99 protein-coding genes and 2 pseudogenes (2 of these 101 only partly in view) are annotated in these 113790 nt (G+C 67.6%); 47 read left to right on the plus strand and 54 right to left on the minus strand.

The annotated features are described in order from the left end of the window. From E5P3_RS30350 to E5P3_RS30370, 5 genes are all read right to left on the minus strand, one after another. Positions 1-15: the 5' end (the start) of an acyl-CoA dehydrogenase family protein gene (locus E5P3_RS30350; protein ID WP_162589353.1), read on the minus strand. The gene continues 1140 nt to the left of window position 1, outside the view; 15 of the gene's 1155 nt are visible here — the first part of the coding sequence; its start codon is at positions 13-15; its stop codon lies beyond the left edge, outside the window. Between the two features lie 18 nt (positions 16-33). Then, on the minus strand, positions 34-1038 hold the full coding sequence (locus E5P3_RS30355) for an acrylyl-CoA reductase family protein (RefSeq protein WP_162589354.1): 1005 nt from the start codon (positions 1036-1038) through the stop codon (positions 34-36). A gap of 10 nt (positions 1039-1048) precedes the next feature. Next, positions 1049-2353: a CaiB/BaiF CoA transferase family protein gene (locus E5P3_RS30360; protein WP_162589355.1), complete on the minus strand. Its 1305-nt coding sequence runs from the start codon at positions 2351-2353 to the stop codon at positions 1049-1051. A gap of 166 nt (positions 2354-2519) precedes the next feature. Continuing rightward, positions 2520-3512 (minus strand): Bug family tripartite tricarboxylate transporter substrate binding protein, encoded by a 993-nt coding sequence (locus tag E5P3_RS30365; protein WP_232073391.1) that lies wholly within the window; start codon positions 3510-3512, stop codon positions 2520-2522. An 86-nt stretch (positions 3513-3598) separates the two neighbouring features. Then, complete coding sequence (locus E5P3_RS30370) at positions 3599-4402, minus strand: IclR family transcriptional regulator (protein WP_162589356.1); 804 nt, start codon at positions 4400-4402, stop codon at positions 3599-3601. A 247-nt stretch (positions 4403-4649) separates the two neighbouring features. Here E5P3_RS30370 and E5P3_RS30375 point away from each other — a divergent pair, with 247 nt between their 5' ends. After that, positions 4650-5630, plus strand: coding sequence for a Bug family tripartite tricarboxylate transporter substrate binding protein (locus E5P3_RS30375; protein ID WP_162589357.1), 981 nt, complete (start codon positions 4650-4652; stop codon positions 5628-5630). Positions 5631-5686: 56 nt separating this feature from the next. On the opposite strand, the gene E5P3_RS30380 is transcribed toward E5P3_RS30375, so the two are convergent. Then, positions 5687-6574: a LysR family transcriptional regulator gene (locus E5P3_RS30380; protein WP_162589358.1), complete on the minus strand. Its 888-nt coding sequence runs from the start codon at positions 6572-6574 to the stop codon at positions 5687-5689. Positions 6575-6689: 115 nt separating this feature from the next. Here E5P3_RS30380 and E5P3_RS30385 point away from each other — a divergent pair, with 115 nt between their 5' ends. The 3 genes from E5P3_RS30385 to E5P3_RS30395 are packed head-to-tail and all read left to right on the plus strand — an operon-like array spanning position 6690 to position 9561. Next, positions 6690-7454, plus strand: a complete 765-nt coding sequence (locus tag E5P3_RS30385) for an SDR family NAD(P)-dependent oxidoreductase (protein WP_162589359.1) — start codon at positions 6690-6692, stop codon at positions 7452-7454. A gap of 2 nt (positions 7455-7456) precedes the next feature. Beyond that, positions 7457-8602 carry a mandelate racemase/muconate lactonizing enzyme family protein gene (locus tag E5P3_RS30390; RefSeq protein ID WP_162589360.1) on the plus strand — a complete coding sequence of 382 codons (1146 nt, stop codon included), beginning with the start codon at positions 7457-7459 and terminating at the stop codon, positions 8600-8602. Further along, a complete protein-coding gene (locus tag E5P3_RS30395; protein WP_162589361.1) occupies positions 8599-9561 on the plus strand; it encodes a tripartite tricarboxylate transporter substrate binding protein in 963 nt (320 codons plus the stop codon). Before E5P3_RS30390 ends, E5P3_RS30395 begins: the two co-directional genes overlap by 4 nt. Before the next feature lie 175 nt (positions 9562-9736). Here the strand turns inward: E5P3_RS30395 and E5P3_RS30400 are convergent, their stop codons facing one another. After that, on the minus strand, positions 9737-10138 hold the full coding sequence (locus E5P3_RS30400; protein ID WP_162589362.1) for an ArsR/SmtB family transcription factor: 402 nt from the start codon (positions 10136-10138) through the stop codon (positions 9737-9739). A gap of 122 nt (positions 10139-10260) precedes the next feature. On the opposite strand from E5P3_RS30400, the gene E5P3_RS30405 reads away from it, so the two are divergent. The 7 genes from E5P3_RS30405 to E5P3_RS30435 all read left to right on the plus strand — a co-directional run bounded on the left by E5P3_RS30405 (position 10261) and on the right by E5P3_RS30435 (position 19193). Next, entirely contained in the window at positions 10261-11376 is a 1116-nt protein-coding gene (locus E5P3_RS30405) for an efflux RND transporter periplasmic adaptor subunit (RefSeq protein WP_232073392.1), read from the plus strand. Further along, the gene (locus E5P3_RS30410; protein WP_162589363.1) at positions 11373-14672 is read left to right on the plus strand and encodes an efflux RND transporter permease subunit; all 3300 of its coding nucleotides are present in this window, start codon (positions 11373-11375) and stop codon (positions 14670-14672) included. Before E5P3_RS30405 ends, E5P3_RS30410 begins: the two co-directional genes overlap by 4 nt. Next, positions 14669-14878: a YgaP family membrane protein gene (locus E5P3_RS30415; RefSeq protein WP_162589364.1), complete on the plus strand. Its 210-nt coding sequence runs from the start codon at positions 14669-14671 to the stop codon at positions 14876-14878. The genes E5P3_RS30410 and E5P3_RS30415 overlap by 4 nt, the downstream gene beginning before the upstream one ends. Positions 14879-14880: 2 nt before the next feature. Beyond that, on the plus strand, positions 14881-16293 hold the full coding sequence (locus tag E5P3_RS30420; RefSeq protein WP_232073393.1) for a TolC family protein: 1413 nt from the start codon (positions 14881-14883) through the stop codon (positions 16291-16293). A gap of 66 nt (positions 16294-16359) precedes the next feature. Beyond that, complete coding sequence (locus tag E5P3_RS30425; RefSeq protein ID WP_162589365.1) at positions 16360-17631, plus strand: NAD(P)/FAD-dependent oxidoreductase; 1272 nt, start codon at positions 16360-16362, stop codon at positions 17629-17631. An 85-nt stretch (positions 17632-17716) separates the two neighbouring features. Beyond that, on the plus strand, positions 17717-18610 hold the full coding sequence (locus tag E5P3_RS30430) for a DUF72 domain-containing protein (RefSeq protein ID WP_162589366.1): 894 nt from the start codon (positions 17717-17719) through the stop codon (positions 18608-18610). Positions 18611-18764: 154 nt separating this feature from the next. Then, positions 18765-19193, plus strand: a complete 429-nt coding sequence (locus E5P3_RS30435) for a VOC family protein (RefSeq protein ID WP_162589367.1) — start codon at positions 18765-18767, stop codon at positions 19191-19193. Positions 19194-19289: 96 nt separating this feature from the next. Here the strand turns inward: E5P3_RS30435 and E5P3_RS30440 are convergent, their stop codons facing one another. The 4 genes from E5P3_RS30440 to E5P3_RS30455 are packed head-to-tail and all read right to left on the minus strand — an operon-like array spanning position 19290 to position 23236. Then, complete coding sequence (locus tag E5P3_RS30440) at positions 19290-20102, minus strand: alpha/beta hydrolase (protein ID WP_162589368.1); 813 nt, start codon at positions 20100-20102, stop codon at positions 19290-19292. A 4-nt stretch (positions 20103-20106) separates the two neighbouring features. Next, positions 20107-21084 carry a Bug family tripartite tricarboxylate transporter substrate binding protein gene (locus E5P3_RS30445; RefSeq protein ID WP_162589369.1) on the minus strand — a complete coding sequence of 326 codons (978 nt, stop codon included), beginning with the start codon at positions 21082-21084 and terminating at the stop codon, positions 20107-20109. A 5-nt stretch (positions 21085-21089) separates the two neighbouring features. Beyond that, positions 21090-21542 (minus strand): cupin domain-containing protein, encoded by a 453-nt coding sequence (locus E5P3_RS30450; RefSeq protein ID WP_162589370.1) that lies wholly within the window; start codon positions 21540-21542, stop codon positions 21090-21092. After that, the gene (locus E5P3_RS30455; RefSeq protein WP_162589371.1) at positions 21539-23236 is read right to left on the minus strand and encodes an alkaline phosphatase family protein; all 1698 of its coding nucleotides are present in this window, start codon (positions 23234-23236) and stop codon (positions 21539-21541) included. Before E5P3_RS30455 ends, E5P3_RS30450 begins: the two co-directional genes overlap by 4 nt. Before the next feature lie 124 nt (positions 23237-23360). On the opposite strand from E5P3_RS30455, the gene E5P3_RS30460 reads away from it, so the two are divergent. Further along, a complete protein-coding gene (locus tag E5P3_RS30460; RefSeq protein WP_162589372.1) occupies positions 23361-24272 on the plus strand; it encodes a LysR family transcriptional regulator in 912 nt (303 codons plus the stop codon). A gap of 71 nt (positions 24273-24343) precedes the next feature. Here the strand turns inward: E5P3_RS30460 and E5P3_RS30465 are convergent, their stop codons facing one another. Genes E5P3_RS30465 through E5P3_RS30480 form a run of 4 tightly spaced genes read right to left on the minus strand, consistent with a single transcriptional unit; the run spans position 24344 to position 27864 of the window. After that, on the minus strand, positions 24344-25312 hold the full coding sequence (locus E5P3_RS30465) for a succinylglutamate desuccinylase/aspartoacylase domain-containing protein (RefSeq protein ID WP_162589373.1): 969 nt from the start codon (positions 25310-25312) through the stop codon (positions 24344-24346). Next, a complete protein-coding gene (locus E5P3_RS30470; RefSeq protein WP_162589374.1) occupies positions 25309-26334 on the minus strand; it encodes a tripartite tricarboxylate transporter substrate binding protein in 1026 nt (341 codons plus the stop codon). Before E5P3_RS30470 ends, E5P3_RS30465 begins: the two co-directional genes overlap by 4 nt. Before the next feature lie 40 nt (positions 26335-26374). Continuing rightward, entirely contained in the window at positions 26375-27271 is an 897-nt protein-coding gene (locus E5P3_RS30475; RefSeq protein WP_162589375.1) for a LysR family transcriptional regulator, read from the minus strand. Then, a complete protein-coding gene (locus E5P3_RS30480; RefSeq protein ID WP_197893996.1) occupies positions 27244-27864 on the minus strand; it encodes an AAA family ATPase in 621 nt (206 codons plus the stop codon). The genes E5P3_RS30475 and E5P3_RS30480 overlap by 28 nt, the downstream gene beginning before the upstream one ends. A 166-nt stretch (positions 27865-28030) precedes the next feature. Between E5P3_RS30480 and E5P3_RS30485 the strand changes: the two genes are divergently transcribed. From E5P3_RS30485 to E5P3_RS30495, 3 genes are all read left to right on the plus strand, one after another. Further along, on the plus strand, positions 28031-28492 hold the full coding sequence (locus E5P3_RS30485) for a carboxymuconolactone decarboxylase family protein (protein ID WP_162589376.1): 462 nt from the start codon (positions 28031-28033) through the stop codon (positions 28490-28492). A 201-nt stretch (positions 28493-28693) separates the two neighbouring features. Then, on the plus strand, positions 28694-29077 hold the full coding sequence (locus E5P3_RS30490; RefSeq protein ID WP_162589377.1) for a hypothetical protein: 384 nt from the start codon (positions 28694-28696) through the stop codon (positions 29075-29077). Between the two features lie 50 nt (positions 29078-29127). Further along, positions 29128-30219, plus strand: coding sequence for a mandelate racemase/muconate lactonizing enzyme family protein (locus tag E5P3_RS30495; RefSeq protein ID WP_162589378.1), 1092 nt, complete (start codon positions 29128-29130; stop codon positions 30217-30219). A gap of 405 nt (positions 30220-30624) precedes the next feature. On the opposite strand, the pseudogene E5P3_RS30500 reads toward E5P3_RS30495, so the two are convergent. Next, a pseudogene (locus tag E5P3_RS30500) lies at positions 30625-30858 on the minus strand (tyrosine-type recombinase/integrase); the annotation flags it as partial. 136 nt (positions 30859-30994) lie between these two features. Next, positions 30995-32761, minus strand: coding sequence for a winged helix-turn-helix domain-containing tetratricopeptide repeat protein (locus tag E5P3_RS30505; RefSeq protein ID WP_162589379.1), 1767 nt, complete (start codon positions 32759-32761; stop codon positions 30995-30997). A gap of 129 nt (positions 32762-32890) precedes the next feature. Between E5P3_RS30505 and E5P3_RS30510 the strand changes: the two genes are divergently transcribed. The 5 genes and pseudogenes from E5P3_RS30510 to E5P3_RS30530 all read left to right on the plus strand — a co-directional run bounded on the left by E5P3_RS30510 (position 32891) and on the right by E5P3_RS30530 (position 36855). Then, complete coding sequence (locus tag E5P3_RS30510) at positions 32891-33217, plus strand: hypothetical protein (RefSeq protein WP_162589380.1); 327 nt, start codon at positions 32891-32893, stop codon at positions 33215-33217. 585 nt (positions 33218-33802) lie between these two features. Continuing rightward, positions 33803-34135 (plus strand): DMT family transporter, encoded by a 333-nt coding sequence (locus E5P3_RS30515; protein ID WP_162589381.1) that lies wholly within the window; start codon positions 33803-33805, stop codon positions 34133-34135. A gap of 20 nt (positions 34136-34155) precedes the next feature. After that, positions 34156-35484 (plus strand): annotated as a pseudogene (locus E5P3_RS30520) (IS1182 family transposase); the annotation flags it as partial. Positions 35485-35843: 359 nt separating this feature from the next. Then, entirely contained in the window at positions 35844-36482 is a 639-nt protein-coding gene (locus E5P3_RS30525; protein ID WP_162589382.1) for a DUF938 domain-containing protein, read from the plus strand. Between the two features lie 154 nt (positions 36483-36636). Further along, a complete protein-coding gene (locus E5P3_RS30530; protein ID WP_197893997.1) occupies positions 36637-36855 on the plus strand; it encodes a HEPN domain-containing protein in 219 nt (72 codons plus the stop codon). A gap of 730 nt (positions 36856-37585) precedes the next feature. Here the strand turns inward: E5P3_RS30530 and E5P3_RS30535 are convergent. Continuing rightward, positions 37586-38380, minus strand: a complete 795-nt coding sequence (locus E5P3_RS30535) for a hypothetical protein (RefSeq protein WP_162589383.1) — start codon at positions 38378-38380, stop codon at positions 37586-37588. Positions 38381-38653: 273 nt separating this feature from the next. Between E5P3_RS30535 and E5P3_RS30540 the strand changes: the two genes are divergently transcribed. After that, positions 38654-38839: a CsbD family protein gene (locus E5P3_RS30540; protein ID WP_162589384.1), complete on the plus strand. Its 186-nt coding sequence runs from the start codon at positions 38654-38656 to the stop codon at positions 38837-38839. A 69-nt stretch (positions 38840-38908) separates the two neighbouring features. Here E5P3_RS30540 and E5P3_RS30545 read toward each other — a convergent pair whose 3' ends face one another. Genes E5P3_RS30545 through E5P3_RS30555 form a run of 3 tightly spaced genes read right to left on the minus strand, consistent with a single transcriptional unit; the run spans position 38909 to position 42716 of the window. Beyond that, positions 38909-39886 carry a Bug family tripartite tricarboxylate transporter substrate binding protein gene (locus E5P3_RS30545; protein WP_162589385.1) on the minus strand — a complete coding sequence of 326 codons (978 nt, stop codon included), beginning with the start codon at positions 39884-39886 and terminating at the stop codon, positions 38909-38911. Between the two features lie 34 nt (positions 39887-39920). Continuing rightward, positions 39921-41135 carry an acyl-CoA dehydrogenase family protein gene (locus E5P3_RS30550; RefSeq protein WP_162589386.1) on the minus strand — a complete coding sequence of 405 codons (1215 nt, stop codon included), beginning with the start codon at positions 41133-41135 and terminating at the stop codon, positions 39921-39923. Between the two features lie 15 nt (positions 41136-41150). Then, a complete protein-coding gene (locus E5P3_RS30555) occupies positions 41151-42716 on the minus strand; it encodes an AMP-binding protein (protein WP_162589387.1) in 1566 nt (521 codons plus the stop codon). 131 nt (positions 42717-42847) lie between these two features. Here E5P3_RS30555 and E5P3_RS30560 point away from each other — a divergent pair, with 131 nt between their 5' ends. Continuing rightward, positions 42848-43795, plus strand: a complete 948-nt coding sequence (locus E5P3_RS30560; protein WP_162589388.1) for a LysR family transcriptional regulator — start codon at positions 42848-42850, stop codon at positions 43793-43795. Between the two features lie 116 nt (positions 43796-43911). Continuing rightward, positions 43912-44157: a hypothetical protein gene (locus E5P3_RS30565; RefSeq protein ID WP_162589389.1), complete on the plus strand. Its 246-nt coding sequence runs from the start codon at positions 43912-43914 to the stop codon at positions 44155-44157. Between the two features lie 13 nt (positions 44158-44170). On the opposite strand, the gene E5P3_RS30570 is transcribed toward E5P3_RS30565, so the two are convergent. The 3 genes from E5P3_RS30570 to E5P3_RS30580 all read right to left on the minus strand — a co-directional run bounded on the left by E5P3_RS30570 (position 44171) and on the right by E5P3_RS30580 (position 46915). After that, positions 44171-44830, minus strand: a complete 660-nt coding sequence (locus E5P3_RS30570) for an NUDIX hydrolase (RefSeq protein WP_162589390.1) — start codon at positions 44828-44830, stop codon at positions 44171-44173. A gap of 68 nt (positions 44831-44898) precedes the next feature. Beyond that, on the minus strand, positions 44899-46413 hold the full coding sequence (locus E5P3_RS30575; RefSeq protein WP_162589391.1) for a tripartite tricarboxylate transporter permease: 1515 nt from the start codon (positions 46411-46413) through the stop codon (positions 44899-44901). A 13-nt stretch (positions 46414-46426) separates the two neighbouring features. Then, complete coding sequence (locus E5P3_RS30580) at positions 46427-46915, minus strand: tripartite tricarboxylate transporter TctB family protein (RefSeq protein WP_162589392.1); 489 nt, start codon at positions 46913-46915, stop codon at positions 46427-46429. A 265-nt stretch (positions 46916-47180) separates the two neighbouring features. On the opposite strand from E5P3_RS30580, the gene E5P3_RS30585 reads away from it, so the two are divergent. Together E5P3_RS30585 and E5P3_RS30590 are read left to right on the plus strand one after the other, a co-directional pair. Next, positions 47181-47609 carry a MarR family winged helix-turn-helix transcriptional regulator gene (locus E5P3_RS30585; RefSeq protein WP_162589393.1) on the plus strand — a complete coding sequence of 143 codons (429 nt, stop codon included), beginning with the start codon at positions 47181-47183 and terminating at the stop codon, positions 47607-47609. A 78-nt stretch (positions 47610-47687) separates the two neighbouring features. Continuing rightward, positions 47688-48704, plus strand: a complete 1017-nt coding sequence (locus E5P3_RS30590) for a methyltransferase (RefSeq protein ID WP_162589394.1) — start codon at positions 47688-47690, stop codon at positions 48702-48704. Between the two features lie 7 nt (positions 48705-48711). Here E5P3_RS30590 and E5P3_RS30595 read toward each other — a convergent pair whose 3' ends face one another. Both E5P3_RS30595 and E5P3_RS30600 read right to left on the minus strand, forming a co-directional pair. After that, positions 48712-51756, minus strand: coding sequence for an FAD-binding and (Fe-S)-binding domain-containing protein (locus tag E5P3_RS30595; RefSeq protein WP_162589395.1), 3045 nt, complete (start codon positions 51754-51756; stop codon positions 48712-48714). Continuing rightward, the gene (locus E5P3_RS30600) at positions 51756-52451 is read right to left on the minus strand and encodes a GntR family transcriptional regulator (RefSeq protein ID WP_162589396.1); all 696 of its coding nucleotides are present in this window, start codon (positions 52449-52451) and stop codon (positions 51756-51758) included. Before E5P3_RS30600 ends, E5P3_RS30595 begins: the two co-directional genes overlap by 1 nt. Positions 52452-52574: 123 nt before the next feature. On the opposite strand from E5P3_RS30600, the gene E5P3_RS30605 reads away from it, so the two are divergent. Next, entirely contained in the window at positions 52575-53813 is a 1239-nt protein-coding gene (locus E5P3_RS30605; RefSeq protein ID WP_162589397.1) for a pyridoxal-phosphate-dependent aminotransferase family protein, read from the plus strand. A 42-nt stretch (positions 53814-53855) separates the two neighbouring features. After that, complete coding sequence (locus E5P3_RS30610) at positions 53856-54833, plus strand: Bug family tripartite tricarboxylate transporter substrate binding protein (RefSeq protein WP_162589398.1); 978 nt, start codon at positions 53856-53858, stop codon at positions 54831-54833. A gap of 118 nt (positions 54834-54951) precedes the next feature. Here the strand turns inward: E5P3_RS30610 and E5P3_RS30615 are convergent, their stop codons facing one another. Further along, positions 54952-55146, minus strand: coding sequence for a formate dehydrogenase accessory protein FdhE (locus E5P3_RS30615; protein WP_162589399.1), 195 nt, complete (start codon positions 55144-55146; stop codon positions 54952-54954). Between the two features lie 243 nt (positions 55147-55389). Between E5P3_RS30615 and E5P3_RS30620 the strand changes: the two genes are divergently transcribed. Next, positions 55390-60645 carry a non-ribosomal peptide synthetase gene (locus E5P3_RS30620; RefSeq protein ID WP_162589400.1) on the plus strand — a complete coding sequence of 1752 codons (5256 nt, stop codon included), beginning with the start codon at positions 55390-55392 and terminating at the stop codon, positions 60643-60645. Here E5P3_RS30620 and E5P3_RS30625 read toward each other — a convergent pair. Both E5P3_RS30625 and E5P3_RS30630 read right to left on the minus strand, forming a co-directional pair. Then, entirely contained in the window at positions 60633-61232 is a 600-nt protein-coding gene (locus E5P3_RS30625; protein WP_232073394.1) for a DNA-3-methyladenine glycosylase, read from the minus strand. The genes E5P3_RS30620 and E5P3_RS30625 overlap by 13 nt on opposite strands. 137 nt (positions 61233-61369) lie before the next feature. Next, positions 61370-62026: a TetR/AcrR family transcriptional regulator gene (locus E5P3_RS30630; protein ID WP_232073396.1), complete on the minus strand. Its 657-nt coding sequence runs from the start codon at positions 62024-62026 to the stop codon at positions 61370-61372. A gap of 99 nt (positions 62027-62125) precedes the next feature. Here E5P3_RS30630 and E5P3_RS30635 point away from each other — a divergent pair, with 99 nt between their 5' ends. The 4 genes from E5P3_RS30635 to E5P3_RS30650 all read left to right on the plus strand — a co-directional run bounded on the left by E5P3_RS30635 (position 62126) and on the right by E5P3_RS30650 (position 65105). After that, the gene (locus E5P3_RS30635; RefSeq protein ID WP_162589402.1) at positions 62126-62533 is read left to right on the plus strand and encodes a VOC family protein; all 408 of its coding nucleotides are present in this window, start codon (positions 62126-62128) and stop codon (positions 62531-62533) included. A 51-nt stretch (positions 62534-62584) separates the two neighbouring features. Further along, positions 62585-63031, plus strand: coding sequence for a VOC family protein (locus tag E5P3_RS30640; protein WP_162589403.1), 447 nt, complete (start codon positions 62585-62587; stop codon positions 63029-63031). Between the two features lie 257 nt (positions 63032-63288). Beyond that, positions 63289-64308 (plus strand): M14 family zinc carboxypeptidase, encoded by a 1020-nt coding sequence (locus E5P3_RS30645; RefSeq protein WP_162589404.1) that lies wholly within the window; start codon positions 63289-63291, stop codon positions 64306-64308. Further along, positions 64308-65105 carry an alpha/beta fold hydrolase gene (locus E5P3_RS30650; RefSeq protein ID WP_162589405.1) on the plus strand — a complete coding sequence of 266 codons (798 nt, stop codon included), beginning with the start codon at positions 64308-64310 and terminating at the stop codon, positions 65103-65105. The genes E5P3_RS30645 and E5P3_RS30650 overlap by 1 nt, the downstream gene beginning before the upstream one ends. On the opposite strand, the gene E5P3_RS30655 is transcribed toward E5P3_RS30650, so the two are convergent. The 4 genes from E5P3_RS30655 to E5P3_RS30675 all read right to left on the minus strand — a co-directional run bounded on the left by E5P3_RS30655 (position 65059) and on the right by E5P3_RS30675 (position 71477). Then, a complete protein-coding gene (locus E5P3_RS30655) occupies positions 65059-65799 on the minus strand; it encodes a M48 family metallopeptidase (protein ID WP_162589406.1) in 741 nt (246 codons plus the stop codon). The genes E5P3_RS30650 and E5P3_RS30655 overlap by 47 nt on opposite strands. Then, positions 65796-69101, minus strand: a complete 3306-nt coding sequence (locus E5P3_RS30660; RefSeq protein ID WP_162589407.1) for a type I restriction endonuclease subunit R — start codon at positions 69099-69101, stop codon at positions 65796-65798. Before E5P3_RS30660 ends, E5P3_RS30655 begins: the two co-directional genes overlap by 4 nt. A 238-nt stretch (positions 69102-69339) precedes the next feature. Next, positions 69340-70851, minus strand: a complete 1512-nt coding sequence (locus E5P3_RS30670; RefSeq protein ID WP_162589409.1) for a type I restriction-modification system subunit M — start codon at positions 70849-70851, stop codon at positions 69340-69342. A 23-nt stretch (positions 70852-70874) separates the two neighbouring features. After that, complete coding sequence (locus E5P3_RS30675) at positions 70875-71477, minus strand: restriction endonuclease subunit S (RefSeq protein ID WP_162589410.1); 603 nt, start codon at positions 71475-71477, stop codon at positions 70875-70877. A 107-nt stretch (positions 71478-71584) separates the two neighbouring features. On the opposite strand from E5P3_RS30675, the gene E5P3_RS30680 reads away from it, so the two are divergent. Then, positions 71585-72577, plus strand: a complete 993-nt coding sequence (locus tag E5P3_RS30680) for a hypothetical protein (protein WP_162589411.1) — start codon at positions 71585-71587, stop codon at positions 72575-72577. 82 nt (positions 72578-72659) lie between these two features. Here E5P3_RS30680 and gap read toward each other — a convergent pair whose 3' ends face one another. Continuing rightward, a complete protein-coding gene (gene gap, locus E5P3_RS30685) occupies positions 72660-73664 on the minus strand; it encodes a type I glyceraldehyde-3-phosphate dehydrogenase (RefSeq protein ID WP_162589412.1) in 1005 nt (334 codons plus the stop codon). Between the two features lie 40 nt (positions 73665-73704). Then, positions 73705-75747 (minus strand): transketolase, encoded by a 2043-nt coding sequence (tkt, locus tag E5P3_RS30690; RefSeq protein WP_162589413.1) that lies wholly within the window; start codon positions 75745-75747, stop codon positions 73705-73707. 106 nt (positions 75748-75853) lie between these two features. On the opposite strand from tkt, the gene speD reads away from it, so the two are divergent. Both speD and E5P3_RS30700 read left to right on the plus strand, forming a co-directional pair. After that, positions 75854-76246 carry an adenosylmethionine decarboxylase gene (gene speD / locus E5P3_RS30695; protein ID WP_162589414.1) on the plus strand — a complete coding sequence of 131 codons (393 nt, stop codon included), beginning with the start codon at positions 75854-75856 and terminating at the stop codon, positions 76244-76246. Positions 76247-76257: 11 nt separating this feature from the next. After that, complete coding sequence (locus E5P3_RS30700) at positions 76258-76986, plus strand: nucleotidyltransferase family protein (protein ID WP_162589952.1); 729 nt, start codon at positions 76258-76260, stop codon at positions 76984-76986. An 18-nt stretch (positions 76987-77004) separates the two neighbouring features. Here the strand turns inward: E5P3_RS30700 and E5P3_RS30705 are convergent, their stop codons facing one another. Beyond that, a complete protein-coding gene (locus tag E5P3_RS30705) occupies positions 77005-79086 on the minus strand; it encodes a hypothetical protein (protein ID WP_197893998.1) in 2082 nt (693 codons plus the stop codon). 8 nt (positions 79087-79094) lie between these two features. Here E5P3_RS30705 and E5P3_RS30710 point away from each other — a divergent pair, with 8 nt between their 5' ends. Beyond that, a complete protein-coding gene (locus tag E5P3_RS30710; protein ID WP_162589415.1) occupies positions 79095-79550 on the plus strand; it encodes a hypothetical protein in 456 nt (151 codons plus the stop codon). A gap of 498 nt (positions 79551-80048) precedes the next feature. Here E5P3_RS30710 and E5P3_RS30715 read toward each other — a convergent pair whose 3' ends face one another. Both E5P3_RS30715 and E5P3_RS30720 read right to left on the minus strand, forming a co-directional pair. Beyond that, positions 80049-82520 carry a hypothetical protein gene (locus E5P3_RS30715; RefSeq protein WP_197893999.1) on the minus strand — a complete coding sequence of 824 codons (2472 nt, stop codon included), beginning with the start codon at positions 82518-82520 and terminating at the stop codon, positions 80049-80051. Positions 82521-82898: 378 nt separating this feature from the next. Beyond that, complete coding sequence (locus E5P3_RS30720) at positions 82899-84932, minus strand: hypothetical protein (protein WP_162589416.1); 2034 nt, start codon at positions 84930-84932, stop codon at positions 82899-82901. 137 nt (positions 84933-85069) lie between these two features. Between E5P3_RS30720 and E5P3_RS30725 the strand changes: the two genes are divergently transcribed. Next, entirely contained in the window at positions 85070-86455 is a 1386-nt protein-coding gene (locus tag E5P3_RS30725; RefSeq protein ID WP_162589417.1) for an aminopeptidase P N-terminal domain-containing protein, read from the plus strand. Here E5P3_RS30725 and E5P3_RS30730 read toward each other — a convergent pair. The 7 genes from E5P3_RS30730 to E5P3_RS30760 form a co-directional block, all read right to left on the minus strand. After that, positions 86452-87048 (minus strand): zeta toxin family protein, encoded by a 597-nt coding sequence (locus E5P3_RS30730; protein ID WP_162589418.1) that lies wholly within the window; start codon positions 87046-87048, stop codon positions 86452-86454. The two genes, E5P3_RS30725 and E5P3_RS30730, sit on opposite strands and share 4 nt — an antisense overlap. After that, complete coding sequence (locus E5P3_RS30735; RefSeq protein ID WP_162589419.1) at positions 87048-87416, minus strand: TA system antitoxin ParD family protein; 369 nt, start codon at positions 87414-87416, stop codon at positions 87048-87050. Before E5P3_RS30735 ends, E5P3_RS30730 begins: the two co-directional genes overlap by 1 nt. A 50-nt stretch (positions 87417-87466) precedes the next feature. Further along, positions 87467-89056: an FAD-dependent oxidoreductase gene (locus E5P3_RS30740; protein WP_162589420.1), complete on the minus strand. Its 1590-nt coding sequence runs from the start codon at positions 89054-89056 to the stop codon at positions 87467-87469. Further along, on the minus strand, positions 89053-90618 hold the full coding sequence (locus E5P3_RS30745) for a polyamine aminopropyltransferase (protein WP_162589421.1): 1566 nt from the start codon (positions 90616-90618) through the stop codon (positions 89053-89055). The genes E5P3_RS30740 and E5P3_RS30745 overlap by 4 nt, the downstream gene beginning before the upstream one ends. 16 nt (positions 90619-90634) lie before the next feature. Further along, complete coding sequence (locus E5P3_RS30750; RefSeq protein ID WP_068681111.1) at positions 90635-90856, minus strand: DUF350 domain-containing protein; 222 nt, start codon at positions 90854-90856, stop codon at positions 90635-90637. A 21-nt stretch (positions 90857-90877) separates the two neighbouring features. Next, positions 90878-92356, minus strand: coding sequence for a DUF4178 domain-containing protein (locus E5P3_RS30755; protein ID WP_162589953.1), 1479 nt, complete (start codon positions 92354-92356; stop codon positions 90878-90880). Between the two features lie 77 nt (positions 92357-92433). Continuing rightward, entirely contained in the window at positions 92434-93483 is a 1050-nt protein-coding gene (locus E5P3_RS30760) for an SPFH domain-containing protein (protein ID WP_162589422.1), read from the minus strand. A 163-nt stretch (positions 93484-93646) separates the two neighbouring features. On the opposite strand from E5P3_RS30760, the gene E5P3_RS30765 reads away from it, so the two are divergent. The 3 genes from E5P3_RS30765 to E5P3_RS30775 all read left to right on the plus strand — a co-directional run bounded on the left by E5P3_RS30765 (position 93647) and on the right by E5P3_RS30775 (position 97063). Then, positions 93647-95986, plus strand: a complete 2340-nt coding sequence (locus E5P3_RS30765) for an NADP-dependent malic enzyme (RefSeq protein ID WP_162589423.1) — start codon at positions 93647-93649, stop codon at positions 95984-95986. Between the two features lie 181 nt (positions 95987-96167). Continuing rightward, entirely contained in the window at positions 96168-96581 is a 414-nt protein-coding gene (locus E5P3_RS30770; RefSeq protein ID WP_162589424.1) for a ribonuclease domain-containing protein, read from the plus strand. 47 nt (positions 96582-96628) lie between these two features. Further along, positions 96629-97063 carry a barstar family protein gene (locus E5P3_RS30775; RefSeq protein WP_162577690.1) on the plus strand — a complete coding sequence of 145 codons (435 nt, stop codon included), beginning with the start codon at positions 96629-96631 and terminating at the stop codon, positions 97061-97063. A gap of 308 nt (positions 97064-97371) precedes the next feature. Here the strand turns inward: E5P3_RS30775 and rsmA are convergent, their stop codons facing one another. From rsmA to E5P3_RS30795, 3 genes are all read right to left on the minus strand, one after another. Beyond that, entirely contained in the window at positions 97372-98148 is a 777-nt protein-coding gene (rsmA, locus tag E5P3_RS30785) for a 16S rRNA (adenine(1518)-N(6)/adenine(1519)-N(6))-dimethyltransferase RsmA (RefSeq protein WP_162589425.1), read from the minus strand. Between the two features lie 85 nt (positions 98149-98233). After that, on the minus strand, positions 98234-99649 hold the full coding sequence (locus E5P3_RS30790) for a peptidylprolyl isomerase (protein ID WP_162589426.1): 1416 nt from the start codon (positions 99647-99649) through the stop codon (positions 98234-98236). A gap of 13 nt (positions 99650-99662) precedes the next feature. Then, positions 99663-102053 carry an LPS-assembly protein LptD gene (locus E5P3_RS30795; RefSeq protein WP_162589427.1) on the minus strand — a complete coding sequence of 797 codons (2391 nt, stop codon included), beginning with the start codon at positions 102051-102053 and terminating at the stop codon, positions 99663-99665. A gap of 92 nt (positions 102054-102145) precedes the next feature. On the opposite strand from E5P3_RS30795, the gene E5P3_RS30800 reads away from it, so the two are divergent. The 5 genes from E5P3_RS30800 to E5P3_RS30820 are packed head-to-tail and all read left to right on the plus strand — an operon-like array spanning position 102146 to position 107061. Next, positions 102146-103240, plus strand: a complete 1095-nt coding sequence (locus E5P3_RS30800) for an aminoglycoside phosphotransferase family protein (RefSeq protein WP_162589428.1) — start codon at positions 102146-102148, stop codon at positions 103238-103240. Continuing rightward, complete coding sequence (locus E5P3_RS30805; RefSeq protein WP_269474000.1) at positions 103237-103971, plus strand: 16S rRNA (uracil(1498)-N(3))-methyltransferase; 735 nt, start codon at positions 103237-103239, stop codon at positions 103969-103971. Before E5P3_RS30800 ends, E5P3_RS30805 begins: the two co-directional genes overlap by 4 nt. A gap of 41 nt (positions 103972-104012) precedes the next feature. Next, positions 104013-105374, plus strand: a complete 1362-nt coding sequence (locus tag E5P3_RS30810) for a M20/M25/M40 family metallo-hydrolase (RefSeq protein WP_162589429.1) — start codon at positions 104013-104015, stop codon at positions 105372-105374. A 48-nt stretch (positions 105375-105422) separates the two neighbouring features. Beyond that, entirely contained in the window at positions 105423-105878 is a 456-nt protein-coding gene (locus E5P3_RS30815) for a YidB family protein (RefSeq protein ID WP_162589430.1), read from the plus strand. A gap of 13 nt (positions 105879-105891) precedes the next feature. Further along, positions 105892-107061, plus strand: a complete 1170-nt coding sequence (locus E5P3_RS30820; protein ID WP_162589431.1) for an MFS transporter — start codon at positions 105892-105894, stop codon at positions 107059-107061. Here E5P3_RS30820 and E5P3_RS30825 read toward each other — a convergent pair. Both E5P3_RS30825 and E5P3_RS30830 read right to left on the minus strand, forming a co-directional pair. Beyond that, positions 107058-107915, minus strand: coding sequence for an alpha/beta hydrolase (locus E5P3_RS30825; RefSeq protein ID WP_162589432.1), 858 nt, complete (start codon positions 107913-107915; stop codon positions 107058-107060). The genes E5P3_RS30820 and E5P3_RS30825 overlap by 4 nt on opposite strands. Beyond that, a complete protein-coding gene (locus E5P3_RS30830) occupies positions 107912-109405 on the minus strand; it encodes a M20 family metallopeptidase (RefSeq protein ID WP_162589433.1) in 1494 nt (497 codons plus the stop codon). Before E5P3_RS30830 ends, E5P3_RS30825 begins: the two co-directional genes overlap by 4 nt. Positions 109406-109456: 51 nt before the next feature. On the opposite strand from E5P3_RS30830, the gene E5P3_RS30835 reads away from it, so the two are divergent. Continuing rightward, a complete protein-coding gene (locus tag E5P3_RS30835; RefSeq protein ID WP_174263117.1) occupies positions 109457-110347 on the plus strand; it encodes a DUF72 domain-containing protein in 891 nt (296 codons plus the stop codon). 15 nt (positions 110348-110362) lie between these two features. On the opposite strand, the gene E5P3_RS30840 is transcribed toward E5P3_RS30835, so the two are convergent. Continuing rightward, positions 110363-110893: a bactofilin family protein gene (locus tag E5P3_RS30840; protein ID WP_162589435.1), complete on the minus strand. Its 531-nt coding sequence runs from the start codon at positions 110891-110893 to the stop codon at positions 110363-110365. A 168-nt stretch (positions 110894-111061) separates the two neighbouring features. Between E5P3_RS30840 and E5P3_RS30845 the strand changes: the two genes are divergently transcribed. Further along, positions 111062-111976 (plus strand): ion transporter, encoded by a 915-nt coding sequence (locus E5P3_RS30845; RefSeq protein ID WP_162589436.1) that lies wholly within the window; start codon positions 111062-111064, stop codon positions 111974-111976. On the opposite strand, the gene E5P3_RS30850 is transcribed toward E5P3_RS30845, so the two are convergent. The 3 genes in view from E5P3_RS30850 to metX are tightly spaced (at most 55 nt apart) and all read right to left on the minus strand, a layout consistent with a single transcriptional unit that may run on beyond the window. Continuing rightward, the gene (locus tag E5P3_RS30850) at positions 111921-112508 is read right to left on the minus strand and encodes an IMPACT family protein (protein WP_162589437.1); all 588 of its coding nucleotides are present in this window, start codon (positions 112506-112508) and stop codon (positions 111921-111923) included. The two genes, E5P3_RS30845 and E5P3_RS30850, sit on opposite strands and share 56 nt — an antisense overlap. A 25-nt stretch (positions 112509-112533) precedes the next feature. Next, a complete protein-coding gene (gene metW, locus E5P3_RS30855; protein ID WP_162589438.1) occupies positions 112534-113121 on the minus strand; it encodes a methionine biosynthesis protein MetW in 588 nt (195 codons plus the stop codon). 55 nt (positions 113122-113176) lie between these two features. Continuing rightward, positions 113177-113790: the 3' portion of a homoserine O-succinyltransferase MetX gene (metX, locus tag E5P3_RS30860; RefSeq protein ID WP_162589439.1), read on the minus strand. 541 nt of this gene lie beyond the right edge of the window; only the last 614 of its 1155 coding nucleotides appear in the window; the start codon falls outside the window, past its right edge; it ends in the stop codon at positions 113177-113179.

Here is a 113790-nt window from a genome sequence, read left to right on the forward strand (position 1 = left end):
CAGTGCGAAGTCCATGCTGTGTTCCTTCCTTTCTCAGCCTGCGCGGGAGCCCACCTCGACCACCACGCGCCCGACGGTGGAGACGTTGAAGAAGCTGTCCATGGTTTTGTCGAGGTCTTCGAACGGGATGGGTCTCGCGATTTGCGGCAGGTGCGCTGGCTTGAGATCGGTGGCCATTCGCTGCCAGAGGCGCTGCCGCTCGGGCATCTGCAGTTGGCGCGAGACGTTGATGCCGAGGATGTCGACCGAGCGCAGCACGAAGGGCAGCACGGTCGTGTGCAACTCGACACCGACCATGCCGGCCACGGCGATCTTCCCGTGCGGCCGCATCTGCGCCATCAGCCGGTCGAGCATGCCGCCGCCCACGTTGTCGAGCGCGCCGGCGAAGGGGGCGCCGCTCGCCATGGCCGACTTGTCGGCGAGCAGCTCGTCACGCGGCATGACGCGCGCCGCGCCGATCGACTTCAGGAAGTCCTCCTGCTCGCGCTTGCCGGAGATCGCGACGACTTCGAAGCCGCGCCGCGCGAACATGTCGACCGCCAGGCTGCCGACACCGCCCGTGGCGCCGGTCACGGCGACAGGCCCGGCGTCGGGCGTGAGGCCCGCCTTTTCCAGCCGGTCCACCGCCAGCGCGGCGGTCAGGCCCGAGGTGCCCAAGGCCATGGCCTCGTAGAGCGAGAGTCCTTTCGGCAGGGGAACGATCCAGTCGCCCGGAACCCGCGTGTACTCGGCGTATCCGCCATCCTGCTCGGTGCCGAGCTTGTAGTTGGTCACTGCGACCTGGTCGCCTTCGCGAAAGCGCGAGTCCTCGGAAGACACGACCACCCCGGACATGTCGACGCCGGTGACGCAGGGGCGGTCGGTGCGCACGTTGCGCCCGACGCCGCGGGCGGCCATCGCATCCTTGTAGGTGATGGCCGAGAAGGCCGTGCGAATGAGCACCGGACCGGGGTCCAGGTCGTCCAGCGTCAACTGCTCGAATCGGCAAACCGGCTTGCCATCGATGGTGTGGACGCGAAAGGCTTTGAATCTGTTCATGGTCAGGAGCTCAGAGGCTGATCGTTGAGGTGGTGGTTGTGGCGGTGGCGGGGCGTGTCGGTCCGGTCGCGCCGGGCTGCGCTTGCGGATCGCAGGAGACGACACCCTCCGCCACGAGGGCGTCGATCGCGGCATCGTCCAGGCCGGCGAGCTCGCGCAGCAGGGCGCGCGTGTCCTGGCCGATGCGGTGGCCGGACCAGCGGATCCTTCCCGGCGTGAGGGACATCTTCGGAACGACACCCGCCAGGGTGACCTCGCCCAGGTCGTCGTCGGGCGTCGGCACCAGCATGCCGCGGCTGCGGAAGTGCTGGTCCTTGAAGATGTCGGCCATGGTGAAGATCCGGCTCGCCGGTACATCGTCCGCATCCAGCGCAGCCTGGAGCGCATCGAGGTCGTGCGCGGAGGTCCATTCGCCGATGAGCGCTTCCAGTTCGGCCTCGTTGCGGTTGCGCGCGGCCTGGGTGGCGAAGCGGGGATCGGAGCCGAACTCGGGGCGCCCCATCACGCGCGCCAGTCGCCGGAAGATGCCGTCGGCGAGCGCCGCGATGTGGATGTGCTGGCCGTCGCGCGTCGGGAACAGGGTGTTCGGCGCACTGTTCGGCAGGCGGGGGCCAGAGCGCATGCCGCTCTTGCCGGTCTTCTCGAAGGCGGGGACATAGGCCTCCATGAAGCTGAAGGCCGATTCGATCAGCGCCGCGTCGATGCACTGCCCCTGGCCGCTCTTCTCGCGGTGCAGGATCGCCATGGTCGTGCCCATGGCGGCATAGAGCCCGGCGATGTAGTCGGTCAGGGGAATGGCGACCCGCGAGGGCGGACGATCGGGGTCGCCGATCATCTGGCGCAGCCCGCTCATCGCTTCGCCAATGACGCCGTAGCCCGGCTTGTTGCGGTAGGGGCCCGTTTGCCCGTAGCCGCTGACCCGCGTCATGACGAGGTCGGGACGGAGCTTGCGCAGGTCCTCGTAGCCGAGCTCCCATTTCTCCAGTGTGCCCGGGCGGAAGTTCTCGACCACGATGTCGAACCTCGGGATCATGGCCCTGACCACGTCGCGCCCTTTCGGGTTGCGCAGGTCGAAGCAGGCGATCCTCTTGTTGCGGCAGATCGTCGCCGCATACAGCGACTTGCCATCCACCGTTTCGCCGAGCTGGCGAATGGGATCGCCTTCGGCCGATTCGATCTTCACCACCTCCGCGCCGAAGTCGGCCAGCAGCCGGGTGCAGAAGGGGCCGGCCGCGGTGGACCCCAGTTCGAGAACGCGGTAGCCAGTGAGCGGCCCCTGGCTCGCGGCGCCTTCGCTCGCATCGTGGTCTGTCATTGCTTTCGTCTGTGCCTCATGAATCGGTGAATGCATTCTTTGCAGCCGCACGCCCTCTTGTGAATCTGTATGTTTGAAACGCCGCGTTCGGCTGCATCGAATGCGTGAACCTGGCTCCCGCCCCAGAGCACGCGGCCTCGGCGCGTGCGCCGGCGGCCTTGTCAGCTCATTCGATGGCGAGCTTGCGCGACTTGATGAGCGCGGCCCACCGTGCCGATTCCTCGTCGATCGACTTGGCGAAGGCCGCGGAGCTATTGCCCACCGGAACCATGCCCAGGGCCCGCAGCTTGTGTTGCAGGGCAGGCCGCTCCAGCACCGTCGCGGTGTCGCGCTGGATCTTCGCGACGACCTCGCCCGGCGTGCCTGCCGGCGCTGCGAGGCCGAACCATCCGTTGTTGACGAAGCTGGGCAGGCCGCTCTCGGCGGTCGTCGGCACGTTGGGCAGCAGCGGGGATCGCTCCCTGCTGGTGACCGCCAGCGCACGCAGGCGCCCGTCGTTCACCAGGCTCGCCGCGGCACCGATCATCCCGACCACCAACTGCGTCTGGCCCGCCATCAGGTCCGCGAAGGCGGGCGCCTCTCCCTTGTAGGGCACGTGGACAAGCTCGACTCCCGCAGCCGAGGCGAAGCCCTCGCCCGCCATGTGAAGCTGGCTGCCTGGGCCCGCCGAGCCGAAGTTCACCACGCCCGGCTTTTCCTTGGCCCTGTGGATCAGCGCCTTGAGGTCCCTGGCGTCGGAGTTCGCGGGAACGACCACCACCATCGGCGTGCTCGCCACGTTGGTGATCGGCACGAAGTCCTTGTGCACGTCGAAGGGCACCTTGCGATAGAGATGCGGATTGACCGTGAACACGCTGCCGGAGATGAGCAGCAGCGTGTGCCCGTCCGCCGGCGCCTTCGACGCCAGCGCGGTGCCGATGTTGCCGCCCGCGCCCGCGCGGTTGTCGATCACCACCGGCTGCCCCCACAGCTCGGACAGGGCCTGGCCCAGCGTGCGGCCGACGATGTCGGTGGTGCCGCCGGCGGCAAAGGGCACGACCAGCGTGATGGTCTTGGTGGGCCATGCACCTGCGGCATGGCCGTGCGGCGAGAGCGCGGCGAGCGACAGGGCGGCGGCCATGCGGCAGATGTTCCTGCGGGTGGTCCTGGCTTCGATCACGGGGTTTGTCTCCTGGTTGTGTTCACTGAGCTGATGCATGCCAACTGCCCCGACGAAGATCGTCGGCGGTGCCGGATCACGGATGCCTATGCCGCGCGCAGGCCTCCCCGGTGCGGGGGCTCCACGTGGCCCAGCACGCGCGAGGCCTCGGCGGCTGCGCGCATGACGCTTGGAATGGCCGCTTCGACGATGTCGGGCGACATGCGGTACTCCGGCATCGCCACGCCGAGCGCCGCCACCACCTGACCCGAGTGGTCGCGGATCGGCGCCGCAACGCCGCCCATCTCGGGATGGTTCTCCGCCTGCGTGACGGCGTAGCCGTTCTCGCGCACGTCCGCCAGCAGCCTGCGCAGCTCGGCGGTGTCGATCACCGTGCGAGGTGTGCGGCGCTCCAGGGCGCCCGAAAGCGCGCGCTCCGCGTCGGCCGGGTTGAACGCAAGGATCGCCCGCCCCGTCGCCGTGCACCACGCGGGGCTCAACTGGCCGAGCCGCGTCTGCACGCCGATCGACTTCGGACTTTCGAGCTTGGCGACGTACACCACGCCTCCGGAGGAATCGAGCACGGAGAGGTGCACCGTCTCTCCCGACTCCGCCCGCAGGTCGGCGAGGATGGGACGGGTGAGCTCAACCAGGTCGAGCCGCCGCAGCGCGCTCGCGCCGACGCGCCAGGCCTTCAGCGTCAGCGCGTATCTGCCGCTTTCCGCGTCGTGCATTGCATAGCCGGTGTTGACCAGCGTGGACACCATGCGGTGCACGGTGCCCTTCGGCTTGCCCGTCAAGGCCACGATCTCGCGAAGCGACATCTCGCCTGCGGCCTGGCCCAGCACCTCGAGCACTTCGAGGGTGCCGGCAGCGGCGGCGATGATCTGGTTGCGTGTAAGGTCTGTCATTTGGTCTGCACTGCGGAACGCTTTGATTCGCGTGCGATTGACCTTACTATGCCTCTCCGCGCAGCGTCAATCAGGCAGAACAGCAGGTCGCGCACTCACACAGCAGTCTGCATTGCAGAACGCCGGGCCGCCCGCCTTGCGTTCCATGCAACCGAAGGGCGCGTTCGCAATTTCGAGATGGATGCAGCCACGTCCCGCGTCCTAGCATGGGCTTGACCGGGACCACAAGACACATATCGGAGACGCCATGCACAAGAGATCGCTTTTCATTCGGGCCGCGCTTGCCGGCCTGCTGGGCCTGGCAGGCCTTTCGCACGCGCAGACCTTCCAGGACAAGCCCATCACCCTGGTGGTCGGCTATTCCGCCGGCGGGTCGGTCGACACGTTTGCGCGCGCATTGGCCAAGGGCCTCGCGCAGAGGCTGAACCAGTCCGTGCTCGTCGAGAACAAGGCCGGTGCCAGCGAGATGGTCGCGGCGCAGTTCGTCGCCAAATCCAGGCCCGATGGCTACACGCTCCTGGTCTCCACCGAAGCGCCCATCACGCAGAACCAGTTTCTCTACAAGAGCCTCAGCTACAACCCCGAGTCGGACCTCACGCCCGTGAGCATCATGATCCGCGTCCCGATGGCGCTGGCCCTCAGCCCGACATTTCCGGCGAAGTCCTTCAGCCAGTTCCTGAAGGACGTGAAGAGCCGCAAGGCCGACTCGGTGAAGTTCGCCTCGTCAGGCATCGGGGGCATCACGCACCTGCCCGTCGCCATGCTCGCGACGAAGGAGAAGTTCGAGTGGGTGCATGTGCCTTACAAGGGCTTCCCGCCCATTGCGCCGGACCTGATCGCGGGGCGCGTGGACGCCACCGTGACGGCCGTCACCACCGTGCTGCCGTATCACAACGACGGGCGCCTGAGGATCGTCGCGGTGGGCGCCGAGTCGCGCATCAAGGGATTGCCCGACGTCCCGACCTTCAAGGAACTGGGTCACGAGGATCTGAAGGCGCAGTACGTGATCATGCTCAGTGCGCCCGGCGGCCTTCCGAAGGAAGTTGCGCAAGCCTTGGCGGCATCGGTGAAAGCGATCGTGAGCGAGAAGGACTTCCAGGAGAAGCACATGGATCCGTTCGCGCTCATGCCGATCGGGTCGACACCCGAGGAAGCGTTGGCCTATGTCGTCAACGACCGGCCGATCCAAGCGAAGCGGATCAAGATCTCCGGAGCGTCGCTGGAATGATGCGCGCTTGTTGAACACGTAGTCCGGCGGCTCGACCGGCTGCGGCTCGGCGCGCTCTAGGTGCTTCTTGCACTCTTGGCGGCGGCGCGATTCAGCGCATCGAGCAGCGCCGCCGTCAACCGGCCCTTCGGGTTCCCGACGCGCTCGGCCAGCCCGATGGTCCGCGACAGCGGCGGCCGCCCGAGCGGCACGGCCTTGACGCGATGCAGCCGAAGGAAACTCGTGTGGCTCACGGGGATGATCGACACGCCCAGGCCGTGGGCCACCATCAGGGCGATTGCCTCCAGCGAATCCAGCTCCATCGTCTCGCGCAGGACGATTCGCCGCTTGGCCAGCGCCTCCTCGATCACGTGGCTGACCCAGAAGTGGCGATTGAACCGGATGTACGGATACGCCTTGAGCAACGCCTCGTCCGTGCGGCCCTTCGCTTCCCGCGGCGCGATCACGAGGATGGGCTCGCGCGCAAAAGGCTCCCACCGCACGCTGGGCAATTGCGCGCGCGGCTCGCTGATGATCGCCGCATCGATCTCGCCATGCCGCAGCATCTCCGCGAAGGAGGGCGACAGCCCGTGGTGCACCCTGATCTGCAGCCCCGGATGGAGCGTGCGCAGCGACAGCAACGCCTTCGGGATCACGCTGGTCAGCGCAGTGGGAATGGAGCCGAGTACGAGGCTGCCGGTGAGGTCGTCCGCTTCGCGAACCGCATCGCCGATCTGGTCGTAGAGCACCAGCACCTCGCGCGCCTTGGCAAGCAGCGCTAAGCCTTCGTTGGTGAGCCGCGCCGGCTTGCGTGTGCGATCGAACAGGCTGATGCCCCATTCGGCCTCGAGGCTTGCAATCTGCGCGCTCACGGCCGGCAGGCTGATGAAGCGCGCGTCTGCACCGGCGCTCAGGCTGCCGCGCTCGGCCACGGCGACGAAGGTCTTCAGTTCACGGATGCCCATGAGCACCGCACCCTCTATGTTCCAAATAAGTGAACATCTTCTTTGAAAAATGCGTTCTTGTCTAACTTTAGAACTCGTAGATTTGCCTGTCGGCACAACACATGGAGCAAACGAGATGCGCCTCAAAGGCAAAGTAGCAGTGGTCACGGGAGCGGGCAGCGGCATGGGCCGCGCGATCTCGCTGGCCTTCGTGCGTCAGGGCGCGAAGGTGGTCGTCGCGGACATCAACCTGGAAGGCGCGTCCCAGACGGCGGCCCTGATCGAAGCCGAGGGCGGCGAGGCGATCGCGGTCAAGGTCGACGTGACGCGCAAGGCCGAGACCCTGCAGATGGCGGATGCGGCGCTCGCCCGCTTCGGCCGCATCGATGTGCTGGTGAACAACGCCGGCTCGCGCTGCCTGAAGGGCTTTCTCGAACACACCGAGGACGACTGGCACCGCATGATCGACATCAACCTGACCGGCCACTTCTTCTGCGCGCAGGCGGTCATTCCCAGCATGCTGAAGACGGGCAAGGGAAAGATCATCAACCTCGCATCGATTGCGGCGCACACCGGGCGGCCCGACCGCGTCGCCTACTGCGCGGCGAAGGCCGGCGTCATGGGGCTGACGCGCGCGCTGGCGATGGACATGCGCGGCAAGAACATCTGCGTCACCGCGATCTCGCCCGGCTCGATCGCGACGCCGATGAACGAGGCCGCCGCGACCAGCACGGAGGTGGCATGGGGCAAGGAGACCGTGGTCGGCCGCTGGGGCACCGCCGACGACATCGCGCATGCGGCGGTGTTCCTGGCCTCCGACGAGTCGGACTACATCACCGGCTCGGAGATCGCGGTCGAAGGCGGCTGGCTCATCGGCCGCGCCCGCGACGGCGAGATCTAGCCGTGCCCACGACAGAACGCATCGGCCTGGCGCGCATCGAGCGCATCGAGGTGCACCGGCTTCGCGTGCCGCTCGCTCGCCCCTACCGCCTGGCGTTCGGCGACCTCACCGCATTCGATACGCTGCTGGTCGAACTGACCGACGCCGACGGCGCGACCGGCTTCGGCGAGGCGACGCTGCTCAACGGCTACACCGACGAGAGCGTGGACGGCGCCTGGGCGCTGGCGCAGCAGCTTGCCGATGAGCTGGCCGGATGCACGCACCGTGCGTTCCGCACCCGCGTGGACGCGATCGCGCAGCGGGCGCCCTTCACGGCGACCGCCTTCGGCACCGCCCTGGACATGCTGGGGCGCAGCGAATGGCTCGCGCTGTCCGAGCCCGCGCGGGTGCCGCTGCTCGCGCTGCTCAATGCCGACGACGAAACGACGACTGCGGACGAGTTCGAGACGCTGCTCGACCAAGGCTATCGCACGGTCAAGGTCAAGGTCGGGCTCGCCGGCTCGGACGACCTTGCGCGCATCCGCCGGATCCAGGCGGTGGTCGCAGGGCGCGCGCGCATCCGGATCGATGCCAACCAGGCGTTCTCAGGGCCGCAGGCCGCGGCGTTCCTGGCGGCGCTCGATCCGCAGGACATCGAGCTTTTCGAGCAACCCTGCCGCGCGGACGACTGGGACGCGCACGCGCTGGCCGTGCGCGCGGCACGCGTGCCGATGATGCTCGACGAATCGATCTATGCGCTTCCCGACATCGAGCGTGCCGCGGCCGAGGGGCTCGCGACCTACGTGAAGGTCAAGCTCGTGAAGTTCGCCGGCCTCGAGCGGCTGGCCGGCGCCATCGAGCGCATCCGCGCACTGGGCATGCGCCCGGTGCTCGGCAACGGCGTGGCCTGCGATCCGGGCTGCTGGATGGAGGCCTGTGTGGCGGCCAGGCACATCGACAACGCCGGCGAGATGAACGGCTACCTGAAGGTGCGCCGGCCGCTTCTCGCGAACCCGCCGCGAATGGACCGGGGCGACATGCTCATCAATGCGGGCGAGCCGCCGGTGCTCGATCGCGATGCGCTGGCCGCCCAGCGCGTGGGGCTGCACGTGGCGCGACGCGCGATGCATGCCGGTGCAAGTATCAACAACACGACGAGGCAACCATGAAAAAGACTTTGACGATGCTGTGCGCAGCGATCGCGTCAGCTGCGCTTCTGCTGCCGTCGGCGCAGGCGCAGTCGACGTACCCGGCCAAGCCGGTCGACGTGATCGTGCCCTGGGGTGCGGGCGGCGGCGCCGACGTGATGGCGCGCATCCTTGCCAAGTGGCTCGAGGCCGATCTCAAGGTACCCTTCCCCGTGGTGAACTTGCCCGGCGCGTCCGGGATGATCGGCCTCTCCCGCATGGTCAGCCAGCCCGCCGACGGCCAGGCGATCGCCATCCTCACGGGCGACAGCCTGATGATGGCCGCGACCCCCAACCCGAGCTTCAAGCTGCAGGACTCGACGGCGCTGGCGGTGTTGCTGCGCCAGCCCTCGGGCATCTTCGCGCCCAGGAACAGCCGCTTCAAGAGCTGGGGCGACGTGGTGAAGGAGTTGCAGGTCAACTCGGGCAGGGTGACGCTGGGCATCACCGGCCCCAACACCGCCGACGACCTGACCGCGCGCTACCTCGCGACGAAGAAGGTCGCGCTCACGGGCATCCCGTATACCAAGCCTGGCGAACGGTACTCGGCCGTGCTTGGCGGCCACGTCGATCTGCTCTACGAGCAAGCCGGCGACGTGCGCAACTTCATCGATTCGGGCGACCTGAAGCCGCTCATCTTCTTCGCGTCCAAGCGCCTGCCCCCGCCCTTCGCCGACGTGCCGGTGTCGGCGGAGTTCGGCTACGAAGTGCTGCTGCCGCAGGTGCGCGCGGTGTTGATCAAGAACGGGACGGACGCGCAGCGCATGAAGGTGCTGGCCGATTCGATCGAGCGCTTCGTGAAGAGCGCCGACTACAAGCACTTCGTCGATCAGCAGCTCGCGCTGCCGGACAGCTACATGGCGAGCGGGCAGGCGCAACCCTTCCTCAATTCGGAACTCGAAGCCCTTCGCAAGCTGCTCGCGGCGTACGGGGACAAATAGCGCACCCGACACAGGCACTACAGGCCGACCTCGCAGTCGCCAAGCCGACGGGCGACGTGAGCGCCAGCAACCCGGCGCGCAAACCACGGTTGACGGTGTTGCTGACGTTGATCAGCTCAAGGCACCTGAGGCCGGCTGCTGAAATGCAATCTTCCGGGGCGGGCAGCTGCGACTGTCAGCCCCGCGTGCCCCTGGTCCGGGCCGCCGGGCTGGCCGGCGAACGTGGCGTTCCGCGCCGCGCGACCGGCGCGGCGAATGCGGCGCGCTTCAAGGCCGTGCGCTCGAACTGCCGCGCGATGTTGCCGCACACCAGGTCGCACAGTTCGTAGACGGCCGGATCGGCGATGCGGTAGTAGGCACTGTTTCCGCGGGTTTCCCGCGACACCAGGCCGTGCTGCGTCAACAGGGCGAGGTGCCTTGAGACATTGGCGGAGCTGTAGCCGCACAGCTGTGCCAGCTCGCCCACATTGCGCTCCTGCTGGCGCAGCAAATTGAGGATCTGCAGCCGCGTCGGCTCGGCCAGCGCCTGGAAATACGCCGCCACCTGCACCAACGCCTCATCGGAAAGTCCTTCCATTCCTGGGCACGCCTGATGTTGATCTGGCGCAATCATGCCTCAGCAGTCCGATCCCATACTGGTTCTGGCGAAATCATTTACGTGCCTACTTGACTATTTAACTACGTACGCAAATACTACACATGAAACCGATGGCGGTCCAGTCCGGCTCCGATGTGCCGGGCACTGCCCTCCGAACCATCCATATGCTCAAGATCCGCTCGTTCACCTTCGTCGCTGCGCTCACGCTCGCCGTACCTGGCTGGGCTGCCGCCGAGGCTTTGGCTTCGGTGACGGCCCAGCCGGCCGCCATCGCCTCCTCCGGCTTCGACGGCGTCGTCGAAGCCGTCCGCCAGACGGTCATCGCCGCGCAAGTCTCCGGCGCGGTGATCCGGCTCGACGCCAAGGCCGGCGACTCCGTCAAGGCCGGCCAGGTGCTGTTGCAGATCGATGCCCGGGCAGCCGACCAGAATGCCGCCGCGAGCGACGCACAGGTCCAGGCGGCACGTGCATCGCTGGAAGTCGCCACCAAGGAATACGAGCGGCAGAAGCAACTGTTCAAGAAGAACTACATCAGCCAGGCCGCGCTGGAGCGCGCCGAGTCCGAGTTCAAGGCGACCCGGGCGCAGGTCGCGGCGCAGGGTGCCCAGGCCGGGGCGGCACGCACGCAAAGCGGCCTCCACGTGATCCGCGCCCCCTATGCGGGCGTGATCGCGGAAGTGCCGGTGTCGCTGGGCGACATGGCGATGCCGGGACGGCCCCTGATCACCGTGTACGACCCGTCCTCGCTCCGGATTACCGCGGCCATTCCGCAAACCGTGGCAGCGCAGGTGGTGGCGGGCCAGCTGCCCCGGGCCGAACTGCCGGGCCTGGCCGCACAACGCCAATGGGTCACTCCGGTGCGCATGCAGCTGCTGCCCACGGTCGATGCGGCGACGCACACGGTCGATCTGCGCGTCGATCTCCCCGCCGGCCTGGAGGGCGTCTCACCCGGGATGTTCTCGCGCCTGTGGCTGCCGCTGGCCGGCGGGGGCGCCGGGGGCACGCCCAGCCTGTCCGTGCCGCTCTCGGCCATCGTGCGCCGCGCCGAGTTGACGGGGCTCTACGTGCTCAATGCGGAAGGCCGTCCCCTGCTTCGGCAGGTGCGCCTGGGCCGGGCCGAGGGCGACAAGGTCGAGGTGCTCTCCGGCCTGATGCCCGGCGAGCGGGTCGCCACCGATCCGCAGGCCGCCGCTCGCGTTCGCCAGGCGACACCATGACACAGCAAGGCCCCTCGTCGATGGGTATCTCGGGCCGGATCGCAGCGTTCTTCCAGAGCGCCCAGATCACGCCGTTGCTCGCGCTCGTGGCACTCCTGCTCGGCGCGTTCGCGGTGCTGGTCACGCCGCGCGAGGAAGAGCCGCAGATCAACGTCACGATGGCGAACGTGCTCATCCCCTTTCCGGGCGCCGGCGTGCGGGACGTGGAGCAGATGGTGGCCGGCCCGGCCGAACAGGTGCTGGGGCAGATCGCGGGCGTCGAGCACGTGATGTCCGTGTCGCGCCCAGGGGTGGCGGTGATCACGGTGCAGTTCAAGGTGGGGGTGCCGCGCACCGAAGCGCTCGTGCGCCTGTACGACACGGTCAACGCGAATGCCGACTGGCTGCCCAAGGGTCTTGGCGTGCTCGATCCGATCGTCAAGCCCAAGGGCATCGACGACGTGCCGATCGTGACGCTGACGCTCTTCAGCAAGAATGCCGCTGTCGGCCCCTACGACCTGGAGCGCGTGGCTCACAGCATCGAGGCCGACCTGAAGCGCGTGGCGGGCACCCGCGAGGTGAGCACCATCGCCGGAGCGGGCCGCGCCGTGCTCGTCGAGCTCGACCCCGCGCGCATGTCGGGCGCCGGCGTCACTGTGTCCGACATGCGCAGCGCGCTGCTGTCCGCCAGCCTCGGGCTGCCGGTCGGAGAGCTGGTCTCGGGGAACCAGGCCGTGGCCATCGAGTCCGGTCCGTTCCTGCGGCAAGCGAGCGAGGTCGGCGAACTGGTCGTCGGCGTGCGCGGCGGCAAGCCGGTGTTCCTGCGCGACGTGGCCACGGTGCGCGACGGCCCGCTGCCGCCCAGCCGCTACGTCTGGCATGGCGAGGCCGGCAAGGAGGGCGCCGCTCCATCGGAGTATCCGGCGGTCACCCTTTCGATCACCAAGAAGCCGGGCGAGAACGCCATCGATGTCGCCAACGCCGTGATGCGACGCGTCGATGTTCTTCGCAACACGGTGATCCCCGCCGACGTGCGGGTTGCCGAAACGCGCAACTATGGCGCCACGGCCAACGACAAGGCGCAGAAGCTGATCCAGAAGCTCCTGTTCGCCACCGCCTCGGTGGTGGCGCTGGTGTTCCTCGCGCTGGGGCGGCGGGAAGCGGCGATCGTCGGCGCTGCAGTGATCCTGACGTTGACGGTCACGCTCTTCGCGTCCTGGGCCTGGGGCTTCACGTTGAACCGGGTGTCGCTGTTCGCGCTGATCTTCTCGATCGGCATCCTGGTCGACGATGCGATCGTCGTGGTCGAGAACATTCACCGCCACCAGCAGCTGCATCCCGAACGAACGTTGGCGCAGATCATCCCGGGCGCGGTGGACGAAGTGGGCGGGCCGACCATCCTGGCCACGCTGACGGTGATCGCCGCGCTGCTGCCGATGGCCTTCGTCTCGGGCTTGATGGGCCCTTACATGAGCCCGATCCCGATCAACGCGAGCATGGGCATGCTGCTGTCGCTGGCGATCGCCTTCGTCGTCACGCCTTGGCTGGCGCGCCTCTGGTTGAAGGCGGCGCCGGCCCACGCGGCCGAGGCCGACGGCCACAAGACGGCTCACGGCCTGGCTGCCAAGCTCGGGCCGCTGTTCGAACGGGCGTTCCGCCCGCTGCTCGACGAACGGCACGGCTCGCGCAATCGCCGCCTGCTCGTCGCGGGTATCGGCGTCCTGATTGCGCTCTCGCTCGTGCTGCCTGCCATCGGCCTGGTCCAGCTGAAGATGCTGCCCTTCGACAACAAGTCGGAGTTCCAGGTGGTGGTCGACATGCCGGCCGGGACCCCCGTCGAACAGACGGCCGCGGCGCTGCAGGAGCTGGGCGCCTACCTGGCCACCGTGCCGGAGGTGACCGACTACCAGGCCTATGCCGGCACCGCCGCGCCCATCAACTTCAATGGACTGGTGCGCCAGTACTACCTGCGCGCCGGCGGCGAAGTCGGCGATCTCCAGGTGAACCTGGTCGACAAGCACCAGCGCGAGGCGCAGAGCCACGCGATCGCCACCCGCGTGCGGCCCGCGCTCCAGAAGATCGGCGAGCGCTTCGGCGCCAACATCAAGGTGGTGGAAGTGCCCCCGGGCCCGCCGGTGCTGTCGCCGATCGTGGCCGAGATCTACGGGCCCGAGATCGAAGGGCGGCAACAGGTGGCCAAGGCGGTACGCGCCGTGTTCGAGAAGACGCCCGGGCTGGTGGACGTCGATGACAGCAGCATCGCCGCGGCGCCCAGGACCCTGCTGCTGGTCGACCGCCAGAAGGCGGCGATGCTGGGCGTGCCCCAGCAGGCCATCGTGACCACGCTTCGCACAGGCCTCGCCGGCGAAGCCACGGCTTACCTGCACGACCAGAGCAAGTACCCCGCCGCCGCGACCCTGCAGCTGCCCGCCGAGCGCCAGGGCGACCTGAACACGCTGCTGCAGCTCACGGTGCGCAGCGCCGCGGGCAACCTGGTGCCCATTCGGGAACTGGTCAAGGTGACGGACACCGTGCGCGAGCAGCCGCTCTACCACAAGGACCTGCTGCCGGTGAACTACGTCGTCGCCGACATGGCCGGGAAGATCGACAGCCCGCTCTATGGCGTGGCTTCGATGCGCAGTGAACTGGCCGCGATCGCGACGCCGGGCGGAGGGACACTGGTCGAATACTTCATCCGCCAGCCCGAGGACGCCTACCGCGACTACGCGCTCAAGTGGGACGGCGAGTGGCAGATCACCTACGAGACCTTCCGCGACATGGGCGCGGCCTATGCCGTCGGCCTGGTGCTGATCTACCTGTTGGTCGTGGCGCAGTTCGGCTCGTACCTGACGCCGCTGATCATCATGGCACCGATTCCGCTGACCATCGTCGGCGTGATGCCCGGCCATGCGCTGCTGAACGCGCAGTACACGGCGACCAGCATGATCGGGATGATCGCGCTGGCCGGGATCATCGTGCGCAACTCGATCCTGCTGGTCGACTTCATCAACCTGCAGGTGCGCGAGGGGATGCCGTTCAAGGAGGCCATCGTGCACTCCGCCATCACCCGGGCCCAGCCGATCATGCTGACCGGCCTGTCGGCCATGCTCGGCGCCTTCTTCATTCTCGACGACCCGATCTTCAACGGGCTGGCGATCTCGCTGATCTTCGGCATCTTCGTCTCGACGGTGTTGACGCTGGTCGTCATCCCGATCCTCTACTACGTCGCGTATCGCAACCGTCTGGGCGCGATCACGGGGTCTGCGGCACCAGGCCGGACATCTTTCATCGTGCCACCTCAAGGAGCTTCCTCATGACCTCATGGCAACTCGTGCGTCTCGTCGCCGGTTCGTTCATCTTGCTGTCGCTGGCGCTGGGCATCCCCGGCAGCCCGATCTTCGTCAGTTCCTGGTGGCTGGCATTCACCGCCTTCGTCGGCGTGAACCTGCTGCAGAGTTCACTGACGAAGTGGTGCCTCATGGAGACGATCATGCGCAAGCTCGGCGCGAAACCGGGCGCCTGAGCGTGGCTGCCCGGCGGTTCTCGGCCCTGCAAGGCTGTCTCGTCGCCGGCGCGATGGCGCTCGCCTGCATTTCGCCGGCCACCCATGCGGCGGACCTGATCGAAGCCCTGCAGGCGGCCGAGCGCGCCGACATGGACCACGCCGTCGCACGAGCCGCCCACGAGGCCGCGCTGCCGCGGCGCGACCAGGCCGCGGCACTCTGGCGGCCGCGCGTCGAGGCGACGGCGTCGACCGGCTTCGGCACCCACGAGACGCAGACCCGTGGTGCGCAGTTCTCCACACCCGCGTTCGGCGTGTCGAACAACGTGAACTTCAACACCTCGATCCGCGGAGGCACGGCCGGCCGCTGGGCGATCACCGCAAGCCAGCCTCTCTACAACCCCGGGCGGCGTGCGCAGCAGCGATTGCTCGGCCTCTCGGTCGACCGGTCCGACCTCGAGTGGCAGTCTGCCCGGCAGTCGCTGATGCTGCGCGTGGCGCAACGCTATTTCGACCTCGCGCTGGCCGAGGAGTCGCTGCGCGTACTGAAGCTCCAGCTGGATGCCGTGCAACGCGCGTCGACCGAAGCGAAGGACCGCTTCACCCTGGGATCGACGCCGGTCACCGACACCTACGAGACAGGCGCACGCCTCGCCGGCGTCCGGGCGCAGGTGCTGGCAGCCGAGAGCGATGTGCAGCTCAAGCGCAATCTGCTGGCCGACAGTACCGGACTGCCCGCCGCGACGCTGTCGACCCGCTTGCCGGCCGGCCGTTCCGCGGACGCGCGGCCGAGGCCGCTGGAGGCATGGCTGGCCGATGCCCAGTCTGGCAACCCCGACGTCCGCATACAGGAACTGGCGGCCGAAGTCGCGAAGCAGGAAGCGTCCAGATTCAGCTTTCAATCATCCGTCGCGGTCGATGTCATCGCGCAGGCCTCGCGCGAACGACTCAGCGGCAGCGGCGATTTCGGCTCGGCCTCCAACAGGGGAACGGACCGAATGATCGGCGTGCAGGTCTCCGTGCCCCTGTTCACCGGCGGCTACCGAAGCGCCCAGCAGGAAGAGGCCCTGCGCCTCGCCGACAAGGCGGCCACGGAAGCGGATCGCAGCCGGCAGGTGACGGCACAGCAGGTGCGGTCCGCCTGGCTGGGCCTGAGCGTCGGTGCCGAACGGGTGCACGCCCTCGCCGATGGCGTGAAGGCGAGCGAGGCGCGGCGCGATGCAACCCATCTGGGGCACCAGGTCGGCGAGCGCACCACCCTGGACCTGCTCAACGCCGAGAACGATACGGCTGCCGCCCGCCTTGCGCTGGTGCAGGCCCGCGCGGGACTGCTGATGGATCGGCTGCGGCTCGCGGCGCTCGTCGGGCAGCTCGATGACGATGCCTGGCGCTCGGTCAATGAAGATCTCGAGCCGGTCTCGTCGCCGCGGCAGTGATCGACAGGTTCGACTCCCTTTCACCACCCAAGGCCGGCCACACCGGCAACGTACTGGAGACAAAGCATGGCCCACATCGTCATTCTCGGCGCCGGCACCGGCGGCATGCCCGCCGCCTACGAGCTGCGCGCTGCACTGGACAAGTCGCACCGCATCACGGTCGTGAATGCCGTCGAGTACTTCCAGTTCGTGCCCTCCAACCCATGGCTCGCCGTCGGCTGGCGGGAGCGCAACGCAATCACCTTCCCGATCGGCCCGCATCTGGAGCAGAAGGGCATCGAGTTCGTTGCGCAGCGCGTCACGCGCATCGATCCCGCGCAGAATGCCGTCGAGCTGCTGGACGGCCGCAGGCTCGCGTACGACTACCTTGTCATCACCACCGGCCCCAAGCTGGCCTTCGACGAAGTGCCGGGCTCGGGCCCGGAGGGGCATACCCAGTCGATCTGCCTGGTCGATCATGCCGAGGCGACATGGGCACGGTATCAGCAGTTCCTCGACGACCCCGGCCCGGCCATCATCGGTGCGTTGCCCGGTGCATCGTGCTTCGGGCCCGCCTACGAGTTCTCGTTCATCTTCAACACCGACCTGAGGCGCCGCAAGCTGCGCCACAAGGTGCCGATCACCTACGTGACCAGCGAACCGTACATCGGCCACCTGGGGCTGGGCGGCGTGGGCGATTCGAAAACGATGCTGGAGAGCGAGTTCCGCAACAACGACATCCACTGGATCACCAATGCCAAGGTCACGCGCATCGAAGCGGACAAGATGTTCGTCACCGAGATGGATGAACACGGGCAGCCGAAGAAGGAGCACGAGCTGCCCTTCAAGTTCAGCATGATGCTGCCGGCGTTCAAGGGGGTCGATGCGGTCGCCTCGGTCGAGGGACTGTGCAACCCGCGCGGATTCGTGTTGATCGACGAGAACCAGCGCAGCAAGAAATATCGCAACATCTTTTCGGCCGGAGTCTGCGTGGCCATCCCGCCTGTGGAGGTCACGCCCGTCCCCACGGGCGCGCCGAAGACCGGCTACATGATCGAGACGATGGTCTCTGCCATCGTGCACAACATCGCCGCTGAAATCGCCGGCCGGCCTGCCGATGCCAAGGCCACCTGGAACGCCATCTGCCTGGCCGACATGGGGAATACCGGGGCTGCCTTCGTCGCGCTGCCGCAGATCCCGCCGCGCAACGTCAACTGGTTCAAGAAGGGCAGATGGGTCCACCTGGCCAAGGTCGCCTTCGAAAAGTACTTCATGTACAAGATGAAGAACGGCACTTCGGAGCCCATCTATGAGAAGTATGTTCTCAAGGCCCTGGGGATCGAACGGCTGGAGCGTTGAGGCGGCTGAACCGGGAGGCGAGCGGGTTGCAGGCTGGCGCCCGGTGAAGCCGCCACGCCATGGCTCGAGCCGTTAGCATTCGGCCATGAGCATCCTTGTGGGAACCGCCTCGTGGACTGACAAGACACTCATCGAGTGCGGGCGCTTCTATCCGAAGGAAGTGAAGACCCCCGAGGCGCGGCTGCGCTACTACGCGTCGATCTTCCCCCTGGTCGAGGTCGATTCCAGCTACTACGGCATCCCCGCGCCCGCCAATGCGAACAACTGGGCCGAGCGCACGCCCGAGCACTTCACCTTCAACATCAAGGCCTTCCGCCTCTTCACCGGCCACCAGACCGACCCGAAGGTGCTGCACAAGGACATCAGGGAAGCGCTGGGCTCGACCAAGACGCTCTATTACCGCAGCACCCCACCCGCGATCCGCGACGAGTTGTGGCGCCGCTTCATCGACGCGATCTCGCCGCTCAGGAATGCCGGCAAGCTCGGCCTGGTGCACTTCCAGTTTCCGCCCTGGCTGCAATGCAACCGCGAAGGGCATGCGCACGTCGCAAACTGCATCGAGATGATGGCGGGCCATACCTGCAGCGTCGAATTCCGGCACGCGTCTTGGTGGACCGAAGCGCAACGCGGCGGCACAATTGACTTCCTGCGCGAGCTGCACGCCGTGCACACCATCGTCGACGGGCCGCAGGGCTTCGCCAACAGCGTGCCCATGCTGGCCGAGACCACGAACCCCGACTACGCGCTGGTGCGCCTGCATGGGCGCAACGTGGACACCTACAACATGAAAGGCGCGGCCTCGGCGGCCGAGCGCTTCGACTACGACTACCCTGACCAGGAACTGCGCGAGATCATGTCGGAGGTCGTGCGCCTGGCCTACAAGGCCAGGCACACGCACATCATCTTCAACAACTGCGACGAGGACAAAGGGCAGCGCAACGGGATCTCGTTCATGAAGATGCTGTTGGCGCACGGCTGAATGGCGGCGATTGAAGACCAAGGACACAGCCGAATATCGCAACCCTCGGCGGCCCGTTCGTAAAACGCCTTCGGCTCAAGGGTGAAATGCAGGGTGTGCCGTCGACATCCGCTCAAAATGTCGGCCGACCACCCAAGCCGAAAGGAGCGTATGCATGGATACACAGGAGTTGCACCGCGGCCGCCTGATCGATCACATCCAGCTCGTCGTGCGCGATCTCGCCGCGAGCCAGGCGTTCTACGCGGGCGTCTTCGAGGTGCTGAAGATACCGATGGGCGGCACTGGCGAGGGCTATTTCTGGGCCGATGAGCTTTTCGTGTCGACCACCGACAGCGAGGCAGCCCAGGGCCGGCTGACCGGACGCCACCATCTCGCCTTCCAGGCCCAGGACAGGGCGACGGTCGATGCGTTCTACAACGCCGCGCTCGCGCATGGCGGCATGGATAACGGTGCGCCAGGCGAGCGGCCGTACCACCCCGGCTACTACGCGTGTTTCGTGCTCGACCCCGACGGCAACAACATCGAGGCCGTGTTCCACGGCGAGGCCCAGCGCAGCGCGCCCTCGGTCAAGGTGACGTTCTGATCCGTGACGCTCTGATCCTGCGCATCGCACGGCTTCGCAAGCGACGGCGCGGCGGCCCTTCGTGGAGCTTTGCGCACCCGCCCCCGACACCCCAGGCTACTGGCCGGAAAAGAGCGCGCAGACCTGCTCGAACAAGGGGCCGCCAGGTGCCGCAAACTGACGCAGCAGCCCGAAGTGATCGGCTCGGGGCGCGACGTACAAGGCGCTCTGGTTGCCCGCGCTGCTCCACGCATCGTGAAGGCGCCGGCTTTGCTCGATGAAGGCCGGCGTTTCCTCGTCTCCGACAACGACCAGCGCCGGCGACAGTTTCGCGCGAATGCGATGAATGGGAGAGCAGGCCGCCGCAGTTGCAGGATCGAGCTGGAGCTTCTGGTTGAGCGAAGTCTCAACGAGGGGCGCGAGGTCGAAGATGCCACTCATGGCGACGATGCCGGCGAGATCTCCGGCATCGGCAAGTGCAAGCTCGACGGCGATATGGGCGCCCGCCGAGTGCCCCGACAGGACCAGGGGCACGCCATCGGCATCGCCCGCGGTCGCCCGCGCGCGGATTGCCGGTACGCAGGCCTTCGCTGCCTCGATGAGTTCGGGGAGCGACACGGTCGGACACAGCGGATAGTTGACCAGCGCGACATTCAGCCCCGCAGCCGTGAAGGCGGGCGCGATGAAGCGGAAGGTCGACTTGTCCCGTGATTGCCAGTACCCCGCATGGAAGTAGGCCAGCGTGCCCCGCGGGCTCCTGCGCGCCGTGAAGAAGTCGAAGGTCTGGCGCTCCAGCGGGCCGTAGCGCACATCCAGCGCACAGGATTCGGTGGTCGTGGCTGCCTGGCTCTCTGCCTCGAACTCGGCGAGCAGCGCCGCAAAGCTCGCGCGCGATTGGCCCTCGACGTACTGGAACTGAAGGTCGTCCACGAGGTCAGTCGGTCTTGAGGCCGGTGGTCTTCACGAACTGCGTCCAGCGTTGCAGCTCGGCGCGCATCAGTGTCGAGAACTGGTCGGGCGAGTTCGGGGGAGCCGCCTCCATGCCGAGCTCCGACAGCTTCTCGCGAATTTGGGGCAGTTGCATGATCCGTGTCAGTTCCTCGTTCCACTTGGCGATGATGTCGCGCGGCGTGCCCGCCGGTGCGACGATGCCCTCCCACTCCTTCAGGTCGAACCCGGGGATGCCGCTCTCGGCCATGGTCGGGACCGAGGGCAGCGCCGCAAGGCGGGCGGGGCTGGTCACGGCCATGGCTCGCAGCTTGCCGGCGTTCACCAACGGAACGGCGACCGAGGTCGTGGCGAACATCGCCGAGACATAGCCTCCCAGCAGCGCCTGCACCGCTTCCGAAGGTCCCTTGAAAGGCACATGGAGCATATCGACTTTGGCGAGTTGCCTGAAGGACTCGCCGATCAGGTGGGCCGGCGAGCCGTTGCCCCCGGAACCATAGCTGAGCTTGCCCGGCTGTGCCCGCGCGAGTTCCACCAGTTCCTTCGCGCTGCGGGCCGGCACCGAGGGAGGCACCACGAGCACGTTGTAGAGCCACACGAGGTTGGCAATGGGCACGAAGTCCGCGCTGGTGTCGTAGGGCACCTTGCCGAACAGCGCCGGCAGGACCGTGTGCGTGAGGAACATGACGCCGACCGTGTAGCCGTCGGGCACCGCCTTGGCCACCGCATCCATGCCGATCATTCCCGTCGCACCGGGCCGGTTGTCGACGATGACCGGCTGCTTCCACGCGTCCTGCAGGCGCTCGGCGACCAGGCGCGCCAGCACGTCGGGCGGGCTGCCGGGCGGCAGCGGCACGACGATCCTGATGGGCCTGGCGGGATAGCCCTGCGCCCAGGCCGGGAGGGTTGCTGCGGCGAGAGGCGCGGCACCCAGCGCGCCCAGGATCCGTCTGCGTTGAATCATGATGCTCATGCCGCCGATGAAACGGGCGGTGCAAAGATGACGTCGTACTCGCGCGCCGCAGCCACCACTTCGGCCGGGCTCGACATGTTGTGGATGCGGCGGTAGAGCGCCTGCAGCTTGCCGGCCGGCGTGGCCCAGAAGAGGGCTGTGACCGGTTCGCCGGTGTTGTTGAAGAAGGCATGCGGAATGCCGCGGGGCATGCGCACCAGGTCGCCGGCGCCGGCCGAGGTCTTCTTGCCCGCCAGCAGGAGATCGATGCGGCCATCGAGCACGAAGATGTACTCGTCCTGGTAAGGATGCACGTGCGGCGGCACGAAGGTCTCCACCGGGAAGGTCGCATGCCAGGAGAAGCTGTCGTCGCTCACCTGCTTGGGCACGTAGACCTGCCCGAGGATGTTCCACGACACGCCGTCCATGCCAGTCTGCGCGCGCGTGATGTCGGGGGTTTCGATGGTCATGCGGAGATTCCTTCCTGGCCGGTGAGGCGATCGAGCGTGGATTTCACGAGGGGATTGGTCGAGGCGAAGCGCGGCTTGAAGCGCTTGCGCGCCTCGCCCAGGTCTTCTTCGTCCCAGTAGCCGATGAGGATGCCGCCCTCGGAGATGCGGGGCTGGATCTCCATCGTCTCGATGGCGCCGTCCGGAATGGTCACGCGCTGGCGTGGCTGGCGGGCCCAGCGGAACAGGGCCTCGTGCAGACGCCGGCGCACCCCTTCGTGTTCGGGTGCGGCGCCCAGGTCGACGAATTCGTTCGGGTCCGACGCGAGGTCGAACAGCATCGGACGGTAGCCTTCGGCCAGCACGTATTTCCAGCGGCCGTCGGAAATCATCCGCAGCCAGGCCTCGCGCGAGGGCGTGCCGAGCGCGATGCGCGAATCCTGGAAGGCATAGTCGTACTCGCAGACCACGTGCTCGCGCCAATCGGGCGGACGCTTCCCGAACAGCAGGGGGCGCAGCGAGCGGCCGTCCATGATGTGGGGCACCGGCGTGCCGCCGCAGGCGTCGAGGAAGGTCGGCGCGAGGTCGACCGCCTCGACCAGTGCGTCGCAACGCGTCCCTCGCGCGGGGTCGGCGCGCGGGTCGGGGTCGTAGACGATCAAGGGCGCGCGAATGATCGGCTCGTGGAACAAGTCCTTCTCGCCCATCCAGTGATCGCCCAGGTAGTCGCCATGGTCCGAGGTGAAGACGATCATGGTCGTGTCCATCAAGCCGCGCTCTTCCAGGAAGCCGAAGAGCTTGCCCAACTGGTCGTCGATCTGCTTGATCAGGCCCATGTAGCCCGGCATGACGGCGTCGCGCACGCCCTCGCGAGAGAAGGTCTCGGACACCCGATGCTTCATCATGGCCTCGTACACCGGATGCGGATCCTGGCGCTCGGCCTCAGAGCGAACCACCGGCAGGGCATCGTCCGCCTTGTACATGCTCGCGTACGGCTCGGGAACGATGTAGGGCCAGTGCGGCTTGATGTATGACAGGTGCAGGCACCAGGGCTGCTCGCCGGCCTCGGCAATGAAGTCCATCGCCCGGCGGGTGATGTAGGGCGTCTCGGAGTGCTCGTCGGGCACGCGTGCCGCCCGGTTCGAGTACTTCAGGAACCAGCCGGAACGGATCCGGCCGTCGTCATCGACGGTGGAGTTGGCCCAGCTCTCCCAGGGGTTGTCGCCGCCGAAGCCCTGCTTGCGCAGGTAGTCGTTGTAGCTGGGGTCCGGATCGTGGCCCGAGTAGGGGTGGATGCCGTCGTCGCGCTCATAGGGATCGAATCCGCACTCGGCGATGCGCACACCGATCGTCGAGGCCGGGTCGATGCCCAGGCGCGACATCCCTGCGAGGTCGGCGCGCATGTGGGTCTTGCCGACCAGCACCGAGCGCACGCCCAGCGGGCGCAGGTGGTCGCCGATCGTCATCTCGCCCGCCTTGAGCGGCACGAAGTTCCAGCTCGCACCGTGCGAGTGAACATAGCGCCCGGTGTAGTAGCTCATGCGCGACGGCCCGCAAACCGGCGACTGCACGTAGGCGCGGTCGAAGATCACGCCGCGCGCCGCCAGCGCGTCGAGGTTCGGCGTCTTCAGCCTGGGGTGGCCGAAGCAGGACAAGTGGTCCGCGCGGAGCTGGTCGCACATGATGAAGAGGATGTTCTTCACGCTTCGGGTCATGCCGGTTCCTGTCGTTGGGTGGGGGTTCGTCGAATGCTAGTTGCCCGCCCGAGCCGTGTCGCTTCACATGTTTTGATGTCGATTACCATGGGTTATCGCCCTCCCCTCTCTCTTCGAGGCCACCATGCGGCTCCAGCATCTTCATCTGCTGCTGACTCTTGCGAAGACCGGTAGCCTGCGCGCGTCGGCCCAGACGCTCAACGTGTCGCAGCCGGCGTTGACCAAGGCCTTGCGCCAGCTCGAAGACGAGTTCGGCACCGCGCTGGTGATACGCACGCCGAAGGGAGTCCGGCTGGCGCCGGCCGGCGAGCTGATCGCCGCGCGCGCTGCCACCGTGGTGCGCGAGATCGACCGGGCACGCGAGGAGGTCGCATGGCATTTGCGGCATGCCGAGGCGCAGGTGACGGTGGGCGTCTCGCCGGTCGCGGCGATCCTGCTGGCGCCCGGCGCGGTGGAGCGCTTCGGCGCCAGATGGCCCCAAGTCAGCCTGCGCATGCGCGATGCGCTCTACCCCCGTGCCCTGGAGCAGGTGCGCGCCGGCGAACTCGACATGGCGCTGGGGCCCCTGCCTACCGAGGGTGTCGGCCGGGACCTGGTGGTCCAGCCGCTCTTCGACAGCCGGTCGGTGCTCGTCGCACGGCGCAGCCATCCGCTGGCGCGTGCGAAGAAGCTGGTCGATCTGCTCGACACAGGCTGGGTGCTCACCGGCCCACCCGGGGGGCCGGGCGATCCGCGCAACATCCATTTCGATGAAACGGGCAATCGCACGCCGAAGGTTCGCCTGGAGTGCGAATCCTTTGCCACGCTGCTGGCGCTCATGCCTAGGCTGGACGTGGTCGGAATCATGCCCGCGGGCTTCTTCGAGCGCTATGGTCCCGGGATGGACCTCGTCCAATTGCCCATTGCCGACGTGCTGCCCAACACGACCATCCACGTCCTGCACCGTGCCGATACGCCGCTGACGCTGCCGGCGCAGCGGCTGCTGGAAGCGTTCCTTGCAGAAGCCGGCGCACTGCGGACATCACTGCGCCGCTGATGCGCGATCCTCGTGGTCGCGAGCTTCCGGAGAACAGCGAAGCGTGACGCTCGCCGTCACCGGCGCGGCCGTCACAGTGGCTCCGCGCTCGCGAAGCGGACGACCGTCACGCCGGCGCGCGCCTGCCGCAACGAAGGCATGACGAGAACGCAGTCGTCGTAGGGCGTGGTGACCAGCTCTCCGTCGTTGTCGCCAATGGGGGTCCCCGCATTCCGGATGACCTCGAGCCCACGCCAGGCGCCGAGGAAGCGAAACTTGCTGCTGCGCGCAACCACGCCGCCGGTGACCCGCAGGACGCACTGACGGGGGGCATCCGGGCGGCGCCATCCGGGAAGCGCGTCGGATGCGGCTGCAGCGTCGAGGATTTGCGCTTCGACCAGAAAGCGAACCGACAGGTCCCGCGCAACATCCCGGCTCGAGGCTTCGCCGTGAAAGCCGCATTCCACGAGCAGCGAACGGGAGTCGCCGCCCTCCGCGTCGCAGAGGCCGAAACGACCGAAATCGCGCATTCGGGTTCCGTCCTGGTGGCCCTCATCGACGACGACGTGCTCCGGCGCCCGCAAGCTTCGCGCAAGCTCCAGATTGCGGGCATGAGGGCCCGCCAACAACAGCGGCTCGCCCTGCTCGTGCATGGAATGCAGGTCCAGCAGCCAGTCCGCACGCTCGACGAACGGAAGCAGCTCGCCCGCACGGCGCCGCTCCACGCTTGTCGCATCGGCGATCCTCCCGGCGGACCATTGGCGGTTCAGATCTTCATCGACAAAGCGGGACGCATCGAACGCGCCCGGGTCGAAGCGGTCGAAGGCAGCAAGATGGCAGAAGGCCATCGTCAGGCTGCCTCGCCGTGGCCGCACACCGGCTTCCAGCAGCCCCTTGACGGCCCAGGCCCCGCAGAGCTCATTGCCATGGACGAGCGACGTGACCATCACCCGACGGCCGGGCATGCCTGACTCGAAGTGCCAGACCCCTTCCGTTCCCGTGTTGCCTGCGCGCCATGCGCTGATGTCCGGCTTCGGCAGGTCGAATCGCAGGTCCGTCATTCCGCGATCTTCGCGAAGTCGACGACCTTCTGATACTTGGCTGTCTCCTCGGCCAGGAAGCGCGGCATGTCGACGTCCAGGGGCGCGAGGGTCGAGCCCGACTCTTCGAGCTTCTTGCGGAACTCGGGTGTCTTCAGGATCTCGTTGAGCGCCGTGCGCAGCCTGGCCAGGATGGGCGCGGGCAGCTTCGGCGGCGCCATCAGCGCGAACCAGACGCCGATGTCCATGTCCTTCAGGTTCGTTGACTCGGCCAGCGCGGGAATGTCCGGTGCGACGGGTGATCGCTTCTTCTCCGTCACGCCCAGGGCGACCACCTTGCCGCTGCGGATATGCGGCAGACCGCTGGACAGGACGAACACCCCGTAATCCAGCGTGCCGCCCAGGAGGTCGGTGGTCAGCGGCGCCACGCCTCGGTACGGGATGTGCGTCATGAACAGTCCACCTTGCTCCTTGACCATTTCCCCCGCCAGGTGCAGCGCGGTGCCAATTCCGCTGCTGCCGTAGCTGAAGCGCCCGGGCTTGGCCTTGACCGCTTTCAGGAACTGGTCGGCATCCTTGACCCCCGTGGCGGCCGATGCGACCAGGACCATGGGCTGCGAGGCGACCAGGCCGATCGGCGTGAAGTCCTTGTAGCTGTACTTGACGGTTGCAGGCGTGATCAGCCGGTTGATCGCAATCTCGTTGTTGGCCCCCAGCAGCAAGGTGTAGCCGTCCGGCTGTGCCTTCGACGCCCTCATCGCGGCGATCGCGCCGCCTGCACCGCTGGCGTTCTCCACGACGACCGGAACCCCCAGCTTGTGCGCGAGCTGATCAGCCACTGCACGACCCGTCAGGTCGGTGCTCCCGCCCGGCGGATACCCGACCAGCACCGTGATGGGCTTGCTCGGGTAGGCCGCCTCCTGGGCCGAGGCGTGGTGCTGGGCCACGGAAATGATCGAGAACGCTGCGACGCCGATGGCAAGGGTACGGTTCAAGGTTTGTCTCCTGTAGTGCCCAGATTCTGGTTTCCGGAAACACCGCATTTGTGCCTTTTCGGCACGCAGCCTTGCCGGAAAGTACCGGTCAGCCCGGGTCCACGGTCTGCCAGAACGACTCTGCCGCTGGCGAGAGCCTTCGTTTGGCTCGCACCATGCGGACCTCGAAGCCGATCTCCAGCGCCTTGCTGCCCACGGGCGCCAACTGCCTTGCCTTGCAGGCGCCTGCTGCCAGGGACCAGGGCAACCATGCAACGCCCAGCCCCTTGAGGGCGTACTCGAGCAACGCGTCTGCCGAATCGCATTCGATGGTCTCGGTGAGGCGGGGCGCCTTCGGATGATTGCTCAGGTGGTCGCTCACCAGCCGCCCCAAGGCCAGCGTCTGGGCATACGCCAGGTAGGGGACAGCCTCGCCGTGCTCGAAGCTGAATGACGCCTGGCCCCGTGCGTTGATCTTTCCCACCGGCACCAGGCGGTCGCTCGCCACCCGTCGCTGCAGGTACTGGTGCGAACTGAGGCGCACTGCGAGCTGGGGGTGGTGATAGGTCAGCATGAAGTCCGATTCGCCGCGCTCGAAGCGCTGAAGGGTTTCCGCCATGGAGCCGGTGCGCACCACCACCCGGACGCCGGCACGTTGCCGCCTGATCCGCGAAAGCCAGTCCGCCGCCACCGTGCGGGCCAGGGTCCGCCCCGTGGCCAATGTGACCGTTGCGGCATGCCCTTCTGCATCCGCCCCGCAGATCTCGCTCCGTGCATGGGCCATCGCTGGAACCAGCTGCAGCGCAAAGCCCAGCAGCTTCTCGCCTTGGCTCGTCAGTCTGACGGAAGTCCCGCGCCGCTCGACGAGGGGTGCTCCTGCCCAGGCTTCAAGCGCCCGGATTCGACGGCCGAACGCTGGGTGGGTGACGTGTCGCTGCTCTGCGGCGCGGGTGAGGCTGCCGGTGTGCGACAGGGCGATCAGGTCTTCGAGCCACTTGGTTTGCATGGGACGGGACTGTAGCTTTCACCGTCCCGGCCGGAGGCGCTTGCCGAGGAAGCTGGCGGAAGGAGCGGCAAAGCCAATGCGGAGGCGATCTTATGCGCGGCCGCCGGCGGCTCGAGAGCAGAGGTGTCGATTGCCAGTTCTCCTGGCGGCATCGCACGCTCCGAGGCTTCGAACTGGGCCCGCAGCTCCCGCAGGAGGCTCAGCGACCGCAGCTTGCCAAACTCCGCCCGGCTCGCAGCCGTGAGGCGCTTTTCCTGCTCGGCAACAGGAACCCTCAGTTGCACGAACAGCGTGCTGCCCCCGGCGACCTTCACGACGTCTACAGCCCGATTGTGAAACCCGCTGGCGACCGTCGGCTCTGGCGCGAAGGTGAAGATGAGAGAGCGCTGAGACGCAGCTGCCTCGCGCATCACGTCCAGCCACATTTGCTCCCGTAGCCTGACGAACTGATCCGTGCCGAAGGGAAAGATGGAGGCGACGGCATCGACAATCAAATGATTGTGGAAGACCGGTAATCCGGTGATTCGGCTGAGTTCCCTGGCGATCGTCAGCTTGCCGGAAGCGGGAGGTCCATAGATAAAGATGAGCTTCATGTCACCTATTGTTGTGCACCGAGAAGCCTTTCACTACGGCGTCCGAGGGAGGCTTTTCGCAACATTTGAGGCGGCCGCGTGGAAACGCATCGCCACCTGTCACAAACCGATGTGACCCGTCGTCTAAGAGGTGTTCCCCCCAACCCTCAACCGATAAGGAGCTCACGTGTCCCAAGCCAGACTCGACTACCACGCCCTCGCCCCCGCGGCCGCGCGCGCCGGCGCCCAGTTTTCCCACGCCGCCGGCAAATCGCTGGACAAGCGCCTGCGCGAATTGGTGAACTTGCGCATCAGCCAGATCAACGGCTGCGCCTTCTGCATCGACATGCACTGGGCCGACCTGCTCAAGCAGGGCATGGACCCCCGCCATGTCAACGCTGTGGCCGGCTGGCGCGAGGCGGAGCGATTCTTCAACGAAGCCGAGCGCGCCGCGCTCAACTGGGCGGAGGCCGTCAACGCAGTGCCACAGCGCACCCCTAGCGATGCGGACTTCGACGCCGTGAAGCGGCACTTCAGTGATGCGGAGATCGCGGACCTCACCTTCGCGGTCTGCGCGATCCGCTCGTGGAACATGCTCAATGCCAGCTTCCACACGCAGGTGCCCGAAACGCCGTATACCGTCGGCTGATCCAGGCGGCTGCCGGCTACTCCGGCGCGGCGCATGGACGATGTGCCGTCTGCGTCGCGCCGATCCTCCGCCCGGTCGGCCTGTCCTCAGATTCGCCGACGTCGTTCATTGATCAGCATCTCCCTGGTGTGGTGCGAACAGGCTGGCGTCGAGCGCAGGTCTGGCCTACAGTGGCCTTTCAGCACCATGAGGAACTGACAAATGCCGATTCGTATTGCGTCATTGACCAAGAGAATCTCGGCCAACGGCCGAGCGCTGCTTCGCGCGACGGAGCGCCGGATGGAAGCTGGTGGGACTGAGCAAGAGCCGTCCGAAGCCGAGTCCGCCCTGATCGAGGAGCGCCGGCTGCTCAAGGAGGAGCGGGACAGGCGCAAGGCGAAGGCGCTGCAACCCGGGCCGAGCGCCCTCGACCGGCTGACGCGAACGCATCATCCCCAGGCCAAGGACAAGAAGGCCAGGAAGGAAGCGCACGACGCCACTGAAGCCAAGAAGCCCAAGCCGCGCAGGACGCGCGCCGAGAAGCACGCGCAGCAGGCAGCGGCGCTGGACGCCGCGCGCAAGTCGCCGAAGAAGCCGGCGAAGTGACCCAGGTGCCTCTTCTTGAGGAGAGACGGCAATCCAAAGGAGAGTGCGCCATGCGTTCGATCGCGAACATGACCACCCAGCTGTTCAAGGTCCCTCTTGCTGAAGTGTTGACGGATGCCAAGCACGGCGCACATACCCATTTCGAGTTGATCACCGTGACGGTAGAGCTCGCAGACGGCAGCCAGGGCACGGGCTACACCTACACCGGCGGCAGGGGAGGCCACGCGATCAAGGCAATGATCGACCACGACCTCACTCCTGCGCTGGTTGGCTCCGATGGCGCAGACGTCGAGGGCATTCACGATTTCAACCAGTGGCATGTGCACTATGTCGGACGCGGGGGCATCGCGTCATTTGCGATCGCGGCCATAGACATCGCGCTTTGGGATCTCCGTTGCAAGGGAGCCGGGCAGCCACTCTGGAAGCTGGCCGGCGGCGCCGGGAACACCTGCAAGGCCTACTGCGGCGGTATCGACCTGTCGTTTCCGCTCGAGAAGCTGCTGAGCAACGTGCGTGGTTACCTCGCCAGGGGCGTCAACGCTGTCAAGATAAAAATCGGGCGCCAGGACCTTGAGGAAGACATCGAGCGTATTCGCGCAGTGCGGCAGCTGATCGGCCCCGACATCACCCTGATGGTGGACGCCAACTACGCCATGAGCGTGGACCAGGCCATTGTTGCCGGCAAGCGCTTCGCGCCCTTCGACGTCTTCTGGTTCGAGGAGCCGACCATTCCGGACGACTATGAAGGCTATGCGCGCATCGCCGACGCGACCGGCGTGCCGTTGGCAATGGGCGAAAACCTGCACACGATTCACGAGTTCGACCAGGCGTTCAAGCATGCGAAGTTGTCCTTCATCCAGCCGGACGCTTCGAACTGCGGAGGCATCACGGGCTGGCTGAGGGTGGCCGAGCGCTCGCGCCAGCACGGCATCCCGGTGTGCTCGCATGGGATGCAGGAGCTGCACGTCAGCCTGTTGGCTGCACAAGCTGATGCGGGGTGGCTGGAGATCCACAGCTTTCCCATCGACGAGTACACGGCTCGCCCCCTCGTCATCGAGAACCACCGCGCGGTTGCGCCCGAAGATCCCGGGATCGGGGTGCAGTTCGACTGGGGAAAGCTTGGGGCGTTCTTGGTTCGGTAGTTTCGATGCCGGAGGAGCGGACGCGGAGAACCGCACGTGCGATGCCGAATGAGGCAGCGCTGCGGAACGGCGGCGTGGCTTCGCGGGCCGTTTTCGAGTCCGACTGGCCCGCGATGTGCCTATACGGTGGCGAAGGGCTGTAGGGCTGAGCGCCCAGAACTTGGCATTGGGAATTGCTGCTTCAGGCTGATTGCGGCCGGTCATGCCGGGGCGCATGAACAGCCGCTCTTGACGCGGATGCCGACAGCGACTACCGGCTTAGTGCCATGAACTGTCACCCGTCGGCGCCCAAACTACGCGGTCCAGCAGTTGCCGTTCCGAGGGCGTCCACCAAGTGCCATGGCCGCCCGATCCGGACGCCATGCCCTGTTGATGGGCGGCGCGCCGCGCGCGCCGCCACTGAACTCACACGTCCAGCTGTTCCGCGGTGTCTAAAGCGTCGTCCACTTCGATGCCAAGGTACTTGACGGTGCTTTCAAGCTTGTTGTGGCCCAACAGGATCTGGACCGCTCTCAAGTTCTTCGTCTTCTTGTAAATCATGGAAGCCTTCGTGCGGCGCATCGAGTGCGTCCCGTAGGCAGACGGGTCCAGGCCAATGCCTTCAACCCACCCATGCACGATCCTGGCGTACTGGCGCGTAAAGCTGCCGCTCGACGCCGCTCTCGACCCATCAGCGACTTCCGTAGTCTCGGGCTCGTCGCCACAAGTCGGCCGCTCGCTCAGTCGCTCTGACCCATGCGCAGCCACCCGAAGAAGGCCGCAGCGCGAAATCAGCCTATTCGGGCAGCCCAGCCTTCGCCAGCCCCGCGTAGTAACGCTCGCGCTGGGCGCGGCAGAGGTCGTTCGCGCACAGCCGCTCGTCGCGGAACGACGAAATCGTGTAAGAGGGCAGCCGCCGTCTGAACTCCGCCAGCGCCGCACGCGCGGTTTCCGTCTCGCCCAAGTTCGCTGCGGCCGCGGCGACCCACGAATGAGCCACCGCGTGCTGCGGCCGCTCGAGCACCGAGCGCTGCGCCCATTCGAGCGCTTCGCGGTCGCGGCCCAGGTGCAGATGCGCCGTCGCGGTGACGACGAAGATGCCGTTGAGGTTCGGGTCGCGCGGGCTGAGCCGCCGCGCCTGCTCGAGGGCGGCGATCGCTTCATCCGGCCGGCCGAGCGTGCAACGGGCATAACCAAGCCAGAACCAGGCGCTTGCATCGTTGCGATTGAGCCCGATCTGGCGCCCGAGCAACTCCACCGCCTGCTCGGAGCGGCCGGCCAGCGCGAGCGTCGTACCGCGCACGCCGACGACGCGGGCATCGGCGGGATCCAGTTGGAAGGCCTGCGCCGAGAGTCTGTCGGCCTGTTGCAGCCACTGCTCGCGCGTCGCGCCGCGCAGGCCCAGCCAGCGCTGCGACACGTCGTAGTTATAGGTCTGTGCCAGCAGCGCGAAGGCGAGTCCCGACCCCGGGTCGCGCGCGATCACCTGCTCGAGCAGCCGGCGCGCCTGCTGCAGGGAGTCCGGCGTAGTCCGGTTGAACTGCAGCAGCCACCGCGCCTGCTGCAGCAGCTCCTGCGAGTCGGCACCGGGCCGCGCTCGAGCACGTGTGGTTTCCACCTCCTGCAGCGTCAGGTCCAGCGACCTCGCCACGGTCCCGGTGACTCGACGGTACAGCGCAGGAAGGTCGGGTAGCTCGCCATCGATACGGTCTGCCCACAGGGCGCGCCCGCTCTCGCCGTCGACGAGCTGCAGGGTCAGTCGCACCGTGTCGCCCAGGCGCACCAGGCCGCCGTCGAGTACATAGCGCACGCCGAGCTCGCTGCCCACGCGACGCGCGTCGACGCTGCGGCCGCGATAGGTTTCCGCGGTCGCCCCTGCGATCACGAAGCTCTCGGGGATGCGCGACAGGTCGACCGTGATCTCGTCGGTGAGCACGGCGGCCAGGCGGTCCTGCGCCGGGTCGCCGCCATCACTTGCAAGGGGCAGCACGACGATCGACAGGCGAGGCGGTGCGGGTGGCACCACCGGCGCGCTGCGCTGCTGCCACCACCAAGCCAATCCTGCCGCAGCGATGGTGGCAGCCGCGAGGCCGCTCCAGAGCGCGGCGGCAGCAGCGCCTCGCCTCACCGGCGCGGCGGCCTCACCCGCGACCGTGCCAGTCGCCGCCCGAGCCGACGAGGATGGCACTGCCGCTTCGCCAGCGGGTGTGGCCGGCCCCGCATCGGCGGCGCGTGAGGCCGGCACAGGCTCGACCGGAGCCGCGAAGAGATACCCGCGCCGTGGCAGTGTCTTAATGATGTCCTGCCCGTGCTCGCCGAGCACCTGCCGGATGTCGGAGACACAGCGCGTCAGCGACTCCTCGCCGACAACGACATCGGGCCAGACGGCGGCCAGGATCTCGTCCTTGCCCACCGGCCGGCCTGCGGCCTCGGCCAGGTAGACCAGCACGTCGAAGCTGCGCGGGCGAAGGTCGAGCCTCCGACCGGCCCGGCGCAGCGTGCGGCAGCCGACGTCGAGATCGAACTCTTCGAAGCGCAACCGATTGGCGGCTTGAACCTGCATCTGGTCTCCCCCGGGCCTGGAGGGAGGAATTTTCAGCCTTTTTCACCACGCGCGCCGGTTCCTTCATGACGGCACGCGAGCTGTCGAGGCGCAATGGCAGCGGCACCCTCACCCGTCATCGGAGGCCCCATGAGCCACCATCGTACTTTGTCCATCGCAGCCACCATCGCTGCCTCGCTTCTGCTCGCGACCCTTGCTTCGAACCCGCGCGCGCAGCCGCCCAACCGCACCCCCGCGGCCGTCGACCGCGAAGTGCGCAGCATGAAGGCGGCCTACCTGCGCTGCGAGCGGGCCGCGACCGAGCGCCTGCTCGGCATGGGCGAAGCGGCGAACTGCTCGGTCATCTACGAAGAGCTGCTCAGGGTCGGCTTCGGCGGCGACTTCAAGCGTCTAATCGCCTGGTGGCACGCCGAACGTGTCGCCGAGCCGCGCGGCGAACGCATCGCCACGCCTTGAAGCAGCAGGGCCGGCCGCGCCCGCACTCCGCCGTCACCGCTTCGGCAGTGCCGACCCCGAGTTCAAGACCGATAGTGCGGCCTGGGAACGCACCAGGCCAGGTCAACCGAGCGCCGCGCAGCACCCGGAGGGTCTCGGGATTTGCAGAGGGCGATTGAAGTTCTATTTGCCCGCGCATGCGCGGGTGGAGCTGGCCAGTGTCATTGATCAGAGGCCATCTTTGCGTTGCTGCATTGCCGTCGCTGGCGATCGGCTGCTTCTGGCCGTTCAGAAGCTTTGACGAAGGTCAGCCTCTCTTGATGCTGAAGGACCGCACCGGGGGCCCCGAAGCCGAAGTTCGCGTCGCCCGAAAGCAGTCACCGACGGCTACTGATCGATGCGCCGGAGCAACTCACGCCCAGCGCTGTCGAACACTCCATCGTCGAGATGCTGATGGGCTACCTGGCAGGGGCCGAGCGACAGGCATAGCGCACCCTCGATAGCTGAACCGTCACGACTTCTTTCTACAATTTGCGGGTTCGGGGTACCGCTTCTGTTCCTCCCGATCCTGCCCGGTACAGCGCAGGGTCCCAGACAGGGGTTCCCATGCGTTACCACGCACTCGCCTGGCTGCTGCTTGCAGCCAGCATCTCCGCCGAAGTGGTCGGCACCATCGCCTTGCGCTATGCCGATGGCTTCACCCGGCTGTGGCCGTCACTGGCGGTTGGGTCGCTCTATGCGCTGGCGATCTGGTTGATGTCGTTGTCCGTGCGGCATCTGGAAGTCGGCCTGGCCTATGCGATGTGGGCCGGGGTTGGCACCGCACTCACGGCGGTGGTGGGCATGCTGTGGTTCGGCGAGTCTTTCCATTCGACACGGCTGATCGGCCTTGCCTTCGTTGTGGCCGGGGTAATTTGCCTGAACCTTGATTGGCGGTAGTTCTGCTCGCAAGTCAGGCAGAACTCGATCTCCATGCACTGGGCTTCGACGGCGTTGAACCCGCAGCCACCGGTCGCCCTTCGTACCACCCGTCGGTCCTGCTGAAGCTCTACATCTACGGCTATCTGAATCGCATCCAGTCGAGCCGACGCCTCGAGCGCGAGGCGCAGCGCAATGTCGAGCTGATGTGGCTCACCGGCCGGCTGGCGCCTGACTTCAAGACCATCGCCGACTTCCGCCACGACAACGGCGTCGGCATCCGCAATGTCTGCCGCCGCTTCGGCGGCCTGTGCCGCGACCTCAAGCTGTTCACGCACGCCATCGTCGCCATCGACGGCAGCAAGTTCAAGGCGGTCAACAGCCGCGACCGCAACTTCACCGCCGGCAAGATCGATGCACGTCAGCGGCAGATCGAGCAGAGCATCCAACGCTACCTCGATGCCATGGAGACCGCCGATCGCACACAGCCTGCGGAGGTCGAGGCCAAGACCGAGCGGTTGACGGACAAGATCAAGAAGCTGCGCGAGCAAATGCGGGAGCTGGACCGGACCAAAGAGCAACTGAAACACGAGCCCGATGGCCAGCGCTCGACCACCGATCCCGATGCGCGTTCGATGAACTCACAAGCCAAGGGCTCGGGCCTGGTGGGCTACAACGTTCAGGCGTCGACGCCAGGCATCACCTGATCGTGGCGCACGAGGTCACCAACGACGGTAACGACCGCGCGCAGCTGAGCAACATGGCAACGGCCGCGCGCGAGGCGATGGGCAAGACCAAGCTGCAGGCCCTCGCCGACCGCGTACTTCAACGGCACGGAGCTCAAGGCCTGCGAGGACGCGGGCATCACGACCTACGTGCCCAAGCCGATGACCTCCAACGCCAAGGCGGAGGGGCGCTTCGACAAGCGCGACGTCATCTACATCGCGAAGGCTGACGAGTATCAGTGCCCTGCCGGCGAACGGGCCATCTACAGGTTCACCACGCTCGAGAAGAACGGCAACAAGCTTCGCGTCTACTGGACCAGCGCCTGCCCCACATGCCCACTGAAAGGCCAGTGCACAACCGGCGACTACCGTCGCATTCGCCGATGGGAGCACGAAGAGGTGCTTGAGCGCGTCCAGCAACGCCTGGACCGCAAACCCGTCGCGATGACGCTGCGAAGGTGCACCGTGGAGCACGTGTTCGGGACACTCAAGCACTGGATGGGTTGGACGCACTTCCTCACGACGAAATTGGAGCACGTCAACACCGAGATGGGCCTGCACGTGCTGGCATACAACCTGAAGCGGGTGATCTCGATCCTGGGTATTGCCAGAACGATGAAGGCGGTCAGGCTGGTGGGGGCGTGAGCCTCCTTAACGGCCCTTTGCAGCTCGCGCAGCGACCCTCGGTCGGATAAAACCCACGTTTGCGCAACGAGACTACTGGATGACCCGGTGGCACCGATGACGACCACAAGGCCGCGTGTTCGGCATACTCGCAAGTCAAAGCCGTTTCCACACGGCCTCGGCCGCATCCTGCCACATCCTCCACGGCGGCGGCTGGCCCTGGATAGACATCCACTTTCCTGATCTCTTTGCCGCAAAGCTGCCGGCCGAGCCCGCCCACAGGCACCTGAAGGGAAGTCTCGCAGCGGAGGGCACCCATCGGGTGGCAGCAGACGGAGCGGTTGAGTCGCCGAGCACGACTTCAGGCTTACCATCGCTGCATGGACTCACGCGAGACCGCCCCCTCCCCCGAGCGCAATAAGCAGCCGATCCTCGAGGTACTTGCGCGCGTATTGCCGCCACGCGGCTTCGTGCTCGAGATCGGCAGCGGCACCGGGCAGCACGTGGCGCACTTCGCCAAGGCATTGCCCGCCCTCACTTTCCAGCCCAGCGAGATGGACGTGGAGCGCCACGCTTCCATCGAGGCGTGGGTGGCCGAAGGCAACCTGTCGAACGTAAAGCCGCCCCTCGCCATCGATGTCACGAAGCATCCCTGGCCAGTATCCGCGGCCGACGCGGTCGTGTGCATCAACGTCATTCACATCTCCTCGTGGGAGGTCACCCTTGCGTTGATGGCGGGCGCCGGCAGGATCCTGCCCGCCGGTGGTGTGCTTGTGACCTACGGCCCGTACATGCGCGGCGGCGCGCATACGTCGCAGAGCAATGAAGCGTTCGACGCGAGCCTGCGCGCAAGGAATCCGCTCTGGGGCGTGCGCGACATCGACAAGGTGGCGGAAGTCGCGGGCAATGAAGGCCTTGCGCTGGAGGAGGCCGTACCAATGCCGGCAAACAACTCCACTCTGGTCTGGCGGAGACCAAACGGGGCACTCCCCGGCGCGCCGGCCCTCATCGATGCTTGAGCACCAAAGCTGTCGGCCACAAATGGCGGGAACTGGCCGATTGTCGTCGGACCAATAGTAAGTGCGCGCGGGCTGCAAGCACTCCTACACTCCAGGGCCCGCGACGGTTGCCGGCTACGGGACCGGCCACGCACGTGAACCCAACCGAGGTCCAGTGAACTACCGAGACGCCGATGACGAGTGCTTTGCCATTGTTGAGGCGCACGGCAGTGAGGTGCTCAAGCGCGCCGGGATCATCATGGCCTGCACGGCCTGGGAGACCTACGTCGAGGATCGCGTACTTGAGGCACTCCATGCGCGGCTGGGTGCGGGCACCGATAGCTTTCAAAGTCAGTTCATGTTGAGGCAACTGCGGCTCGCCTTGAAGCAGTAGCCGCATCTCATCAGGAAGGAAGACCTTGAGAAGGCGATCAAGTTTTTGAAATGCTTGGTCGATGCGACCGACGTCGCGACCGCTATACCTGGGGCCGGGTCCGCTCCAGGCTCAGCGCAGCCCGAGTTCACGCCGGCGACCTCGCGCAACCGTTGCATGCCCTCTCGGCTCGTACGAAGAGCAGCAGCGGATTGGCGGCGCACTGGAAGCCAGCGCGCGACTGGGCCGGCAACACCATCCCCCAATCAAACCGATAGTGTGTGTACCCAGGTTGAGATTCCCCAGACACTTTCGGCGTGCTAGAACAACGTCCCGAAACAACGACCGAGAACAAGGCTCCGGATGCACTCAGGCCACCGCACCTTGCGCATCGGCGCTTCCGGTCGTCCCTCTCGCTCATCCTCACAGAGAACGAAGACATCGAAGCACTTTGCGCACTGGTTCACCTGAGGCAAGCGAATGCGGTGATGCAGGTGGTATTCGACCCAAGAGGCGGCGGCCCTCAGATCGGTCTTGTCGTGAGCAAGATCTCTCCCAAAGGTTGGAAGGCACTCCGAATCCAACTTGGAGAAGACCAATGGAGGCGCTGGAGGATCAGCTGTTCAACGCCCGGCCGCGACATGTTGCATGACCGCGCGGGCGAGCAGGCATAACGGGAGGCAGGACTTCCGCGCGCCGATGCCAGTAGACCAGCGGCCCCGGCAGCGCGGGCCGGGGCCGCTATTGCAACTCAGCGGCGCACCGTACCGTCAGTCACCCAATACCGCCGACCGGCAAGCGAGCCACCGAAGGTCGCAGCGATCGCCCCCACCACCATCGCGAGCAGTAGCGCGAGCGCAGCCTGCGATGCGCGCTTCGCGGCCTCGTCGGCCACCTGGCGTGCCTTGGCCTCGGCTTGCGCCTTTTGCTCTGCCGTGAGCGGTGCAGAAGGGTCCGCAGGTGCCGCAGCACCCGGGGTGGCCGCCTGAGCAAGACGCTGCTGGGCCTGGTTCTTCAGGTCGTCGATCGAAACGTCCGAAGGCATCTGGCGTCGCACTGCATCCGCCACAGGTCCGGAAGCGCCAGCAGCGCCCGCGGTAGCGGCCGTTCCCAGCAGCTTGCTGCCGCCGCCGATTGCGGCGCCGATCAGCGAGGTCACGAGGTAGGCGGTCACGATGGTGGCAAGGCCCCAGGTGAGCAGGCCGTGCAGCGAGGCGTCGGTCTTGTCGGGCGCACCGGCCAGATGTGCGGCCACCCAGCCGCCTGCAAACAAAGCCAATGCGCTACTGGCGACCCACCAGGCACCGGCCGCGATGCCGAAGGTGGCCGGATCGGGACTGCTGTATTTCATCGGGTCGATGGTGCTCAAGCCAAGGCTTGCGCCGAGCAGGCTCAGCACCAGCTGGAGCACCATGGCGATGACGACGCCCGCGACGATGGCGCCCCATGAAACGCGATGCCAGGGCCTTGTTGGACGCGAGAGCTCGGCTTCGGTGCGCACGGGCGCGTTGCGGCCGGGCGGGGTGTCGTAGGTGACTGTGCTCATGGTTGCTCCTCGGGTTGGTAACGAGCGAGGAGTCTTGCCCCACGGCCGGAGCTTGGCCGAAGACGGCGCCGCGCTTGCACGTAGGTCGAGCCCTCGCTGCGGATGAGCTGTCTCGAAGCGAGAGCCCGCAAGGTGTCAGGCAGGTACTACAGCAAGACGCGGCGAAGTAGCTCTATCTCTCCCCTGGCGCGAGCCGACACATCGATTGCTGCCAGATGGCAGTGACACGGGGCACGCCAGCACCCGGGTCAACACCGTCCAGAGGAAACTGAGATGAACAAGGATCAAGTCAAAGGCGGCCTCGAGAAGGCCAAGGGCAGTGTGAAGCAGACCGTCGGCGAGGTGACGGGCAATGAGAGGCTGCAGGCCGAAGGCGCTGCCGACAAGACGGCCGGTGCTGTGCAGAAGAAGGTCGGCGACGTGAAGGAAGCGGCCAAGACCCTCACGAAGAAGCCCTGAGTTCCGGCGAGGCGCCGTTGTGGTCAGGGGCACCACGCGCGGCCTTTAGCGGCCGCGCGGCCTCGACGGCTATTGCGCCTCGATATTCGCCACCTTCATCAGCTTCTCGGTCAGCGCAATCTCCGCCTGCAGGCTCTGCGCAAACTGCTCCGGCGTGCTCGGCACGACGGCCGCGCCATTGGCCTCGAGCTTCTCCCGCACCTCGGGCGCCGCCAGCGCCTGGGCGAGCGCATCCCGCACCTTCTGCACCACAGGCGCCGGCGCACCCTTCGGCAGGGCCAGCCCGCCGAAGGAGACGAGCGAGATGCCCGGCACGCCAGCCTCGGCGAGCGTAGGCACCTTGTCCAGCCGCGCGTTGCGCTCGGGCGAGAGCACCGCCAACGGCACGAGTTTGCCGCCCTGGATGTGCGGCAGCGCAGGCGCGACGAGCGCGAGTGCAAAGTCGACCTGCTTGCCGGCCACGGCGTTGGTGGACTCCGATGCGCCCTTGTACGGCACATGCAGCGCCTTGGTGCCGGTGGCCGCCAGGAGCAGCTCGGCCCCCATGTGCGAGGGCGTGCCGACGCCGCCGGAGGCGTAGGCCATCTTCCCCGGGCTCTTGCGCAGGTGCTCGACGAGCTGCTTCACGCTGGTGATGCCGGAGTCGGGGTTGACCACGATGACCGAGTCGGATTGCGTGATGCGGCCGACGTGGATGAAGTCCTTCATCACGTCGAAGCCGGGCTTGCGGTACATGCGCATGTTGGTGGCCATGGGCGAGCCGCTGTAGACCCAGGTGTAGCCGTCGGCGGGCGCCTTGGCGGCGAGCTGGGCGCCGATGTTGCCGGCGACGCCGCCGCGGTTCTCGATGACGACGGGCTGGCCGAGGATCTTCGACATGGCGTCGCCGGTGATGCGCACGGTGGTGTCGGGCGCCGTGCCGGCGAGGTAGGGCACGATCCACTTGATGGGGCGGCTGGGGTAGTCCTGCGCGTGCGCGCCGGCGGTGGTGGCGAGCGCGGTGGCTGCGGCGGCTGCGAGGACGAGGACTCGGCGGGTGGTGTTCATGGGTGTGTCTCCTTTGGGTGTTGTACGGAAGGCGTCAGCGGATGTCGCCGCCCAGCAGCTCCCGGGCGATGGTGTTGCGCTGGATCTCGCTGGTGCCGGTGAGCACGCGGTACATGCGCAGCATGCGGAACAGGAATTCGACGCGGCTGCCCTGGACGATGCCCTCACCGCCATGCACCTGCACGGCGCGGTCGGCAATGCGGAAGGCAGTCTCGGAGCAGAAGAGCTTGGCCATGGAGGCATCGGCGCGGGCCTCGCCGCCGGCATCGAGCGTTCGGGCCACGCTGAGCATGAGGGCGCGGGCAGCGGCCAGCTCGGTCGCCATGTCGGCCAGCATGTGCTGCACGGCCTGGAAGGCGCCGATGGCCTGGCCGAACTGGCGCCGCCGCGTGGCGTGGGCGACCGAGTCCTGCAGCGCAAGGCGCGCAAGGCCGAGCATGGCGGGGCAGTGCAGCAGGCGGTTGACGGTGATGCGCCCGAGCGCGAGCGCGAGGCCCTTGCCCTGTTCGCCGATGAGGTTGGCGGCGGGAATGCGGCAGTCGGTGAGCACGATGTTGCCGGTGCCGGACTGGCCGGCCATGGTCTTGTAACCGGTCTCGACCTTGAAGCCGGGGCGGTCGCGCTCGACGAAGAAGGCGGTGGTCTCGCGCCGGGCCGGGTCGTCGCTGGTGGAGGCGATGACGACGGCCATGTCGCAGAAGGGCGAGCCGGAGATGAAGCGCTTGGTGCCGTTGAGGACGAACTCGTCGCCCACGCGCACGGCGCGGGTCTGCACGGCGCCGGCGTCGGAGCCGGCTTCCGGCTCGGTGATGGCGAAGCAGATGGCCTTCTCGGCCCGGGCCACGGGGAGGATGAAGCGGCCCATCTGGTCGGCCGTGGCGTGCTTTGCCAGCGCGCCGACACGGGGCGGGCCGGAGAGTTCGCCGAGCACGTGCGCGGCGAGGGGCGAGCCGCTGGCGTAGATGGCTTCCTTGATGAGGCAGTGGTCGTGCACGCTGAAGCCGGCGCCGCCCAGGGACTTGGGCAGGGTGACGCCGTAGAAGCCGTGTTCGCGCGAGCGGCGCCAGACCTCGTCGAGCACGGGGCGGGGCGCGCCGGATTCGTAGTCGATGCCATGCTCGGCCACGAGGGGCTGCAGCTCGTCGCGGATGAAGGCCTGCACGCGCACGATGAAATCGCGGGCGGCATCGGAGCCTTCGAAGCGCGCGGCTTCGGCGCTGCGCGGGGTGGGAGTGGTGGTCGCGTCCATGGCGTGCTCCTGTGATCAGTTGACGCGCCGCTCGCGGCCGCGCCAGTAGGGCTCGCGCACGTCCTTGCGTGAGAGCTTGCCGTTGGCGTTCTTGGGCAGGTGATCGATGAATTCGACCGTGCGCGGGCGCTTGAAGTCGGCGAGCCGGCCGCGGCAGAAGTCCATGAGCTCGCCGGCATCGGCCTGGGCGCCGTCCCGCAGCACGACGATGGCCTTGACCGATTCGCCCCAATGGTCGTCGGGCACGCCGATGACGCAGACCTCGTACACGGCGGCATGCTGCGCGAGCACGGCCTCGACCTCGGTGGGGTAGACGTTGAAGCCGCCGGAGACGAGCATTTCCTTCTTGCGGTCGACGATGTGGATGTAGCCCTCGCGGTCCACGCGGGCGAGGTCGCCGGTGTGCAGCCAGCCGTCGTCGCCGAGCGCTTCGCGGGTGGGCTCGGGGGCGCGCCAGAAGCCGGCGAAGACGTCGGGTCCGCGCACGCAGATCTCGCCGATGCCGTCGCCCTCGACGGGGCGGCCCTGCTCGTCGAGCACCTGGATGTCGGATTCGCAGGAGGGGCGTCCGCAGGCCGAGAGCAGCTCGGGGCGGCCGCCTTCGATGGCGAGCTTGTGGTCTTCGATGCCGAGGGCGATGACGCCGCCGGTGGTCTCGCCGGCGCCGTAGCCTTGCGACAGGACGGGGCCGAAGGCAGCCCAGGCCTCGCGGATGCGCGCGGGGGACATGGGCGCGGCGCCGTAGGAGACCAGGCGCAGGCTGCTCAGGTCGCGGGTGCGGATGGTGGGCTCGGCAAGGAGCGCATTGATCATCGCGGGGACGAAGAAGCACATGGTGACGCGGTGCTTCTCGATGGCCTCGAGGATCTCGGCGGGCTGGAAGCGCTCCATGAGCAGCACGGCGGCACCCTGGTAGAGCATGGGCTGGATGAACATGCCGCTGGCGTGGGTGATGGGGCCGCAGAGCATGAGCACGTCGCCTTTGCCCGCATGCATGCGGCCCATGACGATCTTGCGCAGCGAGGCCATGCGGTTGCCGACGGTCTGCATGGCGGCCTTGAGCTTGCCGGTGGAGCCGGAGGTGTAGTGCAGCACGGCGAGCTCGTCGGGGCGCATGTCGACGTGGATGTGCGCGTCGGGGGCCTGGGCCAGCAGGGCTTCGTAGTCGAGCCAGCCGCCCTCGGCGGGAGCGGGGGTGAAGGCGATGCGGTGCTTCAGGCCTGCGAGCGGGGCGGCGGCCTCCTCGACCATGGCGCGGTGCTCGGGGCCGGCGAGGCAGGCCACCGGCTCGGCGTTGGCGAGCGCATCGGCCAGCTCGGCGGGGGCGAGGCGCGCGTTGAGCGCGACCTTGACCAGCCCCAGCTTGTAGAGCGCGCATTCGAGCTCGACGATTTCGGGGCGGTTAGGGGACACGACGGCGACGCGGTCGCCACGCTGCAGGCCGAGCGCGAGCAGGGCGTGCGCGAGGCGGTTCGATCGGCGCTCCAGCTCGGCGTAGCGGACCACGCGGTCGCGGAAGAGGATGGCGGGCCGGTCGGCCCAGAAGCGCGCACTGCGCGCGGTGTACATGCCGAGGTTCATGGTGTGGTGTCTCCGTATGGCCTCCAGTCTAGGAAGACGAGGGGCAGCGCTGGATAAGCGAACGGGCGGCTTTGATAAGCTGGCGTGATCACCCGACAAGGGGCCCGGCGCAGGGCCCGGAGGCAAGCGACATGGGCGTTCGGCTCGACGACATCGACTATTTCCTGGCGGTGGCGCATCACGGCAAGGTGCGGGCTGCCGCGGCGGCGCTGGACGTATCGCAGCCGGCCATCACGCAGGGGCTGCAGCGGCTGGAGAAGGAGCTGGGTTTTCCGCTCTTCGAGCGCAGCAGCCGCGGGATGCAGCTGACGGCGGTGGCCACGCAGTTCCGCGAGCGCACGCAGGCGCTGCGCGCGAGCCTGGGGGATGCGATCAAGGAGGCGGCCGATATGCACCTCGGCGAGCTGGGCCTGCTGCGCGTGGGGGTTTCGCCGCTCTATGCGCAGCGGCTGTTCGTGCCGGCGACGGTGGCGCTGCACCGGCAGCGGCCGGCCGCGCGGCTGCGGCTGATGCTGAACTTGAACGATGCGCTGGTGGCGGCGCTGCGGCTGGGGGACATCGACCTGTCGATCAACGCGCTGCCGGGCGTGGTCCCGCCGGACCTGCATGCGCTGCCGCTGATCGACGACGCGCTGTGCCTGGTGGTGCGCGAGCACCACCCGCTGCTGTCGAAGCGGCGCCTGCGGCTGCAGGACCTGGTCGATGCGCGGTGGATCCTGCCCGGGCCGGCCGTTGCAGCGCGCCGCAACGTGGAAGGCCGGCTGGCCGAGGCCGGGCTGCCGCCGCCGCGCGTGACGGTGGAAGTGAGCAACACGGCGGGCGGGCAGCTGAACCGGCTGGTGGCGCAGAGCGACCTGGTGTCGATCATGAGCGAGTCGCAGCTGGGCATGGCCATCGGCGAAGGACTGGCCCCGCTGCCGATGGCGGATGCGCGCTTCACGCGCACCATCGGCGCACTGACGCGCAAGGGCGCGGCACTGCCACCGCTGGCGCAGCGCTTCCTGGAGCTGCTCGAGGAGACGGCGCGCGCGGAGGCAGCGCCGGCGCGGCGCGCGGCGCGCAGGGGCGGGCGGGGCTAGGCGCCAGGCCCGCCCGGGCATCGGACCGCCCAGGGCTCATGCGCCGTGTAGGCCGGCGCTGATTGCGCGCGGCGCGGATGCGGGCAATTATTCGTCGGAATATCGAGGACTGATGTATGAACCTGTTGAGCGTCGACCTCTATCAGAGTGCTACCAATCCAAAGAAATTTCTCGCGCTTCCCGCTGGAGTCGATCCGGCCGAGCTCACGGGCCCGATGGTCTTCGACAAGGACTACGCGGAAATCGTCCGATATCAAGAGGCATTCGAGTTCGATCCTGCCGAACCGTATGCGGGGGTCAATGCAGCCAAGATCGCCGCAGACATCCTGACGTTGAAGTGGGCGATGTACCAGCGCACGTAGATCAGTCAAGCAGCTACTTGCGCGCGAACAAGGGCTGCTCGAAATGCGCGACGCGCGTGACGCGCCCGGCAATGCACAGCTCGCGGAACTGGTAGAGGAAGGCTGCGGTGGGCGCCGCGATCCAGGTGTCGCCCACCGGCATGCGCAGCACCGGATGCACGCTGTCGTCGATGGCGTCGAGCAGCGGCGCATCCGCGCGCATGAACTCGGCGACGGGGATGCGGTGGATGCTCGCGACCTCGGCTTCGCTCGGCACCAGCTCGCGCGCGGCACCGGCCCAGACGACGATCGGCGTGATGGCGAAGCCGGAGCGTGTCACGAAGTCGTCGAGACGGCCGAGGACCGTTGCCTCGCCGAGCTGCAGGCCGACTTCTTCATGCAGCTCGCGCAGTGCCGCCTGTTCCGGCGTTTCGTCGCCGTCGATGCTTCCGCCGGGCAGCGCCCACTGGCTCGCATGGTTGCGCATGTGCGAGGGGCGCCGGGTGAGGAGCACGGCGGCCTGGCCGCTCCACGCGGCTGGCGCGGGGATGCCGGGCAGCGCGGCGCCGAAGCCTTCCTCGATGATCGCCAGCGCGACGGCCGCGCGCCGCGAGCCGGGTGCGTGGAGCGCCTGGAGCTCGAAGCGGCGGAGGCGTTCGGCGATCGAGGCGCGCAGGGTGTCATCGAGCCGCATCGCGAGATTATCTGCTGCGCTCGCGCGGCCACCTCAGCCCTTCCCCAGAGGGGGAAGGCGCCAGACCGTCAGCCTTCCTCGACGAAGGCCTCCTCGCGCTTGGACTTGACCGCCGGCATCAGCACGATCACCAGCATCAGCCCCGCGGCGATCAGCAGGCCGGCCGAGATGGGCCGTGTCACCAGCACCTCCCACGAGCCGCGCGACAGCAGGAGCGCACGCCTCAGGTTCTCTTCCATCATCGGCCCGAGGATCAGCCCCAGCAGCAGCGGCGCCGGCTCGCAGCCCAGCTTGTGGAAGGCATAGCCGACGATGCCGAACAGGCCCACCATCCAGACGTCGAAGGTGTTGTTGTTGGTCGAGTACACGCCGATGGCGCAGAACAGCACGATGGCAGGGAACAGCCACTTGTAGGGAATGGACAGGAACTTGATCCAGATGCCGATCAGCGGCAGGTTGAGCACCACCAGCATCAGGTTGCCGATCCACATCGAGGCGATCAGGCCCCAGAAGAGCTCGGGGTTGCTGGTCATCACCTGCGGGCCGGGCTGGATGTTGTGGATGGTCATCGCACCCACCATCAGCGCCATCACCGGGTTGCCGGGAATGCCGAGGGTGAGCAGCGGAATGAAGGAGGTCTGCGCGCCGGCGTTGTTGGCCGATTCGGGACCGGCCACGCCGCGGATGTTGCCCTGGCCGAACGGGATTTCGCCGGGCTTGAGCCTGAGCTTCTTTTCCAGCGTGTAGGAAGCAAAGGCCGACAGCAGCGAACCGCCGCCGGGCAGGATGCCGAGAGAGCAGCCCAGCGCGGTGCCGCGCAGCGCCGCAGGCACGATGTTCTTGAAGTCCTCGCGGGTCGGCCAGAGGCCGTGCACCTCGGCGGTGTAGATCTCCCGCTCCTCGTCGGGCTTCGACAGGTTCGCGATGATCTCGCCGTAGCCGAACACGCCCATCGCGATCGCGATGAAGCTGATGCCGTCGGTCAGCTCCGGGATGTCGAAGCTGTAGCGCGCCACGCCCGAGTTCACGTCGGTGCCGACCAGGCCCAGCAGCAGGCCAAGGATGATCATGCAGATGGCCTTGAGCAGCGAGCCCGAGGCCAGCACCACGGCACCGATCAGGCCCAGCACCATCAGCGAGAAATACTCGGCCGGGCCGAACTTGAAGGCCAGCTCGGTCAGCGGCGGCGCAAAGGCCGCGAGTACCAGCGTGGCGACGCTGCCTGCGAAGAACGAGCCCAGGCCCGCGGTCGCGAGTGCCGCGCCCGCTCGGCCGCGCTTGGCCATCTGGTGGCCGTCGATCACCGTCACGACGGAGGATGACTCGCCGGGCAGGTTGACCAGGATGGCGGTGGTGGAGCCACCGTACTGCGAGCCGTAGTAGATGCCGGCCAGCATGATGAGCGCGGCCACCGGCGGCAGCGCGTAGGTGACCGGCAGCAGCATGGCGATGGTCGGCACGGGGCCGATGCCGGGCAGCACCCCGATCAGCGTGCCCAGCAGGCAGCCGACGAAGGCGTACACGAGGTTCTGCAGCGAGACGGCGTGGCTGAAGCCGAGCGCGAGGTTGTCGAGAAGCTCCATGGCGATACGTTCCTCAGCCGGTGATGAAGGTGGGCCAGACCTGGAACTGCAGGCTCAGGCCGAGGATGAAGGTCAAGTAGCTGCCGATGGCCAGCACGGTGCCCAGGATCAGCGCCGACTTCATGCGGAAGCTGGAGCCCGCGAGGCTTGCGACCACGACCAGCGCATAGATGGCGGCGATCAGGCCCAGCGCCGGCAGGCCGATGCTGGGCAGGCCGCCCAGCAGGATGCCGAAGACGAGGTTGGCGCCAATGATGAGCACCAGCGGCTTCCAGGCGATGCGGCCGACGGGCTCGCCGTCCGCGGTCTCGATGGTCATCGAGCCGAGGATCACGCCCAGTCCCAGGATGGCCAGCAGCACGCCCAGCATGAGCGGAAAGTACCCGGGACCCATGCGGGCGCCGGTGCCGATGCTGTAGTTGGTGGCGCCGATCGCGAACGCGGCGCCGACGACAGCGAACATCAAGCCTGAGAAGAAGTCTCGTTGACTCCTGATTTTCATGAATGCACTTTCGAAGGATCGGGAATGAAGGAAGAAGACCACCGCCCGGGCCAAGCCGTGTGGTGCGCGGGAACCGCTGGGGCACGGGCGCCGCCCGTCCCACATGCGAATGCAGGCCCGGCGACAGCGCCGCGATCAAATACGTCATGCTATGAGTCTTTTTAGATCACACCATGAGGGATTACCCGGGCAGTGGCTTCTCGTCGCGGCGACAGCCCGGGCGGGTGCCTTGCTACATTTCGGGACTTCAAGCGGGTCCGACAACATGTCCAAGAACGAGCAGAGCGCGAAGGGGCGCCTGGAGGCGCTGTCCGAATTCAGGTACCGGCTGCGCAGCTTCCTGCGATTCAGCGAGGACGCGGCGCGCGACGCCGGCATTACCGTGCTGCAGTACCAGCTGCTGCTGCACACGCAGGGCTTCGCGGGTCGCGAATGGGCGTCGGTCAGCGAGATTGCCGAGCGCTTGCAGGCGCAGCCGCATGGCGTGGTGGCGCTGGTGTCGCGCTGCGAGGAGGCGGGCCTGGTCAGGCGCCAGCACAGCACGGTCGACCGGCGACTGGTCGAGGTGCACCTGCTGCCCAAGGGGCGCAAGGTTCTCGCGAAACTCGCGCGGCAGCATGCGCTGGAGCTGGCGCACCTTGCCGAGGCGGTTCGGCTCGCGAGCGAGATCGAAGACGAGCTCGACGAAAGTTAGAGCAGGCCTGGCACGGGAATCGCGCATTCCGGCAAAGGGGAACACAATGGCCGCTTCGACACACGCGGGGGGACGGCCATGCAGAACGCTCCGAATCCGGCCCTCGCCCTGCGGCGGCTGATCGACGGCTACCAGTTGTCCCAGGCGCTGCACGTTGCAGCGACGCTCGGCATTGCCGATCTTCTGGCCGATGGCGAGCGCAGTTCAGGCGAGCTTGCGGCCTCCACGGGCACGCACGCGCCGACGCTCTACCGCGTTCTGCGCGCGCTGGCGAGCGTGGAGATCCTGCACGAAGGCGAGTCGCAGCGCTTCACGCTCGCGCCGCTGGGCCAGCCGCTGCGCTCGGATGCGGAAGGCTCGATGGCCGCCTGGGCCGCCTTCGTCGGCGCGCCCGCATACTGGCAGGCCTGGAGCGGGCTGCTGCACAGCGTGCGCACCGGGGAAAACGCCTTCGTCCATATGCACGGCCAGGATGTCTGGAGCCACCGCGCAGCGCATCCGCAGGACGGCGCACTGTTCGACCACGCGATGGCAGCACTGTCGAAGCGGGCCGGCGCGGCGGTTCTCGCGGCCTACGACTTCTCGGGGCTGCACACCATCGTGGATGTGGGGGGTGGCAACGGCGCGCTGCTGGCCGCGGTGCTGGCCGCCCATCCTCATCTGCAGGGAACCTTGCTGGATCTGCCGCAGGTGGTCGCGCGGGCACAGGAGCGGCTGGCCGAGGCCGGCGTCGACGACCGCTGCCGCGTCGTCGGCGGCAGCTTCTTCGAGCAGGTGCCGGCGGGGGCCGATGCCTACCTGCTGCGCTCCGTCATCCACGATTGGGACGATGCAGAGGCGGTGCGCATCCTCGCGACAGTCGCAAAGGGACTGGCGCCGCACAGCCGGGTGCTGCTGGTGGAGCGCGTGATCGCGCCGCCGAACGAGGGGCGCGATGCCAAGTTCTCCGATCTCAACATGCTGGTGTCGCCGGGCGGGCGCGAGCGCACGCAGGCGGAGTTCGAAGCCGTGCTCGAGGCCGCAGGGCTGAGGCTCGGCCGGGTTGTCGACGCGGGCGCCTTCTCGGTGCTCGAAGCCGAGGCGGCGGCGCCCTGAGCTTCGTTCAGGCAATCAGCGCATCGAGCAACCGCGCTACATGCACCGCCTGGCGCTGGGCGCCGTCGGCGATCTGGTGGCGGCAGCTGGTGCCGTCGGCCAGGATGATCGCGTCGGGCTGGCTGCGCACCGCGGGCAGCAGGGCGGCCTCGGCCATGCGCATCGACACCTCGTAGTGCGACGCCTCGTAGCCGAAGCTGCCGGCCATGCCGCAGCAGGAGCTCTCGATGAGCTCGGGCTTCGCATCGGGGATGAGCTTCAGCACCTCGAGGATGGGGCTGACCGCACCGAAGGCCTTCTGGTGGCAGTGGCCGTGAAGCAGGATGGGCTTGCCGGCGGGCTTGAGGCCGAGCTTGAAGCGGCCCTCGCGCATCTCGCGCGCGATGAATTCCTCGAACAGCAGCGCCTGGGCTGCGACGGTCCGCGCCTTGTCGCCCAGGCCCATCGCCAGGGTCTCGTCGCGCAGGGTCAGCAGGCAGGAAGGCTCCAGCCCGACGATGGGGACGCCCTCCTCCGCCAAGGGCAGCAGCGCGTCGAGGAGAGCGCCGGCGCGGGCCTTGGCCTCGTCCACCATGCCGCTGGCCAGGTAGGTCCGGCCGCAGCAATGGTGGCCGCTGAATTTCTCCACGGTGTGCAGCAGGTAGCCGGCCGCCTTGAGGACGCGGGCTGCGGCCCAGGCGTTCTCGCTTTCGAAGCCGCCGTTGAAGGTGTCGACGAAGAGCACCGCGGCCTTGCGCCCGCTGCAGGCGGCGGCGATGACCATGTCGCTGCTGGTGAAGAGCGTCGAGTCGCGCTCGCGCCAGAAGGTGTCGCCGCGGAACTCGGGCAGCGAACGCCTCGCCGACAGCCCCAGCAGCCGCTCGCCCAGCCAGGCGGCGCCGGGCAGGCGGTTGCGCAGGTTGAAGAGCCAGGGCATGCGGCTGGCGGTGTGCAGGTAGTCCGGCAGGCGGGCGACCAGCCGCTCGGCTAACGTGTGGCCGTGCTTCCTCTTGTAGTGGGCGAGGAACTCGATCTTCATCTTCGCCATGTCCACGCCGGTCGGGCAGTCGCGCTTGCAGCCCTTGCAGCCGACGCACAGGTCCATGGCATCGCGAACGGCGTCGCCGGTGAAGGCGTCGGGGCCGAGCTGGCCCGAGAGCGCCAGGCGCAGCGTGTTGGCGCGCCCGCGCGTGAGGTGCTGCTCGTCGCGCGTCACGCGGTAGCTGGGGCACATGGTGCCGGCGTCGAACTTGCGGCAGTGGCCGTTGTTGTTGCACATCTCGACGGCCTTGGCGAAGCCGCCGGTGACGTCGCCGCCGGTGCCGGGCGGGGTGGTCTCCTCGGTCACCGGATCGGCCTGCACGTTCCACGCAGACCAGTCGAGCACCGGGGTGATGGGGATGCGCTTGTAGGGCCGAGGCGCGGAGGCCGGCGCGAAGCGGAAGAGGGCGCCGTCGTCCATCTTCGGCGGGTCGATGATCTTGCCGGGGTTGAAAAGGCCGATCGGGTCCAGCTTGTTCTTGATGGCGCGGAAGGCCTCGTTGATCGCCGGGCCGAACTGCCACTCGATCCACTCGCCGCGGCACAGGCCGTCTCCGTGCTCGCCGCTGAAGGCGCCCTTGTACTTGCGCACCAGCTCGCCGGCTTCCTCGGCGATGGCGCGCATCTTCGCGGCGCCGTCGATGCGCATGTCGAGGATGGGCCGCACGTGCAGCGTGCCCACCGACGCGTGCGCGTACCAGGTTCCGCGCGTGCCGTGCTTCGCGAAGACTTCGGTCAGCCCGTCGGTGTAGGCGGCCAGGTGCTCGAGCGGCACGGCGCAGTCCTCGATGAAGCTGACCGGCTTGCCGTCGCCCTTGAGGCTCATCATGATGTTGAGGCCGGCCTTGCGCACCTCCCACAGGTTCTTCTGCGCGGCCTCCTCGGGCATGCGCACCACGCTGTCGGGCAGGCCCAGGTCGCCCATCAGCTCGGCCAGCTGCTGCAGGCGGTGCAGCAGGGCGGAGCGGTCCTCGCCCGCGAACTCGACCAGCAGGATGGCGGCGGGCTTGCCGATGAGCGCCTTCTCGATGGTCGGCTTGAAGGCCGGGTTGGCGAGGCTCAGCTCGATCATCGTGCGGTCGACCAGCTCGACGGCGGTGGGGCCCAGCTTGACGATGTGCTGGGCCGAGTCCATCGCGGCGTGGAAGCTCGCGAAGTTGACGACGCCCAGAACCTTGGCACGCGGCAATTCGGAAAGCTGCAGCGTCAGGCTGCGGGTGTAGGCCAGCGTGCCCTCGGCGCCGACCAGCAGGTGCGCGAGGTTGACGCTGCCGTCGGCGGTATAGGGCCGCTCGCTCTGGTTGTCGAAGATGTCGAGGTTGTAGCCGGCGACGCGCCGCATCACCTTGGGCCAGCGCTCGGCGATCTCGGCGCGGTGCTGCCGGGCCAGCTGCTGCACGTGCTGCGCGATGCCGGCGGCGCGCGCACCGAGCGTGGCGACGGGGCCGAAGTCCACCAGTTCGCCGTCCGACAGCCAGGCGCTCGCGCCCAGCACGTTGTGCACCATGTTGCCGTAGGCGATGGAGCGCGAGCCGCAGGAGTTGTTGCCCGCCATGCCGCCCAGCGTGGCCTGGGCGCTGGTGGAGACATCGACCGGGAACCACAGGCCGTGCGGCTTGAGCTGCGCGTTGAGGTGGTCCAGCACCAGGCCCGGCTCGACCGTCACGCGGCGCTGCGCCACGTCGAGCTCGAGCACGCGCCGCAGGTGCTTGCTGTTGTCGATCACCAGCGCCGCGCCGGTGGTCTGGCCGCACTGGCTGGTGCCGCCGCCGCGTGCCAGCACCGGCACCTGCAGGTCGCGCGCGATGTCGATGGCGGCGGCGACGTCGCGCTCGCTCCTCGGCACGAGCACGCCCACCGGCATGATCTGGTAGATCGAGGCGTCGGTGGCGTAGCGGCCGCGCGAGGCATCGTCGAACAATACTTCGCCCTCGGTCTCGGCCGCGAGGCGGCGCGCGAGGTGGGCGCAGACCTCGTTGGGCGGCAGCACGGTGCCGGCGGGCCGCAAATGGCTGGCGGGGTCGATGCGCATCAGCGCTTGCCCGCCTGGGCTGCAGGGTAGATCTCGCCGGCGCGCAGCAGCGCCAGCACCGTGTCGCGCTTGCGGTTGAGGTGCTCGACCAGCAGCTCGCGCATGGCCGCGGCGTCGTGGGCGGCGAGCGCATCGATCATGCGTTCGTGCTCGGCCACGGCGAGCTTCCACTTGGCTTCGTCCTGGTTGGTGCGGAAGCGCAGCGACTGCACGCGCGCGTTGATCGCGCGGTAGGTGCTCGTGAGCACCGGGTTCTTGGCGGCGTCGTTGATGGCGGTGTGGATGCGCGCGTTGATGCGGTAATAGCCCGAGAGATCGCGGCGCGCGAAGCAGGCCATCATCTCGTAGTGCAGCGCGCGTAGCTCGGACACTTCGGGCTCGGTGATCCGGCGCGCCGCCAGCTCGCCCGACAGGCCTTCGAGCGCGGCCAGCAGCTCGAAGGTGTTCTCCACGTCGGCCTCGGTCAGCTTGACGGCCACCGCGCCGCGGTTGGGCAGCAGATCCACCAGGCCCTCGGCGGCCAGCAGCTTGATGGCTTCGCGCAGCGGCGTGCGCGAGACGCGCAGCTGCTCGCACAGCTCGCGCTCGTTGAGCTTGGCGCCCGGGGCGATCTGGCCTTCGACCAGCATGGTGCGCAGGCGCGCCGCCACCTGGTCGTGCAGCGCCAGCCGCGAGATCTCGATCACTTCTGCCATGGCCTATTTTCCTCCGGATGCATTTTGAATGCAAAAACTGGAGGTTTCAACAGGGTTGCTTCAGGGTAATCCATCATGGTCCAATGCATTTTGCATGCAAAACTGAAAAGGAAAGGACCGCCCATGCTGCAACTCGACCTCCACCCGACCGGCCGCCACTTCCTGCAGATCCCCGGCCCCAGCCCGGTGCCCGACCGAATCCTGCGCGCGATGAGCCTGCCCACCATCGACCACCGCGGACCCGAGTTCGGCGCGCTCGGTCTGAAGGTACTCGCGGGCATCCGCCAGATCTTCCAGACCCGGCACCCGGTGGTGATCTATCCCGCCTCGGGCACCGGCGCCTGGGAAGCCGCGCTGGCCAATGTGATGAGCCCGGGCGACGCGGTGCTGATGTACGAGACGGGCCACTTCGCCACGCTGTGGCAGAAGATGGCGCTGCGCCTGGGCCTGGCGCCCGAGTTCCTGAGCCTGCCCGGCGTGGACGAGACCGGCCTGCCGCGCAGCTGGCGCCACGGGGTGCAGGCCGACCTGATCGAGGCGCGGCTGCGCCAGGACACGGAAAAGAAGATCCGCGCGGTGTGCGTGGTGCACAACGAGACCTCCACGGGCGTGACTTCCGATATCGCGGCGGTGCGCCGCGCGATCGATGCGGCCGGGCATCCCGCCCTCTTGATGGTGGACAGCATCTCGGGCCTGGCGAGCGCCGACTACCGCCATGACGAGTGGGGCGTGGACGTGACCATCAGCGGCTCGCAGAAGGGCCTGATGCTGCCCCCGGGCATCAGCTTCAATGCGGTGTCGCCCAAGGCGATGGAGCGCAGCAAGGCCGCGAAGCTGCCCAAGGCCTTCTGGGCCTGGGACGAGATCGTGGAGATGAACCAGGGCGGCTACTGGCCCTACACGCCCAACACCAACCTGCTCTATGGGCTGAGCGAATCGCTCGACATGCTGCTGGGCGAGGGCCTGCCGCAGGTGTTCGCGCGCCATCAGCGCTGGGGCGCGGGGGTGCGCGCCGCGGTGAAGGCCTGGGGCCTGCCGACGCAGTGCGCCGACGCTGCCGTGCATTCGCCGGTGCTGACCGGCGTGATCACGCCAGAGGGGGTGGACGCCGATGCGCTGCGGCGGCTGATCCACGAGCGTTTCGATCTCTCGCTGGGCACAGGCCTGGGCAAGCTCAAGGGCCGCATGTTCCGCATGGGCCACCTGGGCGACAGCAACGACCTCACGCTGGTGGCGATGGTGGCCGGCGTCGAGATGGGGCTGAAGCTCACGGGGGTGAAGCTCGCGGGCAGCGGGGTGCATGCGGCAATGGAGTATTTCGCGAGCCACGCGGCGCCGGCGGCGCTGAAGAAGGCGGCCTGAATCGAGGCTGCCGAAACGGAACCAACCAGGAGATATCCACCCATGCAACGACGTTCCCTGATCCAGGCCGCAGGCGCTGCGGCCGCCACCCTCGGCGTGCCGCGCGTGTTCGCACAGGAATGGCCCAACGGGCCGGTGCGCATCGTGGTGGGCTTTCCGCCCGGCGGGGGCACCGACGCCCTGGCGCGGGTGGTGGCGCAGAAGCTGACGACGATGTGGAACCAATCGGTGATCGTGGAGAACAAGGCTGGCGTGGCCGGGGTGCTCGCGGCCGAGTACGTGTCGACGCAGCCGAGCGACGGCTCGACGCTGCTCATGGCGCACATCAACAGCCACGCGCTGGCGCCCAATCTGCAGCCCAAGCTGCGCTACAGCGTGGAGCGCGACTTCGTGCCGATCGTATTGGTGGGCGTGACGCCCAACCTGTTGATCGCGGGGCCGGCGCAGAAGGCGGTGGCAGTGAAGGACATCGTCGCGCTGTGCGCCGCGGAGCCGGGCAAGGTGAGCTTCGGCTCGGCCGGCGCGGGCTCGGCCCAGCACCTGGCGCTCGAGATGTTCAAACTGCAGGCGAAGGTCGATGCGCTGCACGTGCCCTACAAGGGCAGCGGCCCGCTGCTCGCGGACCTGATGGGCAACCAGATCCAGTACAGCTTCGAGACCATGACCGCCGCCACGCCGCATGTGAAGAGCGGCAAGGTGACGGCGGTGGCGCAGACGCGGCTGAAGCGGGCCAAGGGCCACCCTTCTGTGCCGACGATGCAGGAGCAGGGCTTCGAGGGTTTCGAGGCCACCACCTGGTACGGCCTGGCCGGGCCCGGCAAGCTGCCGACACCGATCGCCGACAAGATCAACCGCGACGTCAACACCGTGCTGGCGATGCCCGACGTGCAGGAACGGCTCGACACCTACGGCGCCGAAGACGGCGGCGGCTCGCGCGAGAAGTTCCGGCAGTTCATTGCCTCCGAGATCCAGAAGTGGGGACGGGTGGTGCGGGATGGCAAGGTGAAGGTGGACGCCTGAGCGCGTGAAGGCATCGGCAGTCGTCGAGCCCGGGCATGAATGAAATGGCCGCGAGCCTCGCTCGGAGTGCGTCAGGTTGGCAGGGCGCGGGCACGCTCCGGAAGGGTGGCGAGGGTGCTCAGCCCCCCGAACCCTCGTTCCAGGTTCCCGGGTCGATCGCCCGGGGCTCGTTCCACAGGCAGGGCCCGCACATCGTCGCGACGTAGACGGTCTTGCCGTCCTTTACGCCCGACACGACCGGCGTGCCGCCGCACACCTCGCAGCGGTGGGCATGGTCAGGCTCGTAGCGGTCGATGGAGGTGATCGGTTCCATGCCGCGGATGATCGCAAACTTATGTGACGCCGTCACTGCGTCCGATGGCGTGGCGCCGGCGGGCCGTGAGCCCCAACCGCGGCGGCCCTGTTGCGCAAAGTCCGAACGTGTCAGACAAAGCCGCCATCGAACTGCCGAATATGACCGGCCTGCTGCGGCGCAACATAATGCCAAAAGGCAGGGTCCTGTTATATCGCCCTCCGAAGATGTGACCCTCTCAATCGCCGGGCCGCTCCTACACACATGTTCCATCCGCCGTCGCTCGAAAGCTTGCCGCCCGCCGCCACCGCACTGTCACAAGACAGCCTGGCCTATGTCTTCGAGGAGCAATGCGCGACACGGCCGACGCAGTTGGCCTACGGCTTCCTGGCGGAGGACCTGTCCCTGGCGCAGCAGTGCAGCTACGTCCAGCTGCGTGACGATGTCCACCAAATCGCCGCCTGGCTGGCCGCCGCGACCCGCCCGGGCGACCGCGTGCTGCTGGCCTTCCCGCCGGGGCTGGATTTCGTGCGGGTGTTCTGGGCCTGCCTGCTCAGCGGCCGAGTGGCAGTGCCGGTGCCGGCGCCCGATCCGATCCGCCTGCATCACGCGGCACCGCGCCTGCGCAGCGTGATCGCCGATTCACGCGCGGCCCTGGTGCTGACCAGCGCCACGCTGCTCGACGCCGCGGCGGCCGCGCTGGACCCCGCCACCTTGGCGATGGCGCGCTGGACCGCGCTGCCCGATGCGGCGCAGCTGGCGGCCCTGGCGCAGGACTTCGTCCCGCCGGGGATCGACGGGCAGGCACTGGCCTACCTGCAATACACCTCCGGCTCCACCTCCGCGCCGCGCGGCGTGCGCCTGTCGCACCTGAATGTGCTGGCGAACGTGCGCGCGATGATCGCCGGGGGCCATGCAAGCGCCGATTCGCGCGGGCTGAGCTGGCTGCCGCACTTCCACGACTACGGCCTGGCCTTCGGCGTGCTGGCGCCGGTGGTGGCCGGTGCCACCGGCTACCTGATGTCGCCGGTGGCCTTCCTGCGCCGGCCGCTGCGCTGGCTGGAGGCCATCGAGACCTATCGCATCACGCACACGGGCGCACCGGACTCGGCGTTCGTCGCCTGCCTGCAGGCGCTGGGTGACAAGGCGCTCGGCGCACGCCTGGACAGCCTGGTGTCGCTCAACTGCGGCGCCGAACCGGTCAAGGCCGACACGGTGGAGCGTGTGCTCGCGGTCTTCGGTGCGGCGGGCATGCCCGCGCGGGTGTTCGCGCCGTCCTACGGCCTGGCCGAGGCGGTGCTGGGCGTCAGCGCGAGCAGGCTGGACGTGGCGCCGCGCATCGTGTCGGCGGACCCCGCGGCCCTGCTGGCCCACCGCTTCGACCCGTTGCCCGAAGGCGCGGCGCAGGGACGCCGGCTGGTCAGCTGCGGACAGGCGATGCGGGACACGGAGATCCTGATCGTCGACGAGGACCAGCACGCCTGTGCCGATCGCTGCATCGGCGAGATCTGGGTGCGGTCGCCCGGCGTCGGCGGCGGCTACTGGATGCAGCCCGAAGCTACCGAGGCTACCTTCGGCGCGCACCTGGCGGACGGCACCGGCCCCTTCCTGCGCACCGGCGACCTCGGCTTCCTCGATGGCGGTGAGCTGTTCGTCACCGGCCGTTTGAAGGACCTGATCATCGTCCACGGCGAGAACCACTATCCGCAAGATGTGGAGTGGAGCGCGGAGCGCGCCCATCCGGCGCTGCGGCCGGGTTTCGGCGCGGCCTTCGCGGTCGAGACGCCGGCCGGCGAGGGTGTGGTGCTGGCGCTGGAGCTGGACCGGCGCGCGCAGGCCGAGGCAGATGCCGAGGCGGTGTTCCGCGCGGTGCGCCGCGCGATCGCGGTGGAGCACGGCCTGCCGGTGCATGCCGTCGCCCTGCTGCGCGCGGGCGGATTGCCGCGCACTTCCAGCGGCAAGGTGCAGCGCCACCGCTGCCGCGAGGCCTTCCTGACCGGCGAGCTGCCGCTGGTGGCGCCGATCGATGCCGGCGCCCAGCTCCCCCACGAGGAGAGCGCGCAAGAGGGCGAGGACCGTGAGCGCCTGGGTTACGTGTTGCCGCGCGACGAGCGCGAGCAGGCGGTATGGGACATCTGGTGCGAGGTGCTGGGCACGCGGGCCTTCGGCGTGCATGAGAGCTTCTTCGAGCTCGGCGGCAACTCGCTGCGCATGACGCAGGTGCTCTCGCGGCTGTCGGCGCGCTTCGGCGTGGCGCTGCCGCTGGCCGAATTGTTCGAGCATGCGAGCGTGGCCGCGATGGCGGCCCACGTGGCGAAAGCCGAGCAACAGCCGCTGGAGAGCCGGGCGGCGGCACCGGCCGGCATCGAGCCCGTGCCGCGCGGCGCGCCGTTGCCGGCCTCGCTCTCGCAGCGGCGCATGTGGGTGATCCAGCATTTCGACCCGGCAACGACCGCCTACAACGTGCCGATCGCGATCCGGCTGCGCGGCGCCTTCGATCCGGCGCTGTGCCAGCAGGCGCTCGACGCCATGGTGCAGCGGCACGAGGGCCTGCGCACCTGCTTCGTGATGGGCGAGCACGAGCCGATGCAGAAGATCCTGCCGGCGCTGGCCGTCCAGGTCGAGCAGATCGACCTCAGCCGGCTGCCCGAGCGCGAGCGCAACGCGCAGGCGCGTGTGTTGCTCGCCGAGCGCGCGGCGCAGCCCTTCGACCTGTCGCAGGCCCCGCTGCACCGGCCGACCCTGATCCGGCTGGGCGAGCGCGAGCACGTACTGTTCTGGCTGCTGCACCATGCTATTACCGACAACTGGGCCGGCGCGCTGCTGATGCGCGAAGCCCTCGCCGCCTATGGCGCGCTCGCGGCCGGGCGCGAGCCGGTGTCGGCACCGCCGGCGATCGGCTATGCCGACTACGCTGCCTGGCAGCGCAGTCCGGCGGCGGTGGAGGCGCGCCGGCCGCACCTTGACTACTGGCTGGAGCGCCTGCGCGACCTGCCCGACCTTGACCTGCCCACCGACTTCCCGCGGCCAGCCAAGGCCAGCCACCGGGGGGCGCGCGTCTCGGCCGGGCTGCCGCCGCGGCTGCGCGAGGCGATGCGCGACTTCGGCGGGCGCGAGGCGGTCACGCCCTTCGTGGTCTACCTGTCGGCTTTCGTGCTGATGCTGTCGCGCCATGCGAAGAGCGAGGACATCGCGATCGGCACGCCGATCGCGAACCGCCACCGATTCGCGGCCGAGCCTCTCGTGGGCACGCTGGTCAACACGCTGGTGATGCGCACCGACCTCGGGGGCGATCCCAGCTTCACGCAGCTGGTGCATCGCGTGCGCCGCAACGCGCTGGAGGCCTATACGCACCAGGACGCGCCCTTCGACGAGCTGATCGACGCCCTGGGGCACGACCGCACGCTGCATCCCGAAGGCCCGGTGCGCGTGCTCTTCAACGTGCTCAATGCGCCGGTGGGCGAGCCGGAGCTTTTCGGGCTGGAGGTGGACGAGTACGACTTCGAGCGCGTGGCCGCGCAGTTCGACCTGTCGATGCACATCGACACCGAGTTCTCGCACCGCATCCACCTCGAGTATGCGAGCGATCTCTACAGCGAAGCCACCGCCGCGCGCATGCTCGAGAACTACCTGGCGCTGGTCGAGCGGCTGCTGGCGCAGCCCGAGCGGCGGATCTCGACGCACGAGATGCTCGCGCCGGCGCAGCTCAACCTGCTGCGCCACGGCTGGAACGGTGCGCGCTCGCCGCTGCCCGCGCGGCAACTGGTGCACGACTACCTGGACCTGGGCGCGCCGGAGGTGCGCGAGCGCGTGGCGGTGATCGACGCGGCCGGCCGCACGCTGAGCTACGGCGAGCTGGAGGCGCGCTCGAACCGGCTGGCCCATGCGCTGCGCGTGCGCGGCATCGCGCGCGGCAAACGCGTCGGCCTGTGCATCGCGCGCAGCCCCGACATGCTGGTCGCGCAGCTGGCGGTGATGAAGGCGGGCGCGGCCTACGTGCCGCTGGACCCCGACTACCCGGCGGATCGCCTGCGCTTCATGGCGGCCGATGCCGACCTGGCCGCGGTGCTCGCGCAGCAGGACACGCACGACATCCTGGAGGGGCTGGCGATCCCGATGCTGGCGATCGACGACAAGCGGCTGGCGGCCGGCCACCCGGAACAGCCGCTGGCACCCGACCCGACGCTCGACGCCACACCGCTGGACGAGGCCTACCTGATCTACACCTCGGGCTCCACCGGCCAGCCCAAGGGCGTGCGGGTGCCGCACCGCGGGGTGGTCAACTTCCTCGCCGGCATGGTGAAGGCGCCCGGGCTGACGGCGCAGGACTGCGTGCTGGCGATCACCAGTCCTTCCTTCGACCCCTCGGTGCTGGACCTGCTGCTGCCGCTGGTGGTGCGCGCGAAGGTGATCATCGCCTCGCAGCAGCAGGTGCACGATCCGGCCGCGCTGCGCATGCTGCTCGAAACGCACCAGGCCACGCTGCTGCAGGCCACGCCCTCGGGCTGGCGCGCGCTGATCGAGACCGGCTGGGCCGGCGCTCCGGGCTTCCGCGGGCTGATCGGCGGCGAGTCGCTGCCGCCGGTGCTGGCCGAGCAGCTGCTGGCGCGCATGGCCGAGCTCTGGAACATCTACGGGCCCACCGAGACCACGGTCTGGGCCACCGCCTGGAAGGTGGCCGAGCCGCGCAAGGTGATCGCGGTCGGGCGGCCGATCGACAACGTCATGGTCTGGGTGCTCGACGAGCACGGCCATGCCTGCCCGATCGGCGTGCCCGGCGAGCTCTACATCGGCGGCGCCGGCGTCACCCTCGGCTACTACCACCGCGACGAGCTGACGGCCGAGCGCTTCGTGCCCGACCCCTTTGGGGAGGAGCACGGCGCCCGGCTCTACCGCACCGGCGACCTGGGCCGCTGGCGCCACGACGGGCAGCTCGAGCTGATGGGCCGCGCCGACCACCAGGTGAAGCTGCGGGGCTTCCGCGTCGAGATGGGCGAGATCGAATCCGCACTGCTCGACCACCCCGAGCTGGCGCACTGCGTGGCGGTGACGCGCGCCGAGCGCGAGGACGATGTGCGGCTGGTGGCCTACTTCGTCTCACGCGGCCCGGTGCCGCCGGCGCCGCCGGTGCTGCGCGAGCACCTGCGCACGCGCCTGCCGCACTACATGATCCCGCAGCACTTCGTCTCGCTCGACGCGATGCCGCTGCTGCCCAACGGCAAGGTCAACCGCGCCGCGCTGCCCGCGCCGGTGATGGACGTCACCCTGGCCGACGGGCGCAGCTACGTGGCGCCGGCCACGCACGGCGAGCAGCTCATCGCCGGCATCTGGTCGGAACTGCTGGGCGTCGAGCAGATCGGCCGCACCGACAATTTCTTCGACCTGGGCGGGCACTCGCTGCTGGCCATGCGGGCGGTCGCGGCGATCGAGGCGTTGATGGGCTGGAAGGTCGCGCCCCGCCGCCTCATCTACGAGAGCCTGCAGCAGATCGCGCGCGAGGAGAACCTTCAGGCGCGCTGAGCCTTGCCGCGGCTGAAGGGCTTGCTCAGGAAGGGCGAGCCTTTCTCGCCGAAGCGCCAGGGCACGTCGGCCGCCTTGGTGATGCCGATGCGCGGCCCGGCCTCGACCACCACGGCCGGGTGATCGTCGGGCGCGGCGAGCAGTGCGAAGGGCGGCCGGTCGAGCCGCTTGCCGTTGAAGCCGGCATCGATGCCGAGCGCCTGGCCCACCCGGCCGGGACCTGCGCACAGCAGACGGATGTCGTCGACGCCGCGCCGCGCGCGCATGCGCTCGAGTCCAGCAGTGGGCGCCAGCGCGCGGATCAGCACCCCGGCGCCGTGGCCCTCCTCGCGGCAAACGAAATTGAGGCACCAGTGAATGCCGTAGGAACGGTAGACGTAGACCCGGCCGGGCGGACCGAACATGGCGGCATTGCGCGGCGTGAGGCCGCCGAAGGTGTGGGAGGCCGGGTCCTCGCGGTCGTACGCTTCGGTCTCGACGATGCGGCCGCCGACACCGCCGACCAGCAGCACCAGGCCGAGCAGGCGCGGTGCCACCTCGTGCGAAGGTGCGAAGAAATCGATGTCGGCGGGGATGCGTGCTTTCACGGTGCCACCGTGCGGCTCATAAGGCAACCTCCGCCCTGCGGGCTGCGCCGCTGTTCGCCTTCGGAGCGGCCGTGCGGCTCATGGAGCACCTCCGCCTTCGGCTGCGGTGCTGTTCGCCTTCGGAGCGGCCGTGCGGCTCACAGTCCCTTTTCCACCATTTCCAGGAGCTTGCGGCCCAGCTCGTCGGTTTGCTCGCGGGGCACGCCGCGCAGCGGGCCGTCGATGATCAGCAGCGCCAGGCCATGGACCGCCGACCAGGCCAGGAACTCGGCGCCGGGGCGCCGTTCGGGAGGCAGCACACCGGCGGCCACCATCTGGTCGAGCGCGGCGCCCAGCAGCTCGAACGGGTTGAGACCGCTCGCGCCGCCCTTGGCGTCGGTGGGCGGGTCCTCCAGCTCCACCGGGGCGCCGAAGGCGGTGCGGAACAGGCCGGTCTGCTCCTGGGCGAAGCGCAGGTAGCCGGCACCGATGGCGCGAACGCTCGCGCGGGCGATTTCCTCAGGCGACCCGTCGCGCGGCACGGCCGCGAGCTCGGCCTCCATGGCGCCGGCCGCTGCCGACAGGGCCGCGGCGCGCACGGCCAGCAGCAGCGCCTGGCGGCTGGTGAAGTGCCGGTAGGCCGCATTGGGCACGACGCCGGCACGACGGGTGGCCTCGCGCAGCACCACCGCGTCCGGGCCGCCCTGGCGGGCCAGCTCGACACCCGCTTCCAGCAGCGCCCGGCGCAGATCGCCATGGCGATAGGTGCTGCGTGCCGGCGGCGGGGGGTTGGAGAGTGTCGGGGTGTTTTTCATGTGGACAGCGTCCATTATCTTTGTTATTGTTTTGTGGACGTTGTACACAACAACGGAATTTCCCTCAACCCAACGTGTTTTTCTCCAAAGGAAGCCGGCATGAGCACCAAGATCTTCGTGAACCTCCCCGTCAAGGACCTCGAGAAGTCCAAGGCCTTCTACGGGGCCCTCGGCTACAGCTTCGACCCGCGCTTCACCAACGAGCAGGGCGCCTGCATGGTGATCAGCGAGGACATCCACGCGATGCTCCTGGTCGAGAGCTTCTTCAGGACCTTCACGCCCAAGGCCATCGCCGACGCCTCGAAGAGCACCGAGGTGCTGCTGTGCCTTTCTTGCGAGAGCCGGGCCGAGATCGATGCCCAGGTCGCCAAGGCCTTGGCCGCCGGCGGCAGCACGCCCACCGAGGCAAGGGACCACGGCTTCATGTACCAGCACGGCTTCGAGGACTTGGACGGCCATATGTGGGAGCTCGCGTACATGGACATGAGCGCCTTCCCGCAGGCCTGAGCGCCGCACGAATCGAATCCCTCACCCACCCCCACCCCAAAGGAGATTGCCATGCATGTCCAGCCCTACCTGTTCTTCGAAGGCCGCTGCGAGGAGGCGCTCGAGTTCTACCGCGCCAAGCTCGGCGCCGAGGTGACGATGCTGATGCGCTTCAAGGACAGCCCCGAACCGGCGGGCAGCGCCGAGATGTGCGGCGGCGCCGAGATGTCCGGCCCGCCTGCCGGGAACAATGTGATGCACGCGGAGTTCAGGATCGGCGACACCACGTTGCTGGCCTCCGACGGCCTGGCCAAGGAGGCGCCCGTCTTCCGCGGCTTCTCGCTGTCGCTCACGGCGGCGGACGAAGCCGATGCCAAGCGCAAGTTCGCGGCGCTCGGCGAAGGCGGCCAGGTCCAGATGCCGCTCGGGCCGACCTTCTTTTCGCCTTGCTTCGGCATGGTGCAGGACCGCTTCGGTGTCAGCTGGATGGTCGGCGTGTTCGACGCGCCGAAGGGCTGAGCGTCCAGGGCGGGTTCAAACCCGCCGCGCACCGCGTCGCGAGCGCGCCAGGGCGACGAATTCGATCAGGCCCCACACCAACGCACCGCCGAGCGCGCGAAAGGCACGGGGGTTCGGAGGCCAAAAGAGGGAAGGTTGCATGGTATGACTGGGCGCCCTCGATGGGCGTCCCTTTCGCCACGCTAAGGGACTTGTATGACACGTTGATGGCAGGCGTTGCCGCTATCCTGCGCGCACCCTTTCCCTGCCATTGACGCGTGAATTCCACGGACCTGCCTGAATTGCTGGAGCTGGCGCAGTTGGTCCCGCTGGCCGGCGCGCACCTGGAGACGCGCGTCCTGTGCGAAGTGGCAGCCGGCGCGCGGCACTTCCCGATCCAGGCCTTTCTGCTCGGCAGCACCCGGCCGGACGCACCGGCCGTCGGCTTCTTCGGCGGCGTGCACGGGCTGGAGCGCATCGGCGCGCAGGTCGCGATCGCCTACCTGCGCAGCCTGGTGATGCGGCTCGCCTGGGACGAGACGCTGCACAGGCAGCTCGAGACGATGCGGCTGGTGTTCATGCCGCTGGTCAATCCGGGCGGCATGTGGCTGGGCACGCGCGCCAACCCCAACGGCGTCGACCTGATGCGCAACGCGCCGGTCGAATCGAAGGAGCACGTGCCCTACCTGATCGGCGGCCAGCGCATCAGCGCGAAGCTGCCCTGGTACCGCGGCGCTGCGGGCGACCCGATGGAATGCGAGAGCGCGGCGCTGTGCACGCTGGTCGAGACCGAGCTGCTGGGCCGGCCGCTCAGCGTCGCGGTGGACTGCCACTCGGGCTTCGGCCTGACCGACCGCATCTGGTTCCCCTATGCGCACACCGCGCGGCCCATCGGGCATCTGGCGGAGATGCACGCCCTGTGCGAGATCCTCGACCAGAGCCTGCTGCACCATCGCTACAAGCTGGAGCCGCAGAGCCGGCAGTACCTGGCCCACGGGGATCTCTGGGACCACCTCTACCTGGGCGCCGACCAACGGCCGGGCAGCGTGTTCCTGCCGGTGACGCTGGAGATGGGGTCGTGGCTGTGGGTCAAGAAGAACCCGCGCCAGCTCTTCTCGCGCCACGGCATCTTCAACCCGGTGATCGAGCACCGGCACCAGCGCGTGCTGCGCCAGCACATCGCGTGGCTGGATTTCATCACCCGCGCTGTCGGCAGTCACGAACGCTGGCTGCCCACCGGCCCACGACGTGTGCATCATGAGCAGCAGGCGATGGTGCGCTGGTACGGGAGGCTTTGATGGACACCTGGGTGCTGATACGCGGACTCACGCGCGAGAGCGGGCACTGGGGGCGCTTCGTCGGGCTGCTGCAGGACCACTTTCCCGCCGCGCGGATCGTGGCGCTCGACCTTCCGGGCAACGGGCGGCTGAACGACATGCGCAGCCCGACGCGCATCGAGGCCACGATGGAAGCCTGCCGCGAGCAGCTTCGCGCGCTCGGCATCGCACCGCCCTACCACCTGCTCGCGATGTCGCTCGGCGCGATGGTGGCAGTGGACTGGGCGGTGCAGCACCCGCGCGAGCTCGCGGGCTGCGTGCTGATCAACACCAGCCTGCGGCCCTTCAGTCCCTTTTACGAACGCTTGCGCCCAGGAAACTACGGCGCACTGCTCGGCCTGGCCTTCGGGCGCCAGGGCGCTCGCGAGCGGGAGGCGACGATCCTGCGGCTCACCACCCGCCACCCCGGTGGCGGCATGGCCGTGCTCGACGACTGGACGGCGATCCGCGAGGCGCGACCGGTGTCGGCGTCGAACGCAGTGCGCCAGGTGCTGGCGGCGGCGCGCTACCGGGCGCCTGCGCAGGCGCCTTTCGCGCCGCTGCTGGTGCTGGCAAGCACCCGCGACGGCTTGGTGAATCCGCGCTGCTCGCGTCGGCTGGCACGCCAATGGGGGGCGGAAATCGCGGAGCACCCCAGCGCCGGGCATGACCTGCCGCTGGACGATGGGGCGTGGCTTGCGGCGCAGGTGGGGCGCTGGGCCGCGCAGGGCCTCAAGCGGGCATCAGCTGCTCCACCAGGCCGTCCAGGCGCTCCTTGACCCGGCGCCAATCGGGCATCAGCGTGTCCAGCAGCCGATGGAAGCGCGGACCATGGTTGTGCTCGCCGAGATGGCACAACTCGTGGATCAGCACGTAGTCGATGCATTCGCGCGGCGCCTTCACGAGATTCGGGTTGAGCGTGAGGCGGCCTGCCGGCGAGCAGCTGCCCCATCGCTTCTTCGTGACGCGCAGCTGCATCGGCGGCGGCGTGCGGACCCAGCTGAGCAAGGGCGCCAGCGCCGCGAGGCGCGCAGCCAGCACCTCGCCGGCGCGCTTTCGGTACCAGGCGTCGAGCAACGCCCGCACGCGGGCCATATCGCCCTTCGCAACCGCGACTTCGATGCGCGTGCCGCTCAAGCGCACGTGGCCGTCCCGGCCTTCATCGACGATGACCTTGAGCACATAGCGCCGGCCGAGATAGAACAGGGACTCGCCGCTGACATGCGCGCGCGGCAATGCATGCGCGAGACGCGCTCGAACAGCCGCGACCTGGCCGCTGATCCAGCGCGCGCGCTGCTGCACCGCAGCCTGCACCGCGGCCTCGGACGTCTCTTTCGGCACATCGACCACCACGCGCCCATCGGGCTCGACGTGAATGGCGATGCGCTGCGCCCTGCGCGCCGGCTGGACGCGCAAGCTGAACGCGATCCGTTCATCGCCGTAGCGAAGACTTCGCTGGACTGCAACGCTCATGCACGCCGCCCCATGTCGACACGGATGATCTGGAGCACATGGCCGATCACATCGTTCGCCCTGGCCAGACCCAGCGGCGTATAGAGCCGCTGCAGCAGGCCCTTGCGGACGGCGGCTTCGATGTTCTGCGGATTCAAGGAATGCTCGGCCATCGCGGCCTGCACCACATGGCTGATGGCGAGCGCATGATCGATGTGCTCGCTGCGCTGTGCCTCGTTGAGCCTCGATGCCTCATCGCCCAGCGCGATCAGGATCGCACCGTAGCAGGCCCTCGCCCGCGGGTTGGAGGCCAGGACTTCCGGCATGCCGGGCGTGGCGCGCCGGTCCACGTCGCGCTCGAATTCCCTGAGCAGCGCGTACTGCCTGCGCGGATGGTCGAACAGGGCCTCGGCTTGCTCGATCGCACCTTCGAGCAGTGCGGAAAACACTTTCCGCGCGTAGGGGTCGTCAGCCAGCTCCTGCTCGATGGTCTTGCGCAGGCGGGTCTTGATCAGGTCTGCCTCGTTGCGTGCCTTGTCCTGCGACCAAGTCTCGGAAACATCTGCCGCGCCCAGCCTGTGCACCACGTAGGCCGCGTCGATCTCACGAACTTTCGTACCGATGACCTGCTCGTCGACCAGCCTGCGGATCTGCTCGTCGTATTCGCTGAAGTCGACTGTCTCCCGAGCGTCGCGCTGCGCCGATTGCCGCACCTGGATCAATGCCTTGAGATCCGCCTTGTACTGCGCAATCAGCGCTTCCGAGACGCTGCAGTCGTTGAAGAAGCCGCGTGACGCGAGCGCGGCCTGCAGACAAGTGCCGAAGGCAGTCAGGGCCGCATGGAAGTCGTCACGAAGCTTCTGCCGCTCGTCGTATTCACCGCCCTGCCCATCGCTCACGAAGCGAGGGCTCAACGCCTGCCGCAGCTGCTCGGGGTCCTTGCGATCGGCAACGCCCTTGAAGGGGGACCACACCGCCTCGTGTCGCATCGGCAATTGCTTGTACTCGGTACTGACCTGTGCGTAGAGCCCCTCGAGATCGCCGATGTCGAAGCCGCCTTGCGTCCGGGCTTCGAGGTCCTGGTAGGCACGGATCGCCGTGTCGAGCTCCTTCAGGATGCCGCGGTAGTCCACCAGCAGGCCGTGGCGCTTGGCGTCGTGCAGGCGGTTCACGCGGGCCACGGCCTGGATCAGGTTGTGCCCCTTCAGCGGCTTGTCGATGTAGAGCACCGCATTGCGCGGCTCGTCGAAGCCGGTGAGAAGGCGATCGACCACGATCAGCAGGTCGGGGTCGCCCTCGGTCCCGAAGGCCTGCAATACCTGTCTTTCGTGGTGGGCCGCATCGACGCCGTCGTCCAGCACATTCTGTTTCCACCACTTCTGCACCTCGGGCATGCCGTCTTCGTCGATCCCGGTGTTGCCCTCGCGCATGTCGGGCGGGGAGATCACGACGGCGCTCGTGACCAGGCCCGTCGCGTCCAGCGCCTTCTTGTAGCGGATGGCATCGAGCTTGCTGGCCGTGGCGACCTGGCCCTTCAGGCCCGACCCCAGCTTCTTGAAATTCTCATGGAAGTGCGTGGCGATGTCCCATGCGATCAGCTCGATGCGGTTGGCCGCGCCGTAGACCGCGCCGCTGCCGGCGTACTTCTTCTTCAAGTCGGCGCGTTGCGCCTCCGAGAGGCCGGCGGTGATCTTGTCGAACCAGCGATCGACCGCATCGGCGTCGATGGACAGCTCGGGCACCCGCTCTTCGTAGAGGAGCGGTGCGACGGCGCGGTCCTCGGCCGCGCGCTGCATGGTGTACGCGTGGACGATGGGGCCGAACTTCTGCGCAGTCTTCTCGTTCCTCAACAGTGGTGTGCCGGTGAAGGCCACGTAAGCCGCACGAGGCAGCGCCTTCTTCATGCGCTCGTGCGTTTCCCCGCCGTGGCTGCGATGGCCTTCGTCCACCAGCACCACGACGTTGGGCGAATCGTTGCGGCACTCCGCCAGCCTGGAAGCGGTGTTGAACTTCTGCACCAGCGCGAAGGTGATGCGCTTCGTGCCCTGGCCGATTCGGTGGGCCAGGTCGCGCCCGGTCACGGCCTTGCTGGGCTCGCCCTCCTTGTGCGTGGCGATGGACGACCCGAAGGCCCCACCGGTCATGAAGTTGCGTGCGAGCTGCTGTTCGAGATCGCGCCGGTCGGTGATCACCACGAGCCGGCATTCCTTCAGGGCTTCGTTCAGCAGGAGGGCCTTGGCGAGGAAGACCATGGTGAAGCTCTTGCCCGAGCCCGTGGTGTGCCAGACCACGCCGCCGTTGCGCCCGCCATCGGCTCGCCGCCCCGCCAGTCGTTCGAGCAGGGCGCGAACGCCGAAGAACTGTTGGTGGCGCGCGACGATCTTCCCGGCCTTGCTGTCGAACAGCACGAAGCCGCGCAGCAGTTCGAGCAGCCGTCGCGGCGTCAGCAGCGACACCAGCAGGCGGTCCTGCTGGTTGGGCAGCATGGGCAATGACCAGAGCGAGTCGAACCACTCGCGTATTGGCGCGGGCTTGCCCTCGAAAAGGGCCGCATGGGACGAGGCGGGCAGCGGCGCGTTCTTCAAGGCGCCGACATGCGCATCGTCGAACTCTTCCTCCTTGTTCCACTGCGCCCAGAACCTGGCCGGCGTGGCCGTGGTGCCGTAGCGGCCCTCGGTCTGGCTGATGGACAACAGCAGCTGGGCGTAGGCGAAGAGGTCCGGAATCTCGTCCTGGCGCTGGTTGCGCAACTGCTGGCTGATGCCTTCGAGCACCATCGCGTCGGCCATGCCGCCACCGTGCCGCCCGTGCGGCTGCTTGGCCTCGATCACGACGAGCGGGATGCCGTTGACATAGCCGACGATGTCCGGCGCGCGATGGTGGGTGCCGTGGCTGGAGAGCATGCGCAGCTCTTCCGTGACGTCGAAGCGATTGGCGCTCGGGTCGGTCCAGTCGATGACATGGATCGTCGGCTGGTGCCTCCGGCCGTCCGGCATGAATTCGGTGACCGTGATGCCGTAGGCGAGCTTGGCGTAGATACGTTCATTCGCCGGCAACAGACCTTCGCCGAGTCCGACTGTCGAGAGCTCGCGCAGGATCTGGTCGATCGCGCTGGGGGAGAGGTGATGGGCATGGCCCTTGTAGTCGAAGCGGCGGGTCTGCAGGACTTCGATGAGGCGCGGCTTGAGGAGGACTTCGCGGGTCGAGCCGCGCAGCGGGGAGCAATCGGCGGCACTGAGATAGTTCCACCCCAGATTGCAGAGCATGTGCAGCGCGGGTATGCGAGCGCCGTACTGCTCGCAGGTAGAAGCGGTGAGAGTCAATGTGTGTATCCGTCGGGGATCAACCGGCGCATGACTGCTGCTCTTTGTTGCCGCGTGCGAAGGAGCAATTGTTCAGTCAGTCGAACGGACTCGTCCCATCGTCGGAGCTCTTCCGCGATGCGCTGTTGCTCGTGCAACGGGGGTACCGGTACCAAGACTTCCTTTAGAAGGCGGGAGGTCTCGAACAGATCGGTGGGACCAACACGATCGTTCGCCGGGGAAGACGCTGACGTTGCGGTCATACGCCCATCTCCGTTAGCTGCGCAGCTATTTTTTCCTCGATGTCGTCAAGGTCCCTCTTGAGTCCCTCTCGCTCGTGCTGCAGTAGTGCTATGTCGATCGGCCCCTCCTCCTCGAAGATGTTGACGTAGCGAGGAATGTTCAGATTGAAGTCGTTTTCTGCCACCTCCTTCGGTGTTGCGAGATACGCATATCTCTCAATCGGCACGCGCGCGAAATAGGTATCCAGCACACGCTGCAAATCAGCTTCACGCAGCGAATTCTGGTTCTTCCCTGATTCGAAATCGTGACTCGCATCGATGAAGAGGACTTTGTCGTCGGCCTTGCTCTTGCGAAACACGAGCACTGCGGCCGGAATGCCGGTTCCATAGAAGAGCTTCTCAGGCAGGCCGATGACGGCATCGAGCAGGTTCTCTTCCACAAGCTTCTGCCGGATGCGCCCCTCCGCGGCACCACGAAACAGAATGCCGTGCGGGACGACCACGGCCATGCGTCCCGTGCCGGGCTTCATGGTCTCGACCATGTGAAGGATGAAGGCGTAGTCGCCCTTCGTCCGCGGCGGCAAGCCTCGGCGGAAGCGGCCGAACTTGTCTCTCTCGGCAGCTTCGTACCCCCACTTCTCCAGGCTGAACGGCGGATTGGCCACGACCACGTCGAAGTGGCGCAGGCTCGTGTCGCCCACCAGCAGCTTCGGGTTGCGCAGCGTGTCGCCCCATTCGATGCGATGGTTGTCCTCGCCATGCATGAACATGTTCATCTTGGCCAGCGTCCAGGTGTTGCCGATGGCCTCCTGCCCGTAGAGCGCGTAGCGCTTGGAGCCGGTGCGGTCGCGGATCAGGCGGCCGCACTTGAGGAGCAGCGAGCCAGAGCCGCAGGCCGGGTCGCAGATCTCGTCGCCCTCCTGCGGATCCATCAGGCGGGCCATGAGGCTGGAGACTTCGGGCGGCGTGTAGAACTCGCCGGCGGTCTTGCCGCTCGACGACGCGAAGTGGCTGATGAGGTATTCGTAGGCGTTGCCGATCAGGTCGAGTTCGCCGATGCGGCTGGGGCGAAGATTGAGCTCGGGCTTGGCGAAGTCCTCGAGCAGGTGGCGCAAGATGTCGTTCTTCTGCTGCTCGTCGCCGAGCTTGTTGGAGTTGAAGCCGACGTTCTGGAACACGTCGCGCAGCTTGGCGATGTTGGCGTCTTCGATGGCATGCAGCGCACGATCGATGCGCTCGCCGTTGCCGGGCTCGAAGCGGGCGGCATGCAGGGCGTAGAAGCTGGCGCTGGGGGGCAGGACGAAGCGCTCGGTCTTGAGCAGCTCCTCGATAAGGTCCTGTGCGGTGTCACCGTACTGGGCCTTGTAGGCGTCGTAGTGGTCCTGCCAGACGTCCGATACGTACTTGAGAAAGAGCATCGGGAGCACGTAGTCCTTGTAGGTGCTCGGATCGACAACGCCGCGAAAGGTGTCGCAGGCTGCCCACACGGTGGCGTTGATGCTGTCCTGGTTGATGGCGGTCTGGTTCATGCGTTCTTGGTTTCCCTGGGTTGTCATGCGTTGCGCGAAGCGGTGGCGAGCGCTTCGGCGATCGATTCGAACTGGCGTTCGCGGTTGCGGATGAGCAGGTCGTGCAACTGGCGCTCTCGTTGCGCAAGGCGGGCCAGCGCGACGATGCGCTCCTGGTCGGCGAGGGACGGCAGGCCGATGCGCAGCGATTCAAGCACAGGTCGGCGCACGCTCAGCTGGCTGGAGCCTTCGGCCGCGCGCTGCAGGTCGCGCTGGAACGGCGCCTGGTTGATTTGCCACGCGAGGAAGGCCGGCAGAAGGTTGCGCCCGGGCTTGACCCGCAGGTGGAAGAGGTGCGGGCCGCACACGGCCGGCCCGGGCAGTTCGCCCACGCAGCTGGCATAGAAGCGCGTGCCGCGCGCAACGAAGAGCAGGTCTTCGGGCGCGAGCCAGTCGGGCTCCCGGCGTCCACCCAGGCGGGTATGGATGACGCCGCGCCAGTCGACGCCATGGAGCCGGTCCACGTCTTTCATCTGTACGGCACGGACCGGGCCGTCGGGAACCTCGTCGATGGGGCCGCGGAAGGGATAGCCGGCTCGGATGCTGACCTCCGCGCCGAGGAGGGCCGGCAATGCATGAATGGACATGATGCACATACTACTTGCACACAAGCGCGATCTCGCTCAAACTCGGCGCTCAGAACAACATTTTTTCGCATCAATCGAAATGATGCGACTTCGGACAGGGAGTTGTCGTGGGCTACGAAGTCGACTTTTTTCCCGCGGACGCCGGCGGCACCGCCATCCTCGTGCGGTGGGGCACACCTGGCAATTACAAGCTGCTGGTCTGCGACGGCGGCGCACGGGCCTCGGCCCAACAGCTGGTGCAGCATGTCGAGGCGTACTGCCTCAGCTCGCACGTGGACTATGTGGTGAGTTCGCACCCCGACGCCAGGCATGCCGAGGGCCTCGAGCTGATTCTCGAAAGGCTCAGCGTGGGCGAGCTGTGGGTGCATCGGCCCTGGGTGCACACCGACCGCACGTGGAAGGCCATGGCCATGGCCAAGAAGCTGGAGGAGCTCGCGCTGGCGCGGCAGGTGCCGGTGCACGAGCCCTTCGCCGGCGCGGTCATCGGGCCGTTCACGGTGCTGTCGCCGAACCGGAGCTGGTACGTGGAGGGCCTGCTGCCGGCCTTTGGAACCCCGCTGCCGCGCGGAGCCGGGCTGACGCTGGCCGACGCGGCGCGTTGGGTGCGCCTGGCAAGTTGGGGCATGGGCAGCCGCTGGGATTTCGAGCCACTGCCCCGCGATGCGGCGACGTCGGCGGAGGATGAGTCGAGCGTCGTGCTATACGGCGAGTTCGAGGGTCGGGGCGTGCTGCTGACGAGCAATGCAGGCATCCGGGCGCTGAGCGATGCCTCCACCTTCGCGGAACACCTGGGCCTGGGCCTGCCCACGAATCTCCGGCTGATGCAGGTGCCCAGCGACGGCAAGCCCGACCATCTCTCGAGCCGGGTGCTGGACCGTCTGGTCGGCGAGCGCCAGCCGCGCGAGCAGCGCGAGTACACCAAGACGGCGTTCATGTCGGCAGCCCACGACTCGCTCCCGATGGGCTACCGGATCGTGACCGATGCCCTGAAGCGCCGAGGCGTCCTGACCTTCCTGAGCCAGGGCACGCAGCTGCATCACGCCTTCGACATGCCGGAGCGCAACTGGTACCCGGCCAGGCCCCTGGGGGCCGACGCCTGAGCGTCGCATGGCCGCCCGGAAGCGCTCGCACAACAAAAAACGCGCCCCCAGGGGCGCGTTCCGACGGGGAGCGAAGGGGGTCTTACTTGGCTGCGACCACCCGCACCATTTCCAGGCACTTGTTGGAGTAGCCCCACTCGTTGTCATACCAGCTCACCAGCTTGATGAAGGTGCCATCGAGGGCGATGCCGGCCTCGGCATCGAAGATGGAGGTGCGCGGGTCGCCGCGGAAGTCGGTGGCGACCACCTTGTCCTCGGTATAGCCCAGCACGCCCTTGAGCGCGCCCTCGCTCTGTGCCTTCATTTCGGCGCAGATTTCCTTGTACGTGGCTTCCTTGACCAGCTCCACGGTCAGGTCGACCACCGACACGTCGGAGGTCGGCACGCGGAAGCTCATGCCGGTGAGCTTCTTGTTGAGCTCGGGGATCACCACGCCCACCGCCTTGGCCGCGCCGGTGCTGGAGGGGATGATGTTCTCGAGGATGCCGCGGCCGCCGCGCCAGTCCTTGTTGCTCGGGCCGTCCACCGTCTTCTGGGTGGCGGTGGCGGCGTGCACGGTGGTCATCAGGCCGCGCTTGATGCCCCACTTGTCGTTGAGCACCTTCGCCAGGGGCGCCAGGCAGTTGGTGGTGCAGCTGGCGTTGCTGATGATGGCCTCGCTGGCGTACTTCTTGTCGTTCACGCCGTAGACGAACATGGGGGTGTCGTCCTTGCTGGGTGCAGACATGATCACCTTCTTGGCGCCGGCGTCGATGTGCTTCTGGCAGGTCTCCTTGGTGAGGAAGAGGCCCGTGGATTCGAGCACGACCTCGGCGCCCACTTCGTCCCACTTGAGGTTGGCCGGGTCGCGTTCCTGCGTCAGGCGGATCTTCTTGCCGTTGACGATCAAGGTGTTGCCCTCGACGGTGATCTCGCCCTGGAAGCGGCCGTGCACCGAGTCGTACTGGAGCATGTAGGCCAGGTACTCGGGCTCGAGCAGGTCGTTGATCGCGACGATCTCGATGTCGTTCTTGAAGTTCTGCACCGCCGCGCGCAGCACGTTGCGACCGATGCGACCGAAGCCGTTGATGCCGAGTTTGATAGCCATGTGGTTTGCTCCTGGAAGTTGAAAACTGGGTGCGGCCGGATCAGCGCGCGAGCGCCGCCTCGACCGTGGCAGCGACGTTCTCCGCCGTGAAGCCGAAATGCTTGAACAATACGCCGGCGGGCGCCGACTCGCCGTAGGTGTCGATGCCGACGACGGCTGCCACGCCGTACTTCCACCAACCGTCGGTGGCGCCCATCTCGACTGCGATGCGCGGCGTTCCCTCCGGCAGCACGCTCTTCTTGTAGGCGACGCTCTGGCGGTCGAAGGTGGTGGTGGAAGGCATGGAGACCACGCGCACGGCAATTTTCCTGGCGGCCAGCAGCTCCTGGGCCTTGAGCGCGAGCTGCACTTCGGAGCCGGTGGCGATGATGACGGCCTGCAGCTTCTTCTTGAGGCCTTCGGGCTCGGCCAGCACGTAGGCGCCCTTGCTGATGTCGCTCAGGTCGTTCTTGGGCGCGTAGGGCAGGTTCTGGCGCGACAGCAGCAGCGCGGTCGGGCGCGTGGCGTTCTGCAGTGCGACGGCCCACGCCACCGCGGTCTCGGCCGTGTCGGCGGGGCGCCAGACGTCGAGGTTGGGGATGAGGCGCAGCGAGGCGGCGTGCTCGATGGACTGGTGCGTGGGGCCGTCCTCGCCGAGGCCGATGGAGTCGTGGGTGAACACATGCACCACGCGCTTCTTCATCAGCGCGGCCATGCGGATGGCATTGCGGCTGTAGTCGCTGAAGGTCAGGAAGGTGCCGCCGTAGGGGATGAAGCCGCCGTGCAGCGCCAGGCCGTTCATGATGGCGGCCATGCCGAACTCGCGCACGCCGTAGTTGATGTGGCGGCCAGGCATGCCGTCAGGCAGTTGCTCGGTGCCTTGGGTGCGCACCACGGCGCCCGTGGCATCGAAGCGCAGGGCCGGGGTGCTCTTGGTGTTGGTCAGGTTGGAGCCGGTGAGGTCGGCGCTGCCGCCCAGCAGCTCGGGCAGGGCGGCGGTGAAGGCTTCGAGTGCCAGTTGCGACGCCTTGCGCGATGCCACGGTCTCGGCCTTGGTGTGGGCCGTGACCACGGCATCGAAAGCGATCTGGTGGAAGTTCTTCGGCAGCTCACCCTTCATGCGGCGTGTGAACTCGGCGGCCAGGTCCGGGTACTGCCTGGCGTAGGCGGCGAATTTGTCGTCCCACGCCGCTTCGCGTTGCGCGCCGGCCGCCTTGGCATCCCATTCCGTGTACACAGCCTGCGGCAGTTCGAAAGGCTCGTGCGGCCACTGCAGCGCCGTGCGGGTGAGGCCGATTTCGTCCGCGCCCAGCGGCTCGCCATGCGCCTTGGCGGTGTTGGCGCGATTGGGGCTGCCCTTGCCGATCTGCGTCTTGCAGATGATGAGCGTGGGGCGCTCGTCCTGCTGCCGGGCCTGCTGGATGGCGTCCGACACTTCCTTCACGTCGTGCCCGTCGACGGGGCCGATGACGCTCCAGCCGTAGGCCTTGAAGCGTTCCGCCGTGTTGTCGATGAACCAGGGTTTGACGGGACCATCGATCGAGATGCCATTGTCGTCGTAGAGCGCAATCAGCTTGCCCAGCTTCCAGGCACCGGCCAGCGCGGCAGCTTCATGGCTGATGCCCTCCATCAGGCAGCCGTCGCCCAGGAAGACGTAGGTGCGGTGATCGACGATTTGGTGATCGGGCCGGTTGAACTCGGCGGCCAGCAGCTTCTCGGCCAGCGCAAAGCCGACCGCGTTGGTGATGCCCTGGCCGAGCGGGCCGGTGGTGGTCTCCACGCCGGGTGTGATACCCGTTTCGGGGTGGCCGGCCGTCTTGCTGTGCAGCTGGCGGAAGCGTTTGAGCTCCCCCACTGGCAGGGCATAGCCTGTCAGGTGCAGCACGGCGTAGATGAGCATCGAGGCATGGCCGTTGGAGAGCACGAAGCGGTCGCGGTCGAACCATTGCGGGTTGACGGGGTTGTGCTTGAGGTGATCGCCCCACAAGGCGACCGCCATGTCGGCCATGCCCATCGGGGCACCCGGATGCCCCGAGTTCGCGAGTTGAACGGCATCCATGGCCAGCGCGCGGATCGCGTTGGCCATCAAGGCTTGGTTGGCCATGTGGTCGGGGCTTTCTTGGGGGAGCAGGTTGGGGAGCCCGGCATTTTAACGGGCGGGCCACGGCGGCCGTCCGGAGAGGCGGCAGAGGGCTGATAGAGTGCCGGCCATGCATGGCCTGCACCTGACCGCCGACCTCCACGATTGCAATTGCGAGATGCGTTGGCTGGTCGACGCGCAGGCCCTGGGGGCCGCATGCGTGAAGGCGGTCGAGGCCGCGGGCCTGCAGGCCGTGGGCGCGCTGTTCCATTCCTTTCCGGCCGGCCCTCGGGGACCGGGCGGCGTGACGGCCACGGTGCTGCTGGCCGAGTCGCACCTGTGCGTCCACACCTGGCCCGAGCAGAGCGGCGCGACGCTCGATGTCTATGTGTGCAATTTCGGCGCCGACCACTCCGCCAAGGCGAGGGCGCTGATGGCGGCGCTGGAGGCGCTGTTCCTGCCCGGGCACGCGGAGCGGCATGCGCTGCAGCGCGGCGCGATCCGCGGGGAGGTTGTCCAGTGAGCATCCGGGCCATGATCCTCGCCGCCGGTCGCGGCGAACGCATGCGGCCGCTGACCGACGAGCGGCCCAAGCCCCTGCTCGAGGTGCAGGGCAAGCCGCTGATGCAATGGCCCATGGAGGCGCTGGCGGCCAGCGGCTTCGCGCAGCTGGTGGTCAACACCGACTGGCTGGGCGAACAGATCGCGACGCGCTTCGGGCCGCGCCACGGCGCTTGCAACATCGTCTATTCGCATGAGGGCCGCGACTTCGGCGGTGCGCTGGAGACCGCGGGCGGGATCGTGCGCGCGCTGCCGCTGCTGGGAGACGTCTTCTGGGTGCTGGCGGGCGACGTGTTCGCGCCGGACTTCGCGTTCAGCCAGGCGGCGGTGGACGATTTCGTGGGCGGCGGGCGGCTCGCGCACCTGTGGCTGGTGCCGAACCCGCCGCACCATCCGCGCGGCGACTTCGGGATCTCGCCCGACGGGCTGGCACTGAACGATGCGCCGGCGAAGCACACCTTCTCGACCATTGGCCTGTACCGTGCGGCACTTTTCGCGCCGCCGTATTGCGACATTCCGGCCGGCAATCCCGGCGGCGTCAGAGCGCCGCTCGCGCCCTTGCTGCGCGCGGCCATGGCCGATGGCCTGGTGAGCGCGGAGCTCTACCAGGGTGCCTGGACCGACGTCGGGACGCCCGAGCGGCTGGCCGCGCTGAACGCGGAAAAGAGACGGCCCGCGCGGGGCGGGCCGGGTGGTCGCTAGATCGGGACAGTCAGCGCATCAGGGCACATTGGCCGTCCGGATATGGAAGGGCCGGCCCTCCATCGCATGGCTGCCGCCGAACTCCATGTTCATGCTGCCGGTGGGCTGGACGGGACACCCGGTGGGCGGCTGGCATGCCCATGAGGTGCCGCGGTTCGCGAAGATCACCGCACCGTAACGGTAGTTGGACACGGCCTTGCCCGTGTAGTCGGCAATGCTCAGCACCATGTTGTCACTGGCGAAGTTGTCGGCGTCTTCCACCGCGATCGGGTCCACGATCCGCGAGTCCTGCAGGGTCCGCACCACGCTGCCGGTGTTCCCGTCAGACCCGAACCTCACCCATTGGATCTTGCGATCGCCGCGCGAGGCCACCAGCACCTGCTGGTTCAACGGCTCGATGGTCTTGTTCTCCGGATCGATCTTCGAGATCGCCAGCGAGGTCGGGTTCTTGCCGACGATGACGCGACCCTTCTCGACGACGTCCGTTGCAGTGGTGCCGGTGGGCACGTTGCCCAGGCCATAGATTCGCAGCGATCCGCTTTCGGTGGCGATCCAGGCCCGATGGACCGGACCGAATAGCGTGGTGCGCACTGCCGTGGGTCGGTCGTCCAGCGCCACGGTGGCGATCACCGTCGGCGTCTGCTGCGGCTTGCTGGCGAAGGTGTACGGCCACTGCGTATCGGCGTAGCCCAGGTTCGTGAACTCGGTCGGGCCGGTGCCGAAGTACACGCTGTTGACGTAGCTGAACAGCGGCTTCAGATCGATGAACGCGGCCTTCTTTTCCGACTTGGAGATGACCACAGCCACGCCCGCCTTGGCATATCGGTTGGCATTGGTGCCGGTGCCGCTGAAGGTCGCGCGCTTGGCGGGGTCGGTCAGGGGCGTGTAGGTCTCGCCCATGAACTCGCCGTACTTCTCGGGCAGCGCCGTCTGGAACTGGTCGAAGCCGGTGGTGACCGCGATCTCGGTGGGGGCGTTCATGCCCGGAAGGTCGACGTAGCCCAGGACCTTCATGAAAGCGGTATTGCCCATGTTCGGCAGGCCGGGATAGACGGCTCCCCACTCGTGCCACCAGTCGTACCAGGCGCTGTAGGTGGTGCTCCCGATCCCGGTCGGGGTTCCGCCATTGGGATTGAAGGGGTCGCAGTTGTTGCAGAGCCCGGCCAGCGAGATCACAGCCACCTGGCCCTTCAGCGCCACGGTATCCCACACCGTGACCAACGCGTATTCGCTGTTGTTGGTGACCGCCATGCCGGTCGGCACCTTGCCCTCGGGCAGCTTGAGCGAGGTCCGGTTGTTCGCCGTGTTGCTGCCAGCAGTGCCGATCAGGCCGTTGTTGAAAGCCACCAGGGAGGTCGCGCAAAAGCCTGTGCGGCCACCGCAACGCGCCACCGCCACCGGGTCGCCGGTCACCAGGCCTGCGTTCTTGTAAGTGGTGATGTTGTAGTTGTTGCGCCCGGCGCTGCCGTCCCACGCCGCCGCTTCCTGCCATGGCAGCTGCGGCGCTTGCGAGAAGGTGTTGCGGTCGATCGCCGAGATCTGCAGGTCGCCCACGCCGACGCGCGCAGCCGTGTCGTCGGCCACGAAGCCCACATGGGCCTGATTGGTCGAGTACAGGCCGGGATCGGCCGAGACCGGGCCGCCGACCTGCCAGGTGCCGGCGTGGTAGCTCATGGTCTGGTCCGCACGCTTGGCGAGCGTCAGGATGCCGCCGTTGTCTACCGCTGGCGCGTTGCCGTAGCGATAGCTGATGCCCTCGGCCTTCGCCAGCTTGGACGCAATCGAGCGGTAGGCGTCGGCAACGACGCGGCCGGTGCTGTCGACGACATCACCACTGGTTGGCGCTGGCGCTGGCGCTGGGGCTGGGGCTGGGGCTGGGGCTGGGGCTGGGGCTGGGGCTGGGGCTGGGGCTGGGGCTGGTGCCGGTGCCGGTGCCGGTGCCGGCACGAGGGCAGCGGCGCCGAGCGAATAGCAGGCCTTCACGACGAAGGGCAAAGGATCCCGGCCGAAAAACTCGTTGGTGCACTGCGCGGTGCCCGTGACCGTCTTCTCGACCCACGAAGTGCCGGAGCCGTACTTCACCAAGGTGGCCAGAGGCACGGAGAAGGATGCGCCCTCCTGGGCGAGCAGCGTTCCTGCGATTGGTGCAGGGGCGGGTGCGGGTGCGGGTGCTGGTGCGGGTGCGGGTGCGGGTGCGGGTGCTGGTGCTGGTGCGGGTGCTGGTGCTGGTGCTGGTGCTGGTGCTGGTGCTGGTGCTGGCGCGGGTGCGGGTGCAGGTGCAGGTGCAGGTGCAGGGGCGGGTGCAGGGGCGGGTGCAGGGGCGGGTGCAGGTGCAGGTGCAGGTGCAGGTGCAGGTGCAGGTGCAGGTGCGGGGGCGGGCGCGGGGGCCGGGGCGGGAGCCGGCGCAGGGGCAGGAGCAGAGGCCTGGACGTAGCAGGCTTTTGCCACGTAGGGCAGCGGGTCGCCGAAGGTCGCGTTGCTGCAGACGACGGCCCCCGACAGGTACTTGGTCCTCCAGGTCGACTTGGCTCCGTACTTCACGGCCTGCAAGGCACGCAACGTGAATCCTTGATTTTCCTCGGCGACCTTGATCCAGCTCGAATCGAGTGGCTTGTCCGATGATTCCAGTTCCTTCGCGACGCTCGAGTCGTCACTGGCCGGCGCCGCCGGTGTCGGGGCCGGCGCGGGCGTCTGCGCAGCGCCGCTGGCGAGCGAGACCGGAAATCCGCCGCCGGAGCCACCCCCTCCGCCTCCACAACCCGCCAGGGCGCCTGCGGCAACAAGGAGCAGAAGCGCGTTTTTATCCGTGACTTTCATCGAAGGGCTCCGAGACAAATCGAGGGGAGGGGGCTTGTAAGATGATTCCTACGTTACTTGCATTCGGTTGCTTTGTTGCGCTTTCTGACGGCCCTGGGTTACGTTAGTTTCAATTGGTTACTTGAACTTTCTGAATTCGTATACTGAAGAATTCGTTGTGGACGGCCGATGTCTGATGAACGCAACAGCCAAAAAAAACGGCCCGCACAAGGCGGGCCGCAAATTGGCTGAATCGAAAGGGGCGATCAGGGTACGTTGGCGGACCTGAGCATGAAGGGCCGGCCCTCCATCGTGTAGCTGCCGCCGAACTCCATGTTCATGCTGCCAGTCGCCTGTACCGGACACCCGCCCGGCGGCTGGCATGCCCATGAGCCGCCGCGGCTCGCAAAGACCACCGCACCGTAACGGTAGTTGGACACGGCCTTGCCCGTGTAGTCGGCAATGCTCAGCACCATGTTGTCACTGGCGAAGTTGTCGGCGTCTTCCACCGCGATCGGGTCCACGATCCGCGAGTCCTGCAGGGTCCGCACCACGCTGCCGGTGTTCCCGTCAGACCCGAACCTCACCCATTGGATCTTGCGATCGCCGCGCGAGGCCACCAGCACCTGCTGGTTCAACGGCTCGATGGTCTTGTTCTCCGGATCGATCTTCGAGATCGCCAGCGAGGTCGGGTTCTTGCCGATCGCGACACGACCCTTCTCGACAACATCGGTCGCCGTGGTGCCGGTGGGCACGTTGCCCAGGCCATAGATTCGCAGGGAGCCCGATTCGGTCGCAATCCACGCCCGGTGCACGTTGCCGAACAGGGTCGTCTTCACTGCCGTCGGACGGTCGTCCAGCGCCACGGTGGAGATCACCGTCGGCGTCTGCTGCGGCTTGTGCGCGAAGGTGTACGGCCACTGGCTGTCGGCCTGCCCCAGGTTCGTGAACTCCGTCGGGCCCGTACCGAAGTACACGCTGTTGACGTAGCTGAACAGCGGCTTCAGGTCGATGAACGCAGCCTTCTTCTCCGACTTGGAGATGACGACCGCCACACCCGCCTTGGCATACCGGTTGGCATTGCTGCCCGAACCCGAGAACGTCGCGCGCTTGGCCGGGTCGGTCAGGGGCGAGTAGGTCTGGCCCATGAACTCGCCGCCCTTCTCCGGCAGCGCCGTCTGGAACTGGTCGAAGCCGGTGGTGACCGCGATTTCCGTCGGCGCGTTCATGCCAGGCAGGTCGATGTAGCCCAGCACCTTCATGAAGGCGATGTTGCCCATGTTCGGCAGACCCGGATACACGCCCATCCACTCATGCCACCAGTCGTACCAGCGGTCATAGGTAGTGCTTCGGATGCCGGTAGGCGTTCCTCCGTTGGGGTTGTATGGATCGCAGTTGTTGCACAGCCCGGCCAGCGAGATCACCGCCACCTGGCCCTTCAGCGCTGTCGTGTCCCACACCGTCACCAGCGCGTATTCGCTGGTGTTGGTGATCGCGATGCCGGTCGGCACCTTGTTGGCAGGCAGTTTGACCGACCCACGGTTGTTCGCCGTGTTGCTGCCTGCGGTGCCGATCAGTCCGTTGTTGAAGGCCACCAGCGAAGTCGAGCAGAAGCCAGTGCGGCCACCGCAACGCGCTACCGCCACAGGATCGCCGGTCGTAAGGCCGGCATCCTTGTAGGTGCTGACGTTGTAGTTGGTGCGCCCGGCGCTGCCGTCCCACGCCGCAGCCTCCTGCCAGGGCAGCTGCGGCGCCTGAGAAAAGGTGTTGTGGTCGATCGCCGAGATCTGCAGGTCACCCACCCCCATGCGCACGGCCGGGTTGTCGGCGACGAAGCCCACGTGGGCCTGGTTGGTCGAGTACAGGCCCGCATCGGCCAAGACCGGACCGCCAACCTGCCACGTGCCAGCGTGGTAGCTCATGGTCTGGTCACCGCGCTTGAAGAGCGTCGGAATACCGCTGTTGTTCACCACCGGGGCGTTTCCGTAGCGGTAGGCAATGCCTTCTGCCTTGGAGAGAAGCGGCGCCATGGCACGGTACGCGCTCGCCTGAAGGTTGCCAGCGCTGTCGACCACGTCGCCGGAGACGGCGGGAGCCGGGGCCGGAGCGGGCGCCGGAGCGGCCGGTGCCGGTGCCGGCGCGGGTGCCGGTGCCGGTGCCGGTGCCGGAGCGGGTGCCGGCGCGGGTGCGGGTGCCGGCGCGGGTGCGGTCGCCGCACCAAGCGAATAGCAGGCCTTGACGACGAAGGGCGCGGGGTCGCCGCCAAAGAATTCGTTCGTGCAGTTGGCGCTGCCGCTCACCGTCTTCTGGGTCCACTTACCGTTGGCGCCGTATTGCACCAGCGTCGCCGAGGCCACTGTAAAGGACGAGCCCTCGCCTGCCAGCCGCGTGCCTGCGACGGGCGCTGGGGCCGGAGCGGGAGCGGGAGCGGGAGCAGGAGCGGGTGCTGTCGCGCTTTGGACGTAGCACGCCTTCGCCACGTAGGGCAGCGGGTCACCAAAGGTCCCGTTGCCGCAGGCTACCGAGCCGGACAGCGACTTGTTGGCGTAGGTGTCGTTGGCACCATATTGAACGACCGTCGCGGAAGCCAGAGTGAAGGCCTGACCCTCGTTGGCGATCTTGACCCAGCTGGAATCGAGCTTACTGATGGGCGCTGCATCTTCCTTGGTCGCGGCAGTTGATTCGGCCGGCGCGGCCTCGGTTGAAGTAGCAGTGGTCGGTGACGTTTCGGCCCCCAAAGCAGCAAAGCCGCCTCCAGAACTATTACCGCCGCCCCCGCATCCCGCGAGTGCGCCTGCTGCAACAAAAAGCAGAAGCGCGCTTTTGTCGATGACTTTCAAGCAAATCCCTCCTAGATTGATTAAGTTGGGGTTTGTACGGGTGAACAACTTGCTGGGCAACCGTTCTTGCACTTCCTTTCCTATGTGTACTGGGCTCCCTAGGGGCGTGTTACTAACGTTGTGCTTGCTAACGCTTCCAACGCAAATTCCCCACGACTGGAAAGAGAATTTCTTGACTTTGGCGTGTAGGAAGATGCGCCGAAAACGCGGGCGCAACCAACAAAAAAGCCCGCCGAGGCGGGCTTTTTTGCATCAGTTGAGGTCGAATCCCGGCGATTACGGCACGTTGGCAGTTCGGATATTGAAGGGCTTGCCTTCCATCGCAAAGCTGCCGCCGAATTCGATATTCACTCCGTTCGTCGGCTGCACGGGACAGCCGCCCGGGGGCTGGCAGGACCAGGAGCCACCACGATTGGCGAAGATGACGGAACCATAGCGGTAGTTCGACACCTTTTTGCCGGCGTAGTCCGCAATACTCAGCACCATGTTGTCACTGGCGAAGTTGTCGGCGTCTTCCACCGCGATCGGGTCCACGATCCGCGAGTCCTGCAGGGTCCGCACCACGCTGCCGCTGTTGCCGTCAGACCCGAACCTCACCCATTGGATCTTGCGATCGCCGCGCGAGGCCACCAGCACCTGCTGGTTCAGCGGCTCGATGGTCTTGTTCTCCGGATCGATCTTGGACATCGCGAGCGAGGTCGGATTCTTGCCGACGGGGACGCGGCCCTTCTCGGTCACGTCGGCCGCCAGCGTACCCGTGGGCACGTTGCCCAGGCCATAGATGCGCAGGGAGCCCGATTCGGTCGCAATCCACGCCCGGTGCACGTTGCCGAACAGGGTCGTCTTCACTGCCGTCGGACGGTCGTCCAGCGCCACGGTGGAGATCACCGTCGGCGTCTGCTGCGGCTTGTGCGCGAAGGTGTACGGCCACTGGCTGTCGGCCTGCCCCAGGTTCGTGAACTCCGTCGGGCCCGTACCGAAGTACACGCTGTTGACGTAGCTGAACAGCGGCTTCAGGTCGATGAACGCAGCCTTCTTCTCCGACTTGGAGATGACGACCGCCACACCCGCCTTGGCATACCGGTTGGCATTGCTGCCCGAACCCGAGAACGTCGCGCGCTTGGCCGGGTCGGTCAGGGGCGAGTAGGTCTGGCCCATGAACTCTCCACCCTTCTCCGGCAGTGCCGTCTGGAACTGGTCGAAGCCGGTGGTGACCGCGATTTCCGTCGGCGCGTTCATGCCAGGCAGGTCGATGTAGCCCAGCACCTTCATGAAGGCGATGTTGCCCATGTTCGGCAGGCCCGGATACACACCCATCCACTCATGCCACCAGTCGTACCACGCGTCGTAGCTGCCGTTCTTCGCGGAGTCGTAGGGGTTGCAGTTGTTGCACAGGCCGGCCAGCGAGATCACCGCCACCTGGCCCTTCATTGCCGTCGTGTCCCACACCGTCACCAGCGCGTATTCGCTGGTGTTGGTGATCGCTATGCCGGTCGGCACCTTGTTGGCAGGCAGTTTCACCGAGCCCTTGTTGTTTGCCGTGTTGCTGCCTGCGGTACCGATCAAGCCGTTCTGGAAAGCGACCAGCGAAGTCGAGCAGAAGCCCGTGCGGCCGCCGCAACGCGCCACCGCCACCGGGTCGCCGTTCGTGAGTCCGGCTGTCTTGTAGGTGCTGACGTTGTAGTTGGTGCGCCCGGCGCTGCCGTCCCACGCCGCAGCCTCCTGCCAGGGCAGCTGCGGCGCCTGCGCGAAGGTGTTGTGGTCGACCGCCGAGATCTGCAGATCGCCCACGCCCATGCGCACGGCCGGGTTGTCGGCGACGAAGCCCACGTGGGCCTGGTTGGTCGAGTACAGGCCCGCATCGGCCAGGACCGGGCCGCCGACCTGCCAGGTGCCGGCGTGGTAGCTCATGGTCTGGTCGGCGCGCTGGTGCAGCGTCGGAATGCCGCCGTTGTCGACCGGTGCCGGGTTGCCGTAGCGGTACGCGATGCCCGCGTCCTTGGCGAACTGGGCAGCGGTCGCCTTGTAGGCATCAGCAGCGATAGCGCCGGAAGCGTCGATGACTTCGTTGGGAACGGGGGTCGTGCTGGCCGGAGCCTGGGTGCTCGGCGTGGCATTGGTGCCGGTACCGGCACCAGCGCCACTCGTGCCCGTCGTCGTGCCGGCGCCGGTGCCCGTGTCCGTCCCCGTGGCCGTTGCGCCGAGGGCGGCGAATCCGCCGCCGCCACCGCCGCCACCTCCTCCACAACCCGCAATGAGAGCGCTTGCGACCACGGTCAGCAGAAGCGCGCCTTTATATGAAAACTTCAACAAAAATACCTCCAATTTGACAAGATAGTCATTTGTACGTGGGCGTCCTCCTACAGGGCAACTCTTCTTGCAAATGTTTTCGTGATGTGTTTTCACTCTCCAGGAGAGTCGTTACAAAGGTATTGCATAGTCACGTTATGACCGCAAATCATCAAACCCCCCGGCGTAAAGAACTTTCTTCTTATTTGGGACCGGATGCGGTGGCCATCATCCCCACAGCGGTCGAGCGACCGCGCAACCGGGACACGGATTTCCTGTTCCGGCACGACAGCTACTTCTATTACCTGACGGGTTTCGGCGAGCCCAATGCCTCCCTGGTGCTCACCAGCGAGGGGCATGCCACCCTGTTCTGCGCCCCCAAGGACCTGGAGCGGGAGATCTGGGACGGCTACCGCCTGGGACCCGACGCGGCACCGGCGGCACTGGGAGTCGACCAGGCTTTCTCGATCGAGGAACTCGACAGCCGCATGCCGAAGCTCCTGGAGAACAAGAAGACGGTGTGGTATCCCTTCGCGACGCACAAGGGACTGGAGTCGCGCGTCGACGGCTGGCTGTCGGCGGTACGCGCCAGGGTGCGCTACGGCGCGCTGTGCCCCGAGGAACAGCGCGACCTGTGCGGGCCGCTCGACGAGATGCGGCTGATCAAGGATGCGCACGAACAGGACACGATGCGCCGCGCGGCACAGATCAGCGCGCGCGCGCATGTTCGCGCGATGCAGCTGTCGGCGCGCATGCTTCGCGAAGGCCGCGACGTGCGCGAGTACCACCTCGATGCCGAGCTGCTGCACGAGTTCCGCCTCGGCGGCTCGCAGTACCCGGCCTACAACTCGATCGTGGCCGCCGGCGCCAACGCCTGCGTGCTGCACTACCGCGCCGACGTGGCGCCGGTCCGCGATGGCGAGCTGGTGCTGATCGACGCCGGCTGCGAGCTGGACGGCTACGCGAGCGATATCACCCGCACCTTTCCGGCCAACGGCATCTTCACCGGCCCGCAGCGTGCGCTGTACGAGCTGGTGCTGGCAAGTCAAGACGCGGCGGTCGCCGCAACGCGAGCAGGCGCTCGCTTCAATGACCCTCATGAGGCCACTGTGAAGGTGCTGTCGCAGGGGATGCTGGACCTGGGGCTGCTCGATGCGAACAAGGTGGGCGGTGTGGACGACGTGATCGAGAAGCGCGCCTACTTCGCCTTCTACATGCACCGCACCGGCCATTGGCTGGGCATGGACGTGCACGACTGCGGCAGCTATGTGGAGCCCACGCAGGCGGGGGAGGTCAGCGAGCGCAGGGACCCGCTGTCGAACGAGCTGATCAAGAACCGCCCCAGCCGTATCCTGAAGCCGGGCATGGTGCTGACCATCGAGCCGGGCATCTATGTGCGGCCGGGCGAAGGCGTGCCGGAGCAGTTCCACAACATCGGTATCCGCATCGAAGACGACGCGATCGTGACCGAAACAGGCTGCGAGCTGATCTCGCGCGGGGTGCCGGTCAAGCCGGACGAGATCGAGGCGCTGATGCGGGCCTAAGCCGCCCCCGCCGGGCCCAGCACCTTGCGTGCCCAGGCGGGCAGCCACGGGCCGTGGGGCCGCACCTGGCCACCGACGACCGAGGCCACCACGTGGGGCCCTCCGGTCTCGGTGTCCGCGGCGTCGAACAACATCGCGAGTTGCACCTCACGCACGGCCAGGCGCAGGTTCTCGAGGGTGCGCGGATAGCGCGCCAGGATCTTGTTCACGGGCACGTCGTGGCCGCCCTCGTGCACGCGCTGCTGAACCCGCTCCAGCAGGCGGCGCGGGTCGTCCAGGCACACCGCATAGAGCGCGACCTCGAATCCCGATGCCCGGGCCTCGGCGATGAGCTGCAGCTTGGACGGATGCGAGAACACGGTTTCGCTGACGAAGGCCTGCCCGGCCTCCAGGTGGGTCTTGCGCTGGACGTCGGCCCAGGCTCGCGCCGCCTCGGACCGGCGGACGGCATGGCGGATGTGGCCGAGCTGTTCGCGCTCGTACAGGTCGGCATTGACGAAGGGCAGTTGCGGGTAGCGCGGCTGGATCAGGTAACGGTACAGCGTCGACTTGCCGGCACCGTTCGGGCCGGCGATCAGATGGAGAACGGGCATCAGGCCGCGCGGCGGCTGCGCGGACGGGTCTGCGCCTTGGCGCGGTTCTCGGCCACCGCAGCCTTGGCACGCTCGGCCAGCGCGCCGGACTGGGCGAGGGCCAGCACGTGGCCGTGCAGGGCGTCGAGCTCGGACGACAGCGCCGGCAGCGCCTCGCCGGCGACGGCGTAACGCGCCCCTTCCTCGCGCGCGATCAACGCCTGGCTGTCCTGGGTGGAGAGGCCGGTCTGCTCCAGCGCGCGGCCGAGGGTGGCCCAATACTCGATCTGGCTCGCCACCGAGCGTCGCATGGGCTGGGCCGCATCGCGCGCCTTGTCGACCAGCGCGGCCGGCAGCTTGACGGAAGCAAAGGGGGTTGGCGTGGGCATGTGTCACTCCTGATTGGCGCATTTTGCGCCATTGCGCAAACCCGCGCAATTCAGCGGCTGCGCGGCGGGGCTTCCCCTCCTGCGAGGTGACCGCGCACGAAGGCTTCCTCGAAGATCGAATAGCCCGACCAGTCGCTGTGCGCAAAGGCGAGGCGGCCGGCGGCGACGCGCTCCCGCGCCCCGAGCCGGGCGAGCAGTCCGGGCGCGGGGATGGCCATGGCGTGGCCGTAGCGCGTGATCTCGACGCGGGTGGCGAGCGCGGCAAGATCGGGATGAGGCAGCGACAGCTCGGCGAGCAGTTCGTCGCGCCAGCCGCCCCAGGGGCGATCCAGCAGCAGGCGCCGGCCGTCCGGGCCGTCGTAGGCGCTCGGGCCGAGCGGCCGGTACCAGCTCAGCACGGTGGCGCCCGGGGTCGGATCCAGCGCCTGGTGGCGCGCGTCGACATAGCCGAGCCCCCGCGTGCCATAGACCACGTTGTCCCAGCTCGGCGCCGCGCCCGGCCGGTCGGCCAGCGGCTCGCGCAGGTGCATGTTGGCCACGAGCCAGGGGGCATAGCGCAACGCGGCCGCGGCGTCGCGCAGCGGCGCGGGCGGGTTCTCCACCACGCGGGCGGCGATGAAGGCCGGCAGCGCGACGATGCAGCGCTCCGCCTGCCAGCGCACCCGAACCCCGCTGGCGACATCGAAGGCCTCGACCTCGACGCCCGAGCGGGTTTCGGCGATGCGCAGGACTCCATGGCCGGTCTTCAGGCGATCTCCCAGCGGCGCCGCGAGCCGCCGGGCGAGCCAGGCATTGCCCTCGGGCCAAGTCAGCACCGCGTCGCGCTCGGTGTCGTCGTCGCCCGGCGCATGGAAGCCGTGCCGGCTCGCGAAATAGTGGATGCCCGCCCAGGCCGAGACATGGGCGCTGCCGGCGCCGTAGTCGTCGCGGCAGCAATAGTCCAGGTACCAGCGCAGCTGCGGATCGTCGAGGCCTTCGCGTTCGAGCCAGGCGGCGAAGGGCAGGGCGTCCAGTTCCAGCAGGCGCTGCGCGAGTGGCGCGCGCAGCGTCGGAAGGGCAAAGCGCGCCTCGCGCCGCAGGGCTTCCACGCGCCGCGAGAACAGGCGGTACTGCGCCAGGGTGCGCTCATGCACGCCCTGCAGGGGCAGCAGGCCGTCCTGCCAGGCGCCCTGGAAGAACAAGCGCTCCTGTGGGCTGTGGCAGAGGTGACGTTCTTCGTACTCCCACCGGCCCGCCACGCGCCGGCGCAGGCCGAGCTCCTCGAGCAGGTCCTGCACCTCATGCGCCTCGTCGCCCGGCAGCGGCAGGTAGTGGGCGCCAAGCGGGCAGGCGATGCCGCCCAACTGGCCGCCGCGGCTGTTGCCGCCGGCCTGATCCTCGAGCTCGAGCAGCACGAAGTCGTCGATGCCGGCCATGCGCAGGGCGCGCGCGGCCGCCAGTCCCGCCACGCCGCCCCCGGCGATGAGGACGCGCGTGCGGCGCGTGACCGAGGGCGCCTCGCTGCGGCGCCACGCCTCGTCGCGCAGTGCGTGGCCGCGGGCGACATCGATGCCGGTGAAGCCGCCCTCGATCTCGTGCCGCGCGCCGCAGCCGCCAAACGCCAGGGCGCCGGCGGCACCGAAGAATGCGCGGCGCTTCATCCCCCGTGGCCGGAGACCTTGCCCCACTCCTGCTCGTAGGTGGTGACCAGGGTCTGGTTGGACAGCCGGTTCACCTCGGCCGGTACGCGCGCCATGTCGCGCGGGAATTCGAACAGCTGGGGCAGCGCCGGCATGGTCAGGAAGCGGAGCCCCTCGGGCAGGGCCTCGGGCAGCCGGTAGGGCCTGCGGCCCGCCACCACGAAGCCCCATTCGCCGAAGCTGGGTACATGGGCGTGGTAGGGCGTCGCCACCAGGCCGACCGACTCGACGGTGGCGACCACGGTCCAGAAGCTCTTGCGGGCGACCAGCGGCGAGGTGGTCTGGATCACGGCATAGCCGCTGGCGGCCAACCGCCTGTCGAGCAAGGCGTAGAAGGAATTCGTGTAGAGCTTGCCGATCGCGAAATTGGTGGGATCGGGAAAGTCGACCACGATCACGTCGAACATCTCGCCGGCCTGCTGCAGCCACTGGAAGGCGTCGGTGTTGACGACCCGGACCTTCGGCGACTTGAGGGCACCGCCGTTGAGGGCGGCGAGCGTCTCGTGGTCGCTGAACAGCCGCGTCATGTTTGGATCGAGCTCGACCAGCGTGATGCTCTCCACCGAAGGGTACTTGAGGATCTCGCGCACCGCCATGCCGTCGCCGCCGCCGAGCACGGCCACCTTCTTCGGTGCGCCCTGGGCCGCCATCGCCGGGTGCACCAGGGCCTCGTGGTAGCGGTACTCGTCGCGCTCGGCGAACTGCAGGTTGCCGTTGAGGAAGAGCCGGTGCCCGGCCCCGCCGCGCGTGACGACGATGCGCTGGTAGGGCGAGCTCTCGCTGAAGACGATGCGGTCTTGATAGAACTTGTCTTCCGCCAGCGTCGTGATGTGCCCCGCGAAGACGAAGGCGGCGGCCAGCGCGGCCAGTGCCAGCGCGCAGGCCAGCGCATGCGCGCCCACGCGGCGCAACTCGTGCCTGAAGAGCCACAGCGCCCACAGCGCCACCGCCGCATTCATGAGCCCGAAGAGCAGTCCGGTGCGGATCATGCCGAGCTGGGGCACGAGCAGCAGCGGGAAGGCAACCGACACCGCCAGCGCACCCAGGTAGTCGAAGGTCAGTACCTGCGAGACCAGGTCCTTGAGCATCACGTTGCGGCGCAGGATGCGCATGACCAGCGGGATCTCGAGCCCGACCAGCGTTCCGACCACCAGCACCAGCCCGTAGAGCAAGAGGCGGAAGGCGCCGGGAATGTAGGCGTTGGCGATGAACAGCAGCGCCGGCAGCGCGCCGCCGATCACGGCCACCATCAGCTCGATGCGCAGAAAGTGAGCCGGCAGCTGGCGCTCGAAGTAGCGCGAGAGCCACGAACCCACGCCCATTGCGAACAGGTAGGTGCCGATGACGGTGCTGAATTGCAGCACCGAGTCGCCGAGCAGGTACGAGCTGAGGGCCGCGGCGCTCAGCTCGTAGACCAGCCCGCAGGCCGCGACCACGAACACGCTGGCCAGCAGCGCGATCTCGACCGGCTGCGGGCCGCGCGCCGCCGTCGCGGGAGCCGGATCCAAGGCTGCCTCGCTCATCGACCGCCGCGACGACTCAATGAATCGCGGCGGCGACGATGATGCTGATGCCCAGGCTCATCGCGGCCACGACCACGCCGAGCGCCACGTTCTGCTTCTCGACGATCTCCTGCCACAGGTCGTAGGGCGTGAGCTTGTCGATGAGCAGGAAGGTGATCCAGAACATCAGCACGCCGATGAGCGCGTAAAGGATCGAGCCCAGGAAGGCCGCGGGCCTTAGCCATTCAATTCCCAACATGAGGACCTCCGGAAAAAAACGTCATTTGTGGCCTCCGCCACTGGAATAGCCGCCATAGGAGCCGCCCGAGCTGCGCGAACCGCTGGAGCTGCTGGTGCAGGTGCTCAGGATGATCAACAGGATGAGGAGCACCACGATGATCAGGATGATGGTGCCGCAGCCGAGCTTGCCGGCCGCGCTCACCGGGAGCGCGTCGCCGCGCTTGAACATGTCCTTCTTGCCATCCAGCTTGAAGGCGGCCGCCACCGCGGCGCTGTCGATCTTGCTGCCGGAGGACCAGGTCAGCTCCTTGGCCGAGCGTTCCATCGACAACAGGGCGCTGCCGCTGGCGAAGTCGCGGTTGAAGGTCTTCTGCCCGCGCTCGACCTGCCAGTAGAACTCGCCCGCGACGTAGCTGGTCTCGGCGTTGTAGGCGTACTGCTGCTGGTAGACCTTGCCGAGGTAGGTGGCGCGCGAGCCGTTCTCGGCCATGGTGGGCGCACCAGTGGTGGGCTTGACCAGGCTCCAGCCATCCTCGGCGTCGACCAGGAAGTTGAAGCCGCGCTTCTTGTTGTAGAGCAGGTACTCGTTCCAGCCGAAATGCTCGTCGTCGCCGGGCGCGACGCCCATGCGGTGCTGGAAGCCGACCACCTGCCACTGCGCGCCTTGCAGCTGGCCGGTGGTGCCGATGGGGATCAGCGGCTGCACGGGTTCGTGCTGCTCCGCGTGGCGCAGCTCGCCGCCGATGCCCTGCGTCAGGTCGATGATGCTGTTGCAGGCGCGGCAGGTGACGCTCTTGCTCTCGGCGAAGTTGACCGTGACCGGCGAGCCGCAGTTCGGGCAGTTGAAGCTGCGGCCCTTTTCCTCCTTGGCCGATTCGTCGCGCAGGCCGGTCAGCTGCAGATCCTCGAGCTGCACCGCGCGACCGAGATAGGCGCCCGGCGGCTGGGTGTCGTAGTCGAGGCTCAGCACCAGCCCCTGGTCGCTGCGCAATTCGACCGCCGCGAAGGGCCGGCCGAGCTCGGGCAACCGCGGCAGCTCGCCCTGCGCCGAAACCAGCCGCACCTGCTGGTTCGAGGCCACCGTGTAGCTCTGGCCGTTGAAAGCCGTGGTGGCGCCCACGCGCAGCTCGGCCGGATCGGGCGCCTCGCGCTGCAACTCGTAAGGCAGCGAGAAGACGAAGGCGCCGTTGTCTTCGCTCAGGACGCCGGTGCGCTCGCCGTCCAGCGCGGCGATCCATTCGGTCCAGTGGCCGCCCTCGTAGCTGTACTGCAGCCGGCCCACCAGCGTGAAGGGTTGGTCCTGGATGCGCCCGGCGGCAAACAGCTGGAGCGGGCTGAAGTCGTCGAACAGTTCCGCCATCTTGCCGGTGCGCGCGAGCGTGTCGCCCTGGCGCACGACGGTGCTCTGGCAATAGGGGCAGACGGCGTGGGTGGACTGCGCCGATCGGAATTCGACCGGCGCGCCACAGCCGGGGCAGGGCGCGCGGTAGTAGCGCTGCTGGGAAGAATCGGTGGCCACGAAAGGCGACGGCAAGGGTCCGCTCGCTGCGAGCTTGTCGAAGACGCTTCGACAGGCTCAACCGGAACGGAGAGGGCTCAGACCAGCTTCTTCAGCAGTTCCGCCTTCTTGGCGTCGAACTCTTCCTGCGTGAGGATGCCCTTGGTCTTGAGCTCGCCGAGTTTTTCGAGCGTGGTCATCACGTCGGCCGGGTTGATCACCGCCACGGCGGGTTGCTGCTGCGCTGCCGCCGCGGCGGCGGCGTTGGCCGGATTGAGTCCCTGCTGCAGGTTCTGCGCCAGCACCTGCCCCAGCGCCACGCCGGCCCCGAGGCCCATCGCGTCCCCGGCGATGCCGCTGCCCTGGCCAGAGCCTTCGGCGAACTTCGGGATCGCCTGTGCCGTCTGGTACTGCATGAACTTGCCCATGTCGTTGCCGACCATGCCCATGCCGATCTTCTGGTCGAGGATCTTCTGCAGCTCCTCGGGCAGCGAGACGTTCTGGACCGTGATGGCCTCGAGCTGGATGCCGATCTTGGCGAACTCGGGCACCAGCTGCGCCGCCAGCGCCTGCGCGAACTGGATCTGGTTGGCGGCCAGGTCGAGGAAGGGCACGCCGCTGGAGGCGATCGCATTGCTGATGTTCTGCAGGACCAGGCCGCGCAGTTGGCCGTCGAGGTCGGCCACGGTGTAGACGTCGCGCGTGCCCGAGATCTCGGTATGGAAGAGCTTGGCGTCGCCGATGCGGAAGCTGTAGTTACCGAAGGCGCGCAGGCGAACAGCGCCGAAGTCCTTGTCGCGGATCGTGATCGGCTGGGGCGTGCCCCATTTCTGGTCGACCTGCTGGCGGGTGCTGAAGAAATAGACGTCGCTCTTGAACGGGGACTCGAAGAGCTTGTCCCAGTTCTTGAGGTAAGTGAGGACCGGCAGCGTCTGCGTGGTGAGCTTGTACATGCCCGGGCCGAACACGTCGGCGACCTGGCCCTCATTGACGAAGACCGCGACCTGCGACTCACGCACCGTGAGCGAGGCGCCGTTCTGGATTTCCATTTCCGCCATCGGAAAGCGCCAGGCGAGCGTCCCGTCTCCAGTCTCGGTCCACTGGATGATGTCGATGAACTGCTTCTTGATGAAATCCATCAGCGCCATGGTCGCTCCTCGTCCGGTTTTTCTGAGCGGGCATATTGCCACAATGGGTTGGCGCTCCGGGGGTTTTTGACTGCTTGCGGCGGTTCGGCAAGACCTGCGGCCCCGTACCGCGAGGTCTACAATCGGCGCCCCTTACAAGAAGCGTTGCACGGAGCCAAGGCACATGTCCGATCTGACCTCCCCGATCCCCACGCCCGAAGACAAGCGCGCCGAACTGCGCCGGGCAGCACTCGAGTACCACGAGCTTCCTGTTCCGGGCAAGATCGCGATCGCGGCGACCAAGCAGATGATGAACCAGCGCGACCTGGCGCTGGCCTATTCGCCCGGCGTGGCAGCGCCTTGCGAGGAGATCGTCAAGGACCCGGTCAATGCCTTCAAGTACACCGCACGCGGCAACCTGGTCGCGGTGATCACCAACGGCACCGCGGTGCTGGGCCTGGGCGATATCGGGCCGCTGGCCTCCAAGCCGGTGATGGAGGGCAAGGGCGTGCTCTTCAAGAAGTTCGCGGGCGTCGACGTGTTCGACATCGAGATCGACGAGAAGGATCCCGCCAGGCTGGTGGAAGTCATCGCCGCGCTGGAGCCGACCTTCGGCGCCATCAACCTCGAGGACATCAAGGCGCCGGACTGCTTCTACGTCGAGCGCGAGCTGCGCAAGCGCATGAAGATCCCGGTCTTCCATGACGACCAGCACGGCACGGCCATCACGGTGGCCGCCGCCATGCTCAACGGGCTCAAGGTGGTCGGCAAGGACATCGGGCAGATCAAGCTGGTCACCTCCGGCGCCGGCGCTGCGGCGCTGGCCTGTCTCAACCTGCTGCTGAAGGTCGGCCTGAAACGCGAGAACGTGTTCGTGACGGACCTGGCCGGCGTGGTCTATGAAGGCCGTACCGAGCTTATGGACGACGACAAGCGCCAATACATGCAGAAGACTTCGGCGCGCTCGCTGGCCGAGGTGATCGAAGGCGCCGACGTGTTCCTCGGCCTTTCCGCCGGCGGGGTCCTCAAGCCCGCGATGGTGGCCAAGATGGCGGCAAGGCCGGTGATCTTTGCGCTGGCCAATCCGAATCCGGAAATCACGCCCGAGGATGCCAAGGCGGTGCGGGAGGACGTCGTCATGGCCACCGGCCGCACCGACTACCCGAACCAGGTCAACAACGTCCTGTGCTTCCCCTACATCTTCCGCGGCGCGCTGGACTGCGGCGCGACCACCATCACCGACGAAATGGAGGTCGCAGCCGTGCACGCGATCGCCGAACTCGCACAAGCCGAGCAGAGCGAGCGCGTGGCGGCAGCCTATGTGGGAGAGAAGCTGAGCTTCGGCCCCGACTACCTCATTCCGAAGCCCTTCGATCCCCGGCTCATGATGAAGATCGCGCCCGCGGTCGCCAGGGCGGCGGCCGAGAGTGGCGTCGCACTGCGGCCGATCGCCGATCTCGACGCCTACCGCGACAAGCTGCAGAGCTTCGTGTACGCCTCGGGCACCACCATGAAGCCCATATTCGACGCCGCCAAGCGGGCGCCGAAGAAGAGGGTGGCCTACAGCGAAGGGGAGGAAGAACGCGTGCTGCGCGCAGCGCAGATCGTGGTCGACGAAGGCATCGCCCGGCCCACGCTGATCGGCCGGCCGGCGATCATTGCCCAGCGCATCGAGAAGTTCGGCCTGCGCCTCAAGGAAGAGCTCGACTACGACGTCGTGAACACCGACTTCGACCACCGGTACCGCGACTTCTGGCAAACCTATCACCGGATGACCGAACGCAAGGGCATCACGGTGCAGGTCGCCAAGATCGAGATGCGCCGCCGCCTCACGCTGATCGGCGCCATGCTGCTGCACAAGGGCGACGTCGACGGGCTGATCTGCGGCACCTGGGGCACGACCGCGCTGCATCTGCGCTACATCGACCAAGTCATCGGCAAGCGCGCCGGCGGTTGCGCAAGCACGCCCCAGGACGTGCCGATCTATGCCTGCATGAACGGCTTGCTGCTGCCAGACAGGCAGGTGTTCCTGGTCGACACGCATGTCAACTACGACCCGACCCCCGAGGAACTGACCGAGATCACGACCATGGCGGCCGAAGAAATGATGCGCTTCGGCCTCAAGCCGAAAGCCGCACTGCTGTCGCATTCGAACTTCGGGACCAGTGAGCACCCGAGCGCGGTCAAGATGCGCCAGACGCTGGCGTTGCTGCGCGAGCAGGCGCCGTGGCTGGAAGTCGACGGAGAAATGCACGGTGACGTTGCTTTGGACGGCAAGCAGCGCGCCCAGGTCATGCCGCACAGCGCCTTGGCCGGCGACGCCAATCTGCTGGTATTCCCGAACATCGATGCGGCCAACATTTCCTACAACCTGCTCAAGACGGCAGCCGGCGGCAACATCGCAATCGGTCCGGTGCTGCTCGGGGCGGCCAAACCTGTGCACATCCTCACCGCCAGCGCCACGGTGCGCCGCATTGTCAATATGACGGCCTTGACGGTGGCGGATGCCAACGCCGAGCGTTAAGCCTTTGTGCGACAGCGGTCGCTAACTTCAGATCCACCAACGAGACCCTGGCGCCTGCTCAAAGATTGAGCAGGCGCTTGCTATTTGTGCGCCCCTAGGGCACACTTGCGGCCTTGAATTTGCGGGTTAACCCGGAGGTTGACCTGCGATTCGGCCCTCGCTCTTTTCCTTCTGGTGCCCCATGGCGGCTTACGCCTCGATCACGTTCCCGGTCTCCAAATTAGCGCTCACTGGCCTCTTGCTGATGGCCCTGGGCGCCGGAGCCCAGGCCCGCGAATGGATCGGCACCCGCGCCGATCGGTCGGCACAGGAAACGGTCGCGCTGGCCGAATTGCCGGTGCAGGGCCAGCGCACTTATGGAGCCATCTTGAACGGTGGCCCCTTCCGATATGAAAAGGACGGCTCGGTGTTCGGCAATCGCGAACGCCTCTTGCCGCGAGAGCGCCGGGGCCATTACCGAGAGTACACGGTCGAAACACCCGGCTCGCGGGATCGCGGCGCACGGCGCATCGTCTGCGGAGGCGAGCGGACGGCGCCGTCGGTGTGCTGGTACACGGCAGACCATTACGCGAGTTTCAGGCGGATCGTGCCATGAGCGATGAACTGGATTGGAGCGGCGCACCCAGGCGCCCTGAGGTAAAGATGACCACGACAACTATGGAAAGACCAGCGGAGATGACCCCCACCCTTCGGGGCGTGCGACCCAATATCGTGCAATCGATTCGTGCATTTCGCGTGAGCGATCTGCAGGAGGCGGCACACGCGGCCGGGCAGCACTTCCTCTATGCCAATCTGGGCAATGCCCAATCGAAGCAGGACGTGCTGGACCTGATCGCTCAACAGTTCACCTTTCCGCAGCATTTCGGCAAGAACTTCGATGCGCTGTACGACTGCATGACCGACCCGTTGCATAAATCGGGCCCGCAGCCCGGCTTCGTCATCGTGCTCGAGCAGATTCCGGCCAACGCCAAGTTCGACAAGGAAGCGCGCGAGCAGCTGCTCGACATCTTCCGCGACGCCGCGGACTACTGGGGCGATCGGAAGATACCGTTTCGGTGCTTCTATTCTTTTCTGTAGCCCGTTCTGCACCCACCAGCCAAGCAGAACGGGCGAACGAGGCTAACGGCACCGAATCGGTTTCGGGCATCGAACTCCAGAACAACAGCGACCCGGCGGCAGAAAAGATGCCCACCGACAAGCTGGTCGACGTGTCGCCCCTGGCGCTGCGCATGAGCAGCCCCTTCAATGCGGGCTACTGGCTCGCCGCCGCATAGTAGGCTCGCCCCGGGGCCGCGCACACATCGCGTCGTTTCGCCAGTCCCCTTGCGGGGCAGTCGGGCGCGGTGGCCCTCGCGAACAGAAAGGCCCGTCTTCGACGGGCTTTTCTATTGGTGCGGGATTGACTGTGCCAGGGCGACGTATTCGGCCACGGGCACCTCTTCGGCGCGCCGCTGAGTTTCGAACTCGCCGGCAAAGCCATGCTGCTCCAGCCATTTGCCCAGGCTGTGACGCAGCAGCTTGCGGCGCTGGCTGAAGGCGACCTGGACGATCTCGCCGAGCCGAGCCTGGTCGACCGACGGCGGCTTGGCCAAGGGCACCATGCGCACCACGGCGCTGTCCACCCGCGGCGGCGGATCGAAGCTCTCGGGCGGGACGAAAAGCACGTTTTCCATCGCATAGCGCCACTGCAGCATCACGCTCAGGCGGCCGTAGTCCGAGGTGGCCGGCTGCGCGGTCATGCGGTCGATGACTTCCTTCTGCAGCATGAAGTGCTGGTCGGCGATCAGGTGCGCGAAGTCCAGCAGGTGGAAAAGAATGGGCGTCGAGATGTTGTAGGGCAGATTGCCCACCACGCGCAGCGCCGTGGCCGGCGGCAACTCCAGGCGGGCTACCAGGGCGGCGAAATCCACCTTCAGGACGTCCGATTCAATCACGTCGAGTTGGCCGTGCGCGCGCAGTCGCTGCGCCAGGTCGCGGTCCAGCTCGATCACGGTCAGCCGGCCGAGGCGCTCGACCAGCGGCTGGGTCAGCGCCGCGAGGCCCGGCCCGATCTCGACCATCGCATCGCCGGGCCGCGGCGCGATCTCACGCACGATCGCATCGATGATGCCGGCATCGGACAGGAAATGCTGTCCGAAGCGCTTGCGCGCAATGTGCTTCACCGATGGCCGCCGCAGCGCCTTGTCATCTCGATTGCCCTGCCGCGCTTCACGCCCCCCAGCCGAGGAAGGAGCCTGGGGGTGAGCGTCATTGTTGCGGCGCCTCGCGGTACTCGACGTAGGCGCGCGTGCGCAGTTCCTGCGCCCAGGTTTCGTAGGCTTCCTCGAGCTTCTTCTCGCGCAGCACGGCACGGGCGGCTTCGCGCTGCTCGGCCTGGCTCAACTTGGCGTCGCGGCGCGCGACCACCTGGATCAGGTGCACGCCGAAACGGGACACGACCGGATCGCTGACCTGCCCAGGCGCCAGTCGATTCATCGCCTCCTCGAACTCGGGCACGAACTGCCCGGGGTGCGACCAGCCCAGGTCGCCGCCTTCCTTGGCGCTGGCGTCCTGCGAGTTGTCGCGGGCCAGTCCCGCGAAATCGGCACCCTTCTGGATGCGCTCCTTGAACTCCGCCAGCTGCGCCACAGCTTGCGCAGTGGTGCGCTTCGGATCGTTGCGCAGCAGGATGTGGCGCACGTGGGTCTGTGTGACGACCGCGTCGGCCGAGCCGGGCTGGCTCTTGGCCAGCACCTTGAGCACGTGGAAGCCTGCCCCGGAGCGAATCGGTCCGGCGATGCCGTTGACCGCAGTCGACTGCGTCGCCTCGACGAACAGGCTGGGATAGCGGTCGGCGCTGCGCATGCCCAGCACACCGCCGTTGGCACGATCGGGCGAATCGGAGAATTCCTGAGCGAGCTTGGCGAAGTCCTCGCCGGCGCGCGCGCGTTGCGCGACGCCCTGGGCGCGCTGCTGCAGTTGGGCGACCTGCGCCTCGGTGGCGTTCTCGGGCACGGCTACCAACACCTGGGCGATGTTGATGTTCGACGGCACCGCGGCATTGCCGCCGTTGCGCTGCTCGCGCAGGAACTGGTCCACCTCGACGTCGCTGATCTTCACCTTGGCCTCGATCTCGCGGTCGCGCAGGCGCGTCAGCAGGAGCTGGTCGCGCAGGTCGTTGCGGAAGGTCTGCACAGAGATGCCCTCGGACGCGATGCGGCTGCGCAGCTCGGTCAGGCTGATCTGGTTCTGCCGCGCGACGGTCTGCTCGGCCTGGTCGATGGCGAGTTCGTCGACCTTGATGCCGGCCTCCTTGGCGGCTTGCAGTTGGGTGCGCTCGGCGATCAGCCGCTCCAGCACCACGCGCGTGAGTTCCGCCCTCGGCACGCGCTGCGCCTCGGCGTTCTCCTTGAGAAGGCGCTCGACGCGCGACTGCACGTCCGTGTTGGTGATGGGTTCGGAATTGACGAGCGCCACGATGTACTCGGCCGAGCGCTGCGTTGTCGGGGCCGCCGGCGCTGGGGCGGCGCGCGGCGCGGCGGGGACGGGCGCGAGGCGCGGGCCGCCGCGCATGATGTCCGTGATGCCGACGCCGGGGCGCGAGCCCGCCTGTCCTTGCGCACCGGCCGCCGCGGCCAGCGTTGCGAGGCACGCCAGGGTGAGGATGGAGCGGATGTGATTCATGGCGAGGAGGGGCTCAGTCGTAGTTGGTGAAGCGGCTGGGGGCAGGGAAAGGTTGCCGCAGGGGCTGGTAGCGCTGGATGTTCTGGGTCAAGGTGCGCATGGGACTCGCTCCGATGGCGGCGAAGCCGACGAACTCGAGTTGGAACATGATGCGCGTATTGGCCGTGGCTTGGCCAGTGGTGAGACGTTCCAGGACCACGCGCCCGATCCAGCAGCAGCCGTCGTACTCGACGCCGAGCACGCCGTCGGTGAGCTTGCGGTCCTGCAGGCTGTAGTTGAGGCGGCCCACGGCATACCAGCGCCCGCCGCCCTGGCCGCGGCCCGGGCCGAGGTCCTTGCCCTTGTCGCCCCACAGGTCGTTGAGCGGCCACTGCCAGCTCACGTCCAGCGACTTGTTGCCGTCGTTGACAGTGGGCGTCGAGTTCGCCTGGTAGCGATAGGCCGCCGAGATATTGCGATAGGGGCCAGGGTTGTAGCGCGCGCTCAGGGCCGTGCGGGTCGACTTGTGGTCGTCGGGGTTGTACTGCACGGTGCCGTCCACGCTCCACCGCGGGGTCCAGTTGATCTGGGCGCCGAACAGCAGGTCGCTGACGCGGTCGGTGACGGCCGTGGTGCCCGGCAGCGTGACGCGCTGGTCCTTGAAGCGCAGCCGCTGCGCGACCCCGAAGCGCGCCGCCTCGGCGCCGCTCTCGGGATCGATCAGCCGCGAGGTCACGCCCACCGTGAGCGTGTTGCTGTCGGAGATGCGATCGTTGCCGGAGAAGGCGTTCTCGGTGTAGACGGTCGCAAAGTTGAAGTCGTTGGCCGCCGAGTCGTAGTTCGGCAACAGGCTCTGGTCGCGGTAGGGCGTGTAGACGTAGAAGGCGCGCGGCTCCAGCGTCTGGCGGAAGGCGCGTCCGAAGAAGCTGGCGTCGCGCTCGAAGATCATGCCGCTGTCCAGGCTGAAGGTGGGCACTGTGCGGCTGGCCGAGTTCGCGCCGTTGGACAGCGGCGCTTCGAACTGGTAGCTGGTCGTATGCAGCTGGATCTTGGGAATGACGTAGGTGCCGGGCGTGAGGAAGGGGCGGCTCAGCGCGGCCTGCGCGTACACCCGTTCACCGTTGGGCTGCCTCTGCTGCACCGGGTCGCCGCGGAAGCGCGTGTAGTCGGTGTTGAGCGAAAAGTCGAAGCCGTGCCAGTCGTACTTGTAGTAGTTCGCGGTGATCTGCGGCAGGCGGTCGTAGGGCGGAATGATCGGCGACTGGTCGTATTGCAGCGTCTGGTATTTCAGCGTGCGCACAACGCCGTTCCAGTCGCCCTTCGTCCAGTTGAGCGAGGCATCGTTCGACAGCAGGCGCGTCGTGAGCGAGGGCGTGCGCGTGAAGTCGCGCCAGTAATCGTCGTCGCTCACGCGATTGAACCTGATCGAGGCGCTCAGCGCGTCCAGCCCCAGCGGCTTGGGGTCGAAGGTCTGTGAATGATTCGTCCAGATGCCCCAGCGCTTGCGGTTGCGCAGGCTGTCGGTGGGCATGTAGTCGACCCGGATGTCGCCGCTGTAGTCCTTCTCGAGGTAACGGAACTCGCTGCCGAGGTTGATGCCGCGCTTGCCCATTATCTCGGGGTAGAAGGTCGCGTCGCGGTTGGGTGCGATGTTCCAGTAGTAGGGGACGGTGATGTCCACGCCGTTGACGCTGCTGACGCCAACGGTCGGCGGCAGGAAGCCGCTCTTGCGGTCGTTGCTGAGCGGAAAGCTCAGCGACGGGAAGGGCGGCGTCGTGATGCCCATGAAGCTCATCCGCGCGTCGGTGGCCACGCCGACGTTCTCCTCGGTGTCGGTGGTCAAGGTTGCGGCACTCAGCATCCAGGCCGGCATCCAGCCGGGGTAGTCCTCGCGCCGGCAGGTGGTGTAGGTGCCCTGGCGGGCGACCGACACGTTGCTGTCGACGAAGTCGATCCGCTCGGCGTCGCCCTCGCCGCCGGAGGCCAGGAAGCGGTAGTGCACCTTGTTGAAGAAGCCTTCGAAGGTCTCGAGCTTGAGTTCGAGCTGAGGACCCTCGTAGACATTGCCGGCCTGGTTCACGCGCACATTGCCGCTGGCCTTGGCGAGGTCCTCGGGCTGGTAGTACTCGAGCCGGTCGGCGTGGATCACCGTGTCGCCCCGGCGCAGCGAGGCATTGCCTTCGACCACGGTTTCGAGATCGGTCCGGCCGGACATGCGGTCCCCGTCGACGAAGGTCGGCAGCTCGCCGCGCTGGGTCTTCGGAATCGTCTCCAGCAATTGCGGCGTTCGCTTCAGCGTGATCGGCGCGTCCAGGCCGGCGTTCTGTGCCGACGCGCTCTGGGCTTGCAGCAGCGCCAGCGTCAACAAGGCCAGCGGCAGAGGCGGTCGGCACCGGCGCCAGTCAGCTCGGGTCAGGTCAGGCATCGGTACGGAAGGGGAATCTTCGGGGAATGGTGCGCCGGGGGACCCGGGGTTGCGGGAGTCCCCGCCGGGTGGATTTGTAGAATCGATTATCCATGACAGCTTCCCTGCCCCCGGACAGCGGCACCCCGACGCCATCCCCAACGATCAGCTGGAGCGATCCGGAACGCGCCCAGGCCTTCGCGCAATGGCTGGCCGCGGTCGGACCGCGGCACCGGCTGCTGCCGGCGACCGTGCGCCCGGCCTCGGCGGATGCGAGCTTCCGGCGCTACTTCCGCATCGATACCGAAGACGCGGCCGCCACCCGCATCGTGATGGACGCGCCCCCCGCCCAGGAGAACAGCGCCCCCTTCGTGCAGGTCGCCCGGTTGATGCGCGACGCCGGCCTGACCGTGCCGCAGGTGCTCGAGTGGGACGAACACCGGGGGTTCCTGCTGCTTGACGACCTCGGCCGCCAGACCATGCTCGAGGTGATCGACCCGGCCGATCCCGAGGCCGCGCGCCCGCTCTATGCCCAGGCGGTCGATGCCCTGATCCGCTGGCAGCTGGCGTCCAGGCCGCAGGTGCTGCCGCCCTACGATCGGGCGCTGCTTGAGCGTGAGCTGGCACTGTTCCCCGACTGGTACGTGGCGCGGCATCGAGGCCTGGCGGTGGAAGGCGCGCTGCACGACCGGCTGCAACGCAGCTTCCAGCTGATCGTCGAGAACAACCTGGCGGCGCCGCGCGTGTACGTGCATCGCGACTTCATGCCGCGCAACCTGATGATCACCGGCGGCCCGGCACTCGGCGTGCTGGACTTCCAGGACGCGGTACACGGCCCCATTACCTACGACATCGCGAGCCTGATGCGCGATGCCTTCCTGAGCTGGGAGGAGGACTTCGTGCTCGACCTCACCGTGCGCTATTGGGAGAAGGCGCGCAAGGCCGGCCTGCCGGTCGACGAGGACTTCGGCGCCTTCTACCGCGCAGTCGAATGGATGGGCCTGCAGCGCCACCTGAAGGTCGCAGGCATCTTCGCGCGGCTGACGCTGCGCGACGGCAAGCCCCGTTACCTGGCCGACACGCCGCGCTTCCTCGCGTACATCCGCGCGACCGCGGGCCGCTATCGCGAGCTGGCGCCGCTCTTGCGGGCCATCGACGAGATCGAAGGTACCCGGCCGGTCAGCGGCTTCGCGTACGGGCGGATGTGACGCCGCGCTTCCACAGCACCACGGCCCTCGCCGCGCAAGGCACGATGGCGCTCCCGCCCGGCGCCGCACGCCATGTGCAGGTGCTGCGGATGCAGCCCGGCGATGCGCTCACGCTCTTCGACGGCAGCGGCGGCGAGTACGCGGCCACCGTCGAGCGCATGGGGCGCAGCGAAGTGACGGTGCAGGTCGGCGCGCACGCGCAGATCGAGCGCGAGGCGCCGCGCGCCGTGCACCTGGCGATCGGCATGCCGGCCAACGAGCGCATGGACTGGCTGGTCGAGAAGGCGACCGAGCTCGGCGTCGCCAGCATCCAGCCGCTGATGACCGCGCACGGCGTGCTGCGCCTGGCCGGCGAGCGCGCCGACAAGAAGCGCGCGCACTGGCAGGCGATAGCCATCGCGGCCTGCGAGCAATGCGGCCGCAACCGGGTGCCGCTGGTCCACCCGGTGCGCGCGCTGGCCGGCTGGATCGAATCGCCGCCGATCGACGATGCCGAGCGCTTCGTGCTCAGCCTGGCCGACGGCGCGCGCAGCCTGCGCGACATCCGTGACGGCGTCCCGGGCGCCGGCCTGCGCGGCGCCTGTGTGCTCAGCGGCCCCGAGGGCGGGCTGAGCGCAGCCGAGGAGCGCGACGCGACCGTGCGCGGCTTCGCGCCGCTGACGCTCGGCCCTCGCGTGCTGCGTGCCGAGACCGCGGCACTGGCGGCGCTTGCGTTGTTGGCGCACCCCTGATCGGAATCCCTGCCCTCTTTCTCCACCGCCCTTCGCCACACATGCCCTCGCTCCTGCCTGCGCCATTGCGCCTTGCGCCCCTCGTGCTCGCCGTCCTGTGGACCGCGGGTCCCGTCCAGGCCCAAGGCACGGCCGTTGCGCCGACCCCCGCCCAGGTGAAGCCGGCGGTCGACCAGGCCTACACGCAGCTGCTGGCCGCGCCGGCCGTCAAGCAACTGCTCGACGCGCTGAAGGCCGATCACGAGCGCTCGGTCGAAGACCTCCGGATGCTCACCGAGATCGAGGCGCCGCCCTTCAAGGAGCACAAGCGCGCGGAGGCCTTCCTCGCACGCATGAAGGCGCTGGGGCTCAGCGATGCGCGAATCGATGCGGAGGGCAACGTGGTGGGCCTGCGCAAGGGCACGGGCAACGGCCCCAAGCTGCTGGTCTCGGCCCATCTCGACACGGTCTTTCCCGCCGGCACCGATGTCAAGGTGAAGGAGCGCGACGGCAAGCTCTACGCGCCCGGCATCTCGGACGACACGCGCGGCCTCGCGGTACTGCTGTCGTGGCTCAAGGTGCTCAACGACAGCAAGGTCCAGACCGTGGGCGACCTGCTCTTCGTCGGCAACGTGGGCGAAGAGGAATTGGGCAATCTTCGTGGGATGAAGGCGATCTTTCGCGACCATCTCGACATCGACGGCATGGTGGGCGTGGAGCCCGCACCCGAGGGCACGGTGCTGGTGCTGGGCACCGCGAGCCATCGCTACGAGGTGAGCTTCAAGGGCCCGGGCGGCCACAGCTACGCGGCCTTCGGCCAAGTGCCCAGCGCGATCCACGGCATGGGCCGAGCGATCGCCAAGATCGCCGAGATCAAGACGCCCAGTTTCCCCAAGACCACCTTCACCGTGGGCACTGTCGGTGGCGGCACCTCGGTCAACACCATCGCGCCCGATGCGCGCATGGCGGTGGACATCCGCTCCGATGAGATGGGCGCACTGCTCGAGACCGAAAAGAAGGTGCTGGCCGCGATCGACGAGGCAGTAGCGGAAGAGAACAAGCGCTGGAACGTCGGCACGCTCAGCGTCAGCAACAAGCTGATCGGCGACCGCCCGGGCGGTCGCACGCCATCGGACTCGGTCATCGTCGAAGCGGCGGTGCGCTCCAACAGCGCTTTCGGCCACAGGACCCTGCTGACGGGCGCCAGCACCGACGCCAACGTGCCGATGTCGCTCGGCATCCCGGCCATCATCATCGGCGGCGGCGGCAGGACCGGCGGCTTCCATGCGCTGTCCGAGTGGATCGACGTGACAGACGGCTGGAAAGGCGCGCAGAATGCCCTCGCGACCGTGCTCGGCCTAGTCGGCGTGCAGGGCGTGAGCGAGCCGCTCCTGAACAAGCGTCCGCCGCGGTCGAAACCGTAGTCGGCGCTTTCCCTCTCACTCACTCGTTCATTCACTCAGGAGCCCACCATGGGATTGCTCGATTCGGTACTCGGACAAGTGCTCGGCGGCGCGCAGCCCCAGCAACCCCAGAACGGAGGCTTGGACGGCCTCGATGCGCTCGGCGGCGGTCTTGCGGGCGCGCTCGGCGGGCTGCTCGCCGACAACGGCGAAGTAGGTGGGCTCGGCGGGCTGGTCTCCAGGTTCGAACAGGCTGGCATGGGCGCCGTGATCGGCTCGTGGATCGGCAAGGGCGAGAACCAGCCGGTCTCGGGCGGGCAACTGCAGGACGCGCTGGGCGGCGACGTCATTTCCGGCCTCGCGCAGAAGCTTGGCCTCAACGCCGCCACGCTGCTGCCGATGCTGGCCACGCTGCTGCCCATGCTGGTCGACCGCCTCACGCCCAATGGCCAGGCGCCGGCGGAAGGCCTGGGCAACCAGGACGAGCTGCTGTCCTCGCTCAGCAGCCTGCTGCATAAGGGCTGAGCTCGCCTTCTCGATGAATCGCAATCTCTGGCTGCTGGCCGTCTGCCAGGGCTTGTTCCTGACGAACAACGTCGCCTTCATCGCAATCAACGGGCTGGTCGGCCTGGCGCTGGCGCCGCGCGGCTGGATGGCCACGCTGCCGGTGATGGGCTATGTGATCGGCGGCGCGCTCGCCACCGGCGTGGTGGCGCGCACGCAGCAGCGCTTCGGGCGACGCCGCTCCTTCCAGATCGGACTGGCGGTGGCCCTGGGCTCGGCGCTGCTGTGCGCCCAGGCCGCGCTCTGGAAGGACTTCTGGCTCCTGTGCGCGGCCACGGTGGTGGCCGGCTACTACAACGCGAATGCCAGCCTCTATCGCTTCGCCGCCGCCGAGCTCGCAGCTCCCGCATGGCGCGAGAAGGCGGTGTCGCTGGTGATGGCGGGCGGGCTGATCGGTGCCGTGGCGGGGCCCAACCTCGCGGCGGTCACACGCAACTGGTTCGCGGTGCCGTTCGCGGGCGTGTATCTCGCACTGGCCGCCGTGGCGCTGCTCGCGATGGTCCTGATGCACTTCATCGACTTTCCCGCCCCGCCCGCCAGAAGCGCGGCGGCGCGCGGCCGCCCGCTCGGCGAGATCGTGCGCCAGCCGGTGTTCATCGTCGCCGCCATGGCGGGCGCGCTCGGCTTCGGCGTGATGAACCTGCTGATGGCCGCCACGCCGATCGCGATGCAGGTCTGCAGCCTGCCCTTCGACGACGTGGCGCTGGTGCTCGAATGGCATGTGATCGGCATGTTCGCACCGGGCTTCTTCACCGGCCACCTGATCCGCCGCTTCGGCGCGCTGCCGGTGATGGGCGTGGGCCTGCTGCTCAACCTGGCCTGCATCGTGGTCGCGCTGTCCGGCGTGGAGCTGCACCAGTTCCTCGCCGCGCTCTTCCTGCTGGGCGTGGGCTGGAACTTCCTCTTCACCGGCAGCACGACCCTGTCGCTCTCGGCATACACGGCCGAGGAGAAGGATCGCGCGCAAGGCGCACTCAACTTCTGCGTGTTCGCGACGCTGGCGCTGAGCTCCTTCGCCTCCGGGGTGCTGATCACGACGCAGGGCTGGCGGCTGCTGAACCTCGGCTCGCTGCTGCCGGTGTTGCTGACCGGCGCGGCGCTGCTGTGGCTGGCGCACAGGCGGCGCGCGGCCGCAGCGGCTTAGGCCGGCGGGAAGCGGACATCGAGCCAGCGCGCGAGCACCTCGAAGACGGGCTCGGCGTCCAGCTCATTGAAGATCTCGTGATACAGCGCCGGAAAGGAGGTGGCGCTCAGCACCGCGGTCGGCGCCGCATCCGCGAAGCGGCGGCTGCCAGCCGGGTTCACCAGCCGATCGTCGCCGGCGTAGACCAACAAGGTAGGTACCGTCCACCGGGGCGCCGCGGCCTGCACGATGGCACCTTCATCAGTCAGGAAACGCGCCAGCCGCGCACCGACACGGTCGTGGCACAACGGGTCCGCGCGGTAGCCTTGCACCACCGCCGGATCGTGCGAGAGGTAGCGGTCGTCGAGCCCGTTGCCCATGCGCAGCGTGGGCGCGGCGCGTGACAGCAGGGCGACAAGGAATTTCTGGAACGCGCTGAGCCCCGGGTCCAACCCCGGCGACGAGAGCACCAGCGCATCGACCTTGCGCACCGCACGCGCGACGAAGCTCGCCGCGACCAGCCCGCCGAGGCTGTGGCCCAGCAGGACCAGCGGCAGCCCGGGATGGACTCGCCGCGTATCGTCGACCACCAGCGCGAGGTCATCGACCAGTCGCATGACGCTGGGCAGGCCGCCGCGCACGCCGCTGGATGCGCCGTGACCGTAGTGATCGGCGGCGCGCACGACGAAGCCTTCGACGTTGAGCCGGGCCGCGACGTGACGATAGCGGCCCGCATGCTCGCCGATGCCATGCACCAGCAGGACAACTGCCCTGGCGTCACGGCGGCACGCCAGCGGCCATTCATGCAGCGCCAGCGTCTCGCCGTCCGGCGTGCGCAGCGCCGATTCGGCCGCAGGCCCGGGCCCGGGCTTCAAGCAGCGGCAGCCTGGGCGACCGGCAGCGCGGCAATCACCTCCGCCACGGCGGCGGTCAGCTTCTTGGCATAGGGCACGTGCAGGAACTCGTTGGGCCCGTGCGCATTGCTCTTGGGGCCGAGCACGCCGCAGACCATCATCTGGGCTTTGGGGAAGCCGACGCTGAGCATGTTCATCAGCGGAATGGTGCCGCCCTGGCCGATGTAGCCGCAGCTCGCGCCGAAGTGCGCCTGCGACGCCGCATGGAGCGCGCGCTCGAACCAGGGCGCGGTCGAAGGCGCGTTCCATCCCGTCGCGCCGCCGTTGCTCTCGAAGGTGACCTTGGCCTGGTAGGGCGCGTTGTCTTCCAGCAGGGTCTTGAGTTCCTGCACGGCCCGGGCGGCATCGACCAACGGCGGCAGACGCAGCGATAGCTTGAACGCCGTGTAGGGGCGCAGCACGTTGCCCGCGTCCCGCAAGGCCGGGAAGCCCTCGGCACCGGTGACCGAGAGCGTGGGCTTCCAGGTGCGATTGATCAGCGCTTCCACCGGGTCGCTGGTGGTCGGCAGCGCGAACGCGGTCGCACCGCCGCAGTCGTAGTGCGCCCATGGGAAGCGCTTGTAGACCTCGTCGCCCAGGATCGCGGCGGTGGCCTTGGCCTGCTCGAGGCGATCGGCCGGAAGCTCGCAGTGGAAGCTCTGGGGCAGCAGGCGGCCGGTCTTGCTGTCCTCGAGGCGGTCCAGCACCTGGCGCATGATGCGGAAGCTCGAGGGCACGAGGCCGGAGGCGTCGCCGGAGTGCACGCCTTCGGTCAGGACCTCGACCTTCAGCGTCCCGCTCGCCATTCCGCGCAGCGAGGTGGTGAGCCACAACTGCTCGTAGTTGCCGGCGCCCGAGTCGAGGCAGATCACGAGGCCGACTTCGCCGAGCCGCGGTCGCAGCGCGTCGATGTAGGGCAGCAGGTCGTAGGAGCCGGACTCCTCGCAGGTCTCGATCAGGCCGACCACGCGCGGATGCGCCGCACCTTGCGCCTTCAGCGCCTGCAACGCGGCGACGCTCGCGTACACCGCGTAGCCGTCATCGGCGCCGCCGCGGCCGTAGAGCAGGCCATCCTCGTACTTGGGCGTCCACGGGCCGAGGTCGCTGCGCCAGCCGGTGAACTCGGGCTGCTTGTCGAGGTGCCCGTACATCAGCACGGTCTCCTTCATGTCGGTGCCGGTGGCAGGCACCTCGAAGAAGAGCACCGGCGTGCGCCCTTCGAGCCGCACGATCTCCAGCTTGAGACCCTCGACCTTCTGCGCCTCGACCCACTGGGCCGCGTTGCGCAGCACGGTGTCGAGGAAACCGTTCTGCACCCAGTCCTTGTCGAAGCCGGGCGACTTGGCCGGGATGGCGATGTAGTCGGTGAGCTGGCGGACGATGTCCTGGTCCCACTTCGTCGAGACATCGGACAGGACGCGCTCGGCGTCGAGCAGGCCCGAAGGCATTTCGCGGTGCAAGGGGGCGTTCATGGGGTTCTCCGCGTATGGGAACTGGCAAGGGGGCTCGCGAATTATGGGCGCATGCCGCCCGCCGCGCAGCCCTTTGGGCTAATCTCTGCCGCCTTCGCAGTGGCATCCCGATCGGAGGCAAATTTGAGCAGCAGCACGAACAAGCGCATTCGCGTCGGCATCGGCGGTTGGACCTACGAACCCTGGCGCAACAACTTCTATCCCGAGGGGCTGCCGCACAGCCAGGAGCTGCACTACGCCAGCCGGCAGCTCACGGCCATCGAGGTCAACGGCACCTACTACAGCAGCTTCAAGCCGCCGACCTTCAAGAAATGGCACGACGAGACGCCGGAGGACTTCGTGTTCTCGCTGAAGGCCTCGCGCTACGCGACCAACCGCAAGCAGCTGGCGGCCGCAGGGGAGTCGGTCTCGCGCTTCGTCGAGAGCGGGATCACGGAGCTGGGCGACAAGCTGGGCCCGATCGTCTGGCAGTTCATGCCGACCAAGGCCTTCGATGCCGAGGACTTCGAGGCTTTTCTCGCGCTGCTGCCGAAGAAGGAGGGCAGCCGTTCGCTGCGCCACGTGCTGGACGTGCGGCACCCGAGCTTCATGTCGCCGGCGTACCTGGCGCTGGCGCGCAAATACCAGGCCGCGACGGTGTTCACCGACGCGGACAAGTTCCCGTCCTTTGCCGACCTGACGAGTGACTTCGTCTATGCGCGGCTGATGATGAGCGACGCCCAGCAGAAGACCGGCTATGCGCCCAAGGCGCTCGATGCCTGGGCCGAGGCGGCAAGGACCTGGGCCGGCGGCGGCCATCCGGAGGCGCTGCCCTGCGTCGAGGAGCGCGCGAAAGGCACGAAGAGCACGAAGGCCTCGCGCGACGTCTTCATCTACTTCATCAACGGCGCAAAAGAAAAGGCACCGGCGGCTGCCGGTGCCTTGATCCAACGCCTGAGCTGAGCTGAGGCCGCGGCCTCAGGCAGCGGCCTGCAGCGCCGGCTTGCTGCCACTGCTGCTGGTGCCGGTGGCGGCACCGAAGCTGATCTCGCCGGAGAGCTGGCCGCCTTCCTCGACGACGATCTTGCCGTAGCGGATCTTGCCGGTGACCTTGCCCGTGGAATGGATGACGAGCTTTTCGCGAACCGTCAGGTTGCCGTCGAAGAGACCGCGGATCTCCGCGATGTCGATCTCGGCCGAGCCCTTGAAGGCGCCTTGCTCGGCGATCTGCATCACGCGGGAGTCCATCGTCGCCTCGACCAGGCCTTCGACCACAAGGGTGTCGCAGTCCGTGATCTCGACGCCCTTGAGCTTGATGTTGGGGCCGACGGTGAGCTTGCTGCCACCTTCCTTCGCTGCCGCGCTTGTCGCCGACTGTGCCGACAGGTTGGCCGGGGTCACGGGCGCACCCGACAGGTTGGTGCCGGAGCCCACCAGCGGCGCGGGACGAGAGACGAGGGGTTCGGGTTCGCGATCACGCTTGCCGAAGAAGGGGGACTGTGTGGCCAATGGGAAGCTCCTCAAAAGGGCTCATCGTAAGAACGCGCTCCGAACTCTCGGCACTTCATTGCGCAAGAAGCGTAACTGAATACGTCTCGAATGGCCACCCCTGGGAACTTTCGTCTGCGTTGGCGCGCATCGACAATGGCCGGACCCCTGACTTCACGTGATCGAACAATGCTGGCAACCCATTCACCCGCAGTCCCGGCCGCCGAGCCGCTCGACCGCGACGCGCGTTTCGGCAAGCCCGCGCACGGCTGGCGGCGCACGCTCTTCTCGGTGATCTTCGAGTCCGAATCGCCGGCAGGCCGGCTCTTCGACCTGGTGTTGATTGCGGTGATCCTGACGAGCGTGACGGTGGTGATCCTCGACAGCGTCATGGCGGTCAGGGAGCGCGCGGGGCACGTGTTCGGCGTGCTCGAATGGGTCTTTACCGCGCTCTTTGCGCTGGAGTACCTCGGGCGGCTCGCCTGCGTGCAGAAGCCCTTGCGCTACGCCACGAGCTTCTACGGCGTGATCGACCTGCTGGCGGTGCTGCCCACCTTCCTGGTCGCGCTCGCACCCGAGTTCGCCTACCTGATCGATGTGCGCATCCTGCGGCTCCTGCGCGTGTTCCGGATCTTCAAGTTGTCGCGCTACTCGGTCGAATATCGCGCGCTGGTAAGCGCGGTTGCGGCCAGTCGCCGCAAGATCACCGTCTTCGTCGGCTTCGTGATCCTGGTGGTGCTGGTGATGGGCACGCTGATGTACGTGGTCGAAGGCCCAGCGCATGGATTCACCAGCATTCCTGTCGCGGTGTACTGGGCGATCTCGACCATGGCGACGGTAGGCTTCGGCGACCTGGTGCCGAAGACCGATCTCGGCCGCGCCATTGCCTCCGTGATGATGCTGATCGGCTGGGGCGTGCTCGCCGTCCCGACCGGCATCGTGACGGCCGAGATGGCGCGCCGCGGACCTGAGGAAGGGCCGGTGCCGGTCGCGCCGCGCGGCGTGTTCTCGCTGGCGGTGCCCGAGACCGCGGCTCCGCGGCGGCGGCTCACGCCGGCTGCCAGGCGGCGCGCCCTTGCGCAGCATCGTCGATCGCAGCGATGAAGCCGGCCGCGGCGGGCTCGGGCAAGCTCAGAGAGAAATGCACCAGGCTTTCGTGGCGCACCTCGCGCAGCGTGGCGCCCGCTGTCGCCATCTCGCGGCGCACGAGGCCCTCGAACGCATAGGGAACGGCGCATTGCAGGTGGCGCTGCTTCACCAGCGGCACCAGCGTCGCGCCGGCCAGGGCCTGCGCGATGCTGTCGGTGTAGGCGCGCACCAGTCCACCGGCACCGAGCTTGACCCCGCCGAAGTAGCGCACGACGCTGGCGAGCACGCCCTCGAGGTCATGGTGCCGCAGCACTTCCAGCATGGGACGGCCGGCCGTGCCGCCGGGCTCGCCGTCGTCGTTGGCGGCCGATTGCCCGCCGGCCATCAGCGCCCAGCACACGTGGGCCGCGCCGGGATGCGCGCTGCGCAGTGCACCGACGACGGCCTGCGCGGCCGCCCGATCGGCCACCGGCTGCACGCAGCCGATGAAGCGGCTCTTCCTCGTCAGGAGTTCGCTGTGCGACGGGGCGGCGAGGGTGAAGCGCATCTGTTGCCGGCGCCAGGGCGAGGGTTCAGCGCTCGCGCTCGAACTTGAAGACCGCCGTCGCGGCACGCGCGTTCGGCAGCCAGCGCACCTCGGCGCCTTCCTGCAGGCCGAAGGCGTCGAGCATGCGCAGGTGGTTTCTGCGCGCGAGTACTTCGAAGTCCTTGAAGGTGCCGACACGGATGTTGGGCGTGTCGTACCACTGGTAAGGCAGGCGCCGCGTCACCGGCATGCGGCCACGCAAGATGCTGATGCGGTTGGGCCAGTGCGCGAAGTTGGGAAAGGCAACGATGCCGATGCGGCCCACGCGCGCCGTCTCGCGCAGCATCACCTCGGCGTTGCGAAGATGCTGCAGCGTGTCGATCTGCAGCACGACGTCGAAGGAAGCGTCGTCGAACATCGCAAGGCCTTCGTCGAGGTTGAGCTGGATCACATCGACGCCGTGGCGGATGCATTGCAGCACATTGCCGTCCGCGATCTCGACGCCATAGCCGCTGCAGCCGCGCTCGCGCTGCAGCAGGTCGAGCAAGGCGCCGTCGCCGCAGCCGAGGTCGAGCACGCGGGAGCCTTCGGGCACGAGCCGTGCGATCACGCGCTGGGTGTCCATGTCGCTCATAAGGCAACCTCCGCCGAGCGGGCTGCGGTGCCATGAGCCTTCGATGCCGTGCAGCTCATGTCGACAGATCCTCCTTGGCGATGCGTTCGAAGTAGGAGCGCACGACGCTCAGGTAACGAACGTCGTCGAGCAGGAAGGCGTCGTGCCCGTGCGGGGCATCGATCTCCGCGTAGCTCACGCTGCGGCGGTTGTCGAGCAGGGCCTTCACGATCTCGCGGCTGCGCGCGGGCGCGAAGCGCCAATCGGTCGTGAAGCTCACGAGCAGGAAGCGGGCGGTGGCGGGCGCCAGCGCGGCACGCAGGTCGCCGCCATGCGCGCGGGCGGGATCGAAGTAGTCGAGGGCGCGCGTGATCAGCAGGTAGGTGTTGGCGTCGAAGTACTCGCTGAACTTGTCGCCGTTGTAGCGCAGGTAGCTTTCGATCTGGAACTCGACCTCCTGGGTGGAGTAGAGGAAGTCCGTACCGGCCACCTCGCCCTCGACGGCACTACGCAGCGCGCGGCCGAACTTCTCGTTCATCAGGTCGTCGCTCTGGTACGTGATGTGGCCGATCATGCGGGCGATGCGCAGGCCGCGCTTGGGGATGACGCCGTGCTCGTAGAAATGGCCACCGTTGAAGTCGGGGTCGGTCACGATGGCGCGGCGGGCGACCTCGTTGAAGGCGATGTTCT

It is taken from the genome of Variovorax sp. RA8, assembly GCF_901827175.1.
GTDB lineage: Bacteria > Pseudomonadota > Gammaproteobacteria > Burkholderiales > Burkholderiaceae_C > Variovorax.

Bases quoted from the DNA above. Each gene is read 5' to 3' on its own strand.
- E5P3_RS30355 (WP_162589354.1), bottom strand. From the start codon at position 1,038: ATGAACAGATTCAAAGCCTTTCGCGTCCACACCATCGATGGCAAGCCG.
- E5P3_RS30360 (WP_162589355.1), bottom strand. From the start codon at position 2,353: ATGACAGACCACGATGCGAGCGAAGGCGCCGCGAGCCAGGGGCCGCTC.
- E5P3_RS30370 (WP_162589356.1), bottom strand. From the start codon at position 4,402: ATGACAGACCTTACACGCAACCAGATCATCGCCGCCGCTGCCGGCACC.
- E5P3_RS30375 (WP_162589357.1), top strand. From the start codon at position 4,650: ATGCACAAGAGATCGCTTTTCATTCGGGCCGCGCTTGCCGGCCTGCTG.
- E5P3_RS30380 (WP_162589358.1), bottom strand. From the start codon at position 6,574: ATGGGCATCCGTGAACTGAAGACCTTCGTCGCCGTGGCCGAGCGCGGC.
- E5P3_RS30385 (WP_162589359.1), top strand. From the start codon at position 6,690: ATGCGCCTCAAAGGCAAAGTAGCAGTGGTCACGGGAGCGGGCAGCGGC.
- E5P3_RS30395 (WP_162589361.1), top strand. From the start codon at position 8,599: ATGAAAAAGACTTTGACGATGCTGTGCGCAGCGATCGCGTCAGCTGCG.
- E5P3_RS30400 (WP_162589362.1), bottom strand. From the start codon at position 10,138: ATGGAAGGACTTTCCGATGAGGCGTTGGTGCAGGTGGCGGCGTATTTC.
- E5P3_RS30405 (WP_232073392.1), top strand. From the start codon at position 10,261: ATGAAACCGATGGCGGTCCAGTCCGGCTCCGATGTGCCGGGCACTGCC.
- E5P3_RS30410 (WP_162589363.1), top strand. From the start codon at position 11,373: ATGACACAGCAAGGCCCCTCGTCGATGGGTATCTCGGGCCGGATCGCA.
- E5P3_RS30415 (WP_162589364.1), top strand. From the start codon at position 14,669: ATGACCTCATGGCAACTCGTGCGTCTCGTCGCCGGTTCGTTCATCTTG.
- E5P3_RS30425 (WP_162589365.1), top strand. From the start codon at position 16,360: ATGGCCCACATCGTCATTCTCGGCGCCGGCACCGGCGGCATGCCCGCC.
- E5P3_RS30430 (WP_162589366.1), top strand. From the start codon at position 17,717: ATGAGCATCCTTGTGGGAACCGCCTCGTGGACTGACAAGACACTCATC.
- E5P3_RS30435 (WP_162589367.1), top strand. From the start codon at position 18,765: ATGGATACACAGGAGTTGCACCGCGGCCGCCTGATCGATCACATCCAG.
- E5P3_RS30445 (WP_162589369.1), bottom strand. From the start codon at position 21,084: ATGATTCAACGCAGACGGATCCTGGGCGCGCTGGGTGCCGCGCCTCTC.
- E5P3_RS30450 (WP_162589370.1), bottom strand. From the start codon at position 21,542: ATGACCATCGAAACCCCCGACATCACGCGCGCGCAGACTGGCATGGAC.
- E5P3_RS30455 (WP_162589371.1), bottom strand. From the start codon at position 23,236: ATGACCCGAAGCGTGAAGAACATCCTCTTCATCATGTGCGACCAGCTC.
- E5P3_RS30460 (WP_162589372.1), top strand. From the start codon at position 23,361: ATGCGGCTCCAGCATCTTCATCTGCTGCTGACTCTTGCGAAGACCGGT.
- E5P3_RS30465 (WP_162589373.1), bottom strand. From the start codon at position 25,312: ATGACGGACCTGCGATTCGACCTGCCGAAGCCGGACATCAGCGCATGG.
- E5P3_RS30470 (WP_162589374.1), bottom strand. From the start codon at position 26,334: ATGCGGTGTTTCCGGAAACCAGAATCTGGGCACTACAGGAGACAAACC.
- E5P3_RS30475 (WP_162589375.1), bottom strand. From the start codon at position 27,271: ATGCAAACCAAGTGGCTCGAAGACCTGATCGCCCTGTCGCACACCGGC.
- E5P3_RS30480 (WP_197893996.1), bottom strand. From the start codon at position 27,864: ATGAAGCTCATCTTTATCTATGGACCTCCCGCTTCCGGCAAGCTGACG.
- E5P3_RS30490 (WP_162589377.1), top strand. From the start codon at position 28,694: ATGCCGATTCGTATTGCGTCATTGACCAAGAGAATCTCGGCCAACGGC.
- E5P3_RS30495 (WP_162589378.1), top strand. From the start codon at position 29,128: ATGCGTTCGATCGCGAACATGACCACCCAGCTGTTCAAGGTCCCTCTT.
- E5P3_RS30505 (WP_162589379.1), bottom strand. From the start codon at position 32,761: ATGCAGGTTCAAGCCGCCAATCGGTTGCGCTTCGAAGAGTTCGATCTC.
- E5P3_RS30510 (WP_162589380.1), top strand. From the start codon at position 32,891: ATGAGCCACCATCGTACTTTGTCCATCGCAGCCACCATCGCTGCCTCG.
- E5P3_RS30515 (WP_162589381.1), top strand. From the start codon at position 33,803: ATGCGTTACCACGCACTCGCCTGGCTGCTGCTTGCAGCCAGCATCTCC.
- E5P3_RS30525 (WP_162589382.1), top strand. From the start codon at position 35,844: ATGGACTCACGCGAGACCGCCCCCTCCCCCGAGCGCAATAAGCAGCCG.
- E5P3_RS30535 (WP_162589383.1), bottom strand. From the start codon at position 38,380: ATGAGCACAGTCACCTACGACACCCCGCCCGGCCGCAACGCGCCCGTG.
- E5P3_RS30540 (WP_162589384.1), top strand. From the start codon at position 38,654: ATGAACAAGGATCAAGTCAAAGGCGGCCTCGAGAAGGCCAAGGGCAGT.
- E5P3_RS30545 (WP_162589385.1), bottom strand. From the start codon at position 39,886: ATGAACACCACCCGCCGAGTCCTCGTCCTCGCAGCCGCCGCAGCCACC.
- E5P3_RS30550 (WP_162589386.1), bottom strand. From the start codon at position 41,135: ATGGACGCGACCACCACTCCCACCCCGCGCAGCGCCGAAGCCGCGCGC.
- E5P3_RS30555 (WP_162589387.1), bottom strand. From the start codon at position 42,716: ATGAACCTCGGCATGTACACCGCGCGCAGTGCGCGCTTCTGGGCCGAC.
- E5P3_RS30560 (WP_162589388.1), top strand. From the start codon at position 42,848: ATGGGCGTTCGGCTCGACGACATCGACTATTTCCTGGCGGTGGCGCAT.
- E5P3_RS30565 (WP_162589389.1), top strand. From the start codon at position 43,912: ATGAACCTGTTGAGCGTCGACCTCTATCAGAGTGCTACCAATCCAAAG.
- E5P3_RS30570 (WP_162589390.1), bottom strand. From the start codon at position 44,830: ATGCGGCTCGATGACACCCTGCGCGCCTCGATCGCCGAACGCCTCCGC.
- E5P3_RS30575 (WP_162589391.1), bottom strand. From the start codon at position 46,413: ATGGAGCTTCTCGACAACCTCGCGCTCGGCTTCAGCCACGCCGTCTCG.
- E5P3_RS30580 (WP_162589392.1), bottom strand. From the start codon at position 46,915: ATGAAAATCAGGAGTCAACGAGACTTCTTCTCAGGCTTGATGTTCGCT.
- E5P3_RS30585 (WP_162589393.1), top strand. From the start codon at position 47,181: ATGTCCAAGAACGAGCAGAGCGCGAAGGGGCGCCTGGAGGCGCTGTCC.
- E5P3_RS30590 (WP_162589394.1), top strand. From the start codon at position 47,688: ATGCAGAACGCTCCGAATCCGGCCCTCGCCCTGCGGCGGCTGATCGAC.
- E5P3_RS30595 (WP_162589395.1), bottom strand. From the start codon at position 51,756: ATGCGCATCGACCCCGCCAGCCATTTGCGGCCCGCCGGCACCGTGCTG.
- E5P3_RS30600 (WP_162589396.1), bottom strand. From the start codon at position 52,451: ATGGCAGAAGTGATCGAGATCTCGCGGCTGGCGCTGCACGACCAGGTG.
- E5P3_RS30605 (WP_162589397.1), top strand. From the start codon at position 52,575: ATGCTGCAACTCGACCTCCACCCGACCGGCCGCCACTTCCTGCAGATC.
- E5P3_RS30610 (WP_162589398.1), top strand. From the start codon at position 53,856: ATGCAACGACGTTCCCTGATCCAGGCCGCAGGCGCTGCGGCCGCCACC.
- E5P3_RS30615 (WP_162589399.1), bottom strand. From the start codon at position 55,146: ATGGAACCGATCACCTCCATCGACCGCTACGAGCCTGACCATGCCCAC.
- E5P3_RS30620 (WP_162589400.1), top strand. From the start codon at position 55,390: ATGTTCCATCCGCCGTCGCTCGAAAGCTTGCCGCCCGCCGCCACCGCA.
- E5P3_RS30630 (WP_232073396.1), bottom strand. From the start codon at position 62,026: ATGAAAAACACCCCGACACTCTCCAACCCCCCGCCGCCGGCACGCAGC.
- E5P3_RS30635 (WP_162589402.1), top strand. From the start codon at position 62,126: ATGAGCACCAAGATCTTCGTGAACCTCCCCGTCAAGGACCTCGAGAAG.
- E5P3_RS30640 (WP_162589403.1), top strand. From the start codon at position 62,585: ATGCATGTCCAGCCCTACCTGTTCTTCGAAGGCCGCTGCGAGGAGGCG.
- E5P3_RS30650 (WP_162589405.1), top strand. From the start codon at position 64,308: ATGGACACCTGGGTGCTGATACGCGGACTCACGCGCGAGAGCGGGCAC.
- E5P3_RS30655 (WP_162589406.1), bottom strand. From the start codon at position 65,799: ATGAGCGTTGCAGTCCAGCGAAGTCTTCGCTACGGCGATGAACGGATC.
- E5P3_RS30670 (WP_162589409.1), bottom strand. From the start codon at position 70,851: ATGAACCAGACCGCCATCAACCAGGACAGCATCAACGCCACCGTGTGG.
- E5P3_RS30675 (WP_162589410.1), bottom strand. From the start codon at position 71,477: ATGTCCATTCATGCATTGCCGGCCCTCCTCGGCGCGGAGGTCAGCATC.
- gap (WP_162589412.1), bottom strand. From the start codon at position 73,664: ATGGCTATCAAACTCGGCATCAACGGCTTCGGTCGCATCGGTCGCAAC.
- tkt (WP_162589413.1), bottom strand. From the start codon at position 75,747: ATGGCCAACCAAGCCTTGATGGCCAACGCGATCCGCGCGCTGGCCATG.
- speD (WP_162589414.1), top strand. From the start codon at position 75,854: ATGCATGGCCTGCACCTGACCGCCGACCTCCACGATTGCAATTGCGAG.
- E5P3_RS30700 (WP_162589952.1), top strand. From the start codon at position 76,258: ATGATCCTCGCCGCCGGTCGCGGCGAACGCATGCGGCCGCTGACCGAC.
- E5P3_RS30710 (WP_162589415.1), top strand. From the start codon at position 79,095: ATGCGCCCTCCTGGGCGAGCAGCGTTCCTGCGATTGGTGCAGGGGCGG.
- E5P3_RS30725 (WP_162589417.1), top strand. From the start codon at position 85,070: ATGACCGCAAATCATCAAACCCCCCGGCGTAAAGAACTTTCTTCTTAT.
- E5P3_RS30730 (WP_162589418.1), bottom strand. From the start codon at position 87,048: ATGCCCGTTCTCCATCTGATCGCCGGCCCGAACGGTGCCGGCAAGTCG.
- E5P3_RS30735 (WP_162589419.1), bottom strand. From the start codon at position 87,416: ATGCCCACGCCAACCCCCTTTGCTTCCGTCAAGCTGCCGGCCGCGCTG.
- E5P3_RS30740 (WP_162589420.1), bottom strand. From the start codon at position 89,056: ATGAAGCGCCGCGCATTCTTCGGTGCCGCCGGCGCCCTGGCGTTTGGC.
- E5P3_RS30745 (WP_162589421.1), bottom strand. From the start codon at position 90,618: ATGAGCGAGGCAGCCTTGGATCCGGCTCCCGCGACGGCGGCGCGCGGC.
- E5P3_RS30750 (WP_068681111.1), bottom strand. From the start codon at position 90,856: ATGTTGGGAATTGAATGGCTAAGGCCCGCGGCCTTCCTGGGCTCGATC.
- E5P3_RS30760 (WP_162589422.1), bottom strand. From the start codon at position 93,483: ATGGCGCTGATGGATTTCATCAAGAAGCAGTTCATCGACATCATCCAG.
- E5P3_RS30765 (WP_162589423.1), top strand. From the start codon at position 93,647: ATGTCCGATCTGACCTCCCCGATCCCCACGCCCGAAGACAAGCGCGCC.
- E5P3_RS30770 (WP_162589424.1), top strand. From the start codon at position 96,168: ATGGCGGCTTACGCCTCGATCACGTTCCCGGTCTCCAAATTAGCGCTC.
- E5P3_RS30775 (WP_162577690.1), top strand. From the start codon at position 96,629: ATGACCACGACAACTATGGAAAGACCAGCGGAGATGACCCCCACCCTT.
- E5P3_RS30790 (WP_162589426.1), bottom strand. From the start codon at position 99,649: ATGAATCACATCCGCTCCATCCTCACCCTGGCGTGCCTCGCAACGCTG.
- E5P3_RS30795 (WP_162589427.1), bottom strand. From the start codon at position 102,053: ATGCCTGACCTGACCCGAGCTGACTGGCGCCGGTGCCGACCGCCTCTG.
- E5P3_RS30800 (WP_162589428.1), top strand. From the start codon at position 102,146: ATGACAGCTTCCCTGCCCCCGGACAGCGGCACCCCGACGCCATCCCCA.
- E5P3_RS30810 (WP_162589429.1), top strand. From the start codon at position 104,013: ATGCCCTCGCTCCTGCCTGCGCCATTGCGCCTTGCGCCCCTCGTGCTC.
- E5P3_RS30815 (WP_162589430.1), top strand. From the start codon at position 105,423: ATGGGATTGCTCGATTCGGTACTCGGACAAGTGCTCGGCGGCGCGCAG.
- E5P3_RS30820 (WP_162589431.1), top strand. From the start codon at position 105,892: ATGAATCGCAATCTCTGGCTGCTGGCCGTCTGCCAGGGCTTGTTCCTG.
- E5P3_RS30830 (WP_162589433.1), bottom strand. From the start codon at position 109,405: ATGAACGCCCCCTTGCACCGCGAAATGCCTTCGGGCCTGCTCGACGCC.
- E5P3_RS30835 (WP_174263117.1), top strand. From the start codon at position 109,457: ATGCCGCCCGCCGCGCAGCCCTTTGGGCTAATCTCTGCCGCCTTCGCA.
- E5P3_RS30845 (WP_162589436.1), top strand. From the start codon at position 111,062: ATGCTGGCAACCCATTCACCCGCAGTCCCGGCCGCCGAGCCGCTCGAC.
- E5P3_RS30850 (WP_162589437.1), bottom strand. From the start codon at position 112,508: ATGCGCTTCACCCTCGCCGCCCCGTCGCACAGCGAACTCCTGACGAGG.
- metW (WP_162589438.1), bottom strand. From the start codon at position 113,121: ATGAGCGACATGGACACCCAGCGCGTGATCGCACGGCTCGTGCCCGAA.